At 66.5% G+C, this 115,343-nt stretch carries 97 protein-coding genes, 1 tRNA gene and 1 pseudogene (2 of these 99 only partly in view); 32 read left to right on the forward strand and 67 right to left on the reverse strand.

Annotated features, from left to right (window positions below; translation table 11 throughout):
* On the forward strand, positions 1-50 hold the final stretch of the coding sequence (locus tag H7H34_RS17815; protein WP_185925980.1) for a fumarylacetoacetate hydrolase family protein. It extends 799 nt beyond the left edge of the window; 50 of the gene's 849 nt are visible here — the last part of the coding sequence; the start codon falls outside the window, past its left edge; the stop codon is at positions 48-50.
* 49 nt (positions 51-99) lie between these two features.
* On the opposite strand, the gene H7H34_RS17820 is transcribed toward H7H34_RS17815, so the two are convergent.
* The 5 genes from H7H34_RS17820 to H7H34_RS17840 all read right to left on the reverse strand — a co-directional run bounded on the left by H7H34_RS17820 (position 100) and on the right by H7H34_RS17840 (position 4,404).
* Positions 100-1,404 carry a TRAP transporter large permease gene (locus H7H34_RS17820; protein ID WP_067219383.1) on the reverse strand — a complete coding sequence of 435 codons (1,305 nt, stop codon included), beginning with the start codon at positions 1,402-1,404 and terminating at the stop codon, positions 100-102.
* Positions 1,401-1,883, reverse strand: coding sequence for a TRAP transporter small permease (locus H7H34_RS17825; RefSeq protein WP_185925981.1), 483 nt, complete (start codon positions 1,881-1,883; stop codon positions 1,401-1,403). The genes H7H34_RS17820 and H7H34_RS17825 overlap by 4 nt, the downstream gene beginning before the upstream one ends.
* Positions 1,884-1,956: 73 nt before the next feature.
* Positions 1,957-3,033 carry a TRAP transporter substrate-binding protein DctP gene (gene dctP / locus H7H34_RS17830; protein ID WP_067336147.1) on the reverse strand — a complete coding sequence of 359 codons (1,077 nt, stop codon included), beginning with the start codon at positions 3,031-3,033 and terminating at the stop codon, positions 1,957-1,959.
* A gap of 25 nt (positions 3,034-3,058) precedes the next feature.
* Positions 3,059-3,853 (reverse strand): alpha/beta fold hydrolase, encoded by a 795-nt coding sequence (locus H7H34_RS17835; RefSeq protein WP_158592708.1) that lies wholly within the window; start codon positions 3,851-3,853, stop codon positions 3,059-3,061.
* Entirely contained in the window at positions 3,853-4,404 is a 552-nt protein-coding gene (locus tag H7H34_RS17840; RefSeq protein ID WP_067219373.1) for a cupin domain-containing protein, read from the reverse strand. The genes H7H34_RS17835 and H7H34_RS17840 overlap by 1 nt, the downstream gene beginning before the upstream one ends.
* Positions 4,405-4,569: 165 nt before the next feature.
* Here H7H34_RS17840 and H7H34_RS17845 point away from each other — a divergent pair, with 165 nt between their 5' ends.
* Entirely contained in the window at positions 4,570-5,502 is a 933-nt protein-coding gene (locus tag H7H34_RS17845) for a LysR family transcriptional regulator (RefSeq protein WP_185925982.1), read from the forward strand.
* Positions 5,503-5,509: 7 nt separating this feature from the next.
* Here H7H34_RS17845 and H7H34_RS17850 read toward each other — a convergent pair whose 3' ends face one another.
* The 16 genes from H7H34_RS17850 to H7H34_RS17925 form a co-directional block, all read right to left on the reverse strand.
* Positions 5,510-5,965, reverse strand: coding sequence for a YaiI/YqxD family protein (locus H7H34_RS17850; protein ID WP_185925983.1), 456 nt, complete (start codon positions 5,963-5,965; stop codon positions 5,510-5,512).
* A 130-nt stretch (positions 5,966-6,095) separates the two neighbouring features.
* Entirely contained in the window at positions 6,096-6,320 is a 225-nt protein-coding gene (locus tag H7H34_RS17855; protein ID WP_067219362.1) for a formate dehydrogenase subunit delta, read from the reverse strand.
* On the reverse strand, positions 6,310-7,125 hold the full coding sequence (gene fdhD, locus H7H34_RS17860) for a formate dehydrogenase accessory sulfurtransferase FdhD (RefSeq protein ID WP_185925984.1): 816 nt from the start codon (positions 7,123-7,125) through the stop codon (positions 6,310-6,312). The genes H7H34_RS17855 and fdhD overlap by 11 nt, the downstream gene beginning before the upstream one ends.
* Before the next feature lie 4 nt (positions 7,126-7,129).
* Positions 7,130-10,000: a formate dehydrogenase subunit alpha gene (gene fdhF / locus H7H34_RS17865; protein ID WP_185925985.1), complete on the reverse strand. Its 2,871-nt coding sequence runs from the start codon at positions 9,998-10,000 to the stop codon at positions 7,130-7,132.
* Between the two features lie 4 nt (positions 10,001-10,004).
* Entirely contained in the window at positions 10,005-11,561 is a 1,557-nt protein-coding gene (locus H7H34_RS17870; RefSeq protein WP_185925986.1) for a formate dehydrogenase beta subunit, read from the reverse strand.
* Positions 11,558-12,037: a formate dehydrogenase subunit gamma gene (locus H7H34_RS17875; protein ID WP_185925987.1), complete on the reverse strand. Its 480-nt coding sequence runs from the start codon at positions 12,035-12,037 to the stop codon at positions 11,558-11,560. The genes H7H34_RS17870 and H7H34_RS17875 overlap by 4 nt, the downstream gene beginning before the upstream one ends.
* Before the next feature lie 305 nt (positions 12,038-12,342).
* Positions 12,343-14,088, reverse strand: a complete 1,746-nt coding sequence (locus tag H7H34_RS23540) for an OFA family MFS transporter (protein WP_185925988.1) — start codon at positions 14,086-14,088, stop codon at positions 12,343-12,345.
* Positions 14,089-14,432: 344 nt separating this feature from the next.
* Positions 14,433-16,481 (reverse strand): cache domain-containing protein, encoded by a 2,049-nt coding sequence (locus H7H34_RS17885; protein ID WP_185925989.1) that lies wholly within the window; start codon positions 16,479-16,481, stop codon positions 14,433-14,435.
* Positions 16,474-17,877, reverse strand: a complete 1,404-nt coding sequence (locus tag H7H34_RS17890) for a sigma-54-dependent transcriptional regulator (protein ID WP_120269454.1) — start codon at positions 17,875-17,877, stop codon at positions 16,474-16,476. Before H7H34_RS17890 ends, H7H34_RS17885 begins: the two co-directional genes overlap by 8 nt.
* A 275-nt stretch (positions 17,878-18,152) precedes the next feature.
* Positions 18,153-19,850: a dihydroxyacetone kinase family protein gene (locus H7H34_RS17895; protein WP_185925990.1), complete on the reverse strand. Its 1,698-nt coding sequence runs from the start codon at positions 19,848-19,850 to the stop codon at positions 18,153-18,155.
* A 27-nt stretch (positions 19,851-19,877) separates the two neighbouring features.
* Positions 19,878-20,036 (reverse strand): hypothetical protein, encoded by a 159-nt coding sequence (locus tag H7H34_RS17900; RefSeq protein ID WP_185925991.1) that lies wholly within the window; start codon positions 20,034-20,036, stop codon positions 19,878-19,880.
* 311 nt (positions 20,037-20,347) lie between these two features.
* The gene (locus tag H7H34_RS17905) at positions 20,348-21,238 is read right to left on the reverse strand and encodes an NAD(P)-dependent oxidoreductase (RefSeq protein WP_120269464.1); all 891 of its coding nucleotides are present in this window, start codon (positions 21,236-21,238) and stop codon (positions 20,348-20,350) included.
* Positions 21,239-21,276: 38 nt separating this feature from the next.
* Positions 21,277-22,713 (reverse strand): aldehyde dehydrogenase, encoded by a 1,437-nt coding sequence (locus H7H34_RS17910; protein ID WP_185925992.1) that lies wholly within the window; start codon positions 22,711-22,713, stop codon positions 21,277-21,279.
* Between the two features lie 36 nt (positions 22,714-22,749).
* Entirely contained in the window at positions 22,750-24,228 is a 1,479-nt protein-coding gene (locus tag H7H34_RS17915; RefSeq protein WP_185925993.1) for a tripartite tricarboxylate transporter permease, read from the reverse strand.
* A gap of 1 nt (position 24,229) precedes the next feature.
* Positions 24,230-24,691: a tripartite tricarboxylate transporter TctB family protein gene (locus H7H34_RS17920; RefSeq protein ID WP_185925994.1), complete on the reverse strand. Its 462-nt coding sequence runs from the start codon at positions 24,689-24,691 to the stop codon at positions 24,230-24,232.
* A complete protein-coding gene (locus tag H7H34_RS17925) occupies positions 24,682-25,629 on the reverse strand; it encodes a tripartite tricarboxylate transporter substrate binding protein (RefSeq protein WP_371811424.1) in 948 nt (315 codons plus the stop codon). Before H7H34_RS17925 ends, H7H34_RS17920 begins: the two co-directional genes overlap by 10 nt.
* A 187-nt stretch (positions 25,630-25,816) precedes the next feature.
* On the opposite strand from H7H34_RS17925, the gene H7H34_RS17930 reads away from it, so the two are divergent.
* From H7H34_RS17930 to H7H34_RS17960, 7 genes are all read left to right on the forward strand, one after another.
* Positions 25,817-26,461, forward strand: coding sequence for a GntR family transcriptional regulator (locus H7H34_RS17930; protein WP_185925995.1), 645 nt, complete (start codon positions 25,817-25,819; stop codon positions 26,459-26,461).
* A 356-nt stretch (positions 26,462-26,817) separates the two neighbouring features.
* Positions 26,818-27,792: a Bug family tripartite tricarboxylate transporter substrate binding protein gene (locus tag H7H34_RS17935; protein ID WP_185925996.1), complete on the forward strand. Its 975-nt coding sequence runs from the start codon at positions 26,818-26,820 to the stop codon at positions 27,790-27,792.
* A 21-nt stretch (positions 27,793-27,813) separates the two neighbouring features.
* On the forward strand, positions 27,814-28,404 hold the full coding sequence (locus tag H7H34_RS17940; RefSeq protein ID WP_120269471.1) for an amino acid synthesis family protein: 591 nt from the start codon (positions 27,814-27,816) through the stop codon (positions 28,402-28,404).
* A 17-nt stretch (positions 28,405-28,421) separates the two neighbouring features.
* The gene (locus H7H34_RS17945; protein WP_185925997.1) at positions 28,422-29,291 is read left to right on the forward strand and encodes an alpha/beta fold hydrolase; all 870 of its coding nucleotides are present in this window, start codon (positions 28,422-28,424) and stop codon (positions 29,289-29,291) included.
* A gap of 1 nt (position 29,292) precedes the next feature.
* Positions 29,293-29,979 carry a GntR family transcriptional regulator gene (locus tag H7H34_RS17950; protein ID WP_185925998.1) on the forward strand — a complete coding sequence of 229 codons (687 nt, stop codon included), beginning with the start codon at positions 29,293-29,295 and terminating at the stop codon, positions 29,977-29,979.
* A 21-nt stretch (positions 29,980-30,000) separates the two neighbouring features.
* Complete coding sequence (locus H7H34_RS17955) at positions 30,001-30,441, forward strand: tripartite tricarboxylate transporter TctB family protein (protein ID WP_185925999.1); 441 nt, start codon at positions 30,001-30,003, stop codon at positions 30,439-30,441.
* A 4-nt stretch (positions 30,442-30,445) separates the two neighbouring features.
* Complete coding sequence (locus H7H34_RS17960) at positions 30,446-31,939, forward strand: tripartite tricarboxylate transporter permease (protein WP_185926000.1); 1,494 nt, start codon at positions 30,446-30,448, stop codon at positions 31,937-31,939.
* Positions 31,940-32,314: 375 nt separating this feature from the next.
* On the opposite strand, the gene H7H34_RS17965 is transcribed toward H7H34_RS17960, so the two are convergent.
* The gene (locus H7H34_RS17965; protein WP_185926001.1) at positions 32,315-32,752 is read right to left on the reverse strand and encodes a cupin domain-containing protein; all 438 of its coding nucleotides are present in this window, start codon (positions 32,750-32,752) and stop codon (positions 32,315-32,317) included.
* 35 nt (positions 32,753-32,787) lie between these two features.
* Entirely contained in the window at positions 32,788-34,020 is a 1,233-nt protein-coding gene (locus H7H34_RS17970) for an acyl-CoA dehydrogenase family protein (RefSeq protein WP_185926002.1), read from the reverse strand.
* A gap of 196 nt (positions 34,021-34,216) precedes the next feature.
* On the opposite strand from H7H34_RS17970, the gene H7H34_RS17975 reads away from it, so the two are divergent.
* The 3 genes from H7H34_RS17975 to H7H34_RS17985 all read left to right on the forward strand — a co-directional run bounded on the left by H7H34_RS17975 (position 34,217) and on the right by H7H34_RS17985 (position 36,496).
* Positions 34,217-34,972: a LuxR C-terminal-related transcriptional regulator gene (locus tag H7H34_RS17975; protein WP_185926003.1), complete on the forward strand. Its 756-nt coding sequence runs from the start codon at positions 34,217-34,219 to the stop codon at positions 34,970-34,972.
* A gap of 148 nt (positions 34,973-35,120) precedes the next feature.
* Entirely contained in the window at positions 35,121-35,909 is a 789-nt protein-coding gene (locus tag H7H34_RS17980; protein WP_185926004.1) for an alpha/beta fold hydrolase, read from the forward strand.
* The gene (locus tag H7H34_RS17985) at positions 35,906-36,496 is read left to right on the forward strand and encodes a flavin reductase family protein (protein ID WP_185926005.1); all 591 of its coding nucleotides are present in this window, start codon (positions 35,906-35,908) and stop codon (positions 36,494-36,496) included. The genes H7H34_RS17980 and H7H34_RS17985 overlap by 4 nt, the downstream gene beginning before the upstream one ends.
* Before the next feature lie 85 nt (positions 36,497-36,581).
* Here H7H34_RS17985 and H7H34_RS23775 read toward each other — a convergent pair.
* Positions 36,582-36,665, reverse strand: a pseudogene (locus H7H34_RS23775) (transposase); the annotation flags it as partial.
* A 61-nt stretch (positions 36,666-36,726) separates the two neighbouring features.
* Here H7H34_RS23775 and H7H34_RS17990 point away from each other — a divergent pair.
* Positions 36,727-36,999, forward strand: coding sequence for a transposase (locus H7H34_RS17990; protein WP_185926006.1), 273 nt, complete (start codon positions 36,727-36,729; stop codon positions 36,997-36,999).
* A 175-nt stretch (positions 37,000-37,174) separates the two neighbouring features.
* Here H7H34_RS17990 and H7H34_RS17995 read toward each other — a convergent pair whose 3' ends face one another.
* From H7H34_RS17995 to H7H34_RS18025, 7 genes are all read right to left on the reverse strand, one after another.
* A complete protein-coding gene (locus tag H7H34_RS17995) occupies positions 37,175-37,819 on the reverse strand; it encodes a response regulator (protein WP_185926007.1) in 645 nt (214 codons plus the stop codon).
* A 30-nt stretch (positions 37,820-37,849) separates the two neighbouring features.
* On the reverse strand, positions 37,850-39,220 hold the full coding sequence (locus H7H34_RS18000) for an L-serine ammonia-lyase (protein WP_185926008.1): 1,371 nt from the start codon (positions 39,218-39,220) through the stop codon (positions 37,850-37,852).
* Positions 39,220-40,842, reverse strand: coding sequence for a Na/Pi cotransporter family protein (locus H7H34_RS18005; RefSeq protein ID WP_185926009.1), 1,623 nt, complete (start codon positions 40,840-40,842; stop codon positions 39,220-39,222). Before H7H34_RS18005 ends, H7H34_RS18000 begins: the two co-directional genes overlap by 1 nt.
* 60 nt (positions 40,843-40,902) lie before the next feature.
* Positions 40,903-41,673, reverse strand: coding sequence for an amino acid ABC transporter ATP-binding protein (locus H7H34_RS18010; RefSeq protein WP_185926010.1), 771 nt, complete (start codon positions 41,671-41,673; stop codon positions 40,903-40,905).
* Between the two features lie 22 nt (positions 41,674-41,695).
* The gene (locus tag H7H34_RS18015; RefSeq protein WP_245165116.1) at positions 41,696-42,811 is read right to left on the reverse strand and encodes an amino acid ABC transporter permease; all 1,116 of its coding nucleotides are present in this window, start codon (positions 42,809-42,811) and stop codon (positions 41,696-41,698) included.
* Between the two features lie 3 nt (positions 42,812-42,814).
* Positions 42,815-43,987 (reverse strand): amino acid ABC transporter permease, encoded by a 1,173-nt coding sequence (locus H7H34_RS18020; RefSeq protein ID WP_209006247.1) that lies wholly within the window; start codon positions 43,985-43,987, stop codon positions 42,815-42,817.
* 80 nt (positions 43,988-44,067) lie between these two features.
* The gene (locus H7H34_RS18025) at positions 44,068-45,078 is read right to left on the reverse strand and encodes an amino acid ABC transporter substrate-binding protein (RefSeq protein ID WP_185926594.1); all 1,011 of its coding nucleotides are present in this window, start codon (positions 45,076-45,078) and stop codon (positions 44,068-44,070) included.
* A 436-nt stretch (positions 45,079-45,514) separates the two neighbouring features.
* On the opposite strand from H7H34_RS18025, the gene serB reads away from it, so the two are divergent.
* From serB to H7H34_RS18040, 3 genes are read left to right on the forward strand one after another with little or no spacing between them, the layout of a single operon-like run.
* Complete coding sequence (gene serB / locus H7H34_RS18030) at positions 45,515-46,387, forward strand: phosphoserine phosphatase SerB (protein WP_185926011.1); 873 nt, start codon at positions 45,515-45,517, stop codon at positions 46,385-46,387.
* A gap of 17 nt (positions 46,388-46,404) precedes the next feature.
* Positions 46,405-47,415, forward strand: a complete 1,011-nt coding sequence (locus H7H34_RS18035) for an amino acid ABC transporter substrate-binding protein (RefSeq protein WP_185926012.1) — start codon at positions 46,405-46,407, stop codon at positions 47,413-47,415.
* 9 nt (positions 47,416-47,424) lie between these two features.
* Entirely contained in the window at positions 47,425-49,590 is a 2,166-nt protein-coding gene (locus tag H7H34_RS18040; RefSeq protein ID WP_185926013.1) for a hybrid sensor histidine kinase/response regulator, read from the forward strand.
* Positions 49,591-49,737: 147 nt separating this feature from the next.
* Here H7H34_RS18040 and H7H34_RS18045 read toward each other — a convergent pair whose 3' ends face one another.
* The gene (locus tag H7H34_RS18045) at positions 49,738-49,920 is read right to left on the reverse strand and encodes a hypothetical protein (protein ID WP_185926014.1); all 183 of its coding nucleotides are present in this window, start codon (positions 49,918-49,920) and stop codon (positions 49,738-49,740) included.
* 166 nt (positions 49,921-50,086) lie between these two features.
* Between H7H34_RS18045 and H7H34_RS18050 the strand changes: the two genes are divergently transcribed.
* Both H7H34_RS18050 and H7H34_RS18055 read left to right on the forward strand, forming a co-directional pair.
* Positions 50,087-50,890 carry a helix-turn-helix transcriptional regulator gene (locus tag H7H34_RS18050; RefSeq protein WP_185926015.1) on the forward strand — a complete coding sequence of 268 codons (804 nt, stop codon included), beginning with the start codon at positions 50,087-50,089 and terminating at the stop codon, positions 50,888-50,890.
* A gap of 135 nt (positions 50,891-51,025) precedes the next feature.
* Complete coding sequence (locus H7H34_RS18055; protein WP_185926016.1) at positions 51,026-55,852, forward strand: autotransporter domain-containing protein; 4,827 nt, start codon at positions 51,026-51,028, stop codon at positions 55,850-55,852.
* A 350-nt stretch (positions 55,853-56,202) separates the two neighbouring features.
* Here the strand turns inward: H7H34_RS18055 and H7H34_RS18060 are convergent.
* Positions 56,203-56,279: transfer RNA gene (locus H7H34_RS18060), tRNA-Met, on the reverse strand.
* A 343-nt stretch (positions 56,280-56,622) separates the two neighbouring features.
* Here H7H34_RS18060 and H7H34_RS18065 point away from each other — a divergent pair.
* Positions 56,623-58,371, forward strand: a complete 1,749-nt coding sequence (locus tag H7H34_RS18065; RefSeq protein ID WP_185926017.1) for a cyclic peptide export ABC transporter — start codon at positions 56,623-56,625, stop codon at positions 58,369-58,371.
* A gap of 3 nt (positions 58,372-58,374) precedes the next feature.
* Here the strand turns inward: H7H34_RS18065 and H7H34_RS18070 are convergent, their stop codons facing one another.
* From H7H34_RS18070 to H7H34_RS18090, 5 genes are all read right to left on the reverse strand, one after another.
* The gene (locus H7H34_RS18070; protein ID WP_185926018.1) at positions 58,375-60,819 is read right to left on the reverse strand and encodes a GcvT family protein; all 2,445 of its coding nucleotides are present in this window, start codon (positions 60,817-60,819) and stop codon (positions 58,375-58,377) included.
* A gap of 4 nt (positions 60,820-60,823) precedes the next feature.
* A complete protein-coding gene (locus H7H34_RS18075; RefSeq protein WP_185926019.1) occupies positions 60,824-61,726 on the reverse strand; it encodes a choline kinase family protein in 903 nt (300 codons plus the stop codon).
* Complete coding sequence (locus H7H34_RS18080; protein ID WP_209006248.1) at positions 61,723-63,789, reverse strand: ABC transporter permease; 2,067 nt, start codon at positions 63,787-63,789, stop codon at positions 61,723-61,725. Before H7H34_RS18080 ends, H7H34_RS18075 begins: the two co-directional genes overlap by 4 nt.
* 2 nt (positions 63,790-63,791) lie before the next feature.
* A complete protein-coding gene (locus H7H34_RS18085; protein ID WP_185926596.1) occupies positions 63,792-64,835 on the reverse strand; it encodes a quaternary amine ABC transporter ATP-binding protein in 1,044 nt (347 codons plus the stop codon).
* 148 nt (positions 64,836-64,983) lie between these two features.
* Positions 64,984-65,901, reverse strand: coding sequence for an ABC transporter substrate-binding protein (locus H7H34_RS18090; RefSeq protein WP_120269745.1), 918 nt, complete (start codon positions 65,899-65,901; stop codon positions 64,984-64,986).
* Between the two features lie 260 nt (positions 65,902-66,161).
* Here H7H34_RS18090 and H7H34_RS18095 point away from each other — a divergent pair, with 260 nt between their 5' ends.
* The 3 genes from H7H34_RS18095 (at position 66,162) to H7H34_RS18105 (ending at position 69,663) form a co-directional block, all read left to right on the forward strand.
* Complete coding sequence (locus tag H7H34_RS18095; RefSeq protein WP_185926021.1) at positions 66,162-66,923, forward strand: DeoR/GlpR family DNA-binding transcription regulator; 762 nt, start codon at positions 66,162-66,164, stop codon at positions 66,921-66,923.
* A 114-nt stretch (positions 66,924-67,037) separates the two neighbouring features.
* On the forward strand, positions 67,038-68,324 hold the full coding sequence (locus H7H34_RS18100; RefSeq protein ID WP_120269501.1) for a UDP-N-acetylglucosamine 1-carboxyvinyltransferase: 1,287 nt from the start codon (positions 67,038-67,040) through the stop codon (positions 68,322-68,324).
* A 109-nt stretch (positions 68,325-68,433) separates the two neighbouring features.
* Positions 68,434-69,663: a mandelate racemase/muconate lactonizing enzyme family protein gene (locus tag H7H34_RS18105; protein ID WP_185926022.1), complete on the forward strand. Its 1,230-nt coding sequence runs from the start codon at positions 68,434-68,436 to the stop codon at positions 69,661-69,663.
* On the opposite strand, the gene H7H34_RS18110 is transcribed toward H7H34_RS18105, so the two are convergent.
* From H7H34_RS18110 to H7H34_RS18140, 7 genes are all read right to left on the reverse strand, one after another.
* Positions 69,664-70,950, reverse strand: a complete 1,287-nt coding sequence (locus tag H7H34_RS18110) for an amidase family protein (RefSeq protein WP_185926023.1) — start codon at positions 70,948-70,950, stop codon at positions 69,664-69,666.
* 64 nt (positions 70,951-71,014) lie between these two features.
* The gene (locus H7H34_RS18115; protein WP_120269504.1) at positions 71,015-71,692 is read right to left on the reverse strand and encodes a DUF2848 domain-containing protein; all 678 of its coding nucleotides are present in this window, start codon (positions 71,690-71,692) and stop codon (positions 71,015-71,017) included.
* Positions 71,693-71,737: 45 nt separating this feature from the next.
* Positions 71,738-73,018: a TRAP transporter large permease gene (locus H7H34_RS18120; protein WP_120269505.1), complete on the reverse strand. Its 1,281-nt coding sequence runs from the start codon at positions 73,016-73,018 to the stop codon at positions 71,738-71,740.
* Positions 73,015-73,563, reverse strand: a complete 549-nt coding sequence (locus H7H34_RS18125; protein WP_185926024.1) for a TRAP transporter small permease subunit — start codon at positions 73,561-73,563, stop codon at positions 73,015-73,017. Before H7H34_RS18125 ends, H7H34_RS18120 begins: the two co-directional genes overlap by 4 nt.
* Before the next feature lie 27 nt (positions 73,564-73,590).
* On the reverse strand, positions 73,591-74,634 hold the full coding sequence (locus H7H34_RS18130; protein ID WP_120269507.1) for a TRAP transporter substrate-binding protein: 1,044 nt from the start codon (positions 74,632-74,634) through the stop codon (positions 73,591-73,593).
* A 22-nt stretch (positions 74,635-74,656) separates the two neighbouring features.
* Complete coding sequence (locus H7H34_RS18135) at positions 74,657-75,460, reverse strand: putative hydro-lyase (protein WP_185926597.1); 804 nt, start codon at positions 75,458-75,460, stop codon at positions 74,657-74,659.
* Positions 75,461-75,592: 132 nt separating this feature from the next.
* Positions 75,593-76,513 (reverse strand): LysR family transcriptional regulator, encoded by a 921-nt coding sequence (locus tag H7H34_RS18140; protein WP_185926025.1) that lies wholly within the window; start codon positions 76,511-76,513, stop codon positions 75,593-75,595.
* A 187-nt stretch (positions 76,514-76,700) separates the two neighbouring features.
* Here H7H34_RS18140 and H7H34_RS18145 point away from each other — a divergent pair, with 187 nt between their 5' ends.
* Complete coding sequence (locus tag H7H34_RS18145; RefSeq protein WP_185926026.1) at positions 76,701-77,330, forward strand: LysE family translocator; 630 nt, start codon at positions 76,701-76,703, stop codon at positions 77,328-77,330.
* Between the two features lie 37 nt (positions 77,331-77,367).
* Here H7H34_RS18145 and htpG read toward each other — a convergent pair whose 3' ends face one another.
* From htpG to H7H34_RS18160, 3 genes are all read right to left on the reverse strand, one after another.
* The gene (gene htpG, locus H7H34_RS18150) at positions 77,368-79,302 is read right to left on the reverse strand and encodes a molecular chaperone HtpG (protein ID WP_185926027.1); all 1,935 of its coding nucleotides are present in this window, start codon (positions 79,300-79,302) and stop codon (positions 77,368-77,370) included.
* 112 nt (positions 79,303-79,414) lie between these two features.
* Entirely contained in the window at positions 79,415-80,242 is an 828-nt protein-coding gene (locus H7H34_RS18155; RefSeq protein WP_185926028.1) for a glycerophosphodiester phosphodiesterase family protein, read from the reverse strand.
* Positions 80,239-81,285: a Gfo/Idh/MocA family oxidoreductase gene (locus H7H34_RS18160; protein ID WP_185926029.1), complete on the reverse strand. Its 1,047-nt coding sequence runs from the start codon at positions 81,283-81,285 to the stop codon at positions 80,239-80,241. The genes H7H34_RS18155 and H7H34_RS18160 overlap by 4 nt, the downstream gene beginning before the upstream one ends.
* Before the next feature lie 206 nt (positions 81,286-81,491).
* Here H7H34_RS18160 and H7H34_RS18165 point away from each other — a divergent pair, with 206 nt between their 5' ends.
* Genes H7H34_RS18165 through H7H34_RS18175 form a run of 3 tightly spaced genes read left to right on the forward strand, consistent with a single transcriptional unit; the run spans position 81,492 to position 86,486 of the window.
* Positions 81,492-83,654, forward strand: a complete 2,163-nt coding sequence (locus H7H34_RS18165; RefSeq protein WP_185926030.1) for a caspase family protein — start codon at positions 81,492-81,494, stop codon at positions 83,652-83,654.
* A gap of 49 nt (positions 83,655-83,703) precedes the next feature.
* Complete coding sequence (locus H7H34_RS18170) at positions 83,704-85,668, forward strand: CHASE2 domain-containing protein (protein WP_185926031.1); 1,965 nt, start codon at positions 83,704-83,706, stop codon at positions 85,666-85,668.
* 53 nt (positions 85,669-85,721) lie between these two features.
* Positions 85,722-86,486 (forward strand): hypothetical protein, encoded by a 765-nt coding sequence (locus H7H34_RS18175; protein WP_185926032.1) that lies wholly within the window; start codon positions 85,722-85,724, stop codon positions 86,484-86,486.
* Positions 86,487-86,502: 16 nt separating this feature from the next.
* On the opposite strand, the gene H7H34_RS18180 is transcribed toward H7H34_RS18175, so the two are convergent.
* The 4 genes from H7H34_RS18180 to H7H34_RS18195 all read right to left on the reverse strand — a co-directional run bounded on the left by H7H34_RS18180 (position 86,503) and on the right by H7H34_RS18195 (position 92,201).
* A complete protein-coding gene (locus H7H34_RS18180; protein ID WP_120269517.1) occupies positions 86,503-87,741 on the reverse strand; it encodes an MFS transporter in 1,239 nt (412 codons plus the stop codon).
* Between the two features lie 129 nt (positions 87,742-87,870).
* On the reverse strand, positions 87,871-88,959 hold the full coding sequence (locus tag H7H34_RS18185; protein ID WP_185926033.1) for a metal-dependent hydrolase: 1,089 nt from the start codon (positions 88,957-88,959) through the stop codon (positions 87,871-87,873).
* A gap of 184 nt (positions 88,960-89,143) precedes the next feature.
* Complete coding sequence (locus H7H34_RS18190) at positions 89,144-91,261, reverse strand: 3-hydroxyacyl-CoA dehydrogenase NAD-binding domain-containing protein (protein ID WP_185926034.1); 2,118 nt, start codon at positions 91,259-91,261, stop codon at positions 89,144-89,146.
* Positions 91,262-91,373: 112 nt separating this feature from the next.
* On the reverse strand, positions 91,374-92,201 hold the full coding sequence (locus tag H7H34_RS18195; RefSeq protein ID WP_185926035.1) for a 2-keto-4-pentenoate hydratase: 828 nt from the start codon (positions 92,199-92,201) through the stop codon (positions 91,374-91,376).
* A 182-nt stretch (positions 92,202-92,383) separates the two neighbouring features.
* Between H7H34_RS18195 and H7H34_RS23665 the strand changes: the two genes are divergently transcribed.
* Positions 92,384-93,142 carry an FKBP-type peptidyl-prolyl cis-trans isomerase gene (locus tag H7H34_RS23665; RefSeq protein ID WP_185926036.1) on the forward strand — a complete coding sequence of 253 codons (759 nt, stop codon included), beginning with the start codon at positions 92,384-92,386 and terminating at the stop codon, positions 93,140-93,142.
* 43 nt (positions 93,143-93,185) lie between these two features.
* On the opposite strand, the gene H7H34_RS18205 is transcribed toward H7H34_RS23665, so the two are convergent.
* Together H7H34_RS18205 and H7H34_RS18210 are read right to left on the reverse strand one after the other, a co-directional pair.
* Positions 93,186-93,815 (reverse strand): CDP-alcohol phosphatidyltransferase family protein, encoded by a 630-nt coding sequence (locus tag H7H34_RS18205; RefSeq protein WP_185926037.1) that lies wholly within the window; start codon positions 93,813-93,815, stop codon positions 93,186-93,188.
* A gap of 29 nt (positions 93,816-93,844) precedes the next feature.
* Positions 93,845-95,440, reverse strand: coding sequence for a xylulokinase (locus tag H7H34_RS18210; protein ID WP_185926038.1), 1,596 nt, complete (start codon positions 95,438-95,440; stop codon positions 93,845-93,847).
* Positions 95,441-95,567: 127 nt separating this feature from the next.
* On the opposite strand from H7H34_RS18210, the gene H7H34_RS18215 reads away from it, so the two are divergent.
* Positions 95,568-96,557, forward strand: a complete 990-nt coding sequence (locus H7H34_RS18215) for a stealth conserved region 3 domain-containing protein (RefSeq protein WP_185926039.1) — start codon at positions 95,568-95,570, stop codon at positions 96,555-96,557.
* Positions 96,558-96,561: 4 nt separating this feature from the next.
* Here the strand turns inward: H7H34_RS18215 and H7H34_RS18220 are convergent, their stop codons facing one another.
* On the reverse strand, positions 96,562-97,680 hold the full coding sequence (locus H7H34_RS18220; RefSeq protein ID WP_185926040.1) for a glycosyltransferase family 4 protein: 1,119 nt from the start codon (positions 97,678-97,680) through the stop codon (positions 96,562-96,564).
* Positions 97,677-98,459 carry a CDP-alcohol phosphatidyltransferase family protein gene (locus H7H34_RS18225; protein ID WP_185926041.1) on the reverse strand — a complete coding sequence of 261 codons (783 nt, stop codon included), beginning with the start codon at positions 98,457-98,459 and terminating at the stop codon, positions 97,677-97,679. The genes H7H34_RS18220 and H7H34_RS18225 overlap by 4 nt, the downstream gene beginning before the upstream one ends.
* 81 nt (positions 98,460-98,540) lie before the next feature.
* On the opposite strand from H7H34_RS18225, the gene H7H34_RS18230 reads away from it, so the two are divergent.
* Complete coding sequence (locus tag H7H34_RS18230; RefSeq protein ID WP_185926042.1) at positions 98,541-99,296, forward strand: phosphocholine cytidylyltransferase family protein; 756 nt, start codon at positions 98,541-98,543, stop codon at positions 99,294-99,296.
* A gap of 81 nt (positions 99,297-99,377) precedes the next feature.
* Here H7H34_RS18230 and H7H34_RS18235 read toward each other — a convergent pair whose 3' ends face one another.
* Both H7H34_RS18235 and H7H34_RS18240 read right to left on the reverse strand, forming a co-directional pair.
* On the reverse strand, positions 99,378-100,601 hold the full coding sequence (locus tag H7H34_RS18235) for an LptF/LptG family permease (RefSeq protein ID WP_185926043.1): 1,224 nt from the start codon (positions 100,599-100,601) through the stop codon (positions 99,378-99,380).
* A 3-nt stretch (positions 100,602-100,604) separates the two neighbouring features.
* On the reverse strand, positions 100,605-101,828 hold the full coding sequence (locus H7H34_RS18240) for an LptF/LptG family permease (RefSeq protein ID WP_185926044.1): 1,224 nt from the start codon (positions 101,826-101,828) through the stop codon (positions 100,605-100,607).
* A 144-nt stretch (positions 101,829-101,972) separates the two neighbouring features.
* On the opposite strand from H7H34_RS18240, the gene H7H34_RS18245 reads away from it, so the two are divergent.
* Entirely contained in the window at positions 101,973-102,452 is a 480-nt protein-coding gene (locus H7H34_RS18245) for a phosphatidylglycerophosphatase A family protein (protein ID WP_120269530.1), read from the forward strand.
* 7 nt (positions 102,453-102,459) lie between these two features.
* Here H7H34_RS18245 and H7H34_RS18250 read toward each other — a convergent pair whose 3' ends face one another.
* The 9 genes from H7H34_RS18250 to H7H34_RS18290 all read right to left on the reverse strand — a co-directional run bounded on the left by H7H34_RS18250 (position 102,460) and on the right by H7H34_RS18290 (position 112,948).
* Positions 102,460-103,245 carry a phosphatidate cytidylyltransferase gene (locus H7H34_RS18250; RefSeq protein WP_185926045.1) on the reverse strand — a complete coding sequence of 262 codons (786 nt, stop codon included), beginning with the start codon at positions 103,243-103,245 and terminating at the stop codon, positions 102,460-102,462.
* A gap of 11 nt (positions 103,246-103,256) precedes the next feature.
* Positions 103,257-104,096, reverse strand: coding sequence for an SDR family oxidoreductase (locus H7H34_RS18255; protein WP_120269532.1), 840 nt, complete (start codon positions 104,094-104,096; stop codon positions 103,257-103,259).
* A gap of 2 nt (positions 104,097-104,098) precedes the next feature.
* Positions 104,099-105,211: an inositol-3-phosphate synthase gene (locus tag H7H34_RS18260; RefSeq protein WP_120269533.1), complete on the reverse strand. Its 1,113-nt coding sequence runs from the start codon at positions 105,209-105,211 to the stop codon at positions 104,099-104,101.
* Between the two features lie 121 nt (positions 105,212-105,332).
* Positions 105,333-106,010: a DUF4833 domain-containing protein gene (locus H7H34_RS18265; protein WP_185926046.1), complete on the reverse strand. Its 678-nt coding sequence runs from the start codon at positions 106,008-106,010 to the stop codon at positions 105,333-105,335.
* 60 nt (positions 106,011-106,070) lie between these two features.
* Positions 106,071-107,312 carry an aminotransferase class I/II-fold pyridoxal phosphate-dependent enzyme gene (locus H7H34_RS18270; protein WP_120269535.1) on the reverse strand — a complete coding sequence of 414 codons (1,242 nt, stop codon included), beginning with the start codon at positions 107,310-107,312 and terminating at the stop codon, positions 106,071-106,073.
* 606 nt (positions 107,313-107,918) lie between these two features.
* Positions 107,919-109,037, reverse strand: a complete 1,119-nt coding sequence (locus H7H34_RS18275; protein ID WP_185926047.1) for a 2-aminoethylphosphonate--pyruvate transaminase — start codon at positions 109,035-109,037, stop codon at positions 107,919-107,921.
* Positions 109,034-110,176 carry a phosphonopyruvate decarboxylase gene (gene aepY, locus H7H34_RS18280; protein ID WP_185926048.1) on the reverse strand — a complete coding sequence of 381 codons (1,143 nt, stop codon included), beginning with the start codon at positions 110,174-110,176 and terminating at the stop codon, positions 109,034-109,036. The genes H7H34_RS18275 and aepY overlap by 4 nt, the downstream gene beginning before the upstream one ends.
* Before the next feature lie 24 nt (positions 110,177-110,200).
* Positions 110,201-111,820 carry a phosphoenolpyruvate mutase gene (gene aepX / locus H7H34_RS18285; RefSeq protein ID WP_209006249.1) on the reverse strand — a complete coding sequence of 540 codons (1,620 nt, stop codon included), beginning with the start codon at positions 111,818-111,820 and terminating at the stop codon, positions 110,201-110,203.
* A gap of 135 nt (positions 111,821-111,955) precedes the next feature.
* Positions 111,956-112,948: an MDR family oxidoreductase gene (locus H7H34_RS18290; RefSeq protein WP_185926049.1), complete on the reverse strand. Its 993-nt coding sequence runs from the start codon at positions 112,946-112,948 to the stop codon at positions 111,956-111,958.
* A 246-nt stretch (positions 112,949-113,194) separates the two neighbouring features.
* On the opposite strand from H7H34_RS18290, the gene H7H34_RS18295 reads away from it, so the two are divergent.
* Together H7H34_RS18295 and H7H34_RS18300 are read left to right on the forward strand one after the other, a co-directional pair.
* Positions 113,195-114,037 (forward strand): hypothetical protein, encoded by an 843-nt coding sequence (locus tag H7H34_RS18295; RefSeq protein WP_185926050.1) that lies wholly within the window; start codon positions 113,195-113,197, stop codon positions 114,035-114,037.
* Positions 114,038-114,624: 587 nt separating this feature from the next.
* Positions 114,625-115,343, forward strand: partial view of a CaiB/BaiF CoA transferase family protein gene (locus H7H34_RS18300; RefSeq protein ID WP_185926051.1) — the 5' portion only. It continues 517 nt past the right edge of the window; 719 of the gene's 1,236 nt are visible here — the first part of the coding sequence; the start codon lies at positions 114,625-114,627; its stop codon lies beyond the right edge, outside the window.

Genomic DNA, 115,343 nt, shown 5'->3' on the forward strand with positions numbered 1-115,343 from the left:
TGGAAAAGCTCGGTGCCCAGCGCCAGACCGTCATCGCCAGCGGCAGCTGAGAAGCAAGGACAGGCGGCGCGGCGGTGCCAGAACCGCCGCGCCGCAACCTCAAAGCAGCGATGGCACCAGCGTCGCCAGCGGCGGGAACACATAGACCGCGACGGCAATGCCGAGGATCATGATCCAGTAGGGCGCAAGGCCGCGGAACACCTCGGACAGTCGCAGCTCCTTGTCCGGGATCGCCGCCAGCACCACGAAGGCGCCGATGCCGAAGGGCGGCGTCAGCACGCCGGCCTCGATCACCAGGATGCCGACGATGGCGAAGACCACCGCGTCGATGCCCATCGCCTGCGCGATCGGCCAGAACAGCGGCACGGTCAGCAGCATGATCGAGATGCTGTCGACGAAGCAGCCGAGCACCAGCCAGATCGCCGCCATCACCAGCACCGTGCCGGTCGGGCCGAGCTCCATCGTCTCGAACAGCATACCCACCACCTGCGGGATGCCGGCGAGCGCCAGCAGCTTGGAATACATCGCCGCGCCCAGCAAAAGCAGCATGATCGGCGTGACCACCATGCCCGCCTCGCGGGTCGCCTCGACGATGGCACTCCGGCTCATGCCCTTGGCGAGAGACAGCAAAAGCGCACCGGCAAGGCCGACGGCGCTTCCCTCCGTCGGGGTGAAGAAGCCGCCCCAGATGCCGCCGAGCGTGACGACGATGATTGCCAGGATGCCGAAGATTCCGACCGGATCGGGACGCGGTGCGCTTTCCGGCGCAACGGCGGTCTCGGCTTGCACGATCTGCGGATTGCGGATCGCCCGCACCACGCAATAGAGCGCGAAGAGCACGGCCAGCGCGATACCCGGCAGGACGCCGGCCGCGAACAGCCGGCCGATGGACTGCTCCGTCAGGATCGCCCAGACGATCATGAAGACCGACGGCGGGATCAGGAGGCCCAGCACCGACGACCCGGCGATGCAGCCGGCGGCGAAGCTGCGGCGATAGCCGGCTGCCTGCATCGAGGGATAGGCGATGTGGCTGAAGGTGGCGGCCGCCGCGACACCGACGCCGGTCACCGCCGCGAAGAAGGCGTTGCCCGCGACCGTTGCCACCGCAAGGCGCGCCGGCACGCGGGAGAAGGTGCGGTTGGCGGCGGAAAAGAGGTCTGTCGCAGCGCCCGAGCGGGCGATCAGCAGGCCCATCACCGCAAACAGCGGGATCACCATCAGATTGTAGTCGCGAATGCCGTCGAAGGCCGTCTGCTGCAACAGGCCCAGCGTCATCCACCAGTCCTGGAACAGCAGGTAGAGCCCGACGGTCGAGCCGATGAGGAAAGCCAGTGCGATATGCACGCCGGCCAGCGCCAGCACGAAGATGAGGCCAAGGGCGATGACCGCGGTCTGTTCGATCATCGCGCGGTCCTCCGCAGGACGGAGCGGGCCTTGCTCAGGAAGGCGACCGCCAGCATGCACCACAGCAGCGCGACCACAAGGCGCACCGGCCAGGCGGTGACGCGGAACGCATCGGTGCCGAAGAACTCGTGGGTCCGGTAGGCCTGCTCGATGGGTTCGACGGAGATCGCGGCAAGGCACAGGAACAGCGCCGCGCCGACCAGATTGGCCAGCGTCATGGCAAGCTTCAGCACCGCGCCTGGCAGCTTTTCCAAAAGCAGCGTCATCTGCAGCAGCCGATCCTGCAGCAGCGCCTTCATGGCCTGCAGGAAGGTGACGAGAACCAGGGCGATAGCAACGAGGTCGGCCGTGCCGGCGAAGGGGCGCCCGAAGGCAAGACGGGCGCACACGTCATAGACGATGAGCCCGGCACAGAGATAGACGACGAGGCTGCCGAGATCCGCCAGCAGGCTCGACGCCCGGTTGATGAAGCGTTCCATGTCTTTCCACCTGTTGGACGGACGGCACCGGACGGCAGCCGGCCGGACTGAAAGCCCGGCCGGTAACCGCCACTCAGAACTGGTAGTCCGTCGGGAAGGTGTAGCCTTCCTCGCCGAGGATCCGGATGTAGGTCCTCAGCACCTCCGCGGTGGGATAGCCGCGATCTTCCAGGCCGGCAATCGAGGTCACCGGAATGTCGGCCACCGCCCTCGCCCAGCGCGCGCGCTGCTCGTCGGAGAGATCGCGCACGGTGATGCCCTCGGCCGCGAGCTTCTCGGCGAGCTGGCGGTCGCGCTCGGCGCTCCGCTCGGCAACGATCACCGCCGCCTCGGCGGCCACCTCGTCGATGATCGCCACCACGTCCTCGGGCAACCGCTCGCGGGTGTCCTTGTTCATGAAGGAGACGAAGGTCGCCAGCGAGCCGAAGCCGGTCCGGGTGAAGGTCGAGGAGACTTCCTTCAGCTGGAAGGCCTCCATGCCGGAGATGAAGAACAGGCTGCCCTCGGCAAGGCCGGTCTGCATCGCCTGGTAGTGTTCGCCGATGCCGAGATTGACCGGGACGGCGCCGATGGGCACGAAGAGCGGCGCGTTGGTGCCGGCCATGGCGATGCGCCGGCCCTTGAGCTCGTCGATCGCCGTCCAGTCGAAGCTGGTGGCAAGGCCGTAGGCCTCGGTGACCATCATCGACAGGATATGGGCGTTGTAGGGCTCCATGCTCTCCTGCAGGCTCGGCACCTCGGCCAGCATGCGCGAGGCGACGCGCCCCTGCAGCACCGGGTCGGACGTGGTGAAAGGCACCATGGCGCTGTAGTTCAGCAGGGCAGCGCGCGACTGCTCGAAGCCGATGGGCGACAGGCCGATGTCGAGCGTGCCGCGCTGCACCGCCTCGACGGCGCCGTCGACCTTGGCGACGCTGCCGCCCCAGGCCTTGATGAAGCGGATGTCGTGACCCGTGCGCTCCTTGACCCGCTTCTGCACCTCCTCGGCGAAGAACGTGTCATAGGTGGCGATATAGGTCAGGCCGGTGGTGTGCCCGCCGCCCATGCGCAGCAGGAAGCTGTCCGCCTGCGCCCCGATGGTGCCGCAAAGCAGCAGGGCCGCCCCGCAGACGCTGCCGCTAAAACCCTTGATCCACGTGCCCAGTTTCATTTTTTCCCTCCCAGGTATTCCTGCCTCAGATGGCTGCAAGCACTGTGCGTGCAAACTCCTCCGGGGCGTTGACATAAGGATAGTGTCCACCGGAAATTTCCCGGTGGCCCGCCTCCGGCCAGCTGTCGCGGAACAGGGCCCTCGCCCGCTCGCCGACAATCGGATCGTCATGGCAGTCGACCACCGTCACCGGACCGGCGAAGCGCTCGCCCGGCGGTACCGGCAGCGACGAGGTCACTTCCAGCAGGCGGCCTTTCAGGTCTTCCGCCGCCAGCCATCCGCTCATGGCCTGCAGCAACAGCTCCGACAGCATCGCGGGCGGGGCCGAGGCCGCGCGCTCGCGCCATTCCTCGCGCAAGCTCGCCGTCGGCGTTGCCGCGATCGCGGCATGGTCGAACAGCGGATGCGGTTTGAGGTCCTCCGCCTCGACGAAGCCGTTGCACAGGATCAAGGCGCGGAACGGCCCGTCCGTGGCGGCGTGCTGCAGCCACCAGGCGCTGTAGGAGCAGCCAAGGGCAACAGGCGCCGCGAGCCCGAGCTCCAGTGCCAGGCGCTCGGTGCGCCGGGCAAGCTCGCTCGGGGCGAGCGTGCCAGGATAGTCGACCAGCACCGGATCCACGCCACCGGCCGCCAGCAGCGGCGCGGCAAGGCAGAAAAACTCCGAAGTGCCGCTCGCCCCCGGCAGCAGCAGCACGGGCCGCCCCGACGGGGAGGCGGACCGACGAAACGACAGGGCGCCGTCCGCGCCCTGCGTCTTGGGGAAAGCCGCATCCAGGGCGGCAAGCGGCTCTCCCGTCAGATGTGCGCCAGTGGCCGCCATCAGTTTTCCAGCAGGCCCCGCTCGCGCAGCTCGTCCATCGAGCCCGGCGAGAACTCGGCCTTCGGCTGGTTGCCGCCGATCACGAACATCAGCAGATGCTCCTTGTCCGGCTCGTCGAAGGTGATGTTCTCGAAGCGGCGCTGCACGCCCGGGGGGAACGAGATGACGTCGTGCGGGCCGAGCTCGAAGGCCTCGACCTGGCCGTCGACTTCCCACGAACAGCGCCAGCGGCCGGTCATCGGAATGAAGGTCTCGTTGGTGTCGTGGTTGTGCATCATCGGCCCCTTGCCGGGCTTGGCATGGCAATAGCCGAGATTGAAGCCCTCAGAGATCTTGATCGACGCGTTTTCCGCAGCCTGTGCGCCCACCGGCGAGGTGGTGGCGACATCCTCACCCTCCGGCGGCTGGAAGCCGACCACGTTGTACAGCGTGCGCTTGCACTCCGGATGATTGCTGTCCGGCAGTCCGCCGTCGAACCCCTTGAGTTCGGAGAAAAGGGCAACGCGCTTGCGCATCTCCTCACGGGTGACGCGGATCGTCTTCAAAGCCATTACGACCTCCCTGGCCTGGTTGCGTGATAACCGGCATTGCCGGTTTTGCCCTCCGTGCAACTACGGAGAACTATCACGATGGAGAATGGCGCGAGCAGATCGATTGCAGCAATCGGCTGACCTTGATATGCCTTATTCGATATCCGAATAGCTGAAGAGTAAGAGATGGCTGGCCCCGACTACAGCCTGAAGGACCTGCGGGCGCTGGACGCCCTGTTGCGCGACCGGCATGTCAGCCAGGCGGCGAACCGGCTCGGCATGAGCCAGCCGGCGATGAGCATGACGTTGAAGCGCCTGCGCACGGTTTTCGACGATCCGCTGCTGATCCGGCAGGGAAACAAGCACGTCCTGACCGACGTGGCGCGCGGCCTGCACGAACGGGTGCAGATCCTGATCCGCGAGATGGAAGGGCTGGTCGACGACAGCGGCGGCTTCGATCCGCTGCGCTCGCGCCGCACCTTCACGCTGATCCTGACCGACTATATCGACGCGATCCTGATCCCCTCGCTGCAGCAGCGGTTCAGGGACCTCGCACCGGAGGTGCGGCTGCGCATCGTCGGGCCGGACCCGTTCCGCCTCGCGCGTGTCTTCGGCGAGGGCAGCGTCGACCTGACGGTGTCTTATTTTCCCGATGCGCCGGGCGACCTGATCTCCCGCCGGATGTTTTCCGACAGGATGGTGTGCCTTGCCAGGCGCGGCAATCCGGCCCTGTCCGGCGACCTGACACTGGCCGGGTTCTGCAATCTCGATCATGTCGCCATCGAGCCGGCCGAGGCGACCATGTACCGCGCGGTGCTGGACGAATCGCTGGCCAAGCTGAACCTGGTGCGCCGGGTGGCCATCTCCAAGCCGGACTTCGTCGGCGTGCCGTTCCTGCTCGAGCGCTCGGATCTCGTGGCGACCATGCCCGAGCGCCTTGCCCGGCTGTTCACCGCGAAATTCGACCTCGTCACCTTCTCGCCGCCGATGGACCTGCCGCCGCTCGACATCCAGATGATGTGGCACAAGAGCACCCACCTGTCGCCGGCCCATGTCTGGCTGCGCGACCAGGTGATTCAGGTCTGCCGGCAGCAGTCCCCGGGAACCGAGGCGGACTGAGGCTCCTTCAAGCCCCCTTGAGCGCGCGCCGTGCCAGCCGGTCGAGAGACTGCAGGAAGCGGGACCGGTCGCCCTTGGAGAAGGAGCGCCCGCCGCCCTGGTGGAAGGGATCGGCGGCGCGGATGTCCTGCATCAGGTCGCGTGTCGCCAGCCGTCCGCCGATATTGGCGGCATCGAGAACCTGTCCGTCGTGCTGCACCACATGCGCCCCCGCCTTCACGCAGCGGTCAGCAAGCGGCAGGTCGGCGGTGACGACCACGTCGCCGGGACCGCAGTGCTCGGCGATCCACTTGTCGGCCTCGTCCGGACCTTCCGCGACGACCTTCAGGGAGATCAGGCGGTTGGAGGACGGGCGCAAACCGCCGTTGCATACGAGCACGACCGGCACATCGAGCCGGCTCGCGACGCGCTCCACCTCGTCCTTCACCGGACAGGCATCGGCATCGACATAGATCGTGGTCACGCCCCTACTCCCCTTGCCGCCAAAGCGTTGCGGACGCAGCGTGCCGCGCCGCCCCGGTGCCGGCCCTTATAGGGGGTCTTTCGAGAGAGCGAAATCCGGAGGGCGGAAATCGATGCGACCGGGGCGCCGCTCAGGCGGCCTGCTTCGGCTTGCGGATGGCAGGCGCGGCCTCGACCACCAGCGGATCGAAGCCGGACCCGTTCTCCGCCAGCATGGCGAAGAGCTGGTTGCGCATGCGCGGCTCCCAGAACTTGCTGATGTGATCGGCGATCCCGGCCACGGCCTCGTCATGCGGACGGGTCCGGAAAAAGCCGGCGATCTGGTTGGCCATGTAGGTCAGTTTGTCAGGCGACATCTTGCAGGCTTCCCCCGATGATCCTCTGCGGATGCGTGAAGAGTTCGAATTCGTCGCCGCGCGCGACGGCCGCGAGCGTGATGCCGGCGGCCTCGGCCTCGTCGACGGAAAGGGCGGTGGGCGCGGAGACCGCGACCAGCAGGCCGCAGCCGGCAACCGCCGTCTTCTGGACCAGCTCGATGGACAGCCGGCTGGTGAGAACGACGGCGCCCGTGGCCATGTCGATCCCGGCGCGCGCCGCCGCACCGATCAGCTTGTCGAGCGCGTTGTGCCGGCCGACATCCTCGCGCACCAGCACCAGCCCGCGCTCGCTCTGGTAAAAGCCGGCGGCGTGGACCGCACGCGTGCGCAGGTTCAGCGCCTGCATCTTGGCCATCGCGGCAACGGCCCGCGACACCTCGGCCGGCGCAAGACGCAAGTCGGCGGCGACGGGCGCGGTCTCGCGCATCGCCGCCTCCAGGCTCTCGATCCCGCACAGTCCGCAGCCGACCGGCCCGGCCATCGACCGGCGCCGCTCGGCAAGCCGCTGGCCCGCATCGCCGGCAAGGCTGACCTGCAGGTCGAGGCCGCGGCCGCAATCGACCGTGGCGACCTCCTCGATCTCCGCCACCGAGGCGACAAGCCCCTCGGTCAGCGAGAAGCCGTAGGCCAGATCCTCCAGATCGGCGGGCGTTGCCATCAGCACGGCATGGGACGTGCCGTTGTAGCTGATCGCAACCGCCGCCTCCTCCGCCAGTTCCCGGGTGGAAGCGGCGAAGCGACCATTGCGATAGGCGGTGCCGGAGGCAGGGCGATGCGTGACCATGCGGCTACTCGGCAGCCTCGATCCGCCGCGACAGGGCCGAGAACTCCTCGTATTTCTCCTGCCAGTCGGTCGGGCCGTTGGACGGCATCACCTGCACCGCCGTCACCTTGTATTCCGGGCAGTTGGTCGCCCAGTCGGAATAGTCGGTGGTGATGACGTTGGCCTGCGTCGTCGGGTGGTGGAAGGTGGTGTAGACCACCCCCGGCGACACACGGTCGGTGATCTGCGCCCGCAAGGCCGTCTCGCCGGAACGGCTGGCCAGCTTCACCCAGTCGCCGTCCTTGACGCCGCGCGTTTCCGCGTCGTGCGGATGGATCTCCAGCACGTCCTCCGCATGCCACACCACATTGGCGGTGCGCCGGGTCTGCGCGCCGACATTGTACTGCGACAGGATGCGGCCGGTGGTGAGGAGGAGCGGGAAGCGCGGCCCGGTCTTCTCGTCCGTCGCCACGTAGTCGGTGCGGATGAACCGTCCCCTGCCTCGCACGAAGCCGTCGACATGCATGATCGGCGAGCCGTTCGGCGTCTTGTCGTTGCACGGCCACTGCACCGAGCCCTTCTTCTCCAGCATCTCGTAGGAGACATTGGCGAAGCTCGGCGTCGTCGCGGCGATCTCGTCCATGATCTGCGAGGGGTGGGTGTAGGACCAGTTGGCGCCCATCGCATTGGCCAGCATCTGGGTCACCTCCCAGTCCGCATAGCCGTTGCGCGGTGCCATCACCTTGCGGACCCGGTTGATCCGGCGCTCGGCGTTGGTGAAGGTCCCGTCCTTCTCCAGGAAGGTCGAGCCCGGCAGGAAGACGTGGGCGTAGTTGGCGGTCTCGTTGAGGAACAGGTCGTGGACGATGACGCAGTCCATCGCCGCAAGGCCGGCCGAGACATGGCGCGTGTCGGGATCCGACTGCAGGATGTCCTCGCCCTGGCAGTAGAGCCCCTTGAAGGTGCCGTCGACCGCCGCATCCAGCATGTTGGGAATGCGCAGGCCCGGCTCGTCGGAGATCTCGACGCCCCAGAGCTTTTCGAAGATGTCGCGCACCTCCTGGCCGTTGACATGCCGGTAGCCGGGCAGCTCGTGCGGGAACGAGCCCATGTCGCAGGAACCCTGCACGTTGTTCTGGCCGCGCAGCGGATTCACGCCGACGCCCGGCCGGCCGATATTGCCGGTGAGCATGGCAAGGTTGGCGATGCCGATGACTGTGGTCGAGCCCTGGCTGTGCTCGGTGACGCCAAGACCATAATAGATCGCCCCATTACCGCCGCGGGCATAAAGCCGAGCCGCCTCGCGCAGCTCCTGCGCCGGGACGCCGGTCAGCGTCTCGACCGCTTCCGGGCTGTGCTTGGCATCGGACACGAACTCCACATAATCCTGGAACTCGTCCCAGTCGCAGCGCTCGCGGATGAAGGTCTCGTCGAACAGCCCTTCGGTGACGATGACATGGGCGATCGCCGTCACCACGGCGACATTGGTGCCCGGACGCAGCGCCAGGTGATGCGAGGCCTTCACATGCGGCGTCTTCACCAGGTCGATGCGGCGCGGATCGACGACGATGAGCTTCGCCCCCTGACGCAGACGCTTCTTCAGCCGCGAGGCGAAGACCGGGTGACCGTCGGTCGGATTGGCGCCGATCACCACGACCACGTCGGCATGCTGGACGCTGTCGAAGTCCTGGGTGCCGGCGGAGGTGCCGAAGGTCTGGCCGAGGCCGTAGCCGGTCGGCGAGTGGCAGACGCGGGCGCAGGTGTCGGTGTTGTTGTTGCCGAACACCGCGCGCGTCAGCTTCTGCACCAGATAGGTTTCCTCGTTGGTGCAGCGCGAGGACGTGATGACGCCGATGGCGTCCTTGCCGAGCTCGTACTGGATGGCGCGCAGCTTCGTCGCCGCGAAGGTCAGCGCCTCATCCCAGGACACTTCCCGCCAGGGGTCGGTGATCTTCTCGCGGATCATCGGGCTGAGGATGCGGTCCTTGTGCGCGGCATAGCCATAGGCGAAGCGGCCCTTGACGCAGCTGTGGCCGCGGTTCGCCTTGCCGTCCTTGTAGGGCACCATGCGCACCAGCTCGTCGCCGCGCATCTCCGCCTTGAACGAGCAGCCGACGCCGCAATAGGCGCAGGTCGTGACCACCGAATGCTCCGGCTGGCCGATCTCGATCACCGACTTTTCCTGCAAGGTCGCCGTCGGGCAGGCCTGGACGCAGGCGCCGCACGAAACGCATTCGGAGGACAGGAAGTCCTCGTGCATGCCCGGCGAGACGCGGCTGTCGAAGCCGCGCCCCTCGATGGTCAGCGCGAAGGTGCCCTGCACCTCCTCGCAGGCCCGGACGCAGCGCGAGCAGACGATGCACTTGGACGGGTCGTAGGTGAAATAGGGGTTGGTCTCGTCCTTCGGCATCCAGCGGGCGTTGACCTCGCCCAGCCCGTCGCGCGCCTTGACGTGGTTGTCGCCCTCATGGCCGTAGCGCACGTCGCGCAGGCCGACCACGCCGGCCATGTCCTGCAGCTCGCAGTCGCCATTGGCAGCACAAGTCAGGCAGTCGAGCGGATGGTCGGAGATGTAGAGCTCCATCACCCCGCGGCGCAGCTGCTTCAGCCGGCCGGTCTGGGTGTGCACCACCATGCCCGGCTCCACCGGCGTCGTGCAGGAGGCCGGCGTGCCGCGCCGCCCCTCGATCTCCACCAGGCAGAGCCGGCAGGAGCCGAAGGCATCGACCATGTCGGTGGCGCAGAGCTTGGGGATCTGGATGCCGGTCTCCATCGAGGCCCGCATCACGGAGGTGCCTTCCGGCACGGTGACCTCGAAGCCGTCGATGGTCAGCGTGACCGTCTTTTCCGACGTCGAGGCCGGTGTGCCGTAGTCGGTTTCCTTGATCAGGGTCATCGGTCTACTCCGCCGCTTCGGCCATCGGCCGGGGGGTGAAATCCTGAGGGAAATGGGTGAGCGCGCTGAGGACCGGATAGGGCGTGAAGCCACCGAGCGCGCAGAGCGAGCCGGCCTTCATCGTGTCGCAAAGGTCCTTCAGCAGGTCGACCTGCTCGCCGGAGCGCTCGCCACCAGCGATCTTGTCCAGCGTCTCGACGCCGCGCACGGCGCCAATCCGGCAGGGCGTGCACTTGCCGCAACTCTCGATCGCGCAGAACTCCATGGCGAAGCGCGCCTGCTTCAGCATGTCGACCGTGTCGTCGAAAACGACGACACCGGCATGGCCGATCAACCCGTCCTGTGCCGCGAAGGCCTCGTAGTCGAACGGCGTGTCGAACAGCGCGGGCGGGAAATAGGCCCCGAGCGGGCCGCCGACCTGCACCGCGCGCACCGGACGGCCGTTCGCCGTGCCGCCGCCGATCTCGTTAACCAGGGTGCCCAGCGTCACGCCGAAGGCGGTCTCGTAGAGCCCGCCATGGCGGATATTGCCGGCAAGCTGGATCGGCATTGTACCACGCGAGCGGCCGACGCCGAAATCGCGGTAGAAGGCAGCGCCCCGGTCCATAATCACCGGCACGGAGGCCAGAGACAGCACGTTGTTGACCACCGTCGGCCGGCCGAACAGGCCGCGCAAGGCCGGCAGCGGCGGCTTGGCCCGCACGACCCCGCGCTTGCCCTCCAGGCTGTTGAGCAGCGAGGTCTCCTCGCCGCAGACATAGGCGCCGGCGCCGACGCGCACCTCCATGTCGAAGGCGTGGCTCGAGCCCAGCACCGAGGCGCCGAGAATGCCCTCCCGGCGGGCGATCTCGATCGCCTCGCTCATGATGGCGATGGCATGCGGATATTCGGAGCGGGTGTAGATGTAGCCCTTGGTCGCTCCGGTCGCGATGCCAGCAATCGCCATGCCCTCGATGAGCACGAAGGGGTCGCCCTCCATGATCATCCGGTCGGCGAAGGTGCCGCTGTCGCCCTCGTCCGCGTTGCAGACGATATACTTGCGGTCGGCCTCAGCCTTCAGGACCGTGTTCCACTTGATGCCGGTAGGAAAGCCGGCGCCGCCGCGGCCGCGCAAACCGCTCTCGGTCACTTGCGCCACGATCTCCGCCGGCTCCATGGCAACCGCGTTCTGCAGCCCGCGCAGGCCCTTGTAGTGGCGATAGTCCTCAAGCGAGAGCGGGTCGGTGACGCCGACGCGGGCGAAGGTCAGCCGGGTCTGGCCCTTGAGAAAGGGAATCTCCTTCGTCTCGCCGTGGAACAGCGGATGCTCGCCGCCGTCCAGGAACCCGGCGTCGAACAGGCCGGGCACGTCCTTTGCCGTGATCGGGCCATAGGCGACGCGGCCATGGGCGGTGCGCACCTCGACGAGCGGCTCCAGCCAGTGCATGCCGCGCGAGCCGTTGCGGACGATCCTGGCCTCAAGGCCGCGGGCGGAGAGTTCGCGCGCGATCGCCTTCGCGACCCGGTCGGCACCGACGGCAAGCGCCGCGGAGTCCCTGGGAACGAAGATCACCGGGGTCATCGGCCTGTCTCCTTCACCAGCTCGCGTATCGCCGTCTCGTCCAGCCGTCCGTGCAGCTCGCCGTCGAGCATCGCCGCCGGGGCGCAGGAACACAGGCCGAGGCAGTAGACCGGCTCCAGCGTGACCCGCCCGTCCGGCGTGGTCTCGTGCCAGTCGATGCCGAGCGCGGAACGCACGCCGTCGGCAAGCGCGTCGCCGCCCATGGACTGGCAGGCCTCGGCCCGGCAGATCTTCAGCACATGGCGGCCCGCCGGCTCCTTGCGGAAGTCGTGATAGAAGCTCGCGACGCCGTGCACCTCGGCCCGGCTCAGATTGAGCGCCTCGGCGATGGTGCGCAGCGCCTCTTCCGGCACGCAGCCGAACTCCTTCTGCACCTCGTGCAGGATCGGCAGCAGCGGCCCCTCGAGCTGCGCAAGGTCCTCCACGACGGCCTGCGTCCGTTCCGCGACCTGTCGTGACGACAGTTGCAATGACATGCGTTTTCTCCCTCGCCTCGCCCGCTTTCCGGAAAGTCCGAAATGCACGGAGAAACATCAACATCACTGTTCCGTTGTGCGATTGCACATCCTTATAGATGAGCAATCGACTCCACTTTACGCCTTCTCCCCGGCCCGGCCTCGCGAGGACGCACGGCGCCGGCCGCGCCGGATGAGCGGCGCGCGGGGCAAAAACACGAAACAGCGGCAAGGAGGTCCGGGGCGCTCGCGCCCCGGACCCTGGGATCAGACCCTGGGGTCAGACCCTGGGATCGGGCCCTGGGATCGGGCCCTGGGGGATCGCCTCAGGCCTTGGCCGGCTGCGCGCCCTCGGGGCTTGCACCCTTCGCGCCTGCTCCCGCGGCACTCTCCATGTGATGCCTGGCATCGACCGGCCGCACCAGGGCATTGGCCACCAGCGCGATCACCAGCAGGGCCGCCATGGCATACATGGTGGTGTTGTAGAGGCTCGACGTCGGATCGACCGTGCCGGCTGGCGCGATCTCCATCAGCTGGGCCACCGTCACCGTCTTCGCCGCCACCAACTGGTCGAGCTGCTCGACGCCCGCGCCGAACTTCTGGACGAAGGCCTGCGGGTCCACCTTGAACGCAAGGTCCCGGATGGCGCTGTTGAGCGACATGTTGCGCAGCTCGGTGATGGCGAGCGGCCCCAGGACACCGGCGGTGCTCCAGGCGGTCAGCAGGCGTCCGTGGATGCCGCCGACATACTTGGTGCCGAAGATATCGGCGAGATACGCCGGGATCGTCGCGAAACCACCGCCATACATCGTGAAGATGATCATGGTGGCGCCGTAGAACATCACCAGCCAGGTCACCGCCGGATCGACGCTCACCTGTGCCGCCGCGAAGGGGATCGACAGGTACAGCAAGGTGCCGAGCACGAAGAAGCAGTGATAGGTGTTCTTGCGCCCGATATAGTCAGACGTGGAGGCCCAGAAGAACCGGCCGACCATGTTGAACACCGAGATCATGAACACGTAAGTCGCCGCGAAGGCGGAGTTCACGATCAACGGCAAGGTGGTGCCGAAGATCTCCGACATCATCGTCTTGGCGACGCCGATCACGCCGATGCCGGCGGTCACGTTGAAGCACAGCACGATCCACAACAGGTAGAACTGCGGCGTCTTCAGCGCCTGGTCGATATGGACGTTGTTCTGGGTGATCATCTTGCGCGAGGCCGCATCCGCCGTCGGCGGCGTCCAGCCGGCCGGGCGCCAGCCCTCGCGCGGCACGCGGTACGAGAAGGCCGCGATGATCATAACGACGAAATAGGCGATGCCCAATGTGAAGAAGGTGCCGGCAGCGCCCGTGTTGCCGGTGCCCACCACATAGATGCCTTCCTGCAGGGCGACGGGTGCGGCCGCCACCTGCTTGGCACCGGCGAGCACCACCTCGACCATCTGGCCGTTGACCTCGGCAAGCCGGCGACCGCCCTCGGTGACGAGATCGATGGAGCCGAGCGGACCGAGATAGTCCGGCGCCTTGTAGAACACGCCGAGCAGCCACTCCTTGATCGGCGTCGCGATCATCGCACCGCCGCCGAAACCCATGATCGCCATGCCCGTCGCCATGCCGCGGCGGTCCGGGAACCAGCGGATCAAGGTCGACACCGGCGAGACATAGCCAAGGCCCAGGCCGCAGCCGCCGAGCACGCCGTAGCCCAGATAGAGCAGCCACAGCTGGTGCGTCATGATGCCGAAGCCGCCGATCAGGAAGCCGCCGCCCCAACACAGCGCCGCCACCACGCCGACCATGCGCGGGCCGACCTCTTCCAGCCACTTGCCCGCAAAGGCCGCCGACAGGCCGAGAAAGACGATGGCGACGGAGAAGATCCACACGACCGACGACAGGCTCCAGTCGCCGGGCGCTGCGGCCACGACGCCGAACTGCTTGATCAGCGGCGGATTGAAGATGCTCCATGCATAGACGGAGCCGATGCACAGGTGGATGGCAATGGACGCCGGCGGAACCTTCCAGCGGTTGAAGCCGTCCTCTGCGACGATGTGTTCCTTTTTCAGCCAGTCAAACATGCACCTGTTCTCCTCCCGTGCACGGTTGTCGAGGCAGTTCCGGATCGCATGCCGCGCCGTTGACCGGATCGTCGGCAGCCCCCGGCCGGCCCCTGTCCGGGACCGGATGCCTGCTGCCTGCTCCCCCGCGCCCTGCAAGGCCTCCCGCCCTGCAGCCCCGCGGCAGACCGGCCCACACGGACGGCCTGCGTCGAGACAGCACACTCCCCCACGCAAGTTCGGCGCCAGTTTGAATGATCGAGATTTTGCAATGACTTGATAGAAAGAGCCGGCGCAGTGCGGACATTTTGTCCAGGTCCGCCCGCCTGTCCCGCCACCGGGGACTGGACATTTTGTCCGAAGCGTCAGGCGTCGCCGGCGCTCGGCTCCTCGGGCAGCCAGATGGTGAAGACGGTGCCCGCGCCCGGTGCGCTGCGCACCCGGATCTCGCCGCCCTGGCGGCTGACCAGCGTCTGGGTGATCGACAGGCCGAGGCCCGTCCCCTGCCGGCTCTTGGTCGTGTAGAACGGATCGAAGACGCGGGAGAGCACCTCCGCGCTCATGCCCACGCCCGTGTCGGCGACCTCGACCGTCACGCCCGGTACGTCGCCGCGCTGCGTGTCGGCGGTGGCCAGAGACAGCCGCCCGCCCTGCGGCATCGCATGGATGGCGTTGACGATCAGGTTGATCAGCACCTGCTGCAATTCGGTCCGGTTCATCAGGATGGCGCGGGAGGCCCGCATCTCGCGCACCACCTCGATCTCGGTTCGGCGCAGGAGATGGCGCACCAGCGGCAGGCAGTCGGAAATCACCTCGTCGGGCGCATGCCGGTCGGCATAGCCGGCATATTCGTCGGGCTTGGCGAACTGCAGCAGCTTCATGACGATCTGGTTGATCCGGTGGACCTGCTCGTCGATCAGCCGGATCTCGGTGCCGGCGACCTTCGCGTGCTCGCCGAGCAGCATGCGCAAGACCTCCAGGTTGCCCTGGATGACGGCGATGGGATTGTTGATCTCGTGCGCGACGCCGGCCGTGATCTCGCCGATGGCGGCGAGCTTTTCCGACATGATCAGCTGCTTCGTGGTCTCCTCCAGCTGCCGGTTGGCCAGCATCAGATCGCGCGTGCGCTCCTCGACCCGGGCATTCAACTCCTCGTTCCAGGACCGCAGCTGCCGGTCGCGCTCCTGCACCAGATCGAGCAGGTGATCGAGATGCTGCGCGACCCGGGCGATCTCGTCGTTGCCGCTGCCGGGCCGGGTACGCGCGCCGAGGTCGCCATGCTCCACCCGCGCGATCGTGTCCGTCATCCGCTCCAGCGGCTTGAACACGCCGCGCGCCCAGCGCAGGAACAGCGGCACGCTGACGGCCGTGACCAGAAGGAAGCCGATGAGAACGGCGGCAAGCGTCGCCACCTTCTCCTTCTGGAACGGCGCCTCCAGAAAGCCGACATAGAGCATGCCGACCCGCATTCCCCGGCTGTCGGTGATCGGCTCATAGGCGGAGATGTACCAGTCGTTCACGACGAAGGCGCTGTCGAGCCAGACCTGCCCCCGGCCCAGCACGCGCTCACGCACCGCCGCCGAGACCCGGGTGCCGAGCGCCCGGCGGTTCTCGAACAGGCGGACATTGGTGCTGATCCGCACGTCCTCCAGGAACAGCGTGGCGGTGCCCTGGCTCCCCTCCGGCAGGCTGGCCTCGCGGTAGACGAGGTCGTTGATCGTATCGATGAAGACGAGATTCTGGTTGAGCAGGATGCCGCCGACCAGCGCGGCCGGCACCGCGCCGGCAAGGCGCGCCGGGCTGGCCGAGTGCACGACCATGCCCCGCGTCTCGGTGGTCCGCTCCGTCGGCACCGCGTTGGGTGTCGGGATCAGCTCGAGGCTCGCACGCTCCGCAAGGTCGGGCGAGATGCCGGCGAGCTCATCGCCCTCGAAAATGTCGACGCTGCTGGCGGGGGCACCGGCCATCGCCCGGTCGACCACCGGCCAGTCCCGGCCCGTCGGCGGACGCGCCCCGGCCGGAGAGACCGCGCGGACGCTGCCGTCCTTGCCGACGAGGTAGAGGAAATCGAGGCCCATTTGCCCGCGGCTGCGCTCCAGCAGCGCTGCCAGAGCGGTGCCATCGCGTGCAGAGACGATGTCGCGGAACTCCGCCGACTTGCCGAGCGCATCGAGACGCTCGCCGGTATCCTCCAGGATTCGGGTGAAATACTGGTGCGCGACCGTGAGATCGGCATTCACCTTGGTCTTGAGCAGGGCGTCGAACTTGGAGTTCCAACGCACCATCGCCCAGCCGAGGAAGAGCGGCAGCACCACCAGCGTCGGCAACAAGGCGATGGCGAGCAGGCGGACGCGAACCGACAGGCGGCTTCCGTGCAGTCCCCTTCCCCGAGCCCGCGCCGAAGGTTCAGCCATTCCAGTCGGCAAGCTTGCGGTCGATGGTCTTGCGCGAGATGCCGAGCCGGCGCGCGGCCTCGGCCCGGTTGCCCTCGCTCTCGTCCAGAACCGCCAGGATGTGCCGGCGCTCGATATCCTCCAGAAGATCCGTCCGGCTCGGCGCCGGCGCAATCGGCTGAGTATCCGTCTTGCGGGTCAGCTCCGCCGGAAACCGGCCGAGGATCAGCGAGCGCTCGATCATGTTGCGCAGCTCGCGGACATTGCCCGGCCATTCGTAAGCCCGCAGGCCGGCGACCACATCCGGCCCGATGGGCACGGGCGGCATGCCGAGCTGCACGGCAAGCTTGCTCATGAACAGTTCGGCCAGTTCGAGAATGTCGTCCCCGCGCTCGCGCAGCGGCGGCATCTCGATCTGCAGCACGTTGATCCGGTAGAACAGGTCGGCGCGGAACCGCCCCGCCTCCACCTCGCGCTCCAGGTCCGCATTGGTCGCGAAAACGAACCGCAGGTCGACCGGCACCTCGCGTTCGGACCCGATGGGCCGCACCCGCCGGTCCTCGATGGCCCGCAACAGCTTGCTTTGCAGCGGCATCGGCAGCTCGCCGATCTCGTCGAGGAACAGCGTGCCGCCCTGCGCATGCATGAACAGGCCCTCGCGGTTGGACGCCGCCCCCGTGAACGCGCCTTTCAGATGGCCGAACAGCTCCGCCTCGATAACGTCGGCGGGAATGGCCGCGCAATTGACCGGCACGAAAGGCTTGGCCGCACGATCCGACAGCTCGTGGATGGAACGCGCGGCCACTTCCTTGCCGGTGCCGGATTCGCCCGTGATCAGGACCGAGGTCGGCAGCGGCGCGACCCGGGCGATGGTGTCGCGGATCTCGCCGATCTCTGCGGAATGGCCGATCAGCTTGTCGCGCAACAACAGATGGTCGGAGGTCGCGTGCAGCTGGTGACGCAGCAGCTGGTTCTCGCGCAGCAAGGTCACCCGGTCGAGGCAGCGCGCCACCGCGTTGAGCAGCTGGTTGGAGCGGAAGGGCTTGAGCACGAAGTCGACGGCGCCGGCCCGCAGCGCCTGGATCGCCGTCTCCAGATCCGCATAGGCGGTCATCAGGATCGCATGGGCGAAAAAGCCGATCTCCCGCTGCTCGGCGAGCCATTCGACGCCGGTCTTGCCCGGCATGATGTTGTCGAGGATCACCACATCGAAGTGATGCCGATCCAGCATCACGGATGCGGCCGCGGCATCCTCGGCTTCGGCGATGTGCTTGCAGTGCGGCGCCAGCGTCCGCACCAGGAAATTGCGCATGCCCGGCTCGTCGTCGACGATGAGGATCGCGGCCTGCGACAGCCATGGCCCGAACTCCGCATCAACGGACGCATCCGCTACACGCCTCAGCGATCCCGTGCACATGATCTGCCTCCCCCCGGAGTTTTCTGTTGTTCTGTGCCTATTTCTCCCAAGAGATAGCACAACCATAACAGGCAGCATAACGTCCTTGAGCGAAATGCGCGGAACTCAGGCCGGATCGCAAAGACCATCGCGGCCGCAGGCAAACGCACCCCTGCGGCAAGCCGGCGGAAAGCGGAGAGGAACAAAAACAGCCCGGCCGCATATCCGCGACCGGGCCTTGGGGAAGGAAGGACTGCAGGCTGAAAATCAATCCTCGTCGAGGGCGGTAAAGCGCCTCAGCCGCGCAGCGACCTCGCAAGCGCATCCATCCAGATAGCGACGGCCGTTGCGCCGGCATCGGGATGTCCGAGCACACGCTCGCCGAGATAGCTCGCCCGCCCGAGCTTCGGCGTCATCTCGGCGGTTTTCGCGGCGCCCTGCGCGGCGCCTGCAGCGGCGGCGTCGAATGCCTCAAGGCCACCACGTCCCTCGGCCCGCGCCGCGCGCCATGCCTCGATCGCACCGGAAAGCGCATCGAGCATCGTCCGGTCGCCGGGCTTTGCGCCGCCCGTCGCGGACACGGCCTCGCCGGCTTCCGCCAGAGCCTTGCCCCACAGATCGGCGGACGGCGACGCCTCGCCCTCCAGCAGCCTTGCGACCCGCATCAGGGCAATCGCGTAGAAGGGGCCGGAGCTGCCGGCGATCTCGCGGCGCAGCGCCAGCGCGAGTGCATCGAGAGCCTTCGACGGCGTCGAGAACCGCTGGGCTGCGACACCGCGAAGCGCCACGGCCCCGCGCACCATGCTGGCGCCGAGATCACCGTCGCCGGCAACGCTGTCGAGTTCCGTCAGCTTCTGCTCCGCCGCATCGAGCGCCTCGGCAATCGCCAGCATCGCCTTGCGTACCGCATCCGAAACGGGGCCGTCGGCTTCGCCGGCGAGAATGTCGTCGGTCGCCACAGGCGCCTTTACCGCAACCTTCTCCGCAAGCAGACCCGGCCCGGGCCAGGCCGGCGCCACGGTCGCCTCGTCGATCAGCGCGGAAAGTTCGGCGTCCAGCGGCATCAGCGACAGGGAGCAGCCCGGCATCTCCAGCGCTGTCATGAAGTTTCCGGCCCACACGCGTGCGACCTTCACGCCGCGACGGGAGAGATCGTCGAGCGCATTGCTCGCCACGATCATCAGTTCGAGCTGGGTGGTCGCACCGAGACCGTTGACGACGAGCGCCACCGGCTCGCGGGACCGCTCGCCCAGATCCTCGACGAGGCGGTCGAGCATATCGGAGACGATGCGGCTCGCCGGCAGCATGGCGGAGCGGCGCGCGCCCATCTCGCCGTGAATGCCGAGACCGAACTCGATCTCCTCGTCGCCGAGCGTGAAGCTCGGAGCCTTCGCCGAGGGCAGCGTGCAGGACCCAAGGGCGACACCCATGGAGCGGACTGCATCGGCCGCACGGCCAGCCAACTGGGCAACCACGGCAAGATCCTTGCCCTGCTCGGCCGCAGCGCCGGCGACCTTGTGGACGAGAATGGTGCCGGCGATGCCGCGCCGCCGCTCCTGCGCGACGATGCCCTCGAGCGCCGCATCGTCGCCCACGACGACGATCTCGACCGGAATGCCGCCGGCGCGGGCGATCTCGGCCGCCAGGCCGAAATTGAGCCGGTCGCCCGTGTAGTTCTTGACGATGAGAAGCGCTCCGGCCGGACCCGCCGTCGCCTGAATGGCTTCGAGCACCGCATCGACGCTCGGCGAGGTGAACACATCGCCCAGCACCGCCGCCGTCAGCATGCCGGCACCGACATAGCCGGCATGGGCGGGCTCATGGCCGCTGCCACCGCCGGAGATGATGGCGACCTTGCGGTGCTCCGGCGCCGGCAGATCGTCGCGCAAGACCACATTCCGGCCAGCGATCCTGGTCAGTCCGGGCTGCACGGCGACCAGGCCAGCAACCATTTCTGCAACGGCATTCGCGGGATCGTTGATCAGCTTCTTCATATCCATTCCCCAGATGTGGTCACACGCTCAAGCCGGTGCTTGCGCCAAAACGCCCTGCACGACAAGCTCGTGATAGGTGTCCTCGCTACGCTTGAGCAGGTCGACCACAATATTCCGGTTGTGTTCGCCCAAGCGCGGCGCGGTGTGCCGCACTTTCATCGCTTCGCCGTCGATCGTCCAGGGCAAGCCCTTGACCGGCTTGCCGAGCAGCGCCTCCCTGGAGGCCGCACCTATCGATGATGAGTCGTGCCGTTGCTGAGGAAGTGTGCGTCGCGCAGTCTGCCGCGAGCCGCTAGGTCTGACTGCTGGAAAATTTTCTGGAGCTGAAACTGTTCGAGCGCTGTTATCGCTCGTTGGCGCCGATGGCTGATGGAGGAAGCCCGTACCACCAGCCACTCGTTCGAGCCGTCGGGCAGTTTTCCCGCCTGACACTTTGCCGGCAAAATGACTGCCGGGGAAAGTCGAAACGACAGCCCCGGCAGTTCAGGCTTTTTCGCTTACTTCGGAACGGCCGGGACGTGCCAGTCGTCCCACAGCTTGGCGATTGCGGCGTAATCCTCGCGCGCGTAGCCGGCGCGGGACGCCATCTCGTAGACCGAATGCGCCGCCTGGATCGCGAAGAGCGGAACGCCCTCCGTCTGGGCAAGATCGAGGGCAAGGCGGGAATCCTTGCGTGCGGCGTCCAGCGGCATGCCGCCGGCATAGTCGCCTTCCACCACCCGTTTGGCGAAGCGGTAGGTCAGCGGCCGGTGCAGGCCCATCTGCGGATCCGACAGCAGGCCGATCAGCTTGTCGATGGACACGCCCGTCGCCGTCGCCATCGAGCCGGCCTCGGCAACCACGACCATGACGGCGTGGGCAACCGCGTTGTTGATCACCTTGGCCGCAGCGCCGGTACCCAGCGGGCCGAACACCGTCTGCTTGTCGGCAATCGCGTCGAGCACCGGCTGGCAGGCGGAGATGGCGTCGCTCTCGCCGCCGATCAGCAGCGAGGCGGTTCCCGCTTCCATCTGGCTCACGCCGGCCATCAGCGAGGCATCGATCACCCGCAGGCCGTGCGGCGCAAGCGCATCGCGGCAGGCGAAAATGTCTTCCGGGTTCACCGTCGAGGTCTCGACGACGACCGCGTCCTTGGGCAGATGCGGTGCGATCTGGCGCAGCACCGCGAGCGAGGCCTTGGGGCTCGGCAGGCACAGGACCACGATCCGCGTCTGCGACAGCGCCTCGGGGCTTGCGATGGTCTCGGCGCCGAGCTCGCTCTTGGCCCTGGCCAGCATCTCTTCGTTCAGGTCGAACACCTGCACCGGAAAGCGGGCGGCGATCCGCTTGGCGAGCGGAAAGCCCATATTGCCGAGACCGTAGATGGCAACCTTCGAAATATCGGTCATGGAGACTCCAGAAACTCTCAATTCGTTGTCGGGACGGATCACTTGGCGATGGGCAGCGGGTTTTCGTGCAGGCCGAAATACATGCTCTTCACCTGCGCATAGAGGCGCAGGCCGTCGATGCCCTTCTCCCGGCCGATGCCGCTGTCCTTGAACCCGCCGAACGGCGTGCTCGTCACGGACTGCTTGTAGGTGTTGATCCACACGGACCCGGCCTCGAGCGCGCGGCCCGTGCGCCAGGCCTTCTTGAAGTTCTCGGTCCAGATGCCGCAGGCCAGGCCGAAATCCGTGCCGTTGGCCTTGGCGACGAGGTCCGCCTCGTCCTTGAACGGCAGCACCACCAGGACCGGGCCGAAAGCCTCCTCCTGGCAGGACAGCGCGTCGTGCGGCAGCCCGTCGATCACGGTCGGCAGGTAATAGGCGCCCGCCTCGTACGCGGCGCCCTCGGGAGCCGACCCGCCGCACAGGACGCGTCCGCCTTCCGCACGGGCCCGCTCGACGAAGGCATGCACCCGGTCGCGATGATGGAAGGAGGCGAGCGGTCCCACCTCGACGCCCTTGGCGTCGGGCGCGGCCACCACGATCCGTTTGGCGCGCTCCACGAGCCGCGTCACGACCTCGTCGTAGACGCTCTCCTCGACCAGCAGCCGGGAGCCGGCAACGCAGGACTGGCCGGACGAGCCGAAGATGCCGGCCGCGACCGCCGCCACCGCATGCTCCAGGTTGGCATCGGCGAAGACCACGTGCGGAGACTTGCCGCCGAGTTCCAACGCCACCGGGACGATGCGCTCGCCGGCAACGCGGCCGATGGCCCGTCCAGTGGCGGTTCCTCCGGTGAAGGAGATCATGCCGACGCCCCGATGCGCCACGAGAGCCGCACCGATATCCGCGCCATATCCCTGCACCACCTGCAGCAGCCCGCCCGGCAGCCCCGCGGCCGCGGCAACGCGCTCCAGTTCCGGCGCGAGCAGCGGCGCGTCCTCGGACGGTTTCAGGATGACCGCGTTGCCGGCGGCAAGCGCCGGCGCGACCTTCGCCGCATCGTTCATGATCGGCGAGTTCCACGGCGTGATGGCAGCCACCACGCCATAGGGCTCGAGCACGGTGAAGGACACGTAGTCGCCGCGACGCGGGGTGACGTCCGTCTCCAGCGTCTCGCAGACGGAGGCGTAGTAGCGGAACGTGCCGACCGCATAGTCGACCATGCCGCGGCACTCCGCGATCGGCTTGCCGTTGTCGCGCATCTGCAGCGACGCAAGCGTCTCCTTCTCGGCCAGGAGGCCGTTGGCGATGGCGTGCAGAACCTCGGCCCGCTTGTGCGGCATCAGCTCTTTCCAGCCGGACTCCCGGTACGCTTTCTGCGCGCGCGCGACGACGGCGTCCAGCTCCTGCGGGGTGGTGACCGCAACGCGCGCGACCTCGGTGCCGTCGGCAGGATTGATGCTGACGAGTTCGCGGGCTTTCGTGCGAGTGTCCATGCCTGTTCTTGTCCTGTTGTATGGTCGGGTCTGCGCTCAGCCGGCAGGCGTCTGGGTCTTGCGGCGGCGCAGCAGCGGGAGTGCGAGGATCGCCAGGATCGCGACGACGAGCACGATCGAGATGGGCGAGGAGACGAAGGAGAGCGGATCTCCGCGCGAGATCAACAGCGCCTGGCGGAAGGAGGATTCCGCCATGGGGCCGAGGATCGCGCCCAGGACGATCGGGGCGATGGGGTAGCCCGAGCGCGACAGCACATAGCCGGTCACGCCGAAGCCGAGCATCAGCCAGACGTCGGCCATGGCGTTCGTCGAGGCGTAGGTGCCGAGCGAGCAGATGATCAGGATCATCGGCGCGAGCAGCGCGGCGGGAATGCGGAGCATGTTGACGAACAGCTTCGCGCCGACGAGACCGAGGCCAAGCATCATGAAGGCGGTGAGCAGCATCTGCCACATGAAGCCGTAGACGACGTCGGCATGCTGGCTGAACAGCGCCGGTCCCGGGTTCAGGCCCTGGATCAGCATTGCGCCCATCATCAGCGCGGCGACCGAGTTCCCCGGCACGCCAAGGGCGAGCGTGGGGATCAGCGACGAGGCGTTGTCGGCGTTGTTGGCGCATTCCGAGGCGGCGATGCCGCGCGGGTCGCCCTTGCCGAAGCGCGAGGAGTCCCGTGCCGCACGCTTCTCCTCGGCATAGCTGAGGATACCGGCGAGATTGCCGCCGGCGCCCGGCATGATGCCGATGATGACGCCGATGACGCCCGACCGGAGCCAGGTACGGGCGAAGGTGACCGTCTCGCGCAGCTTGAGACCGGCGCCGGTCAGGTCGGCACGGCTGCTTCCGCCCGAGGACGAGGCGAGCATGGCCAGCGCGGGAGGAATGGCGAAAAGACCCGTCAGCATCACCGCAAGGTCGACGCCGCCGGCGATGTGGCGCACGCCGAACACCAGCCGCTCCGCACCGGTCATCATGTCCATGCCGACGAGCCCGACCGCAACGCCGATCATCGCAGAGGCAAGACCCTTGGCCGGGGCGCCGGCAAGCAGCAGCGACACGCTGGTGAGGCCGAAGATCGCGACCCAGAAATACTCGGTCGGGCCGAACTTGAGAGCGAGCGTGACCAGCGGCGGTGCGATGACCATGAGCGCCAGCGCGCTGATGATCGAGCCTGCCGTGGAGGAGACCAGCGCAATATGCAGCGCATATTTGGCGCGGCCCGCCTGGGCCAGCGGGTAGCCGTCGAATGTGGTGGCAACGGCGGAAGGCGTGCCGGGGATCCGCATCAGGATCGCCGGAATGGCGCCGCCATACATGGAGCCGTTGTAGATGCCGGCCATCATGCCAAGCGCCACGAGCGGCGACATCGTGTAGGTGAACGGCAGCAGCAGGGCCATGGCGAGGGTCGCCGTGAGGCCGGGGATCGCGCCGACGAGAATGCCGGCGGCAGTGCCCACGATCATCGCCAGAATGCTGTCGACGAGCAGGGCGTGGGGAAGACCGGAGAGAACTTCGATCACGTCAGCCTCCCAGGATCAGTTCCGCCGGGAACGGCTGAGCGAAGGCCAGATGGAACACGACATAGGCCATGACGACAAAGACGACCGTTCCAACGACAACGCGCACGACATTGCGGTCTCCGCCGAGCACCGCCATCGCCGGGATGAATGCCAGGGAGGCCGTGAGAAAGCCGATCTGGCCGGCGAGCGCGATGAAGACTGCAAGCAGGGCAAGGCCGGCAAAGCCCCTGAACAGGGGAGCCTCGTCCGTGAGACGCGTGTCACGGCCGAGCCGAACGATGGACATCACCGACAGCACGATCATCGCGCTGCCGACCGCGATGGGGAAATAGGCGCTCGCCCCGGCCTGCCGGGTGCCGTCCCAGGTGACGACGGCTCCGACAATCGCAACGAGGAGAGCCACCGCCAGCCGCTCGAGCGGCCGGACGGTGTTTCCCTCTGCCTGATCAGGCGTTACTGCCACGGGGACTCGTCCCACATGGCCTGATAGTCGTCGCGCAGCTTCTGCACATGCTGCTGGAAATCAGCCGACGACTTGTAGGCCACCTCGGTGAAGAGCTCCTTGTTGCGCTCGATGAACGCCGGGTCGTTGGCCACGGCCGCAATGGCGGCGGCAAGCTTCTCGACGATGGCCGGGTCCGTGCCGGCCGGAACGCCGACGCCGCGCTCGGACAGCATCTCGACATCGACACCGAGCGACTTGGCGGTCGGAACGTCAGGCGCCAGCGCGGACGGCTCGGAGCCGAAATGGGCGAGGATCTTCACCTTGCCTTCCTGGGCGTTGGGCATGGCCTCGCCGAGGTTCAGGGCAGCCGCGGACACGTGACCGCCCATCAGGGCCGTACGGGCCGCACCGGCGGAGGCGAAGGGAACGTGGGTGAACTCCGCGCCGGTCGCCTTGGCGAGATAGCGCATGGCAAGGTGGTCGTCGGTGCCGACGCCGGTCGTGCCGATGGTCACCGCGCCCGGGTTCTCCTTGGCATAGGCGATCAGCTCGTCGAGCGTGTTGAACGGGCTGTTGCCGGGAACCGAGATCGCGGACGGGTCGCGCACCAGGCCCGCCACCGGGATGATCTGATCAGCCTTGAACGCCGCATCCTTGGTGATCGGGATGGTGAGCATCGGCGGCAGGTTCACGATGCCGATCGTGTAGCCGTCCGGCGTGGCGTTGGCGAGGGCCGCATGGCCCACTTCGCCGGCCGCACCCGGGCGGTTCACGATGACCACGGACTGGCCGAGTTCCTTTTCCAGCAGCGGCTGGAGCGTACGTGCGGTAACGTCGGTGCCGCCGCCTGCACCATAGGCGACGATGAGCTCGAGCGACTTCTCGGGCCATTCGGCGAGAGCCGGGCCGGTGAAGATGGCAATGGCCGCAGCGGCCGTCATGAGTTTCCTGAGCACGATAATCCTCCCGGATCGTTGCGGGCCGGTCTTGTGCGGTCCCGTTGAAAAGTGCCGGCAGACCATACGTCCGGGCGGACCGCCGGCAAGTGAATTAGGGGCGGCATTTGCGCCGCCGCGCCTGTCGATATAAACATCGACGAAATTATCAATAATCAGGCGCTGCATTATGGTCAGACACGGAACCATGACCGAGACGGCGGTTTCAGAGATCGTCTCGGTCCTGGAACAGGACATCATTTTCGGCAGGTTTCTGCCGAAACAACGGCTCTACGAGGACGAGTTCATCGTCCGCTTCTCCACCAAACGCCATATCGTGCGCGCCGCCCTGCACGAGCTGGAGAGAAAAGGCATCGTCGAGCGCCAGCCCAATCGCGGCGCGGCGGTGCGCTATTTCTCGCGCGCTGAGGTCGCGGCGCTCTACGAGCTGCGCGTCATCCTGCACGAGGCAGCGGCACGCCGGATCCAGCTGGCTGCCGACCCGGAGTGGTTTGCCCAGCTCGAGGCTGCGCGCGACGCCCATGCCGAGGCTGTCGCTTCACGCGATCTCGGGCTCGTGTTCCAGACCAACACGATCTTCCACCGCAAGCTCTTCGAGGGAACAGGCAATGCCTATCTCTCCGAAGCGATCGAGACCTCCAACGCCAAGACGCACGGGATCCGCTCCCACGGCCTCGGCATGCCGTCCCTGCTGGAGAAGGCCAGGGCGGAGCATTTCGCCATGGTCGACGCCGTCCGCAATGGCGATCTTGAGGAACTCGCGAGGCTGTGCATCAGCCACATGCAGCCCGCACGCGCCTTCTACGAGGAAAAATACTGCGGCGCCCTGTGACCGCAGGCTGACAAATCGGCCGACCTGTTGCGACACCTGCGAACCGGGCTGATCCAGCCCGGCGGACGGCCCGTGCCCCGGCTCCTGCAGCAGCGCGCCTCACCTCCCGGAAAATGGCAAGTATTTCAATCCTTTAACGCAAGCAAACTGGCGCCTCTGGCAACGCCTCATCCCCCTGAAACAACGTCCCAGCTTTCAGATCACCGGGAACGCAATGCGCACCCGCCTCCCGCACGCGTGCTCGTTTTCGATGCAGGCACCGCACGAAGAAGAGGCGGAGTGCCGTGCAAATCGGTCTTGAAATTCAAAACGTATGATGTGATTATCATACAATCTTGTATTAAGAGGAGGGGACCATGAACCGTCGACATTTCGTGCTGGCCGCAGGCTGCATCGCCGCAACCCTCGGACTGGCAACGCCGGTCCTGGCCGAGGGATATCCCGACCGCCCGGTCACGCTCGTCGTGCCTTTTTCTCCCGGTGGCGGAACGGACCTGCTGGCGCGGCTGGTCTCGAGCAAGCTGGAGACCGCGCTCGGCGCGCCGGTGGTTGTCGACAACCGCCCCGGCGCCAGTGGTGCCGTCGCCGGCGCCTACGTGAAGACGCAGCCGGCCGACGGCTACACGCTGCTGTTCGGAACATCCTCGACCAACGCGATCTCGCCGGTCCTGCACGAGGACAAGATGGGCGACATGCTGACCGGCCTCGATCCGGTGAGCCTCATCGCCAACAGTGCGCTCATTCTCGTGGTTCCCGCTTCCTCGCCGATCACGGATCTCAAGGGCTATGTGGAAGCCTCGAAAGAGCGCCCGCTCACCTATGGCACCTTCGGCGTCGGCTCCACGCCGCACCTTCTGGGAACGCTCTTCGCCTCCAAGGCCGGCGCTGACATGATCCACGTGCCCTACAAGGGGTCGGCCCCGGCCGTTGCCGACGTGACCGGTGGCCATACCGACAGCGCCTTCCTGACGGTGACCGCGCTCACTGCCTCGCTTCAGGACGAGGCGATGCGCGGCCTTGCGGTCGCCGCGGCCGGACGCCTGTCGCAGTTCCCCGACATCCCGACCTTCGCCGAAGAGGGGTATGACAGCCTCGACGACGCCGGCTGGTTCGGGATCTTCGCCCCGGCGGGAGTGCCGGCGGAGATCCGCGCCCAGGTGTCCAAGGCTGTCCGCTCGGTCCTCGACCAGCCGGAAGCGCAGGATGAATTCGCCAAGCTCGGCGTCACGGCGCAGGGCAGTTCTCCGGAAGAGCTGGAGAAGAAGCGCGACGCCTCCGTGGCGCTGGTGAAGCACATCCTCGCCACCACCAATATCGACATCTCCAAGTAAACCGAAAAGGTCACCGACACGATGCGTCGAGACAACATCGCCGACTACCGGATCCGCCGTTGGTACATCCAGGAACAGGAAGTTCTTGCCAACGAGACCTATCAGTCGGACGACGGCTCCCCCTTGCGCAAGATCCTGATCGCAGCCGCGATCAGGAACCCCTATGCGGGCCGGTTCAGCGAAGATCTGAGCGAGATCATCGATGGCAGCGACAAGCTGGGAGAGGAATTTGCCCGGCGCATCCTCGCCGCCCTCGGCGGCGCGCAGGCCGAAAGCTACGGCAAGGCCTGCGTCGTCGGCAGCGCGGGTGAATACGAGCACGGCAACGCGTTCATCACCGCCCGCTTCGCCACTCCGATCCGCCAGGTGCTTCCGGGTGCGAAGGAGTGGATCCCCTCCACCGGCAAGCGCAGCGGACCGGGCGCCCTGATCGATGTCCCGCTCGCCCACGCCGGCGAACTGTTTGCGCGCGCCTACTACGACACGGTGAGCGCCCATTTCGACGATGCGCCCAATGCCGACGAGGTGGTGGTGGTTTTCGCCGTTGCGACGCGCGGACGCATCCACGCCCGCCTCGGCGGACCCGAGGCCGCACCGCTCGCGGCCGAATAAGCTACGGAGCCGACAAGATGGACCGGGAGCACTCCAATTTCGTTCAGCTCAACGGGCTGCGATTTCACTATCTCACCTGGGGTGATCCCGGCCGTCCGATGCTGATCTGCCTGCACGGTTTGCGCAGCTACGGCCGAACCTTTGCCGGGCTCGCGGAAACCCTCGCGGATAGCTTCTACGTGGTGGCGCCCGACCAGCGCGGCCGGGGGGAAACGGACTGGGACCCGGCAAAAAACTACTTTGCCGATCAGTACGCAGCTGACCTTGGCGCCCTCATCGATCATCTGGGCGCCGAGACGGTTCATGTTCTCGGCCACTCGATGGGCGGTATCAACGCGCTGGCCTATGCACTCACCCATGCCGACCGGTTTGCATCGCTGATCCTTGAGGACAGCGGGCCGGAAGCCGATGGCAGCGCTGGCATCGAGCGGATCCTGAAGGAGCTGCAAACGACGCCGCTCTCCTTCACAAGCCTGGACGAGGCCCGCGCCTTCTGGCGGTCGATCCGGCCCAACGTGACCGAGGCGGCGATCGAATCGCGTGTGGCCAACTCGATGAAGACCGTAGGCGGCAAGATCGTCTGGCGCCACGACCAGCGCGGGATCGGGGAGTGCCGGATCAAGCAGGCGAGCGTCCGCCCGAACCCGAACCTCTGGCCTGCCCTGTCCAGCCTCGCCTGCCCCGTCCTGGTCCTGCGCGGCGCCAAGTCCGACTATCTCGATGCAGCACGCGTGCAGCGGATGTGCGAGACGAATCCGCGCGTGGCGGCCCAGGAGATTGAAGGTGCCGGCCACTACGTGCACGACGACAATCCGGTAAGCTTCAACGCCGTGGTCGGTGCGTTCCTCGACCGCGTCATCGGGGCGAGAGGAGCCGGACGGAGATAAGATGGATACCAAGGCCAGCAATCCCGCGCGCGTCCGCGGGGCCAGTGTGCGCGAGCGCGTCACCAATGCCCTTCGCGCCGACATCATCACGGGCGTGTTCGTTCCCGGCCAGCGCCTGTCAGAGGCCGAGCTGTGCTCCCATCTCGACGCCTCCCGTACGCCGGTTCGCGAAGCGCTTCGCCAGCTGGAGGCGGAGCGGCTCGTCGAGGTGCGCCCCAACCGGGGGCCGATCGTTGTGAAGCTCGGCCCAGAGGAGGCCGAGCGGATCTACGACGTGCGCGAGCTGATCGAACCGGAAGTCGTCCGCCTCTTCGCGCTTGCTGCAACCGGCGAGCAGCTGGAGCAGATGGACGAGGCACTCGTGGAATTCGAGCAAGCTTCATCCGAGGGACTCAATCCGGCTCAGCTGATCCTGGCCACCACCACCTTCTACGAGGTGATGTTCCAGGGCTGCACCAACGACATCCTCGCCGACATCCTGCGCGGCCTTCTTGCCCGGGTGAACCTGCTGCGCTCGCGCTCCATGTCCCGGCCCGGCCGACCGAAGGAAAGCCTGAAGGAGATGCGGGACATCCTGTCATGCATCCGCGCCAGGGACGTTCCCGGCGCCCAGCAGGCCGCAATCACGCACATTCGCAACGCCCGCGCCCAGGCAAGGGCTGCAATGCCGGCCCCTACCGCCCCCTAATCCCGCAAGGACACCGACGCCATGCAGCCGAAGCTCAATCGTGACGCCGTGAGCGGGTTCCTGCTCGCCTTGATCGGAGCCGCAGCCGCCTACCGCGCCCTCGACTACGGCATCGGCAGCGCGGCGCGCATGGGGTCCGGCTATTTTCCGTTGCTGATCGGCGGGGCATTGGTGTTGCTCGGCGCGGTGATCGGCATCGGCGGCCTGCGCGCATCGGCAACGCCTGTGCACATTCCCTGGCGCGAGTTGATTCTGATCGCGCTCAGCGTCGCGAGCTTTGCGCTGACCATCGGCCGCTTCGGCCTGTTTCCGGCCCTTGGCATCTCGGGCCTGCTCGCGTGCCTGGCCGACCGCGACGTCGGGTTGCGACGAACCATCGGCATCGTCCTCTTCTCCTGCGTTCTCGTCTGGCTCGTCTTCGTGATCGGGCTGAATTCCCCCGCAGCTTTGATCAAGGTGTGATCCGATGGAGTTGTTCACGCTCGGCTTCGCCTCGCTGACGCTGACCTCCGTGGTCTATTGCTTCGCGGGAGTTTTCCTTGGAACCCTGATCGGCGTGCTGCCCGGCGTCGGAGCGCTGTCGGCAATCTCGCTGCTGATGCCGGTCTCCTTCTATCTCGACCCGACGACGGCACTGGTCTTCCTGTCGGGGATCTATTACGGCGCCGAATATGGCGGCTCGACCGCCTCCATCATGCTCAACCTGCCGGGCACCTCGTCGAACGCCATCACCTGCCTCGATGGCTATCCGATGGCCCAGAACGGAAAGGCGGGCGTGGCGCTTACCGTCACCACCTATGTGTCCTTCTTCGGAGGAACCGTCGGTATCCTGCTGCTGACCTTCCTCTCGCCGATCATCAGCCGACTGGCCGTGGCCGTCGGCCCTTCAGAATATGCTGCGATCCTGCTGCTGAGCATCATCATGGCGGCGACGATCTCCGACGGTCCGCCAATGAAGGGCATCGCGATGGTGCTTCTCGGCGCGCTGCTCGGCACCGTCGGCATCGACGTGAACAGCGGCGACTATCGCTTCACCTTCGGCGTTCCGGAACTCTTCGACGGCGTCAGCCTGGTGGCACTGGCCCTCGGCACATTCGGCGTCGGCGAGGTCATCTTCGCGATCCGCGCCCAGAAGGCCCGCGGGCCGATGCCCAAGGTAACCTTCCGCTCGATGATCCCGAGCCGGCCGGAATTCCTGAAAACGCTGTTCCCGATGGTGCGCGGAACGGGTGTCGGCAGCGTGGTCGGCCCGCTGCCGGGCGCCGGACCGACGATCGCCTCGCTGATCGGCTATGCGATCGAGAAGCGCATAAGCCGGACGCCCCACCGGTTCGGCAAGGGCGCGATCGAAGGCATCTCCTCGCCCGAGGCCGCCAACAACGCGGCCGTGCAGACCGCCTTCATTCCGACCCTGTCGCTCGGCATTCCCGGCAGCCCCACCATGGCGATCATGCTTGGCGCGCTGATGATCCACGGCATTTCGCCCGGCCCCAAGTTCATCTTCGAACAGCCCGAAATGTTCTGGGGGCTGATCGCGAGCTTCTGGCTCGGCAACATCATCCTGCTGGGCCTGAACCTGCCGCTGGTCGGCATCTGGCTCTGGCTCCTGCGCATCCCCTATTCGATGATGTATCCGGTGATCGTGGCGCTCATCTGCGCCGGCGTCTACACGCTCACCAACAGCGCCTTCGCCGTGTGGCTGGTCCTAGGGTTCGGCTTCGTAGGCTTCCTGTTGCGGCTCTTCGACTATTCGCCGGCGCCCCTGCTCATCGGCTTTATTCTCGGCCCCATGCTGGAAGAGAACCTGCGCCGGGCGCTGCTGATCCATCGCGGCAGCTATATCGAGATGTTCTCGCGTCCCGCCACTGCCGTACTGATGCTGCTCACGCTGGCAATCCTGCTCTGGGCGCTGCTGAAGCGGAACGCGCCGGCCCAGGCGGGCGACGACCTGGGCAGCTGAGATGGCACGCCCAGCGACGCCGGCGCCAAGCCGCACCAAATGCCGCTGGCACCTACCCAGAAGACCCGGGGCTGCACACTGGAAGTCTGCCGGGAAAGCCGGTAGCGGCTGACCGCTACCGTCCCCCTCACCCACCGGATACACGCGACAGACCCCGGCTGTTCTCCCGGCTTCCGGCAGCGTAGGTGTGCTTGCTGCTTAAAGATTGAGATATAATCACATACCGGACGTGAGAGACCTCGAGGCGCATAGAGTAAAGACATCAGCCGGATGAGGTTAACTGGAAACCCTGATTGAAATGAAGACGGCGGCCACGCCGCGACCCTTGCGTAATGTGGCCGCCGTCCACGGTTTTCTTTTTTGACTGCACCAGCGCTACAGGGGGAGGAAATCCACGTCGAAGTCGGCGCAAATGCGCACCACGTCCGCCGGGTCGGGAACCCTATCGATGTTCCGGAAAAGCTGCTCGAGCTTGCTGGTCGGCGAGGCCCAGAACAGGCTCGTCGCGTCGGCGTCTGTCTTGTTGAAGATACCGTGCGGCATTCCCCGCGGCATGCGCACGAGGTCCCCCGGTTCGGCAATCTGCTCCTGGCCGTCCAGCAACAGGTTGTAACGTCCTGTCAGGACGTAAATGTATTCTTCTTGCGTGTGGTGCACGTGAGGAGGCACGAAGGTTCCTGCCGGAAACAAGGCATGCCAAGCGATCGAACTCTCGCTCACCTGCTTCAGTGTGTAGGTCTGGCCCAGTATGTGCCAGACGGTTTGTCCCCGCGCCTCGTCGGCGCGCGTGATACCGGCAATTTCATCGATCATTGGCTACTTTCCTTGAAAAGTGGGGAGTGCTCGCATCATACTTTTCCGCCGTCAGCGACGCCGAAGACAGTCCACTTGGCTTCAGGGTCCGTCGCGCCGAGGATCTGCCGGCCGCATTCCTCGATGATCTGATCGGCCATCAGGATGTGCTGGGTGCCGGAGTGGATGTCGCGGTAGCACCGTTGCATGACCGTGTTGTAGAGCGAGGCGCTGCGCGCGGAGCGATGGGCGAAGGTGGCAACGTCGGAAACCACGTCATGAACGTGACGCAACACGAGCTTGGCATCGGTCATCTGATCCTGGGTCACCGTTCCGCCCTGCTCCAGTCCGAGGCAGATCCCGCGCCAGGTCTCGTGTGCATAGGCGCGCGCAGCACGATAGCGTGCCTCGACCAGAGCCAGCTGATACTTGAAGCTCGCGCTGTCCACGGTCTTGCCGAACGCGTCGCGGCGGTTGCGCGCGACCTTTACGAGTTCGTCGAGCATGCGCCGTCCGACCCCCAGCGCCCAACTTGAATGAGCCCAAGCGCTATAACCTGCGAGGCCCAGCTGCCCCTGCGGCCCACCGCGCAAGGGAACTGCATTGTCGAAGTCGTAGACCAGTTCGTCCGGAACGAAGATCGTCTCACCCTCAGCCACCTCGTAGTCGTAGCTGCCTGTCGCCTTCAGACCCAAAACATCCCACTCGCCCTTAAGCCGGATCGTGCTGCGCGGATGATGTACGAGAACGACACGGGGGCTGCCGGTCGGACCGAAGATCATCTGCTTCTCGTCGTCGACAAGAAAGCCGCCGGTATGGATCCACTCCGCATGGCAGATACCGCTTCCAAAGGCCCAGTTGCCCCAGATCTCGTACCCCCCCGCCACTTTCCGGGCGAACCCGCGCGGCACCCCGTTTCCCGCGACCGTCACGTCCACGCCGTTCGCGAAAACGCGTTCGATGCCGCTGTCGGGAATGTAGAGGGCCATGGTCGCACCCTCCATGTTGTTCACATTGGCGCACCAGCCGGCGGAAGCATGGGCATGGGACAGCTTCTCGATCAGCGGCATTGCGTCGGCCAGGCTGACGTCTGAACCACCGACCTCCCGGGGAAACAGCATCGTGTAGATGCCGGACTTGCGTAGCGCCGCCACCACGTCATCGGTCAGGCTGCCCTGAGCTTCGGCCTCCGGCGCCCGCTCCTCCACCAGGGGCAGGATCTGTTCCAGATTGGCGGCAAGCGTCGCCAGATCGGGGCCCTCCGACAGGCCCGGTTTCACTGCACTCATGTTCCTCAAACTCCTCCACAGGCGTGATCATGCCGGGGTTCCGGCTGATCCTCCCTGTGAGGTTCGGCGGCCGAACGGATTTCCCGCAATCCCCCTAACCCGGGGGGTGTTGGCACGAACGTGTAGCGGCTAACCTTCGACTGGCGCCGGCGACAAGTCGCGCCGACGGCCGTCAGAACAAATGGGAGGGAGGCCCATGAGTTTTTCGGAGGATGCATCAGGCCCGAATCTGCGGTCGACCGCGGACCTTTTGATTTCCGTGGCCGAGGCAGCCACCCCCCAGAACCTCAGCGAAGCCTGTGGCGCGGCCCTGGCCCATATCACCGGATCCGGGGTAGTCGGGATTTATCTGGTGGTCGCCGGGCGTCCCCAACTTCTGGGCAGCACGAACGTGCCCATGGGTCTGTTGGGAGAGTATCGCAGCGGCCTTGGCGTTAGCGATCCCTACCTTGAGCGCCTTAGCGAAGCTCCCGATGTCCTCGACGGCCCCGGCTTCTACGGCACGCACGGCTGGCGCCGGAGCCGCTCCTATGAACTGCTAAGGGGGTGGGGCCTTTGTTCCAACATGTGTGGCCCGCTGTTGCATGAGGGGGAGGTCGCTGGCGTCCTCTACACCGCGACGGATCGTGACGACAGACCCTATACCGCACGCATGAAGCAGGACATGGCGCTTCTGTGCCGGGCCGCCTCCGTCGCCCTTCCACGGCTTCTCCCCACGGTCGGCCAGACGGAGCCCGACTTGCGATTACCGCAAAGGCAAGCCGAGGTAGCCATACTCGTCCGGCAGGGCTTATCCAACAAGGCCGTCGCGCGCGAACTGGGCCTCTCCGAGCACACTGTAAAGGAATATGTCGCGATCCTCTGCCGGCGTTTCAGTGTGCGCAACCGCACGCAGCTCGGGGCCCTGATCGCACAGGCAGGCAGTTTCGCACCGCGCCACCCCGATGCCTGACGCCAGACTTCGCGATGGATCCCGCGCTGGTTATCGCGCCTGAAATCCGAAGCGAGATCCATCCCTGCAGAATGGCTGTCACGCCCTGCTCCCCGCAGGGTGAACGGACAGCCTCGCCTTCCAAAACCGATAAAAAGGACACTTCCGCATGACTGTAAAATTCGAGGAACAGACGCTCCTGGTGGGCGGTGTACCAACCCATGTCCAACACGTCGGACAAGGGCACCCGGTGATCTTTCTGCACGGCGCCTCCACTCTCGAGGGCTTCGACTTCGTTGACGGGCTTGCCGACCGCTTCAAGGTCATTTGTCCGCATCATCCAGGCATGGGACGGTCCGGGTCGGCGGATCACGTTGCCGGCATGACCGACTTGGTGATCCATTACCTCGATCTGCTCGACACTCTCGATCTCGAGGTCCGGCCCCATCTTGTGGGCTTTTCCATGGGAGGCTGGCTTGCGGCGGAGCTCGCGGCCGTGGCGCGCGAGAAATTCGACCGCATCGTTCTGATAGCTCCAGCGGGATTGAACGACCCGGCGCATCCCATGACCCCGATCCCCACCATTCCGCCGGCAGAACTTCCCGCGTACCTCTCGCATGATCCGGCGGTCGCAGCGCGGTACTTCCCCGACGGATCCGACCCGGACGCAGCTTCCGCCTTCGCTGCGGAACGTGCCCGCGAGGGCGATCTCGTCGGCAGGGTCGCTGCGCCCCTGGGCTTCGGCCACCCCAACCTTCGCAGGATGCTTGCACGCATCACATGTCCCGCCCTTGTCGTCTGGGGTAGCAAAGACCGCCTTCTGCCCGCCTCCCAGTTGCCGCTCTGGTGCGATGCGCTTCCTCATGCGCAGTCCCTGCTCGTGGAGGATGCCGGCCACCTCGTCGCGCATGAAAAGGCGGAAACCATGCGCCGTATCGGAGATTTTCTCGCACCGTGACCCAGCCGTCCTTCTCCCTCACACACCCCGCCGAAAGCGGACCGGCTCTCCTTTCGGCGGCATTCCGCAATGCGTTCCGCGGACATCCTGCGGGTGTCGCCATCGTGACCGCCGATCCGGGTTCTGGCCCCGTTGCGCTGACCGTAAGTTCCCTGATCTCGGTCAACGCAGAGCCGCCGATCGTCGCCTTTTCGGTCTCGGGCCGGTCGGGCTCCGGCGCAGCGCTGCTGAGCGCGGATACGGTCGTGGTACACTTGTTACGGTTCTCCAACCTCGATCTGGTCAAGACGGTCGCCGCTCCGGGAGCGGACCGCTTCGGCCCGGAGATGGATTGGGAGCGGCTGGCCACCGGGGAGCCGCGCTACCGCGAGGTTCGAACCTGGTTCCGGGCACGTGTTCTGGGCCGGCTTACCCTGGACGGGGCGACCCTGCTGGCCGCCGAACTTCTGGAAAGCGCGCCCACGGAAGAAGGCCATGCCTCGACCCAGGACACCCTTGTCTACATGGACCGACGCTGGCATCGCTTGCAGACCGATCCTGTACGCCTTTCCACGGTCGCAGCAGGAGCCGAGGACGCCTGGTTCTGACCTCCAGGACGCGACGCAAGCCGATCGTCCGACCGTGCCGCTCGCGATTGCGGCAGGACACCTTCCGCGCCGGGGCTGCCACACTTGCCTTCCACTTGTAGAAGGTCGCACTGCTGATGCCGTGCTTGCGACACAGATCCGCCCTCTGTTGCTCCGCCCCCTGAAAAATGGGTCGTTCGAAACTGGAGTTTTCCGCAGTAACATCCTTTGGCTGGTGAGAGTGGAAAACGATGAAAGCATCAAAGTTGCCTGACGCGCAGAAGAGGTCCGTTTCCCAGCGGGGAGACGACGGGATTTCTGTCGCGAAGATCTGCCGCTTTACGGGGGAAATCCAGGATAACTACTTCAAACGGAAGAAGAAATACTACGTCCTTCTGCCGACAGAGATGAAGCGCCTGAAGCATCTGGAGGACGAGAACGGCAACCTGCGGAAGCTGGTCGCCGACCTGTCCCTCGACAAAGAGATGCTGCAGGACGTGATCTGCCGAAAACTGTGGGCCTGATCGCAAACGCGAGCTGGTGGCGCAGACAATGAGGTGGGTGGAACGCGTCGGTCCGGCGGGCCTGCCGGGTTCTGGAGTTCGACACGTCGAGCTATCACTGCAAGCCCCGTCGGCGCGTGAAGGCGAAGCTGCGGGACGATCGGCCACAAGGTGCCAACTGCCAAGCCCGGCCGCTTCACTGCTTCACCGTCATGTCCCTCGCATGGGCGATAAGCTTTCCGCGGGAGTTGGCGCCTGCTTTTTGCAGAATGGCGGCAACATGCGTTTTGACAGTGCTTTCGGTCAGATCGAGATCCCGGGCAATCTCTTTGTTCGAAAGTCCGGCGACGATGAGCCTGTAAACGTCGGCCTGACGCTTCGTGAGGTCGAGCCGTTCCGGACGCGTCACCATCCTCGGACTGCATTCGGACGACGCGGCCTCACCATCGAACAGGACACGCGGGAAAAAGACCTCACCGGTCAGCAGCAACTCGACCACGTTAACGATCACCCGGGGATCGGCGGTCTTAGGAATGAACCCGTCGACCCCTTCGGCGCGCGCGCGGTTGACGGTCTCACGGTCCTCCTCGCCCGAAATCAGCGCAATCGACATCGCCGGATCCGCCTGCTTTAGGCGGGTGAACCCTTGAAAACCGTTCGAATCCGGCAGCTTGAGATCGAGTAGCACAAGGTCGAAGGGCCTGGAAACCTCCAGTTCATGCAATGCCTCCGCAACGGACGCTGCTGCGACGACCGAAGCGCCGTCGATTTCGAGTTCCAGCAAGGCCTTCATGCCCGAGCGAATAACCGAGTGATCGTCGACGATGAGTATCTTGACCATAGCATCCAATCCGCCCGGCCAAGGGCGCTGTCAACATCCCGTGACGAAGAGGGCCAATCCGCCCTGCGAGGTCTCCTTATAGCGCTCATGCATATCGTTACCAATGTTCCGCATCGCCTCGATGCAGGCGTCCAGCGGCACGATATGGTCGCCGTCTCCCTTCAGTGCGAGGCGCGCTGCGGCAACCGCCTTGATCGCGCCGAGACCGTTGCGCTCGATGCAGGGAACCTGAACGAGCCCCATCACCGGATCGCAGGCGAGCCCCAGATGATGCTCAAGCGCGATCTCGGCGGCATTCTCGACCTGCCTCGGAGTTCCACCGCAAACGGCAGCGTAGCCGGCAGCAGCCATGGCCGCCGCGCTCCCAACCTCGGCCTGGCATCCAAGGTCAGCGCCGCTCACCGACGCGTTCCGCTTGATGATCGCTCCGATCGCGGCCGCCGTGAGCAGATAGTCGCGCCCGAGGGAATGGCGCTCCGAAGGCGTCTCGTCCAGCCAGAAGCGCAGCACGGCAGGCACGATCCCGGCTGCACCGTTGGTCGGTGCGGTCACCACCCGGCCCCCCCTGGCATTCTCTTCGTTGACCGCCAGTGCGTAGGCGAGCAAGCGGTCCTGTGCCCGGAAGGGCGCGGCCTCGTCGTCTTCCAGAGCCTTGAAGAGCGCCTGTGCGCGGCTACGGACCTGCAACCCTCCAGGCAGAATGCCCGCGCCGGCGGCACCGCGCGAAATGCAGGCCATCATCTCGTCGCGGATGCGATCCAGGCCACCCGGGATATCCCGGTCGCGATGCAGGGCCCGTTCGTTCCTGTACATCACGTCCGAAATCCCAACGCCCAGCTCCGAACAGATGTTCAGCAATTGGGCACTGTTCCCGAACGGTAGTGGAACGTCGCATCGCGCATCCGTCACCGAACCGCCCCGCAAGTCCGGTCCGTCTTCCTCGGCAACGATGCTTCCTCCACCGATCGAGACATAGGAGCGGGAAAGAACCGCGGCGCCGTCCTGTGTCACTGCCTCGAATGTCAGCGTGTTGGGATGCCAGCGCGGCCTTGTAACGGTGTCGAACACGACCCCGGCCCCGGGATCGATGTCGAAAACTCCCACCTGGGGATGAGCGCCGCGCCCACCGGCCGATATGTCGCGCCAGATTCCTTCCGCGATCGAATGATCGAAATCTTCCGGCGTCAGGCCGCAAAGCCCCCAAACGGCCGCCTTGTCGGACGCGTGTCCGCGCCCGGTGAAGGCGAGCGAACCGAGAAGGGTGACCCGGATGATAGGGGCGTGGACATCCCGCTCCGCAAGTTCGGCGGCAAAACGGTTGGCCGCGATCATGGGGCCCATTGTGTGAGACGACGAGGGTCCGATCCCGATCTTGAAGATGTCGAAAACCGAGATGTACATCACAGGCTCACTTTCGATGCCGCATGAATGTGATAGAAAATCCGTGTAAAATCCCGAAGAAGATCGCCGTGCAGTGCTGACGTCGTGACAGAGGACGGGTTCTTGTTGCTGAGGCGGCGAAAGTGCTCCTGCCAGCTCGCCTCGACCAGCCGGTCAAGCTCTTTCCTCTGCCGGTTTATGTTCTTCTTGATCTGCGTATCCCCCTGCAGGGCCGCGACCAGCGTCAGCCGGAGACCTTGCTGGATGATGTCGAGCAACGACAGGAGCTCTCTCTTTCCCTCTTCGGAAAAGCGGGCCTGGTCCCGGATGCGTGCCTCGCACAGGACCATCGCATTCAAGACGAGCTCGGAGACGTGCCTCATGTTCGCCGACAAGAGCATGATGTTCATCGCGCGATTGCTGTCGTCTTCCGAGATCTCACCACGCGTGACTTCGCTCAGATAGAATTTGAGAGAGTCCAGCGTCGAGGAAATCTTCGCGTGGTTCTGCTTCGCCACGGCAACGCCGGCAAGATCGTCGGTCCTGATCGCCGCCGTCAGCGCCAACAGCGAGTCGTCGATCTGGTCGGGAATCCGGTTCAGTTCGCGCGATGCACTGGCGAGAGCCAGGGACGGGGAATCGAGCAAGCCTCGGTCGAGATAGCGCGTGGCCGGTCCGTCTTCCGGTTGAACGGTGTCCGGGATCAGTCTCTCGAACAGCCGCGCAAAGACGCCGACCCAGGGAAGGAACAAGAGGGCGACGACGACGTTGAGGCCGGTGTGGAAATTCACCAGCGCGCCCGCCGTGTCCATGTAGTGCGCGAAAGCGTCCTTCAGGACATCCAGGAACGGAACCGCCAGCAGGCAAACGCTCAGCTTGAACGCGGCGTTACCGATGGCGACGCGCCGTCCCGCGACGCTTGCGTTCAACGTCGCGATGATCGGGGGAACCGTCCCGCCGATATTGGCGCCAAGCACCATCAGCATTCCCATTTCGACGGGGACGACATCGGCGACAAACAGCGATGTCGTCAGCAGGACTACAGCCAGGCTCGAATGCACGAGCCAGGTCAACACGGCGACAATGAACAGGGTCAACAGCGGCTCGTTCCCGAGCGTCGTCAGCATCTGGACCAGCAGGGCGGAGTCACGCAAGGGTGCGGACGAGACCCGGACCAGCGACAGCGCCAGCAGCACCAGCCCCAGTCCTAGCAGGCAGCGGCCGATCTGGCGCCTGACATGATCGGTGCATTGGGAATGCGCGAAGAAGCCGACGAAAACCAGGACATAGGACGCAACCGACAGGTCGAAGGACAGGATCTGTGCAGCGATCGACGTCCCGACATCCGCGCCGAGCATGACCGCCAGGGCGGCGGGGGCCGCGATCATCCCCTTTGCCGCAAGCGATGCGATGATCATCGCGGTGGCGGTGCTGCTCTGGACCAGAACGGTTATGAGCGCACCGACACCGAAGGACATGAACCGGTTGCCGGTGACCTCCGCCAGGGCATGACGAAGCGATGCGCCGAAAGCCCGCAGGATGCCGGTTCGGATCAGGCGAATGCCCCAAAGCATGAGGGCCACCGAACCGACGATCTGAACGAGAATTGCAGTGCTGGAAATCGAAGTGCCCTCCAGTGACATCCGGACCGCCCACGACAGTGCCCCCGCCTGAGCGGTGCGCCGTTCGGACCGGTCGGGCGATTAGTGGGACAGGATCTGGCTCAGGAACTTTCGGGTTCTGTCGATCTTCGGATCGTCGAAGAAGAGATCGGGCGTGTTTTCCTCGACGATCTCGCCGCCATCCATGAAAATGACGCGATCCGCCACCGAGCGGGCGAAGGACATCTCGTGGGTGACGCAGATCATCGTCATCCCGGTCTCCGCCAGCTCGATCATCACGTCCAGAACCTCCTTGATCATCTCGGGATCAAGCGCCGAGGTCGGCTCGTCGAACAGCATCACGGACGGGCTCATGCACAACGACCGGGCAATCGCGACACGCTGCTGCTGGCCACCGGAGAGTTGCCCCGGATACTTGTCCCTCTGCTCCGAAATCCCCACCCGCTCGAGATACATGCAGGCGGTTGCCTCCGCCTCCTTGCGGGGCATGTTGCGAGCCCAGACAGGCGCAAAACAGAGATTGTCCAGGATCGTCATGTGCGGAAACAGGTTGAACTGCTGGAACACCATCCCGACTTCGCGGCGAATGCTCGTGATGTTCTTCAGCTTGTCGTCCAGCACCGTCCCGTTGACGGTGATCGTTCCTTCCTGATGTTCTTCCAAATGGTTGATGCAACGGATCAGCGTGGACTTGCCCGATCCGGACGGTCCGCAGATCACGATCCGCTCGCCCTTCTTCACCGAGAGCGACACGTCCTTGAGAACGTGAAAACTGCCGTACCACTTGTTCACCCGCTGCATTTCGATGACGGGCGCATCTTCGGTGATCTGGCTGTCGATCCTGATGGTCATGGATACCTCCTGGGAATGCTGCTCAGCGACGGGCGCCGCCGGCCCCGCGGGTTTCGAGCGCGCGGCCATACAAGCTTAGGTTGTAGCAAATCAGCCAGTACACAAAGGCTGCGAAGACATAGGCTTCCGTCTGGAAACCGAGCCATTCGGGATCGAAAGCCGCGTTCTTGATCATGCCGAGGAAGTCGAGCAGCCCGACGATGATCACAAGCGACGTGTCCTTGAACAGGGCGATGCAACGCCCGATCAAAGGAGGAAGGACATGTCGCAGGGCCTGCGGCACGACGACGAACGCGACGGTGCGGGCCGGCGAAACGCCAAGAGCCAGGGACGCCTCGGTCTGCCCTTTCGGAATGGCCTGCAGTCCGCCCCGGACCACCTCGGCCATATAGGCTGCCGAGAAGAGGATCATGCCGATCTGGATACGCATCAGGTTGTTGATGACCATTTCCGGCGGCATGAACATCGGCAACATCACCGAGGCCATGAAGAGGATCGTGATCAGAGGAACGCCGCGGACAAGCTCGATGAAACCAACGCACAGCGCCTTGATCAGCGGAGAGCCGTAGTAACGCCCGAGCGCCAGAAGAACGCCGAGCGGAATGGAGACGATCACGCCCACGAGCGCCAGCAGGATGCTCAGCATCAGCCCGCCCCAGAGCGACTGCTCCACTTCCACCATACCGAATGCGCCGCCGATCATGACCAGGGCGAAAAGCGGCAGCACCAGCCAGGAAAGGATCAGCATGGGGCCGTTCAGGCGGTTCGTGTAGGTCAACCACGCCAGAACCACGAGCGCCAGGCCGGCCAGACCGGGCCGCCAGATCAACTCCTGCGGATAGACACCGACCATCAGCACGGGAAGCTTGTCGACGATGAACGGCCAGCAGGCTCCCGCGCTCTGCCGGCACGTTTCCGCGTCTCCGGCGAAGGTCGCGTCAAGCAGCAGCCAACCGGAAACGGCCGGCAGCAACCAAAGCACCAACCCGATCAGGACAAGCGAGATAGTGCTGTTGAACCATCCCCCGAACAGATTTGCCTGCAGCCACCTGATGGCACCCGTGTTGTTTCCGGGCGCGGGCCGCGCGGCGAGCGGCCGAAAGGTTTCAGCGGATGTCGAATGCATTGCATAGGCCATACTTCACCTTTCGACGATCTGGACGCGGGAGTTCAAAAAGTTCATTGCAACCGAGATCAGAAGGTTGATCGTCAGGTAGACTGCCATCCACATCGCGATGATCTCGATGGCCTGTCCGTTCTGGCCGATGATCGTTCCGCCGATCGACACCATGTCGGGAAAGCCGATGGCCACTGCGAGCGAGCTGTTCTTGACGAGGCTCGCATAGTCGTTGGTGGTTGCTGGAATGGTCACCCTGAGGGCCTGGGGCAGCATGATCAGGCGCGTCACGATCCCGCTCGAAACGCCCAAGGCATTGGCTGCTTCGATCTGGCCCGGATGCACGGAGGCGATGCCGCTGCGCACGTTCTCGCCGATATAGGCGGCGGTGTAGAGGACCAGGCCGGTCACGAGCGACACGAACTCGGGCTTGAGCGTCAGTCCTCCGGCGAAGTTGAGCCCGCGATAGGCGGGTACCTCGACCCCCACAGGGGAGCCGCTTGCAAAGAAGGCCAGGGTCGTGATCGCTGTGAAAAGGGCCAGACCGCCGAGAAAGCCGGGGACGGACCTTCCGGTCGTTCTCTTGTGGTTGCGGGCCCAGATCCAGAAACTTGCGGCCATCGCTGCGGCAATCACCGTTGCGAGCAGGAAGATCTGAAAGCCGTCCTCGACGACAGGACGCGGAACGAAAACGCCGCGCTTGGTCAGATATACCCCGTCCATCGGCGAAATCGGGTCTCGGGGATGCGGCAAGGATCCGATGACCACCGTGTAGACGAATATCAAGGTCAGCAACAAAGGAATGTTTCGTAGCGCCTCGACATAGATCGCCGCCATTTTCGCCAGCAGCCAGTTCGACGAGACGCGCGCAACGCCGATCAGTATTCCAAGTATCGTACTCAGAATGATCGCAATGGCGGAAACGAGCAGCGTATTGAGAATGCCAACCAGAAACGCGTAACCGTAGCTCCGTGTCGGATCGTACTCGATCAGGCTGTCGCCGATCGGCAGGCCGGCCTCATGACCGAGGAAAGCAAATCCGCTCTCGATACCGCGGTCCTGCAGGTTTGCCTGGGTGTTCTGGAAAAGAACATATACGCCGCTTAGGACAAGTCCGAGCACGGCAGCCTGAACCAGGACGGCTCCCATGCTCTGCCCGCCCCACGCGGTCGATCTGGTCTTGGATTTGAAGGACATCACAACTTCCATCGGAGTGGGCCAGGCTGGACAAAGCACGTCCAAGGACATGCTTTGTCCGTGATCACGTCCTGCTGCGCCTAGCGGATCGGCATGGCGTACATCAGCCCGCCATCCTTCCATTGGGCGTTCAGGCCGCGCTCGAGGCCGAGCGGCCTGGTCAGGTTGCGATCAAAGATTTCGCCGTAGTTGCCGACCGCCGCGATCGCGTCCTTCATCCATGTGGCGCCAAGACCGACGAAGTTGCCGGAGTCGACCGAACTGCCGAGCAGGCGCTGGACGTCTGGATTCGCGGAATTCGCCGCCATGTCATCGACGTTGGCGGAGGTGATCCCGAGCTCTTCCGCCGCAATCAGGCCGTAGATCGTCCAGGACACGATGTCCTTCCAGTTGTTGTCGCCATGGGCGACGAGCGGGGCCAGCGGCTCCTTGGAGATCAGGTTCGGCAGGATGGTGTGGGCACTCGGATTGGAAAAGCTAATGCGGAACGAGGCCAGTTGGCTTGCATCGGTGGTGAGGGCGTCGCACCGGTCGGTCATATAGGCCTCGACCGCTTCCCGCTTGCCGTCGAACACGACCGCCTCGACCTGAATATTCTGGGCGCGCGCGAAGTCGGCCAGATTCAGCTCGGTCGTCGTCCCCGTCGTCACGCAGACCGTTCCGCCATCCAGCTCCTTCGCCGAGGTGATGCCCGACTCGGCGCGAACCATGAAACCCTGGCCGTCGAAGAAGATGACCTGGGTGAAGTCGACCCCCTCGGCACCGTCGCGCTTCATCGTCCACGTGGTGGTACGGGAGGTCATCTCAACCTGCCCGCTCGAAACCGCGAGGACCTTCTGCTTGGAGGACAACGGAACGAAACGGACCGCGCCGGCATCGCCGAGAACGGCGGCGGCAACGGCACGGCAGATGTCGGCGTCGAGACCTTCCCACCTGCCCTCGGAGTTCGGGTTCGAGAAGCCCGGAACACCCTCGCTGACACCGCATGCCAGCACGCCGGCGCTGCGCACCTTCTCAAGTGTACCGGCCTGAGCCATGCCGGCAGACGCAGCAACGGCAAGCGCCGCCAAAGTCGTAATCCTGATTTTCATTTCTTTCTCCTCCACTTGACTTCCATTCAAAAAGAAAAAATCGGCAACCTTCCCGTATAGACAGTCAGACTTCGCGATTTTTCTCTCGCCTTGATTGAAAACCTTAGTGATGGCGACGCCGTTCGGGATATCCGCCGTCAGACCGAGCCTCGGCAGATACCGGCCCGGACCCGGCGCCGGGCTCGGCCCACGGGACTAGTCCTTTCGAGGGATGGGAGATTTTCTGGTTTTGAAATCAATGAGCTGACAGGGGGTTGGCGAACACCTGCCGCCTCCGCCCCTCGGCCGTCATGCCGAATGGAACACGGTGCGACATTGATACAAGCTGCCGGTGAGGCAGCGCATTCCACCGACACGGCCCGCATTGAACCACGCGACTTGCCACACGAGGCCGTCCGGCGCGAACTCGCAACCGCCCAGAACCGAGGGATCAACTGTGTCGATAAATCTGGTTGCTGTCGGAAACCCGGCAGGGGGTGTATCAGCGTTCGAAGGCATCGGAGCCATCACTGGAACGCATCAGTTCGAATGGCTTTCGGCCGGGCGTGCCGCCCTGTACCGGACCGGGAGACCGCTGGACGCGACCTGCATCGAGAAGGCCAGGAACCTTGCCTTGTCCGCGGAAATCGATCTCTTCGTCACACGCAAGCCGATCGAGAAGAAGGCGGTGCTCGTCGCCGACATGGAGGCGACGATCATCCTGGATGAAATGCTGGACCTGTTGGCCGAGGAACTGGACCTTGGCGACGCGGTCGCCAACATCACCAGCCTGGCCATGAACGGCAAGATCGACTTCGGCCGATCGCTTGCGGCCAGAACGGCACTGTTCGCCGGAACGCCCGAAAGCCTGCTGGAGAGGCTTTGCGAGCGGATGCGTTTCACCCCGGGCGCGCAACGTCTGGTCACAAGCATGAAGAACGCGGGAGCACGGACCGTTCTCGTCACCGGAGGCTATGACATGTTTGCCGAGAAGGTCAGGGATGCCTGTGGCTTCGACGAGGTCGTCGCCAACAGGCCGGAGGTCCGGGACGGCATGCTGACCGGCCAGCTTCTCCCACCGATCTGCACAGCCGCCACCAAGCGCGAGGTTCTGGAAAGGACCTGCAGCGCTCTCGGCCTCCCGGCCGAGAGCGCCTGTGCCGTCGGCGATGGCGCCAATGACATGGAAATGCTGAAAATCGCCGGCCTCCCGGCGAGCTACCGTGGTAAACCGGTGCTGCGCGACCTGGCGGACTTCAACATCGTCCATGGCGACCTGACCGCACTGCTCTTCGCGCAAGGTTATCGCGAAAGCGAAATCTCCAACTAGGCGTGAGAACCGGGATCATGGCCTTTTCTCTTCGACACAGTCTCGGAGCCGCATTGGTTCTTCTCGCGCTGGCGCCGCAATGCCTGTCGGCACAACCGGGCGAGACCCTTAGGCAAGTGAGGGATCGCGGCTACCTAATCTGCGGCGTTGGCGTCGGCGACATCGGCTTTGCAACACAGCAGACCGACGGAAGCTGGGCGGGATTCGATGTCGACTTCTGCCGGGCGGTCGCGACGGCGACGCTTGCGGATGCAAACGCCGTCGAGTTCGTTCCGCTGGACAGCCTGAACCGGCTCAGCGCGCTGCAGAACGGCGATATCGATGTCCTGTTCCGCACAACGACCTTCAATATGGAGCGCGACGTCTCCCTCGGGTTCGAGTTCCCGGCAATCACCTATTTCGATGAACAGCGTGTTCTCGCCCATGCGAGCACCAGGGCGAGGACACTGGACGATCTCGCCGGGCGCGTCATTTGCGCGAATGCGGGCACGACGAGCATCCGCAACATCAGGGAGGCGCTCGCTTCGCGGCAGATCGAGGCCGAAATACTGGAAATCTCGTCCCAGGCCGGGCGTTGGCGCGCCTTTTTCGGGCAGGAATGCGCCGCCGTGACGGGCGACGGCAGCGACCTCAACATCATGCGCGCCATGCACGGCCTGGATGAAAGCGCCCTGGTCGTGCTGGAGGACATCCTCGCGAACGAACCCTTGAGCGCGGTCGTGCGGGAAGGCGACCAGCAATGGGAACAGGTCATTCGCTGGGTCGTCAATCTCCTCATCCTGGCGGAAGCCGAGGGCATCGGCAGGGCAAACGCCCTCGACGCGGGGTCCGACCTGAAGGTTCCGGCCTACCCTCGCCTCGGCCTGACCGAAGGCTGGGCCCACAGGACGATCTCTGCTGTCGGGAACTATGGGGAGATTTTCGAACGCAACCTGGGCTCGGGCAGCGACTTCGGACTGGAGCGCGGGCTGAACAGGCTCTGGCGCGAGGGCGGACTGATGTACGCCCTCCCGATGAAAAACCGGTAGGCCGCCCATATGCGGCAGTCGCAGATCGGCATCGGCAAGATTGTCTTTCTGTCCTTGCTGTTCATGTCTCTGGGGACGTTGGCGATCGGCTTCATCGCCGTTTTTGGCATTCGCTCCTACAGCCACGAGTTCGATCGGCTCGTCGCGATCGACCTGCCGCGCGCCGATGTCTCGATCAAGATGAATGGCGCCATCTCCGGGTTGAGCAGCCAGGCCGTCGAACTGGCGCTGGCAGATTCGGAAAGCGCTTTCGGCACGGTTCGCATCCAGATCGACGACCAGATCCAGGCAATCGACCGCCTGAGACAGCAGGTCCGCAACCTCGGCCTGATGGAAACGGACTTTTCGAGGATCGACGACTGGCTCACAGACCTTACGGACAATCTCGTCGTCCTGACCGGCCTGATCGCCCAGCGCATCGATGTGGAGAGGGCGCGTGCCGACCTGGCGAGCCGAGCGAGCCGGTCCAGCGTCCCTTCCGGCCTGCAAAAGAAATACCTTCTGTTCCTCCGGGATTTGAAAGAAGCAAGCCTGCCTGTCGACTTCGCGCGGCTTGACGCCGCGTTCGACCGGATGGCTCGTGCGGGACTTCCGCGAGGGCCCCGGTCGCTGGTCGCCCGCCTCATTGTCACGGGCCGCGAGAAAACACGTGTCGAGAAATCGATCCAGGGCCGGCTGAGCCGTCATGCGCAACTGTCTTCGCTCCTCACCGATGCGACCCGGCTGAGTTCCGCAACACTCAACGAAAGCGCGAACGCACGCAGCGCCCTTATTCGGGAAAAGATGCGCGTCAGCGCCTACCTGATCCTTGTCGGCTTCCTGGTCTTCGCATCCATCGCAATCTCGATCTTCTTCTATCTCGACCGCAACGTAGTCGCCCGCATCCAGCGCCTGACGCGCCAGGTGGACAAGTATGTCGGGGAAGGCAGCAAGGCCGGTCCGAAAGAGCGGCTCAACGAAATCTCCATGATCGAGACGTCATTCGAGACGCTGCGCAACACGATAGACGAGCGCGAGGCCCGGCTTGTCGCTCTGAACGTCGCAGCGACGGAGGCGCGCGCGGAGGCCGAGGAGGCCAACCGCTCGAAGTCTGAGCTTCTGGCGGCGGCAAGCCACGACCTGCGCCAGCCGATCCATGCGATGGGCCTGCTGCTTGGTGGCATCGACCGCGACCGGATCGACGGCACCGACCGCGACACCATCGATCGGCTCGCGTCCCTGACGCGGGAAACGAGCCAGATGTTCAACTCGATCCTCGACTTGTCCAAGCTGGAGGTCGGCACCTTCGCGGCGACCAGTGCTCCTGTCGATGTCGACGACCTGTTCCGGCGAATGGAGTTGGAGTTCGCGCCCCGCGCCGCTTCGGCCAGGACCCGGGTGCATATCCGCCGGCCGCCGCCCGACACGTTCGTGCTCGGAGATGCCGAGGCGATCTACCGCATTCTGAGCAACTTGCTGGTCAACGCACTCGACTACGGGCGCGAGGGCACGATTTCGGTCGGTTGCGGCCGGGCGGAAGACGGCGCATTCACCTTTTTCGTCGCAGACCAAGGCCCGGGACTGTCCGTTGCTCCTTCGCCAGACGCAGCCCCCTCGACAGATCAGTCGGTGCGGCACTACGGGCTGGGGCTGTCAATCTGTTTCGCCCTGACGAAAGCCATGAAGACGGAACTGCTGCATAGCCAACTTGAACAGGGGGGCACCGAGTTCCGCTTCCGGCTGCCTGCGGCAGAGATGCCGGCCCGCATGTGCGCCTCACTCGCCGCCATGCCGAACAACGAACTGAAAAGGCGAAACCTGATCCTGCTTGAGGACGATGCAGACGTTCATTCCGCAACCAGGGACCTGCTCGGGCGCCTGGGTAGCACCGTGACGGCCTGCCGTTCCGTCCGCGAGGCCCGGCAGGCAGTGGCACGCCAGGACGCGCCCTTCCTGCTCGTGACGGATTTCGACCTCGGCCGGGGCAACACCACCGAGGAACTCGTCAAGAACACCCTGGAGAGAGCGGAGCACCTCCAGGGCATCATCGTGACCACGGCGGATCCGGGCCGCCTCCCGGCGACTTGGCACGACGAACCTGCCATTCACATGCTGGAAAAGCCTTTCACGATCAATCGGCTGGCAAGCCTCATACGCTTTGTCACACGCCAGGCGGACCGGAAGTCGCCGACGTAGCGTCTCGAAACGCAGGCGGACGGAAGTCGGTAGCGGGCGCCCCGATTGCGATCCCATACGCGCCGTACACAGACCACTCGCGCCAGACGAGAGCTCAAGACCGACGACGACCGCTACTGTCACCTGTTGACGGCAACCGACCAGGCTTCACGCATGATCCTGGCCTGCAAAGCCCTTGAATCGATGAACGAGTAGCCGGTCATCGAAACCTTCCTGCACCTGTTCAGGGCGCACTCGTCCCTGGGAAACCAGACGCCGCTCGAAACGAGCCGGATGCTTGAACAATTTGAGCGCTCCGCGCCCGGCACGCTTGCCCAGAACGACCGGCAAGAATACCGATCTCCAACCCACAGACTCTCGTTATCAATGAGGGACGATCGGGGGGCGGGCACATACTGACGTGCTCCCCGGACTTTGGATCGCCCCGAACCGGAACTTCCGGGCGGGCCTTCGTTGTAGTGTCCACGCCGACCCTTCAGCTTTTCGCGGACTTTTCATGCAACTCGATTTTCTGCACCTCGACACGATCTACAAGCTCTGGGACGACCTTGCCGCCTTCGACGCCGTGGATATCCACGCGTCTCGCAGGTTCCTGCTGCAGGAGATCTGTACCCTGGTGGATGCGCAGAACGCGGACTGGATCGGCTGCGTACGTCTGAACTGGAGCCAGAGCGGCGATCCGATGAAAGGGTGGAGGCCGCGCACCCTCTTCACACTGCACCCTTGCAAGGTCAGCAGCGAGGCAATCGACCAGGCCTTTGCGGAGATGGAGAACGGCGAGCCGGACATCACCACGACGCGCAATGTGGAACTGGCCGGCACTTTCAGGGTCCTGCTGCTGAGCGAGCTGGCCACGCCGGACTGGTTCGAGGGGCCGTCCTATCGGCGCTACTACAAAGCACTGGACCGACGCGATTCCATCTGGGCCGGGATTCCCGTCAGCGCCGATGCGGAACTGCAGATCGGATTCCATCGCAGCTTCGAAAAGGAGCCGTTCTCCCTGGAAGATCAAGCCACGATCTTCCATGCGCTGCGCGGGATTAGCTGGTTCTACAAGCACCAGATGCTGGGCGAAGGAGCTGGCGTCGCCTCGACCCCGCTCACCCCCACGGAACAGCTCGTCCTGCAGGGCCTGTTGCTCGGCCGCACGGAAAAACAGATCGCCGAGCAAAACAACCAGAGCCCGCATACCACGCACGACCACGTGAAGCGGATCTTCCGCAAGTACGGGGTCTCCAGCCGCTCCAGCCTGATGGCCCTGTGGCTGGGCAAGGGTCTGAAAACGAACAAGAACCCCTAAACAGGGGATTCACCCCATCGCCTCTCCCGCGCAAAAAGACGGTTGCTGACACAACCTGCGCTGCGGGAGAGCTGCGCCGGCTGCCGAAATGCGGCGGCGGTGCCCGGTCGCCTGACGGTGCGCCGAGGGGGATCCATGGACACACTGAAAACAACGGCCCGCGGGTCTTGCGATACGGCAGGTCTGGCGCCGGACCGTTCGGGCAAGCCGGCCTCCCGAGAAGATCATCTCCGCCAACCGGCGGGACGCGCGCGCGCCGCGCGGAGGCGCACGCTGTGGCTTCTCGCGTCGACCGCCCTCTGTGCCGCAGCGATCCTGCCTCTGTACGACCGGCCCGCTCACGCCGCGACCTTTACGGTCACGGAAGCAACCGACGACGGCAGCGGCACTGTCACCGGTTCGCTGAGCTGGGCCATTGCCAGCGCAGGCGCCAGCGGGGATGTGATTGAGATCGATCCAACGATTGCGACCATCGCCGTGTCGGGCGGATTGCCGGCCTTTGCGGCAGACGTCACGGTTCAGGCAAGCGCTCCGGTCGAGATCACCGGCTCTCCCTTCGCCGCATCTGGCACATCGCTGGTGCTGTCGGGCGTATCCTCCACCAATGCACTCACCGCCGCCCTGTCGGGCACTGCGGCCGGCGGGAACGGGGCCAACGGTGGCAACGCAACCGAAGCCGCCGCCAGCACTGCGGGCGACGCGGGAACGACAGCCGTTTCGGGGAGCGGATTTTCGCTGCGGATGACCGGGTCCGCAACCGGCGGCAACGGCGGTGTGGGCGGCAACGGCGCTTATGAATCCGTCAATGCGAACGCCAGCGGCGGTGGAGCCGGCGCAGCCACCGTCTCCGGCAGCAACGGCAACATCGAGAACCGCGGCACAATCACGGGTGGACGCGGTGGCAACGGAGGCAATGGCGGCGTCCGTCACTCCAGCACTGGCGGCAGGGGCGGCAACGGCGGTGCAGGCGGTGCCGGCATTGCGGGCAGCAACCTCACCATCGACAACTCCGGGACGATCACCGGTGGCGCGGGCGGTCAAGGGGGCGCGGGAGGTGGTTCCATAATGGCCAGCACGGGGCCTGCCGGAAGCGCAGGCGTCGGCGGGACCGGTATCACCGGCTCAGACCTGACGATCGTCAACAGCGGCACGATTTCCGGCGGTCTCTCCGGCGGCAATCGCGCCAATGCCATCGAATTCACCGGCGGTACCAACAGTTTGGAGTTGCGAGCCGGGTCAACGATCATCGGCAATGTCGTTGCGGGCGGCGGAAACGACACGCTTGTTCTGGGGGGAGACACCAGCCCGGTTCCGAGCTTCGATCTCGGTGAAATCGGCACCAAATACACCGGCTTCGAAACCGTATCGAAGACAGGGGCCTCCACCTGGACCATGACCGGCACGGCCGGCGCCCCACTCGGCCACCTGGCGGTTTTCGACGGCTTGCTCAAGCTAGACGGGGCAACGGCGAGCGTAAGCAATTTTCACGTTGCGGATGGCGCTGCGACAGTCTCGAATGGATCCGTAATCGACAGCTACCGCATTTACCTGGGCGGCCAGGCGGGAAAGACCGGCACATTGACTGTTTCGGGAAGCGGAACGTCGATGAACAGCACCAACAGTGTCTATCTTGGTTATGCGGGCGGTGACGCCGGCAACCTGACCGTTTCCAATGGCGCCAGCTTGACCACGGGTTACAACGCCTTTCTGGGCAACGTCGCCAACAGCACAGGCACCGTCAATGTAACCGGCGCGAATTCCTCCTGGAGCGTTGCGGACGACCTTCGGGTTGGGTATCGGGGCACCGGTTTCCTCTCCATCGCCGACGGTGGGTCAGTGTCGAGCGGGAAACAAACCGTCGTCGGCAACCTGAGCGGCGCGACGGGAACGCTCGACATATCCGGATCCGGGTCGTCCTTCACCTCGAACGCCAATATGGTCGTCGGTTCCAGTGGCAACGGCACGGTGGCGATCAGCAATGGCGGCGCGCTCAATACGTCGAAGTTGCTGATTCTGGGATCCGGGAGCAGCTCGAACGCCACGGTCACTGTGTCGGGCACAGGGTCGTCGATCAATGCCGCCAACGTCGTGACCATCGGCCAGAGCGGGCAGAGCGCGACCTTGACCCTGACCGACGGCGGGGCATTGAATGCAGTATCAACCGTCTATGTGGCACGCTTCAGCGGCTCAGGCGCCCTGAACATCGGCGCAGGCGCAGGTCAAACCGCATCGGGCGCCGGCACCATGACCGCGAGTTCTCTCACATTCGGAGATGGCGACGGGTCTTTGGTCTTCAACCACACCGACGGTGGCTACGCCTTCGCCAGTGATATAGTCGGCAATGGGACGATCGCGGCCCTCGCCGGCACCACGACCCTGACCGGCAACAACGCCGCATTCACCGGCAAGACGGTGGTGAACGGCGGCACGCTGCGCGCCGGCGGCGCAAACGCATTCGCCGACAACACCCGCTACGAGATCAACGGCGGGACCCTCGACCTCGGCGGCCATGACCTGACGATATCGCAGCTGTGGGGAACCGGAGGGACGCTGACCAGCATCGGCTCGCAAGCGGATCTGATCCTCGATCAGGACGACGTCACCGGGTTTTCCGGTGAAATCTCCGGCCTGGGCAAACTCACGAAAACGGGTTTCGGAACCGTGTTCCTGCGCGGCAACACGACCGTCTCCGGCGCAATCGGCGTCGATGAGGGCATTGTCAACTTCGGCGGCGGCAAGACCATGACGAGCGGGCGCGGAGCGATCACCGCGGCAGGCAGCCGGGATGCCGACTTCGAAATCTCGGGGGCGGGCACGCTCTGGACCATCGGCTCGGATCTCAAGCTGGGCGAAACCGGCGGGAGCGGAAGCGCCAACCTGTGGATCTGGGACAAGGCCTTGGTCCGCGCCGACACTCTCGACGTCGGCAGCGCCTCCCGCGCCAGGGTCAGTGTCTTCGGAGCCGACAGCCGCCTGTCGATCGCAAACGGTGCCACGATCGGTAGCGGTTCCGGCGGAGAGGGCATGCTTGTGTTGTCGGACGACGGCGTCGCCGAGATCGGCGGCGGGACCGGCACGCTCGAACTCGGCAAACTGGCCGGGTCGAGCGGAACCCTTGTCTTCGGCGCAGAAGAAGGAGCGACGCCTGTCGGCGCGGGGACGCTTCTGGCCGGCACGGTCGCGTTTGGTGCGGGCGAAGGCAGCATCGTCTTCAATCACACGGATGCAGCTTATGACTTCGCAGCCGATGTGACCGGCGACGGCACGCTCGCCTTCCTGAACGGCGAAACGCTGCTCACCGGCGACTATACCGGCTTCACCGGCTCGGCCGAGATCTACCGCACCGGTGCGGCACGGCTTCAGTCGAATTTCACCGGCGATGTCGGCCTGCACTCGGGTGTTGTCTACACGCTCGACACCGCGCTTTCCGGCAGCTTCATCGTACATAACAGCGCTCTGCTCCAGGGCACCGGCACGATCGGCGGCCTTTCGCTTGCCTCGGGCGGCACACTTGCACCCGGCAACTCGATCGGGACGATCAATGTTGCCGGCGACGTCTCCTTCGGCCCGGGAAGCATCTACGCCGTGGAGGTGGACGAAACCGGCGGAAGCGATCTGACGGCGGCGACCGGACGGATCGACCTGTCAGGCGGGACAGTCAACGTTTCGCTGCTGAGCGGGGCCACCCCTCCCCTTGCCCCGTCGACCAGCTACACGATCCTCACTGGCGCGGGCGGGGTCTTCGGAACTTTCGACAGTGTCACGGAGAGCTTCGCCTTCCTGGATGCCACGCTTGTCTACCAACCGGACGCGGTGGTGCTGGAACTGATCCGCAACAGTGCGAACTTCGCCTCGCAGGCACGGACCGCCAACCAGCGGGCCGTCGCCACGAGCCTGGACGGTCCGACGACCTCCGCCACCCTCTATGGCACGCTGATCGGCCTGGACGCCCCCTCGGCCCGGGCCGCCTATGACAGTCTGTCCGGCGAAATCCATGCCTCCCTGCCGGCCTTGTTCGTGAGCGAAAGTGCCCGTCTGCGCGATGCGGTGACCAGCCGCATCGCCAGTGGCTTCGCCGGCCTCGCACACACGGGCGCCGCCAGGGCTCCCTCGACCACACAAGGGCCTCTCACGAACCTACAGATATGGAGCCAGGTCCAGGGCGCCTACGCGATGTTCAAGGGCGATGGCAATGCCGCCCGGCTTTCGGGGACCACCGGCGGCGGTCTCTTCGGTCTGGAATCCAGCCCGACGCAGGATATCAGGCTCGGCCTTCTGGCCGGCTTCGGCCGGACGAGCGCAAGCGTCGACAAACGTGGATCAAGCGCAACGGCGGACAGCTTCACGCTTGGCGCCTATGGCGCGGTTCGCTCCGGCGCGTTCCGGGTCGAGGCGGGCGCCTCGCACAGCTGGCATCAGGTGTCGACCCGTCGCCACGTGGCCTTCGGCGGCATCGATGAGACCGTCGAGGCCGACTACGGATCGCGTACCGCGCAGGCCTTCGCAGACCTCTCCTATCGGTTCGAGACGCCTTGGCTGGAGCTCGAGCCCTATGCCGGCCTTGCGGTGGTTCACCACCATGCCGGGGCCGTGAAGGAGACCGGATCCGCCGATGTGACGCTTTCCGGCAAGGCCTCGGCGCAGTTCTTCGGATCGACCAACCTCGGCATGCGCCTGTCAAAGACCTTGTCGATGCGCGACGGCATGACCACCGAGCTCACCGGACGTCTCGGCTGGCAGCATGCCATCGGCAACACCACGGCCCACCGGCGCCTCGCCATTGCGGGCCTGGATGGTTTCTCCATCCACGGAGCTCCCCTCGATCGCGACAGCGCGCTGCTGCAGGCCGGCGTTCGCTTCAACTTCAGCGACCGCGCAAAAGTCGGCCTCAGCTATCAGGGTCGATTCGGGCGCAATGCCGTTGAGCAAGGCGCCAACGCGAGGCTTGAGGTTCGCTTCTAGCGAACCGGCCGCCATGGATGCCGGGGCCGGCTGAAGGCAGCGGATATGGGCCGGCGCGGTGCGTCCCTGAGCGGTGACGAACCGCCAGGGCTCGCGTCCGCACGCCAGGCAGCCGCGGCCGCATGGATAAGGTGCGGGTCAAGTTCGGTGGCGCACGAAGTATCTTCCTGAAAGAAGCATTGCGTCACCCGCTCCTGCCGGAGAATGTCCACCACATTCAAGGAGGCGGGCGAAAAGGCCACCGGAGCAGAGCCCGTCTCGGGCCGTGTGCAAATGGTAACGCTTCAGCCCCACACGTGAGCATGCCCACCGCCCAAGCTGTCTAATCATCTGAATTGATTTGGGAAATTTGGTAGCGGAGGAGGGACTCGAACCCCCGACACGCGGATTATGATTCCGCTGCTCTAACCAACTGAGCTACTCCGCCAGACCGGCAGCGGGCAGCTGAGGCCCGCGCGAGTGAGCCCGCATATAGTCGGCGCCGCGGCCGCCTGTCAAGAGAGGAGCGGCAGGTTAGACAAGCTTCTCCCCACTCGCAGTTTCACGCAGCACCAAAGGGCCGTGGCGCAGGCTGCCAGGGGCTTCTTTCCGCAAGCGGATCGCCGCCTGTCACAGGCGGTTGCCGCGAGGAGCCTGCCCGGCGCAACTGCGTTTCCCTCTTCTCCGAATTGCGTTAGAGCAGGGTGCGCGACCACAGCCGGACGGCGCACGGTGCGGGCCTTGCAGCCGGCAGGACCCCAAACCGGCAACGAGCAGGCAAGACGGACGAGATGGCGGGGCAGAACGAAAGCGCGGCGGGCAGCAGCGACCAGGGCAACAGCGGGCTCGGTTCCCTCTTCGCGTTTTTGATCCGCGATGGCAACCTGATGCGCTCGCCCGTGCTGGCCTATGCCGTGCTGGCCAGCGTCACCCGCTCCGGCATGATCTACGCCATCAACACGCTGGCGGGCGCTGCGGCCATCGCCACCGGCGACGTGCTTCTGCTGCTGGCCGCCATCGCTTCGACGCTGACCTTCTCGCATCTGGCGCGCGTCGCCAGCTTTCGCCTCGTCGAGACTACAAAACGGCGGCTGCGCACCGAGTTGAGCCGGCGGCTGCTGGATGCGCGTGCCGACTTTCTCTCCCGCCGCGACCACGGCAAGGTCTATTCCATCGTCACCCATGAGGTGAACCAGATCTCCTATGCGTCGGTGAACTTCATCCAGTCGCTGGAAGCCGCGCTGGTGATCGCCTTCTGCATTCCCTACATCTTCTATCTGTCATGGCCGAGCGGCGTCGCGACGCTGGGCGCCGTCGTGATCGGCGCCATCGGCTACCTGCTGGCGCAAACGCCGGCGCAGGCGAGCGCGGAGCGCGCCTCGCGGACGGAATGGACCTTCTTCGACCGGGTCAACGACGTGCTGCGCGGCTACAAGGAGCTGCGGCTACGGCGCGCGCGGCGCGACGGACTGCAGGCCGACATCGTCGACGCGGCGAGCCGCGAACGCGAGCTGAAGGTCACGGCAGAGCGCTTCTTCAGTCTCGGCCAGACGGTCGCCCAAGGCGCCATGATGGGCCTCCTGTGCCTGATCGTCGTCGGCCTGCCGCTGTTCGCCGGCACACCGACGGAAACGGTGCTGCAGGTGCTGACCGTCGTCCTTCTGACCTACGGGCCCGTGGAAACGGTGATGGGCAATCTCGCCTCCTTCTCGCGCGCTGCCGTCGCCCGCAGGCTGATCGCCGGGCTGGAAAAGGACCTGATCGCGGAGGCCGAGACCGACGCCCCGACGACAGAACCTGCCGCTCCCCCTGCCCGCTTCTCACGGATCGAGCTGCGCGGCGTGACGGCAACCCTGTCTGAGGCACCGCCCGAAGGAGTGAACGCGGCCGCACCGGCCGACGACGAACGCTTTACCGTCGGGCCGCTCGACCTTGTGCTGGAACCGGGCGAAGTGGTGTTCATCAGCGGCGGCAACGGCGCTGGAAAGTCGACGTTGATCTCGCTGCTGACCGGCCTGCGCCGACCCGAGGGCGGCGAAATCCTGCTCGACGGGAAGCTGGTGACCCCGGCGAACCTTCAGGACTATCGCGACCTGTTCAGCGCGGTCTTCAGCGAGTTCCACCTCTTCTCGCGGCTCTACGGGCTGGACGAGGCCGAACAGGCAAAGGTTCCCCCGCATCTCGCAGAGCTCGACCTTGCCCACCGCGTCCGCATCGAGAATGGCGCCTTTTCGACCCTGGCGCTGTCGACAGGCCAGAAGCGGCGGCTTGCCCTCTCCGTGGCCCTCGCCGAGGCACGGCCGATCATCGTGCTGGACGAATTCGCCGCCGACCAGGACCCGGTCCGCCGCAAGCTCTTCTACGACGTGCTGGTGCCGCAGATGGCGAGGGACGGCCATCTGGTCATCGCGGTGACCCATGACGAGCACTGTTTCGACAAGTGCGACCGGCTGATCCGCATGGAAGCCGGCCGGATCCTTGCCGACACCCGCCAACCGGGGGCGGCACACGCGATGGCGGATGCCGCGTCCGGCGCCTGATCCTCAGGCCTTCACGCGGGCATTCTGCGGATCGTAGAGAGACCCGAGTTCAATCCGAGCCGGAACCCGCTCATTGGCGACGACGAGCTCGTAATTGCCGGCGCGCAGGTAAGCTTCGTTCACACCACCCGCACGGCGCACATAGCCGTAGCCGATCGGCCGGTCCACCGTGTAGCCGTAGCCGCCGCTGGACAGGTAGCCGGCAAACTCGCCATCGCGCAGGACCGTCTCGCGGCCGAGCAGCACCACGCTCTGGTCCTCCACCGTGAAGCAGGCGAGCTGCTTGCGCAGCGGCGCCGCCGCGATCCGCTCCGAAGCCTCCCGACCGAGGAACGGCAGGCCGGAGCGCAGCTTCACCGCCCAGCCGAGACCGGCCTCGAACGGGCTGTCGTTCGGCGTGATGTCGGCACCCCAGGCGCGATAGCCCTTTTCCAGGCGCAGGGATTCGATGGCGCGGTAGCCGGCCGGACGGATGCCGTGCGGGGCACCCGCCTCCATCAGGGCATCGAACACCGCGCCGGTGGCCGCGATGGGCACGTGCAGCTCCCAGCCGAGTTCTCCGACATAGGTGACGCGCAAGGCCCGCACCGGATGCCCGGCGATCTCGATCACGCGCACATGGCCGAAGGGGAACGCCTCGCCAGAAACGTCCGCGCCCGGCGCAACCGCGGCAAGCACGTCGCGCGCCTTCGGCCCCATCAGCGACAGCGTGCCGAACTCCTCGGTCACATCGACGAGGGTCGCGTTGGAGCCCGCACGCAGGTGCTCGGCGATCCAGCTTCCGTCATGAGTGCGGAAGCCGGTGCCGGTGACGATATAGAACAGATCGTCGGCAAGGCGCGCGACGGTCAGGTCGCACTCGATGCCGCCGCGGCTGTTGAGCAGCTGGGTATAGGTCAACCGGCCGGCCGGCTTGCCGACCTTGTTGGCGCAGATGAACTCCAGCTGCTCCGCCGCATCCGGCCCACGCAGCTCGAACTTGGCGAAGGACGACTGATCGAACAGGCCGACTGCCTCGCGCACGGCCCGGTGCTCCTCGCCGACCGCCTCGAACCAGTTCTGCCGGCCCATGGAATAGACGTCGCGCGGCTCGTCCTGGGCACGCGCGAACCAGTTCGGCCGCTCCCAGCCGAGCTTGGAGCCGAACACCGCCCCGCGCCCCTTGAGCCGCTCATAGAGCGGCGAGACGATGCGCGGCCGGCCGCTCGCATATTCCTCATGCGGGAAGACGATGGTGTAGTGCTTGCCATAGGCCTCCAGCGTGCGCTCGCAGACCCAGTCACGGTCGCTGTGCAGGCCGGAGAAGCGGCGGATATCGACGCTCCAAAGGTCCAGCGGCGCCTCGCCCTTCATCACCCATTCGGCCAGAACCCAGCCGGCGCCGCCGCCCGAGGCGATGCCGAAGGCATTGAAGCCCGCGCCGACATACATGTTCGCGCATTCGGGAGCCGCGCCGAGGATGAAATTGCCGTCCGGCGTGAAGCTCTCCGGCCCGTTGATCATCTGCTTGACGCCGGTCTGCTCCAGCGCGGGAACGCGATGGATCGAGTTGACCAGATGCTGCTCGAAATGGTCCCAGTCGTCCTCGAACAGCTGGAACTGGAAATCGTCCGGCACATCGCCCGTGGTCCAGGCGATCGGGTCGGGCTCGTAGCCGCCAAGGGCCAGACCGCCGACCTCCTCCTTGAAATAGGTGCGCCGGTCCGGGTCGCGCACCGTCGGGGTGTTGGAGGTGATGCCCTTGATCGGCTCGGTGATGATGTACTGGTGCTTGACCGGCTGCAGCGGCACGTTGACCCCCGCCATGGCGCCGACCTGCCGCGCCCACTGGCCGGCGCAGTTGACCACCGTGTCGCAGGCGACGCGTCCCTGCGTGGTCTCCACATGGGTGATGCGCGCCCCGTCCATGACGAAGCCGGTGACCCGGATGCCCTCGACGATCCGCACCCCGTGCATGCGCGCGCCCTTGGCCAGCGACTGGGTGATGTCGGACGGGCTGGCCTGCCCGTCGGTCGGCAGGAAGGTCGCCCCCACCAGATCGTCGACGCGCATCAATGGCCACATCGCCTTCACCTCGTCGGGCGAGAGCAGATGCATCTCCATGCCGAAGCTGCGCGCGGTGGTGGCAAGGCGGCGATACTCGGTCCACCGGTCCTCGTTGCAGGCGAGCCGCAGGCAGCCGGTCATCCGCCAGCCGGTCTCCAGACCCGTCTCGGCATCGAGCCGCTTGTAGAGGTCGACGGAGTATTTCAGCACCTGGGTGATCGAGGCGGAGGAGCGCAGCTGGCCGACCAGCCCGGCCGCGTGCCAGGTCGAGCCGCTGGTGAGCTTGCCCTGTTCAAGCAGCAGCACATCGGCCTTGTGGTCGCGCGCCAGGTGATAGGCGGTCGAACAGCCGATGATGCCGCCGCCGATGACGACGATCTGGGCCTGCTGTGGAAGCGACATGGAACTAACCCTTTCCGAAACGGAGGCGGTAGCTGGCAAGCGCCGCCTCATAGGCGGCGAGCGTTTCTGCGGTGTAGGCGACGTAGTCGACGCCCGGCGCGTCGAGATGCAGTTCGGAGACGAGGCTCCAGAGGGTCTCGCGCAACAGCGAGGCGACCTGCATCGCTACATGGGCATGCAGGAAGGCCTCATCCGCCGGCGCGTCGAGATAGGCCGCCAGCAGGTCTTCGGTCTCCAGCTGCGAGAAGCCCGCGTTGGAGGCGATGCCGGCAAGGTCGAACATCGCCGTGCCGAAGCCGGCATATTCGAAGTCGATCAGCCACAGACGATTGCCGTCGTCGATGAAGTTCGCGGGCAGCAGGTCGTGATGACCGAAGACGATGGGCAGCGCCACCTGCGCCTCCTCCATCTCCTGCGCTACAGTGAGGAATTCCAGCAAGCGGCCCGCCATGCGCGAGTTGCCGGCAACCAGTGTGCGGGCATAGTCGCGGATGACGTGGAAGACCCAGAAGATGAAGCCGGGCCCGCTGACCCGTGCGCCCATGCCTGTGTGGAAGCGCCGGATGAGCGCCGCGACATCGGCCCGCCGGGCACGGACGTCTTCAGGCCCGAAGGTGTGCCCGTCGATGAAGCGGGAGACCATGATGCCGGGCTCGACATGCACCAGCTCCGGCGCAAGGCCGAGATCGACAGCCGCCCGGGTCACCATCGCCTCGCGGGCCCGCTCCACGTGATGGAACGGGAAGTCCTGGCCAAGGCGCACCACGAAGGCCCCTTCGCGATCGCGAACGCGAAAGCTGGCATTGGACAGCCCGCCGTGCAGCGGCTCGATCTCGATGGGGCCGGACCAGACCGGCAGGGTGGCGATCCTGTCGCGCGTCGGGGCGGTGCCGGGCGCATCGCTCATGAGCGTCCTCCTGCGGTGTCGTCGAGACCGAGGCGCTGCCGGCTGCGCTCTGCGGCAGCGGCGATCAGCCGGTCGGCGATGATGGCGATGAAGGCGACGGCAAGACCGGCGACGAGACCGCGTCCGGTATCGGCCTTGGTGAGCGCGATATAGACCTCCTGACCAAGGTCCCGCGTGCCGACCAGGGCGGTGATCACCAGCATCGACAGCGCCAGCATGATGGTCTGGTTGATGCCGAGCAGGATCTCCGGCAGGGCGAGCCGCAGGCGGATCTTGGTCATCAGCTGCCACGGCGTCGCCCCGGCGACGAGCCCCGCCTCGACCAGCTGCGGGTTCACCTGGCGCAGCCCGTGCGCGGTGTAGCGGATGGCCGGCGCCACCGCATAGGCAACGACCGCGATCATGGCGGTGAAGTCGCCAACGCGGAACAGCATCACCGCCGGCATCAGGTAGACGAAGGAGGGCAGCGTCTGCAGCGTGTCGATGACCAGTTCCACGCCCTTCCACACCCGCTCGCGCGTGGAAGCGAGAATGCCGACGGGAATGCCGATCATGCAGGCGATGACGACGGAGATGCCGCACAGATAAACGGTCACCATCGCCTTTTCCCACTGGCCGGTGAAGGCAATCAGCGAGGCGAGCACACAGACCAGAAGCGCCAGCCGCCAGCCGCCGAGCCGCCAGCCGAGCAGGCCAAGCAGCCCGGTGACGCCAAGCCACGGCAGGCCGGCGAGGAACCGCTTAACCGGAACCAGGATGTTGAGCAGCAGCGCGTTCTTCACCGCCTCGATCTGGTCGAAGAAGTTGACGTTGATCCAGCCGACGATGTCGCTGCCGACCGAGCCGGTGGAGAGCTGCAGGGCCTTGGGATAGGCCTGGATAGGCGCCGCGACGAGGCCGGCAAGGGCCGTGATCAGCACCAGCAGACAACCGGCAACCGTATAGGGGTGGCGCGCAAGCAGCCCCTTTCGCTGCGCGCCTTCCGCCTCGTGCTCGGGACGGCGGCCGGCAAAGGCCTGGCTCAGCCTGTCGAGGGCGATGGCGAGTGCGACGATGGCAAGGCCCGCCTCGATGCCGGCACCGATGTCGAGCCGCCTCAGGGCCGCCAGCACGTCGAAGCCGAGCCCGCCCGCGCCGATCATCGAGGCGATGATGACCATGTTGAGCGACAGCATGATCACCTGGTTGACGCCGACCATCAGCCCAGGCCGCGCACTCGGCACCAGAATGCGCCAGGTCATCTGCCGCCGCGAGCAGCCGGTCATCCGCCCGAGTTCATGCGCCTCTTCCGGCACGGCGCGCAGGGCCAGCAGGCTGATGCGGGTCATCGGCGGCAGGGCATAGATGATCGTCGCGACGATGGCCGCCGTCGGGCCGAAGCCGAACAGAAACAGGATCGGCACCAGATAGGCGAAGACCGGCACGGTCTGCATCAGGTCGAGCACCGGCCGCAAGGCCTTGTCGAACACCCGCCAGCGGAAGGCGGCAAGCCCCAGCAGCAGCCCGCCGACGACCCCGACCGGCACGGCGATCAGGATGGAGGCGAGCGTCACCATCGCGCTGGTCCACTGGCCGAATATCGCCAGGAAGGCGAAACAGCCGCCAACCAGGAGAGCGAGCCGGCGCCCGCCGGCATAGTGGCCCATCAGCATCGCGATGCCGGTGACCGCGATCCAGGACAGCGGCGGCAGAAGCTGCACGGCGGCGCTGCCTCGCCCATCGAGAATGCCGGTTGACAGCAGACCGAGGACAAAACGGTAAGGCGCCTCGACCATTGCGGCGAGGAAGCGGGTAAAATCGGTGAAGGTGAAGAGGCCGAAGCTCGCATCCTCGACCAGCCAGCGCATCGCCGCGCCGATCCAGCGCTGCAGCGGAATGCGCCAGCCGCGCGGTATGTCGAAGGCCCAGCCGGCATAGGGCTCGCCGAACTGCCAGAGCAGGACGAAGGCGACCAGGCCGATGCCCCAGACCATCTGCCAGCGGCGGCGGCTCTCCCGGCTGCCGGAACCGGCGGGGGCGACAGGCGCGGCTGGCGAGCGCGCGATGCTGGCGGCCTCGCTCATGCTCAACCCTGCATCATCACGGTGACGACCGCATCGCGGGTCAGGCGCCCGAGCACCCGTCCGTCCCGCGCACGCACGCCTATTTCCTGCAAACCGCCGGCAAAGAGCGAGGCGGTATCGGCAATGGGCGCGCCCTCTTCGACCGTCGGCGCATCTGTCGGGGCAGCGCCTACCTCCATCAGGCTGCCGACGCGGACGACCTTCGCCCGCGCCACCCCACGGGTGAACTCGGCGACATAATCGTCCGCCGGCCGCAGCACCAGATCCTCCGGTGTGCCGACCTGCACCACGGCGCCGTCCTTCATGATGGCGATGCGGTCGGCCAGGCGGATCGCCTCGTCGAAATCGTGGGTAATGAAGACGATGGTCTTGCGCAGCACCGACTGCAGGCGGATGAACTCGTCCTGCATCTCGCGCCGGATCAGCGGATCGAGCGCGGAGAACGGCTCGTCGAGGAACCACAGTTCCGGCTCCACCGCGAGCGAACGGGCAATGCCCACCCGCTGCTGCTGGCCGCCGGACAGCTCGCGCGGGAAGAAGCCCTCGCGCCCCTCGAGACCGACCAGCGAAATCATCTGCCGGGCCCGCGCCTCGCGCTCCGCACGCCCCACGCCCTGCACCTCTAGCGGGAAGGCGACATTGCCCAGCACGGACAGATGCGGCAGCAGCGCGAAGTGCTGGAACACCATGCCCATGTGGTGGCGGCGGATCTCGATCATCCGCTTCGGACTGGCGGCGAGCAGGTTCTCGCCGTTGAACAGGATCTCGCCATGGGTCGGCTCGACCAGCCGCGACAGGCAGCGCACCAGCGTCGACTTGCCGGAGCCGGACAGCCCCATGATCACGAAGATCTCGCCCTCACGGACGCCGAGATTGACGTTGCGCACCGCACCGACCAGTCCGGCCTGTGCCAACCGGCCGCTGTCCGCGGCCTCAGGGCGGTCGATCGGGTAGCCTTCGGCACTAGCGCCGAACAGCTTCCAGACCGCGCGGCATTCGAGCTTTGTCACGGATGGCGCGGCTGCGGGCGCTGCGCCCTGCTGCATTGAAGTGGTCACGGGTGGAAAGCCTCGGCTTGCGTGTCCCGCCCTCGACGGCCCGCCGCAGAAAGCTCTGGCGGAACCGCGGCAGGGCGAAAAGAGGCTGCCGCCGCCCCGGGGACGGAAGACGGCGACAGCCAGTCGGGCAAGGGTGTTACTTGATCCACTCCGACCAGCGGCCGGTATTGGCTTCCATCCAGGCGGCAACCACGTCCTCGACGCTCTGTCCGTCAAGGTCGACCTTGGTGATCATCCCGCCCATCTCGTCATTGTCGACGGAGAAGGCCGAGATCGCCTTGTGTGCGCCGGGCCACTTCTCCTTCACGCCCGACCAGGCGACCTTCCAGATCGGCCCGCGCGGCTTGCCGCAATCATAGGCCATATCCGGATTGGAGCCCCAGGCGGGGTCCTCGTAGCAAGCCTTCTCGTAGGTCGGGAACTCGATCCACTCGCCCTCGTATTTCTGCGGCGCCCAGTGCGGGGCATAGACCCACAGGATGATCGGCGCCTTGCGCTGATAGGCCGATTCCAGCTCGGCGAAGAGCGCTGCATCCGTCCCTGCGTGAACCACCTCGAACGGCAGATCGAGCGCCTCGACGCGCTCGTCGTCATAGCCGCCCCAGGTCACTGGAGCTCCCAGATACCGGCCCTTCGGTGCAGTCTCCGCAGTGGAGAAGGCCTCGGCGCAGGCATCGCTTTTCAGCGCTTCCCAGTTGGGCAGGCCCGGGCAGAGCTCCTTCATGTAGCTGGGATACCACCACTCCTCGATGGCCAGCATGCCGCTGTCGCCGAGATTCTCGACCTGCCCGGTGGCGGTCGCCTCGTCCAGCGCATCGCGTCCAGTGGTCTCCCAGATCTCCATCGCCACATGCAGATCGCCGGTCTTGAGGCCAGCGAACTGGGCAATGTAGTCGGCCTGGACGTACTCGACGTTGTAGCCGGCCTTCTTCAGCACCTCGCCCATGATCTGCGTGGTGATGAGCTGGCCGGTCCAGTCGTGCAACGTCAGGCGGATGGGGTCTGTGCTTTCCGCGGCTCGCACGGGCGTCCCTGCAAGGACGGTTGCGGCCATCAGGGCGGACAGGATGGCTGCCGCCGGGCGGACATGTGTCATGGCTGGTTCCCTCTGTATGCGCTCTGGAGGCAGCGCCCGCCCTTGTCGGATCTCTTCGGCGCCGTCACAGGATCGTCACCTCGACTGCCAAACCTGTCAATGGATTTGAGGGATAAAATTGGCAAATACGTCAATTGGTGTGGCTTTTTGATATTTAATGACCGATATTGCCACAAAAGCCACACACTCAGCCAAATCAATCCACTGCGACCGGTGCCATGACCTTCAGCAAGCGTCAGACCCTGATACTGGAAAGCGCCCGCCGCTCGGGCAGCGCCCGCATCGCCGACCTGGCGGCCGAGTTGGACGTCTCGCTGGAGACGATCCGCCGCGACATCCGCTCGCTGGTGGAGACCGGTGAGATCGTCAAGTCGCACGGGCTGGTCAGCCTGGCGCGGCAGGACATGGAGGCCCCGTTCGAGCGTCGCATGCGGGAGAACCTCGACGCCAAGATCCGCATCGCCCGCCATGTCGCGGCAGGCATCGCCGACGGCGACAGCGTCATGATGGACACTGGCACCACGACGAGCGTGCTGGCGCGCGAACTGCGCGGCAAGACCGGTCTGACCATCGTCACCAATTCGTCGGACGTCGCCAGGACCCTGGCGACCGTGAACGGCAACAAGGTCTACATGGCCGGCGGCGAGCTGCATGGCGACAACGGCGCCGCCTTCGGCCGCTCGGCCATCGACTTCGTTTCCGCCTTCCGCGTCCGCCATGTGGTGATCTCCATCGCCGCCATCGATCCGGTGGGCGGGCTGATGGACTACCACCTTGCCGAGGCGGATTTCGCCCGCACCGTGCTCGGCTGCGGCGAGACGCGCACGGTCATCACCGACCACAGCAAGTTCAACCGCCGCGCGCTGGTGCGGGTCGCGGGCTTCCTCGACGTCGACCGGATCGTCACCGACATGGCTCCGCCGCCGGAGATCACCGAGCGACTTCTGGCCGCCGGCACCGCCCTTGAGATCGCTGCGTAAGACGGCATCCCGGCACGGCCACGCGATTGCCATGGAACTGCCGTTTGCCGTTGACCGGATTCTCCATTAGGAAACGGGCAACATCCTGCCCCTTCCATCCGGAGGCACTTTTTCATGGCCGACCTCATCGTCGACGGCGGACACCCGATCTCGGGGACCGTCAGTCCGTCGGGCAACAAGAACGCCGTTTTGCCGATGCTCTGCGCCACCCTGCTCACCGACGAGCCGGTGACGCTGGAGAACGTCCCAGAGATCAGCGACGTCGCCAAGATCCTCGCCTATTTCGAGAGCATGGGCTCGACCGTCGCTCGTGCCGACGACGGCGCGACCCTGACAATCCGTCACGACTTCGAAGCCTTCCGCGACCGCGATGCAGACCTGCCGCTCGGCATCCGCTCCGCCGTGCTGTTGCTCGCCCCCGTCATGGTGCGCACCGGCACCCTCACCTTCGACACGGACGCCAAGGGCTGCGCCCTCGGCCTGCGCGAGATCGATCCGCATCTGGAGATCCTGGAGCAGTTCGGCGCCCGCATCGTCGCGACGCACCCTTACGACATCCGCCGCGAGGACCGGCTCAAGGGCCAGGCGATCTGGGCCGACTACGCGTCGGTGACCGCGACCGAGACCTTCGCGATGATCGCCGCCACGGCGGAGGGCTCCTCCGTGCTGATGAACGCGGCCTCCGAGCCGCACGTCCAGGCGCTGTGCGAGATGCTGCGTTCCATGGGCGCGAAGATCGACGGGCTCGGCACCTCGCGCCTCAGCGTGACCGGCGTCGAGCGCCTGTCGGGCACCCGCGTGCGCGTGCCGGACGACCACCACGAGGTTGCGACGTTCCTCGCCATCGGCGGGGTCACCGGCGGCCGCCTGACCGTCAAGACCGACATCACCCCGCATATGACGCTGATCCTGCGCCAGTTCGAAAAGCTCGGCCTGCAATTCGAGACCACGGACGACTCGATCACCGTCACCGGCTGGACCCGCGAGATTTCGCGCCCCTATACCCGCGAGATGCTGCCGAAGATCGAGGCGGCTCCCTGGCCGTATTTCCCGGCCGACCTGCTGCCGCAGGCTATCGGCGTCGCCGTCGGCTGCCACAGCGAGATCATGTTCTGGAACAAGATCTACGAGGGCGCGCTGGCCTGGAGCTCGGAATTGGCGAAGTTCGGCGCCAGGGTGCACCTGTCCGATCCGCATCGCCTGATCGTCTTCGGCGGCAACAACCTGCGGCCGGCGGAAGTCGAGGCGCCCTACATCATCCGCGTGGTGCTCGGCCTGTTCCTTGCCGCGATCCAGGTCGAAGGACAGTCGACCATCCGCAAGGCCGACCCGATCCGCCGCGCCCACCCGCGCTTCGTCGAGAAGCTGACTGAGCTGGGCGCGCAGGTCCGCTGGGCCTGATATCCCTTGCGCGAAAGCGACCGCCCGTGTCGCTTTCGCGCGTCTGGACATCCTCCCCGTCGCCGTTAGCCTGAAAGGGCCGACCAACGCGCGATCAGGAGGAAACGCGATGAAGCTTGCCGGACTCGAGACATTCGTGGTCGGCAATCCGCCGCCCGGCTTCGGCGGCCGCTATTTCGTCTTCGTCAAGCTCACCACGGCCTGTGGTATTGTCGGCTACGGTGAGATCTATGCGGCGAGCTTCGGTCCCGACGCGATGACGCGTCTTACCGAGGATGTCTTCGCCCGCTATCTGGACGGGGCTGATCCCTTCGCCATCGAGGTCTTCTTCCGCAGGGCCTACGGCTCCGGCTTCACCCAGCGCCCGGACCCGACCATGTGCGGGGTGGTCAGCGGCCTCGAAATGGCGATGTGGGACATCATCGGCAAGGCACTCGGCAAGCCGGTTCATGCCCTGCTCGGCGGGCGCGTGCACGAACGGCTGCGCTCCTACACCTATCTCTACCCGAAGGGCGACGAGGACCACGCGGCCTTCTACGGCGATCCGGACCTGTCGGCCCAGCGCGCAGCCGAATATGTCGATGAGGGCTTCACGGCGGTGAAGTTCGATCCTGCCGGCCCCTACTCCGTGCATGGTGGGCGCCAGCCGGATCTGGAGGATCTCGAGCGCAGCGAACTCTTCTGCCGCCGCCTCCGCGAAGCGGTCGGCGACCGGGCGGATCTCCTGTTCGGGACCCATGGCCAGTTCACCGCATCGGGCGCGCTCCGCCTTGCCCGCCGGATCGAGCCCTACGATCCGCTCTGGTTCGAGGAGCCGGTGCCGCCCGACATGCCGGAGGAAATGGCGAAGGTGGCGCGCGGAACCGCGATCCCGGTTGCGACCGGCGAGCGGCTTTGTACCAAATGGGAGTTCGCCCGTCTGCTGTCGACGGGCGCCGCCTCGATCCTGCAGATGAATCTCGGCCGCGTCGGCGGCTTGCTGGAGGCCAAGAAGATCGCCGGAATGGCGGAGGCCTGGCACGCCCAGATCGCGCCTCACCTTTATTGCGGGCCCATTGCCGCGGCCGCGAACATCCAGCTTGCCGCCTGCTCGCCGAACTTCCTGATCCTGGAATCGATCCGCCGGTTCGACGGCTTCCACGCCGACATTCTGAAGACGCCGCTGCGCTGGGAGAACGGCTATGTCACCGTGCCCGATGCGCCGGGCCTCGGCGTCGAGCTCGACGAGGACGTTGCCCGCGCGCATCCCTACACGGGGCGCGCGCTGCATCTGGACATGACCCAGCATCCGGTCGATCCCATCCGGGATCGCCGGTTTCCAAGGGATGGCGAAGCGTGATCAGTCGCCGCCGTTGAGGTCCCGGTCGAGCCTTGCACCGACGGACAACACGCGCTCGTCGTGCCCCTTGATCCCACCGATCATCAGCGCGCCGGGACGACCGGCACCGGTGGTGTGCGTCGGCATAGACATCGCGCAAGCATCGGCAAGATTGAGCAAGGAGGTGTTGCGCAACATCGCCGCGTTGATGCGGTCGAAATCCGCCAGCGTGTCCGAAATGCTCGGCGGAAAGATCTGCAGCGTCGGAGCGATCAGCGCGTCAAAGCCCGACAGCGCCTCCGCCGTACGCGCGATGACCTCGATGCGGGCCGCCCGCGCCTCGGCCAGCTCGTCGTCGCTCAGCGTCTCGCGGAAGCGGATACGGGTCAGCACCCGCGGATCGCCGACGCTGACGAGCGTGTCGAGATGATCCCCGTAGAGCTCATGGGCCTCGGCGGAGACGAGGATCTTGTTGAGCAGCAGCGCTTCGTGCAGGAACCCCAGATCGAGCGGCACGAGCTCGTGGCCGGCCTCGACAAGGCGCGCCTTGGCCGCCTCGAAGTGGCTGCGCGACCACTCGTCCAGATCGTTGGTGAAGGCGTTCTCCGGCACCGCCAGACGCAGGCTGCCGGCCGGTGCCTCGACACCGGGCGCATCACCGCCGCTCATCACCTGATAGGCCGCCAGCATTGTGGCGAAATCGGTGGCCAGCGGGCCGCAGGTATCGAAGGAAACCGCCAACGGATGCACCCCGTCGAGCGGCACCTTGTCCTGGCTCGGCTTGTAGCCGTAGAGGCCGTTGATGGCAGAGGGAATGCGGATCGAGCCGCCGGTGTCGGTACCGAGCGCGATCTCGCACAGGCGAAGGCCCACCGTCACGCCGCCGCCCGAGGTCGAGCCGCCGGGAATGCCGCCCTCCTCGAAGACGTTCGAAGGCGTACCGTAATGCGGGTTGATGCCGACGCCCGAATAGGCGAACTCGCTCATCGTGGTCCGGCCGAACGGCACGCCGCCGGCCGCCTTGATCCGTGCGACGACCGGGCAGTCCTCGGTTGCCGGCTCCCGGTCCTTCAGCAGCAGCGAGGCCGCCGTAGTGCGTTGGCCCGCCTCGTCGTAGAGGTCCTTGACGGAGACCAGCATCCCGGCGAGCGGCAGCGGCCTGTCGGCGGACGCGACAAGGGCCTCCGCCTCGGCCGCCGCCTGCAGGATGCGGGTGGGAGAGAACTCGGTGAAGAGCGCCGATGCCGCGTCTCCCAGAGCCTCGACGCGTCCGATCGCAGCCCTGGCCTTCTCGACAATCTCACCCATTCACCTGTCTCCTCCTGTGCCGCGCGGACCGTCCGCCGGCGGCAGCTGTCCTGCGACCGTTGCCTCAGGCGACGATCGGCAGAACCGTGATCTCGTAGCTGTGACCGATGCTGCGGCCGAGCACCGGATCGCGAAGCTCCATCCTGAACGCCGCCGCCGGGCGCACGCCGCCGATGGCGCCGAGCGTTCCGCACAGCATGGCGACGCAGTCACCGCGCTCGCGGGCGGCATCCATTCCCGACCCCTCGATCAGATCGGCGAGCGGGCGGATCGAGCCGACCTTGCCGTCCTGATAGGGGATCCAGTCACCGGCCGCATCCTCCTTGATCCACGAGCGCAGTTCAAGCGCATCGAGATGCCCGGCAACCTCGTCGAACAGCCAGAGTTCGCCGGCCACGGGCTTCGCGCAAGCCTGCTTGGACAGCGCCACGGAATGAGCTTCCAGGTCGCGGTCCGTATGGTCGGAGGCAAGACCGATATGAAGCACGCCGTCCTTCGCCAGCAGGAAGGGCTCGACCTCGCCGGAGGTGCCGCCGCCGACGACTTGGATGCGGCTTTCGCGCGTCAGGAGATCTGCGGCGGTACGATAGTAGAGCGGCACGGTGGACGGCGGCGCCACGCCGATTTCCGCCAGCTCGTCGATGTGATGACGGATCGCCTCCGGATCCCGGCCGGTCCAGCCGGCAACGGTCAGGTCAGCAACGTGGGCGACAAGCGGCGCGCCGTTCAGGGTGAACTCCATGGGAAGCTCCTTGAAAAAGGGAAAAGGGCCTGCGCCTGCGCCGGATCAGAGCGATCCGGGCAGGAACAGGGCGATTTGCGGGAAGACGATGAGGGCGGCGACCATGGCGAGCATCACCAGGACGTAGGGGATGCAGCCGAGCATCACCTCGCTCAGCGAGCCGGACTTGCGCGCGCCCTGCACCACGTAGAGGTTGAGCCCGACGGGCGGCGTGATCAGCGCCATTTCCACCAGCACGATCATCATCACCCCGAACCAGACCTTGTCGTAGCCGAGCCCGACCATGATCGGCACGACGATGGGAATGGTCGCGACCATCAGCGACAGCGTCTCGATGAAGAAGCCGAGAACGATGTAGAGGACGATGACCACCAGCAGCGTGCCGAAGGGTGACAGGTTCAGGCTGTCGAACAGGTCCTGAAGCTCGCGGCCGAGCCCGGCCGAGGCCAGCGTGAAGTTGAGGAAATAGGCGCCGGTAATGATCAGCATGATCATCGCGGTGATGCGCACGGTGCCGAGCAGGCTCTCGCGCAGCATCGCCGAGGAGACGCCGCCGTTGAACAGCGCGATCAGCAGCGCCATGGCAACGCCCACAGCCGCCGACTCGGTCGGCGTGGCCCAGCCCGCATAGATCGATCCGATCACCACCGTGAACAGGATGAAGATCGGTACCAGTTGGACGAGGGCCGCGAAACGCTCGCCCCAGGTGAAGCTGCGGCTCGGACCGCCGAGCGAGGGGCGGATCTTGCACAGCACCGCCGTCACGATCATGAAGGCGACCGCCATCAGCAGCCCCGGCAGGAGACCGGCCAGGAACAGGCGTGGGATCGAGGTCTCGGTCAGGAAGCCGTAGACGATCAGGTTGATCGACGGCGGGATCAGGATACCGAGCGTGCCGCCGGCGGCAATCGCTCCGGAAAACAGCTTGGGATCGTAGCCCAGCCGCTCGGCCTGGGGCATGGCCACGGTGGCGACCGTCGCGGCGGTTGCGACGGAGGAGCCGGAGGTGGCGGAGAACATCGTCGCCGTGCCGATATTGGCATGGACCAGCCCGCCCGGCAGCCAGGACACCCACTTGTCGAGCGAGCCGTAGGTCTTCTCGGCAATGCCGCCGCGCACAAGGATCTCGCCGAGCAGCACGAAGAAGGGAATCGCGATCAGCGTGGCGGAATCGGACGCCGACCAGACCACCTGCCCGAGGCCACGGATCAACGGAAAGACCGAGAAGAACTCGGAAATGCCGAAGCCGAGCAGGAACAGGACGATGCCGACGGGAATGGACAGCGAAAGGAGCCCGAGCAGGGCGATGGCGACGCTTCCGATCATTTGCCGTCCTCCGCTTCGCCGCGTGCGCCGATCATCGCGTCGGCGTTCTGGAAGTCGCCGCGCAGCACGGTGGCCAGCGCCAGCAGGACCAGAAGGCAGGAGGAAATTGCAAACCACACCCAGCCGGAGAACCAGACGGCCTGCGGGATCCACAGGGGTGTCTCCAGGGCCGTATTGGCCCGCGAACCCCGAACCAGCGTCTTTTCCAGAACCGGCCAGGCCTGATAGGCGATGATGCAGACCGTGCCGGCGGCAATGCTCATCGCGAAGATGTCGAGCATGGCCCGCCCGCGCGTCTGCAGCTTCTGGCGCACCAGATCGATGCGCACATGGGCAAGCTCGGTCAGCGCATAGGACAGGCCCCAGCTTGCGACCGCGGCCATCACATATCCGGAGATTTCGTCCGAACCGCCGAACGAATGGCCGAACTGTCTTAGCGTGATGTCGACGATCACGAAGCCTGCGGTCACCAGCACGACGATGCCGACCAGCAGGGCAAGTCCGGAATTTATGCGGCGGAGGGCCGCGGCAAGATTGTCCGTCATGTCGCGGCCCCCTCTTGGATCAGGCCGTCACTTGACGGTGACGCCGGTGGTCTGGCCGACGCTGTCGTTCCAGCGCTTCACCCAGTCCGCACCGGCCCGCTCGGCCCACTCCGGCAGAACGGTCTCGGTCAGGATCTTGCGCGCGGTGGCGACATCCGCCTCGCTCGCCTCGACCAGCTTCATGGACGCCGGCTTGCCGGCCGGGCACTCGCCATTACCGGTCAGGCAGGCGGTGTCGGTGGCGACGGAGGCCGCAACGGAATCCCAGGCCGGGGTCTCGAACTTCTCCTTGATCTGGGTCTCGATCAGGGTGCGGGTCTCTTCCGGCAGGGCGTTCCAGCGGTCGAGGTTGACGGCGGTGACGACCGAGTCCCAGCCGCCGAGCGGCAGGTTCATCAAGGTGTCGGTGACTTCCCACCAGCCGGCGCTGTAGCCCGAACCCGAACCGGTGACGGCGCAGTCGATGACGCTGCGCTCGAGCGCGCCCGGCACTTCCGAGAAGGCCACATTGACGCCCTCGGCGCCCAGCGCCTCGAGGAACTTCGTGGTCATGCGACCCGAGCCTCGGATCTTCTTGCCCTTCAGGTCTTCAAGCGAGGAAACGTCGCCCTTGCAGAAAACGACCTGCGGGGGATACGGCGCGATCGCCAGGACCTTGGCATTGAAGCGCTGCTGGTAGATGTCCTCGACCATCGGACGGGCGGCCGCGACCATGGCGCGAGCCTCGTCGGCGGTGGTGGCGATCAGCGGTACATCGAGGCCTTCGAGCTCGGGGGCATCACCCACCGCATAGTCGGCGACCGTCATGCCGACGTCGAACACGCCGTCACCCAGCATGCGGAACACGTCGCCGCCCTGGATGCCCATCTGGTTGTGGGTGGTCATCTGCACCTCGATGCCGCCGTTCGATGCGGCCGGCAGGGTCTCGGTCCAGAACGGAGCCTCGAACTTCTGGTGCAGGGGAAGATTGGACCAGCTGCCGACGACCGACAGGGTTTCGGCGGAAGCCGGGGCGAATGCGGCAAACGACAGGGCCGTGGCCGCGAGCAGGCTGGAGGCAATGCGCTTCATGTGGGACTCCTCTGGTTTTCGTTCACTTCGAAGCGGGCCAGACGCCGCCGAGCGTGAATTCGGCAGCATCGGCAGAGAGATCGGTCACCAACATGTGGCCGGGCTCATGGGTGATGGCGATCTCCGGACGGGCCTGGCGGATCGCCATCTGCGGGGTCACGCCGCAAGCCCAGAACACGGGGATTGCTCCGGGAGCAAGCTCCGGGACTTCGCCGAAATCGGGTTTCATCAGGTCGGCAATGCCGATGCCGGCCGGATCGCCGATATGCACCGGCGCACCATGCGCCAGCCGATAGCGATCGGACAGCAGCACCGCCTGGATCGCGTCGGAAGGATGGAAGGAGCGCATCGACACCACAAGCGGTCCGCCGAACGGGCCGCTCGGTGCCGTCTGCAGGTTGGTGATGTACATCGGCACGTTCTTGCCGCCCTCGAAATGCGGCAGGGGAATGCCGGCCCGTACGATGGCCGCCTCGAAGGAGAACGAGCAGCCGAGCACGAAGGAAACGAGGTCGTCGCGCCACACGTCCGAAAGGTCCGGCACCGAGGTGTATCCCTCCTCGCCTGCGCGAAACACGCGATAGCCGGACACGTCGGTGCGGATATCGAGATCCGCACCCAGCGAAGGAATGGCCGGATTGCCGGGCTCGGACATGCCGATCAGCGGACAGGGCTTGGGATTGAGCGTGCAGAAGCGCAGGAAGTCGCCGGCGAGTGCAGCCGGAAGGATCGCCAGGTTCCCCTGGAGGCAGCCCTGGCCGTAGCCGGCGGTCGGACCGCGAAACCGGCCCGTCCTGATGCTGACGCGAAGATCGGCGGGAGACAGACCACGGAAGGCATCCTGTTCGGATGCGGTGCGGTCAAGGGCGACAGATGCAGGCACGCTGGCAACCTCCTCACGTTACCTTGTGAGGATTGCCAGTCGTTATGATCTTGTCAAGTTATCGATATAAGATTTTTATGATCTTCTTTCAAGATCATTTTGATCACATGCGCGCGCGACGGCCGCAACCTCTTCTCCCACCTCCCGATTCCGGTCCGGCATGTAGGCGACGACGAACCGCAGTGCGCTGAGGCGGGCGCCCTCCACGACCTTCAACGGCCGGATTCGCGAGCGGAAAAGATCGGCCTCTGCAATGCGCACCGGAAGCACGCCGATGCCGAACCCGTCGGCAACCAGGTGCAGGACCGTCGACAGGCTGGCCGATCCGTGCAGGTCCGGCGGCGGCAGGTCGGGGGCCGCCAGCAGCCCCTCAAGCTCGCGGAACGGTGGCGTGCCCTTGGGAAAGGAAACGATGGTCTGCCGGGCCAGGTCGGTCAGCGTCAGCGGCTCGCCCGCCTCCGCATCCTCGCCTTCCTTGTCGGAGGCAGCCCCGTACCAGCCGAGCGGCTGGCGCTGCAACGGCACCACGGCCGCGCCGCTCGGCACGCTCTCGCGCAGCATGATGGCAACGTCCAGCCCGTCGTCGGCCAGCGCCAGGCCCAGCTCGCGCGAAGTATCGACCGACAGTTCGAAGCGCACACGCTGGTGCGCACATTTCAATTGGTTCAGCAACTCGCTTAGGATCGTGTGGACGATGGTCTCGGCAACGCCGATGCGGATGGTGCCGCTCAGCCCGCCGGGCCGCGTGATCTCCTGGATCAATCGATCCCGCGCCGCGCTCAGCCGCTGCGCCTCCTCCAGGAAGCGACGCCCGACCGGCGTCAGCCGGACCTGGCGGCGACCACGGTCGAACAGCTGGATGCCAAGCCGCTTTTCCAGGGCCAGAACCCGGTTCGAGATCGCCGACTGCGAGAGCCCGTATTTCGCGGCGGCAGCGCGAAACCCGCCTGCCCGGACGATATCCTGGAGGATCTCCACGTCCTTCAGCTCGAACACGTCAGTTCCTCCCTCGCCGCGCCCGATGCGCGGACGCCGCATCCTCGTGGAACGAAGGAGCGGATTCAAGCGCTCCGCGCAAGCACTGCAAACCCGCCTCTGGCAATGCCGTCATGAACTGCATATCGTGCCGCGATCTTCCCTGCCGCACCCGGTCGCCGGGCGCTCCACTGCGAGATCGGCACTCATGACACCCGACCAGCTCGTCGCCTTCGCCACCTTTGCCTTCGTCGCCTCGGTGACGCCCGGTCCCAACAACGTGCTCCTGACAGCCATTGGCGGATCCGCCGGCTTTCGCAAGGGCATGCCGACCCTGTGGGGCATCGTCTTCGGCTTTGCGGCGATGATCTTCTCGCTCGCCGTCGGCCTCGGCGGCACGGTCTTCACCCTGCCCCATGTGATGGACGCGATCCGCATCGTCGGCCTCGTCGTGCTCCTGTGGCTCGCCTGGAAGATCGGCTCGGCGCCGGTCGGCAGGACGGACGAGACAGCACCTACAAAGGACAAGCCGGTAGAACGGCGTGGCAGCTTCGTCGGCGCCGCTCTGTTCCAATGGGTCAACCCCAAGGCCTGGCTGATCGCCGCTGGCGCCATCGGCACCTACATGCATCCCGGCAGCGGCGGCGTGCTGCAGCAGGCCGGCATTCTCGCCGGCGTCTTCATCGTTGCCGCGGCCCTCGGCTGCCTGCCCTGGCTCGCCTTCGGCGCGGCCCTCGGCGAACTTCTGAAGCAGCCCAGAGCAGCACGGCTCTTCAATGTCACGATGGCAGTTCTGCTCGTCGCCTCGATGATCCCGGTCATTCTCAACGCCGGGTGATGCGGGAAGGCAAGAGCGCCTCCCCGCATCGATCAGATCAAAGGCCGCGGCCCATCACCGTGGACAGCCGGCGCGCGAAGGCGACCGGATCCGCCGGTACCTCGCCGTCGAGGATCAGCGCCTGATCGAGCAGCAGCCAGGCGGTATCTGCAAGCTTGCCCTTGTCGCCGCTGCCGGCCAGCGCCGAGGAAAGACGCGACAGCAACTCGTGCGAGGGGTTGAACTCCAGGACCGGCGCAAGCCGCGCCCGTCCGTCTCCCTGTCGCGACATCAGCTTCTCGAACTGCCGGTCCGGTCCATGCTCGGGGGCGACGAGGCAGACCGGGCTTTCAGCGAGCCGCGACGAGCTGCGCACATCCGACACCCGCTCGCCGAGCGTCTCCTTCAGGAACGCCGTGACCAGACCGATATCGGTATCCCCGGCCTCGGCCTTCTTGTCCGCATCACCCTCCGTCTCGCTGACCGGGATGGCGTCCAGCTCGGCGGACCCTTGCGTGATCGAGCGGAACGGCTTGCCCTCGAAGCCCTCCACCATCTGCACCCAGAACGCATCGACCGGATCGGAGAGGTACAGCACCTCGACGCCGCGGGCACGGAAGCCCTCCAGATGCGGGCTGGCGGCAATCGCCTCCTGGCTCGCGCCGGTCGCGTAGTAGATCTGGGTCTGGTTCTCCTTCATGTCCGCCACATAGTCATGGAGCGAACGCCAGCTCTGCCCCTTGTCGGAGCTGCTGCGGAACCGGGCGAGCGCGAGCAGCTTGTCCTTGCGCTCGAAGTCCTCGTAGATGCCTTCCTTCAGCACCGGGCCGAAGGTTTCCCAGACCTTCTCGTAGGCCGCTGCATCGCTTTCCGACAGCTTCTGTAGGTCCCCGAGCAGCCGGTTGGTCACGCCCTTGCGGATCGCGTCCAGCACCGGATTGTGCTGCAGCATCTCGCGCGACAGGTTGAGCGGCAGGTCCGAGGAATCGATGACGCCGCGCACGAAGCGCAGCCATGCCGGCAGCAGGTCCACATCATCGGCGATGAACACCCGGCGCACATAGAGCTTCACCCGGCCCTTGCGGTCGGGGTCGAACAGGTCGAACGGCTTCATCGACGGCACGAACAGCAGCACGGAATATTCGTGCCGCCCTTCCGCCCGGTAGTGGACTGTCATCGCCGGCTCGTCGAACTGGCCGGACACGTGGCCGTAGAACTCGCGATACTCCTCCTCGCCGATCTCGGACTTCGAGCGCGTCCACAGCGCCGTGCCGTCGGCAAGGCGGCGCGGCTCGCTCTCCTCGCCGTCCTCCGCTGGCGGCACGGCCAGCGTGATCGGCACCGGCACATGCGCGGAGTAGGCGCGCACGATCCGCTCGATGGTGGCAGGCCGCGCATAGGAGGCGGCATCGTCCTTGAGATGCAGGATCACGCGGGTTCCGCGCGCGGGCACATCCGCATCGTCCCCGGCCGGCTCCACCGTGAAGGCGCCGAGCCCGTCGGAGCTCCACTGCCAGGCTTCGCTGCTGCCCGCGGCCCGGCTGATCACGTCCACCTTCTCCGCCACCATGAAGGCGGAATAGAAGCCGACGCCGAACTGGCCGATCAGCGCCGTCCCGTCCTTGCCCTCGCCCAGCCGGTCCATGAAGGCCTTGGTACCGGAGCGGGCAATGGTGCCCAGATTGTCGATCAGCTCCTGCCGGCTCATGCCCGAGCCGTTGTCGGACACCACCAGCCTGCGGCCGGCCTCGTCCGCCTCCAGGCGAATGCCGAACTCGGTATCTTCGCCCAGCAGCGAAGGATCGGTGAGGGCTGCGTGCCGCAAACGCTCGCAGGCATCGGCCGCGTTGGAGATCAGCTCGCGGAGGAAGATGTCCTTGTTGGAGTAGACCGAGTGCACCATGAGATGGAGCAACCGCGCAACCTCCGCCTGGAAGGCGTGACTCTGCGGCGCCTTGGTGCCTGCCCCTGTCGTGTTCGGCTCGGTACTCATTGGTTCTGACTGCCCCGTACGCTCGTAAATGTCTGACGGTGAAACGCCCGCGCGCCGGATCGGCCCGGCGGATGCGAAGGCGGCTGAGATATCGGCTTGCGATGCGGCGAAATCAAGCACCCGGGCCGCTGGAGGGACCGGCCGGGGGACCAAGAGGCGACGATCCGGGCCACACGCCCTCTTCCTGCGCCACCCGTCTCAGCAGCGACGGCCGGTCGGTGACGATGCCGTTGACGCCCATCCGGATCAGCCGGCGCATCTCCGCTTCCTCGTCGATGGTCCACACATGCACGGCAATGCCCTTGGCGTTGCAATGGCGCACGAAACCGGGCGTTGCGAGCGGAACGCCATACTGCGCCAGCGGAATCTGCGCACAGGCGACATCGGGCGCGGCCACCGGCATGCCCCAGGCGCCGAAGCGCAGGGCGGTCACCGCGCGCGGCCCGCTGCTGAGGCAAACCCTGTCGCCGAAGCGGGCGCGGGCCGCCCGCAGCCGCGCGTCGGAAAACGAGGCGATGCAGACCCGCTCCAGGCACTGCATGCGCTCCAGCAGGTCGAGCGTCGGCAACAGGGCCTGGTCGGTCTTGATGTCGATGTTGAAGCGCAGCTCCGGAAAGCTCTCCAGCGCCTCGGCAAGGGTCAGAAGCGGCTCGCCGCCCTGGATGCGCACCCCGGCAAGATCCGACATGACGAGCGAGGAGACCACGCCCTGCCCATCCGTCGTCCGTTCCAGCGTATCGTCGTGGAAGACCACCACCCGCTCGTCGCGAGAGGCCTGCACGTCGATCTCGATATAACGGTAGCCGAGGCCGGCTGCAGCGGAAAATGCCTGCCGGCTGTTTTCCGGGTTCTCCAGCCCGCCGCCGCGATGGGCGAGCGCGTGGAATCCCGGCTCCGCGAGATAGGGATGCACGAACCCTGTCGGCCGCGCGGCGCTCATGCCCAGCGCCCGTCCGGGTCGAGCGCGATCCTGCGCCCCAGCCGGGCGGAGGCATGCGCCGCCTCGATAAGGCCGATCACCTTCGCCGCCGAGGCCATGGTCACCGGTACCTCGCCTCCGGTCTCGATGGCCTGCCGCATGCGCTCGTAGAAGGTCAGCCAGCGCCCGCGCTCGCACGGAACAGCGCGGCGGCTTCCATCCGGGGCGACGATCTCGCCCTGTTGCGCCTCCGGCTCGCGGCCGAACTGCGGATCGAGCGGTGCCATCCCGGCCTTCAACTGGTCCTCCTGCACGTCGAGCCCCTGCTTGCGGAACAGGCCGGCGGTTCCCTCGATACGGAACCGGTCGCGCGGCGCGGCAGAGATCAGCGAGACGCCGAGCGACAGCCGCATGCGGCCCAGTCCCATCAGAAGCTCGAACCCGTCATCCGTCGCCCCGTCCTGGCGCTGGGTGAAGACATCCGCCTGGAGCCAGTCGGGCATGCCGACGAGCTGCAGCGCCTGGTCGATGAGGTGGGAGCCGAGATCGTAGAGATTGCCGGAGGCGGGCGCCGGCCGGTCGCGCCAGCGGTCGGCGACCTGCGGCCGGAACCTGTCCCATACCAGGCGCAACGCGGCGATCTCGCCCAGTTCGCCGCTTTCCAGCAGACGCCGTGCGGTCAGGAAATCGCTGTCCCAGCGGCGGTTGTGATAGACGGCGAGCTTGAGGCCCTTCTCGCTCGCGAGCGCCGCCAGCTGCTCCGCCTCGGCGCGGGTCGGCGTTGCCGGCTTGTCGACGACCACATGGCGGCCGGCCGTCAGCGCGGCCCGCACTTGCGGCACATGCAGCACGTTCGGCGTCACGATCACGACGAGATCGATGTCGGGCCGCGCCAGCAGGGCCTCGAAGTCGGAAACGACGGCCGCCTGCGGAAAATCAGCGGCAACCTCCGCGCCCCGCGAGGTCGCCACCGCAGCCACTTCCATCCCCGCGGCCGCCACGAGCGGTGCATGGAGGTAGCGCCCGGCCGCGCCGTACCCTGAAAACCCGACCCGCAGCGCCATGTCGTTCCGCTCCCCTCTCGTCTTGGGCGGGATCTTGGGAAAAAGCGGAGCGCAGGGCAACCCGTCGGCCGGCTTTTGCCGTGCCGATTGACCTCAATGTCTGTTTGAGCTGCAATCATGGGACCGTGAACGATGGGTGCGACCAGCTGGACTGGCAGCGCGCCTGCGGGTACTTCACTCCGTCAGACCGCAGAAGGAACCTGTTCATGCGCCTGCTGCATGGGATCGCCCTCATCGCATGTCTCGGCATCGCGCAAGTGCTCGGCGCTGCGCCCGGCCTTGCCGCGGAACGGCTGGCGCTGGTTATCGGCAATTCCGACTATTCGGGCAATGCCATGACGCCGCTGAAGAACCCGGTCAACGACGCCGCACTCATCGCCGACACGCTGCGCCAGGCCGGCTTTGCCGTCGAAACCGTGCTCGACGCGGATCTGCGGACCATGAAAGGGGCGGTCCGAGACTTCACGAAGCGCCTCGGGGAGGCCGGCGAGGGATCCGTCGCGGCCGTCTACTATTCCGGGCACGGCTTCCAGGCGGGAGGGCGCAACTATCTCGCACCCATCGGGGCCGACCTGCGGGACGAGGTGGATGCGGAGTTCGAGGCCCTTGCCGTGGACTGGGTTCTGTCCGCCGTGGAAGACGCACACAAGGGCGCCAACATCGTCATTCTCGACGCATGCCGGAACACCGCGCTCAGCCGGTCCGTCGGCGCCGGCGGCCTCGCCCTGCTGAACAGCACGCCGCGCGGCAGTTTCATTTCCTTCGCCACCGCTCCCGGCAGTACCGCCGCCGACGGCACCGGCCTCAACAGCCCCTACACCTCGGCAATCGCCGCGGAACTGCTGGTGCCCGGCCGCAGTATCGAGGCCGTCTTCAAGGCGGTGCGCCTGCGGGTGGTGGAAGCGACCGGCGGCGACCAGGTGCCCTGGGATCACTCCTCGCTGACCTCGGAAATCGTCTTCGTGCCCGACGCCTCCGCCGACGGATCGGCGGCGGTCGCGCGCGCTGCGCCCGGCTCCGACGTCCAACTCGAGCTGCAGTTGTGGAACGACGTGAAGGACAGCGGCTCGGCCGACCAGATCCGCAGCTATCTCGACCGCTTCCCGGACGGGGCCTTCGCCGCGCTGGCAAAAACGCGTCTCGACGAGGTCGAATCCGGCAGCGGAGACGACAGGATCGGACAGCTGTTCGCCCAGCTCGCCAGCCGCTCGCTGATCGTCGACAGCCCGACCCAGCCGCACGAGTTCTACTCCAACGCCCGTCTCAAGGAGATCCGCGGCGACTATCCCGGCGCCCGGCAGGATTATCTCAAATACTTCGCCTTCGGCATGCCGCAGGTCGATCCGCACCTGCGCTTCCAGTCGGTGCTGAGGGTGCAGGAAGGACGGGCCGGCGCATTGGAAATCTACCGGTCCCTGTCGCAGGGGCGGAACGATCCAACGACCCTGTTCGCCGAGATCCTGCTGGAGGAGCGCGAAGAGCGCGTTCGCCGCCTCAGTACGTTCCTGGATGCCTATCCCGACTTCTCGCCGGCGCTCTACGCCCTGTCACAGGACTACAGCCAGACGCGGCTCGGCCAGCAATCGGCCTCCGACAAGACGCGTGAGCGCGATCTGCTCGACCGCTTCATGGCCGCCGTCGAGGATGGCCGCTTCCTTGGCTACTATCTCGACCAGCAGATGGCCGCCGAGCAGGTCGAGGACGCCAGGACCCGCCTTGCCGCCCTGTCCTTCATCAACCCGGCCGCGCTTGCCAACCCGGTCCGCCTCAACGCCATGCGCTCGAACCAGGGATGGATGCTGACCCTCGCCATCGCCGACCGGACGCGCGAGATCTTCGTGAAACTGCCGGGCGGCGAAGCCCGGTCCACCGGCTTCGTCAACGGCGCGGTCGACCCATCGACCGGCGCACCCATCCCCTATCCGGCCTTCGAGCTTCCCGGCAATGCCGGCGACACGGCCATCGAGGTGAGCTATCTCAACATCCACGGCGAGATGCAGGGCCCCTTCTCCGTCAGCTTCACGCCGGGCGATGCGCTCGTCTCGGGCCAGAAGGACATCCTCGAGCGGCTGAGCACCGGATGGCTTGCCTTCCGCGACTGGGACGGCCGCAAGCTGCTCTATTTCACCCACCTGATCAGCTATCGCTGCGCGATCCAGGAAGTCCGCTACGCCCTCGACAGCGAAACGCCGGACCGCACCTTCGACACCGGTCCCTGCGATCCGGACAACCCGCATGCCGTTCCGTCTTCGGGGCCCGGCTCCACGGTCCATGTCGACATTCCCGCCGCCACCTCCTTCGTCTCGGTGGAGCTGTTCTATCGCGACGGCACCCGCTCCGGCGTGAAGCGCTTCGACGTCGGGCCATGAGCCGCGCGGCAACCCTCAGGCCCTGCGGCCCCGGCCGGGGGAGAGGCTGGTGACGACGCGGCCGACACGTCGTAGCGGATGGCAGCTGGAGATCGCGGCCGTTCTGCTTGCCTCTTTGGTCGCGCTTGTGGCCGCCTCCCGGCTCGACCCGCTTGCGGGCGACATCGCGGTTTCCTTCGCGCCCTCGCCGCCGCCCGAGACCCTGTCCGAAATCGTGGTCGCCGTCGTGACCGAGGACACGCTTGCCACCTTCCCCTACCGCTCCCCCATCGACCGCGAGTTCCTGGCCAATCTGGTGAAACGTCTGGACAAGGCCGGGGCCGCCGCCGTCGGCATCGACGTCCTGCTCGATCAGCCGAGCCTTCCGCACAAGGACAAGGCCCTGTTCTCCGCTATCGACGAGGCCTCGCTGCCGGTCGTGCTCGCCTATGCCACCTCCGCTGACGGGCTGACCGACCGGCAGGCCGCTTTTGCTGCAAAGAACGTCGCCAGCCGCGGGCACGGGCTGATCGCCCTGCCGCGCGACGAGATCGACGGCGTGGTTCGCCACCTGCCGCTGGCACGGGTCGAGGACGGCAAGACGACACGCACCTTCACGCAGGCCCTGATCGAGGCAGCCGGCGCAACGGCTGATGAGAGCACGGGAGACACGCGGTCCCGCATCCTTTACGGCAATGGCGCGCAGACACTGCAGAACGGTGCGCCCGGCCCGTTCCCGCTCTACCCTGCCCACCTCATACCGTTGCTCCCCGACGCGTGGTTCGCCGGCAAGATCGTCCTCATCGGCACGGACCTGCCGACCATCGACCGGCATCCGACACCGATGGTCGCCGGCCAGGGCAGCGCCGCCGGCACCATTCCCGGCGTGCTGATCCATGCGCACATCCTTGCCCAGCGTCTTGCCGGGCTCTCGCTCCCCGCCTCGCCGCCCTGGCTGCGGATCGCGGCGACGCTGGCGCTTGCCGGCCTTGCCGCCCTGGCGCTGTCTCTGCCCTTCCCCCCGCGCCGGCTGGTCTTGCTGCTGGCCCTCGGCCTTGTCGCCTATTTCGCCCTTGCCGCCTGGCTGGTCGCCAGCGGCACCTGGCTGCCGCCGCTCGTCGCCCCTCCCCTTGCGGCCCTTGCGACCGCCGGCGTGCTCTCCTGGCGACGATGGCAGACGGAGCGCTCGGAGCGGGCGTTCCTGCGCCTTGCCTTCTCGCGCTATGTCAGTCCCCCGGTGGTGGAGCGCATCGCCAGCGGGCGGCTGGCGCTGGAACTCGGCGGCGAGAAGCGGAAGGTCACCTATCTCTTCACCGATCTGGAGGGCTTCACCAGCCTGTCGGAGCACCTTGAGCCCTCCGCCCTGACCGACATCCTCAACCCGTATCTCGACGAGATGTGCCGGCTGATGACCGAACACGGGGCAACGATCGACAAGATCATCGGCGATGCCGTCGTCGGCTTTTTCGGCGCGCCCGACGAAGATCCGGAGCAGGAAGCCCATGCCGTCGCCCTTGCCCTTGCTCTCGACGATTTCGCGCAAGGCTACCGGATGAAGGTTGCCGGACGCGGCATCCATCTCGGCGCGACCCGCATCGGCCTGCATGCAGGCGAAGCCGTCATCGGCAATTTCGGCGGTAGCCGCTTCTTCGACTACACGGGCATCGGCGACACGGTGAACACGGCGGCGCGGCTGGAGGGGGCCAACCGGTTTCTCGGCACCCGCATCCTGATGAGCGAGACGGTTGCCGCCCACTGCCCACCGAGCCAATGCAGACCGGCGGCCGATCTCGTCCTCAAGGGCCGCACCACTCCCCTGCCCTGTTTCGAGCCTCTTGCAGCCCGCCAACGGGACCCGGCCTGGCAATCCGCCTATCGCTCGGCCTTTGCCGCGATGCGCGCGGGCAATGCCGACGCAGCGAGCCTTTTCGAGGCCTCGTTGCGGCTGCGACCCGACGATCCCTTGGCGCTTCTGCACCTTCGCCGCTTGCAGGCCGGCGAAACCGGGACCACATTGGTTCTCGAGGGTAAATGAGGCAGACGAGAAGATCCGCGCGCCACCGCAAAGGTTGCCGGCGCGAGGACTGGATGGACACGAGACCCGGGACTGCCATGCGCCAGACCGCTCTTTGCCTCGGCTTCGGCCTGCTCGCCGGCCTCAGCCCGGCCGCAGCACAGGCCGACTATGTCGTCATCGCCGCCAGCGGCGCGCCCGGCAACTATGCCGCCGGGACAGAGATCGCCGACGACCAGCAGATCGATCTTCCCGAAGGCGCCAAGCTGACTCTCATTGAGCGCAGCGGCCGCATGGTCGCGCTGGAAGGCCTGTATTCCGGCACCGTACCGCCGCCAGGCGGGACGGGCGGCGGCGATGCCCCCTCCACCGGCTGGAACGCGCTGAAGCGGCTCGTCGGCTCTGCCGAAGCCAGCTCCACCGTGCTTGGCGCCGCACGCGCCGGCGCCGGCGACATCCCCCCACCTCCCGGCGTTTGGGACCTCAGCACCGACAGTTCCGGCCCCAGATGCATACGCACGGGCGAATTGACGCTCTGGCGCAAGCAGGCGGACGAGACCCAGACCGTCTCGGCCAGAAGCGCTGCCGGCCGACACGACGGCATCACCTGGAAGGAAGGCGAGAACCGGCTTGCCCTTCCCGAGGGGATGGCGATGGAAGACGGCCGCATGGTCGTCTCCGTTGGCGGAGAGCTGAGGGATTTCGAGCTTTCGGTGATGCCGCAGGCGCTTGACGGGGCTCCCGCAGGACAGTTGCTCGCCTGGCTGGCGGAGCGGGACTGCCGCCGGCAGGCGCTCGCCCTGATCGCGCGCCTGCATGCCGGCGAGACCGTAGACTGAACCGACGAGCGCCGGTTCAGGCCGCCGCGGTCAACCGGCGCGGCCGTCCGCTCTTCACCAGGATCAGCACGATCACCGCGATGTTGACCATGTTCCAGCCGATGCCGTTCAGGAACGCCGCCTGGTAGGATGCCGTAAGGTCATAGATCCAGCCCGACATCCAGCCGCCCAGCGCCATGCCGACGATGGTTGCGGTGATCACCGCACCGACGCGGCGTCCGGCCTCGCGGGCCGGCAGGTATTCGCGCACCACGATGGCATAGCTGGACACGATGCCGCCCTGCGACAGGCCGAAGATCAGCGACACCATGTAGAGCGAGGCAAGCCCGTCATAGGGGATGTAGAGGAACAGCGCGAGGCACTGCAGCACCGCCCCGATCAGCAGCGTCGGCAGCCCGCCGATCTTGTCGGCCAGCACGCCGGAAATCAGCCGGCTGGCGATGCCTCCGGCCAGCATCAGGGAAAGCATCTCCGCCCCGCGCGCCACCCCGTAGCCGAGATCGACGCAATAGGCGACGATATGCACCTGCGGCATCGACATGGCGACACAGCAGCCGAGCCCGGCAAGGATCAGCAGGAACTGCAGGGCGCCGGGCGACAGCGGTGTCGTGCGCACCGGCGGCGGCGGCTCCACGTGCCTCGCCCCGGCCGCCATGTGCGGCGCCGGCCGGCGCAGCAGGAAGGCCATCGGCACCAGCACGGCAAGACAGACGCAGCCTGCCAGAATATAGGCCCCACGCCAGCCGTATTCGGACATCGCCGCCTGCAGCACCAGCGGCCAGATCGCCCCGGCGAAATAGTTGCCCGACGCGGTTGCGGAGACGGCGAGGCCGCGCCGTTTGGCGAACCAGTGCGAGACGTCGGCGAGCAGCGGACCGAAGGTCGCCGCCGAACCGAAGCCGATCATCGCCCCCTGCAGAACGGTGAAAATCCAGATCGAACTGGCCTGCGAGGCCAGCAGGAAGCCTGAGCCGAGCAGCACGGAGGCCAGCGCCAGCGGCACCATGACGCCGAGGCGATCGACGAAACGGCCGATGAACAGATTGCCGAGCGCGAAGCCGATCATTGTCGCCGTGTAGGGCAGCGAGGCATCCGCCCGGTCGACGCCAAACTCGCGCTCCACCGCCGGCAACACCACCACCACGGACCACATGCCCGCCCCGCCGATGGTGGCGAGGAACATGGAAAGCCCCAGCCGTGCCCAGGCATAGCCGCTGTCGACACCGCCCGTGTCGTGTGTCCCGCTTCCCTGCATGGCGTGAGCGTCCTCCCGGTTGCCCGCATGTCTCCCGCATGCAGGCTTTTTCAACCGGTTACTACCCTCCGCGGGGTCTTTCAATGTCAATCGGCGGCACCGCCAGAGTGACGTAGCGGCGCGAAGTCGTTAGCAGGCGCGGGCCTGGCGAGGTTCGGCAGCCTCGTTCTCCGCGAGCGCCGTTTCGGCGGCCTGCGCCTCGGCCGGGCGCAGGAACGGCCGGCCCCAAAGCCGCGCCAGCAGCCAATCGCCATCGCCCTCGCTGGAGCGCCGGTGGGACATGTCCCGCTCGGGCACGATGGGTGCGTATCGGCCCTCGTCCCGCTCGGCGATCGCGAAACGGAACACGTAGGCCGGCGTAAGCCCCATCCGCAGATCCGAGACGACGAGGCGGTTCCCCAGTTCCTCGATCCGCAGATAGCCACGGCTGAACCAGTCGAGCTTGGCATAGGCGGGATTGGCCGCAAGGCACTCGGCGAACCTGCCGCCCCGGTCGTGGGTGTAGATCGTCGGAGGGCTGTCGGCGTCGAGCAGCGACAGGTAGAGATTGTGATAGCGCTCATCCTCCATGCCGATCACCTTCCACACCACCGTGTTGAAGGGAGCAGCGATCGCGAAGACCCGCTGCGGCGCGATCCCGGCTTCCGCGAAGATGCGGCTGGCGCGGGCTTCCATATGCGCCTGCAGTCCGACCGTCAGCGCCATATAGGCCGTGCTGAGCACCAATGCGGCGGCGTTCGCCCGTGAAAAGCGCGGCGACCATTCGCCCCGGGCCAGCGCCCAGACCGCGACCGCGAGCAGCGGCAGGGTATAGAGCGGATCGATGATGAAGACGGAGCCGACGCCTACCGGATCCGGAAAGATCGGCCAGAACAGCCGCGTCCCGTAGACCGTCATCGCGTCGATCAGCGCGTGGGTGGCGAAGCAGAGATAGACCGTCAGCCAGACGAGCAGGCGTCGCTCGCGCAGCGAACGGAACAGCCTGACCAGAACCTCGCCGAAGACCGGCGCCGCCAACGCCTGGATGAACAGCGAATGCGTCGCCCCGCGATGCAGGACGAAACTGTCGACCGGATCGGCGAAGGGCAGCAGGACATCGAGATCCGGCAACGTGCCGAGCACGCCGCCGACCAGCGCCGCCCGGCGCGGGCCGAGGGTCTTGCCGAGGAAGGCGGTCGAGACGGCGGCACCGAGCACGAACTGGGTCAGGGAATCCATCGGCGGGTCTTGTCCAGGGCAGGTACGAAAGCGGCGCGGCGGAGCTTATCTCCGCCGCGCCCGCCTCGTGACATTCGGGCGTAATCGCGTTGCGCCCTCACATAGGGTCCGAGGACATCTGCCGCCAGTGCGAACGCCTTTCAAAGACCGCACGCAAGCACCGACGAGGGCCGTACGGTGTCGTTCAATCGCGCTCGTTCAGCGAGGCAAAGGTCTTTCCCTCTTCCGCAAGGCGGACCAGCAGCGGCGCCGGTTCCCAGAAGAACGCGTCTTCCGCCCCGAGGCGGCGCAGTTCGGCGAGCACCGTGTCGAGACCGAGCCTGTCGGCATATTGCATCGGCCCGCCGCGCCAGCGCGGGAAGCCGTAGCCGGCCAGCATCGTCACATCGACATCGAGCGGGCGCAGCGCAATGCCTTCCTCGACGATCTTCGCCGCCTCGTTGATCATCGCCGCCATGTAGCGCGAGACGATCTCCTCGTCGGTAAAGCTGCGCGGCACGATGCCCTTGGCCTCGCGCTCGGCCGCGATGATCGCCTCGACCTCCGGATCCGGGCTGCCGCGCCGGGCGCCGGGCTCGTAGAGATAGTATCCCCGGCCGGTCTTCTGGCCGAACCAGCCGCGCTCGCAGATGCGGTCGGCGATCCCCACCGTGCGCTCGCGCGGATCGCGCGTCGCCGCCCGCCGCTTGCGCCCGGCCCAGGCGATGTCGAGGCCGGCAAGATCGCTGACGGCGAAGGGGCCCATCGGGAAGCCGAAAGCGACCAGCGCCGCGTCGATCTGGTAGGGGCTCGCCCCGTCCTCGACCATGTAGTCGGCGGCCTTGCGATAGGTGTTTAGCAGCCGGTTGCCGATGAAGCCGTCGCACACGCCGGCGCGCACAGCCACCTTGCGCAGCTTCTTGGCCAGCGCAAAGCCGGTGGCGACCACATCCGCCGCGGTCTTGTCCGCGACCACCACTTCGAGCAGGCGCATGACATGGGCGGGCGAGAAGAAGTGGAAGCCGATCACGTCCTGCGGCCGCGAGGTCGCCGCTGCGATCTCGTTGACGTCGAGATAGGACGTGTTGGTGGCAAGGATCGCCCCTGCCTTGGCGATCCCGTCGAGCCGCCTGAACACGTCCTTCTTGACGTCCATGTCCTCGAACACCGCCTCGATCACGAGATCGGTCTCGGCGAGCGCCGAGTAGTCCGTCGCGGTGGAAAAGTCGCGCGACAGGATCTGGTCCCGCCGTGCCTCGCTCAGCTTGCCGCGCCGCACGCCGTCGTCGAGCAGCTTGGAAACGATGCCGCGGGCGCGCTCCGCGCTCGCCTCGTCGCGCTCCACCAGCGTCACGGGCAGGCCGGCATTCAGCGCAGCAACCGCAATGCCGGACCCCATCGTGCCGCCGCCGATCACACCGATCGAAGCGACCTCGCGCGGGCTCGCCGCCTCCGCTTCCGGGATCTTGGCAACCGCCCGCTCGGCGAAGAAGGCATGGATCAGGCCGGCCCGCTGGTCGGAGGCCATCAGCTCCTTGAAGAGCTCCCGCTCGCGCGCCATTCCCTCATTGAACGGCAGGTCGTAGGCCGCCTCGATGGCATCGATGGCCACCAGCGGCGAGATCTGCCCGCGCGCCGACTTTTTCGTCTTAGCCCGCCAATCCGCGAACAGCGCCTCGTCCTTGGCTCCCGGATCGATCTCGCCCGAGCGCCGGCCGGTCGCCTCGCCATCGGCAAGACGACGAGCATGGGCAAGGCCGGCGGCCAGCGGGTCGTCCCCGTCGACGACCGCATCGACGATGCCGAGCTTCAGGGCCTCCACCGCGGCCACATGGCGCCCGCTGGTGATCAGGTCGAGTGCGGCGGCCGCGCCCGCAATTCGCGGCAGGCGCTGCGTCCCGCCCGCGCCGGGCAGAATGCCGAGCGTGACTTCCGGCAGGCCGACCTTGGCCGAGGCCAGCGCCACGCGGGCGTGGCAGCCGAGCGCCACCTCGAGCCCGCCTCCGAGCGCTGTGCCGTGCAATGCGGCCACCACCGGCTTCTCGCACGCCTCGATGGCCGCGATCACGTCCGGCAGGAAGGGCTCGGCCATCGGCTTGCCGAACTCGCGGATGTCCGCGCCGGCGATGAAGGTGCGGCCAGTGCCGTAGATCACGCCGGCGCGCGCCTGATCGTCTCCGGCGAGCCGGGCGATGGCCTTTGCAAGGCCCGCGCGCACCGCCTGCGACAGGGCATTGACCGGCGGATTGTCGACCGCGATCACGGCAATGCCGTCCTGAACGGAATAGCGTACGGGATCGGTCACAGGGCAACTCCTTGGCATGTGGCGAGGGTCCGGCGTCCCTTTTCAGCCGGCGCATTTGGGCCGCAGTTTAGGGAGCGGCCCAACTGTTTCAATCCTAAAATATCTCCGCGCGAACGGCTCCGCCCGCGCCCTAACGGGTGAACGAGATCGCCATGTCGGCAAGCGACAGCCCGGCAACGCGCGTCTCCCAGGTCTCGCCGGGCGCCACCGGAAAGGCCCGCGTCAGCGTCCCCGTCGTCACGACTTCCCCAGTGGAGACCGTGCTCGCCAGCGCGGTAGCAGGCAGCCCGTCGACCATAGCCTTGAGCGCGCTCAGCGGCCCGCCGAGCACGTTCTCCGCGCGGCCGCTGTCGATGAGCTCACCGTTGCGATGAAGATCCAGCGTGAAGGAGGAGAGCCGTTCCAACCACTCGGCCCGGTTCACTGCTGTGACGGGCGCAAAGGGGCGGTGCCGCAGCAGGCCGTGCAGGGCGAAGGCGGCGACCGTATCGGCCGCCTGGAACCGCCAGTCCGGATAGATCGACTGGACGATCTCGAAGCCGAGCGCCACCCCGTCGATCCGCTCCAGCAACTGCGCCTCCGAAAGGCCCGCCTGCAGCGGCGAGGCGATCCGGAAGACGATTTCCGGCTCGATTCTCGGCTCGACCAGATGGCCGATGGATGTTTCGGCCGCCCCTTGCGCCGGCACCGCGGCCAGCGTCGTGTCGTAGACCGGCCCCCAGATCGGCGCGTGCACGTCGTACTCGTCCCAGATGGTCCGGTTGGTGAAGCCGATCTTCCAGCCGCGCGGGGTTTCGCCGCGGGCGATGCGGGCCGCGCGGATCTCCGCCGAGACCCGATAGGCGCGCGCTAAGCCGAAGGCGTTATCCCCGTCGGTGATCGGTGCGCAGGAGCCTGCCTCGCCGGCGATCTTCAAGAGCGCTGCCGCGTGGTGCCTGTCGCCATCCGAAATCTGCAAGGCCGTTCCTCCCGGTTATCCTCGTTGGTCGCGCGACACGATGGCCGCGCTCCGCCCCTGTGGCAAGTGGCCTCGTCGGCTCGCGAACCGCTCGCCTTTCCGCATGGCTGTCCCCGCGCTATCTTCGCGGCGGCGAAACCAGCTTTCGCCAGACCCCGGAACCGCCAGCGAAAGGCCCCCTCATGCTGCGACTTCTCCAGGCATTCATCCTGCTGCTGCCGCTGACCCTTGCAGCGCATGCGGAAGAACTCCAGATCCGCGATCTCGTTACCGGCACCGGCGAGGAAGCCGTGCCCGGCGCCACCGTGACCGTGCACTACACCGGCTGGCTGATGGACGGCACCAAGTTCGATTCGAGCCTCGACCGCGGCGAACCCTTCTCCTTTCCGCTCGGCGCAAGCCGCGTCATCCGCGGCTGGGACCAGGGCGTCGAAGGCATGCGCGTCGGCGGCAAGCGCGAACTGATCATTCCGCCGGAGCTCGGCTATGGCGCGCGCGGTGCCGGCGGCGTCATTCCGCCCAACTCGACCCTGCGCTTCGAGGTGGAGCTGCTGCGCGTTTCCAAGGCCAATTTCGGCACGCTCGACAACTCGCAGCTGAAGGAGCGGCTGGCATCCGGTGCGGTGCTGGTCGACATCCGCCGACCCGACGAATGGAAGGAGACGGGCGTCATCGACGGCGCCCGCCTCATCACCTTCTTCGACCGCGAAGGCAAGGTGAACCCCGGCTTCATGGACGAGCTGGCAGCTGTCGCCGGAAAGGAGGACCGGATCGTCTTCGTCTGCCGGAGCGGCAACCGCTCGGAGGTTCTGGCGCGGTTCCTCAGCGAGCGGGCCGGCTATACCGCCATCGACAGCGTCGGCCAGGGCATGGTCGGCTGGATCACCGCGGGCAATCCGGTCACCGACGCGAAAATGCCCGAAATCTGCTGGCTCTGCTGAGCTCCGCCGGAGCCGCCCCGAATTTCCGGATTATCGTTTTAATTCAGTCTTTTCCCGCACCATCCGCCGCCCGCAACAGGGCGACAGCCCGACGCATTCGCTGCACCGACGTCAGATGCGCCAGCAGCGCATAGATGCCGAGCCCGACGGCAATCGTCGAAGCCGGCGCGATCCCGGCAAGCGACAGCCCCCCGGCAACCAGCAGCATAGCGCTCAGGAAGATGATCCGCTCCAGCCGTTCGAAGAAGTCCGGCCACGCCTCGTTGCGGATCGGGATCTCGATGGCCGTGCGCGCCTTGGCGTAGCTGGTCAGCACACCGCCGGAAAAGGCCAGCAGCGCCAAGGCCCAAAGGTCGTTGACCGCCGCAAGGGCGGCCAGCACCGCCAGCTCCTGGTAGCGGTCCACCATCGCATCGAAATAGCCGCCGGACTTGGTGCACATCGACCGGCGCCGCGCCACCGCCCCGTCCAGCGCATCGAACGCGAAGGCAAAGGCCAGCGTCAGTCCGAAGATCGCCGGATTGCCGTGCCACAGGTAGAGCGCGGAGGTCAGGCAGATCAGGACGAGCCCCGTCGCCGTGACCTGGTTCGGCGTCATCCCCATGCGCACCAGCGGGGTCGCCATGCTCTCCCAGAGCGGGTCGATATGGCGCTTGAACAAGCCGTCGATCATTGGCGCGGTTCCATTTTTTCCAAGAAAAATCAGCGATAAAGCGAGATCAGCTTCGGCCGGTGCCGGTCGAGCAGCGCCGCCCGCCGGTCGGCCCGCGCCATGCCTTCGCCCTGCGGGTCGTAAGTCAGCGCCTCGCCCTGGGTGAGGGTCGCGGCGGCCGCCTCGACGCTCGGATACCAGCCGAGACCGGCCGCGGCGATGGCGCCCGCCCCGCGCACGCCGGCAAGGCGCGGCTGGCGCACCACGACCTGCAGCTTCAAGGCATCGGCCAGCATCTGCGCGAAATGCGGGTTGACCGCGCCGCCGCCGACCAAAGGCAGCGGCAGGCCGGCCTTCAGCCCCTTCTGCCGCGTCACCTTGCTGAGCGCCCAGCGCATGTTCAGCGCAACGCCCTCCAGCACCGAGCGCAGCAGCGCATTGCGGTCGTGGCTGACGGAAAGCCCCGTAAAAACACCGCGTAAGCGGTCGTCATCGACCGGCACGCGCTCGCCGGCAAGCCAGGGCACGAAGAGCGGATCGCTGTCGCGCAAGGGGCCGATGCCGGCATAGAGCGCCTCGAGCGAGGCATCGTCGTCGCGCGCCGCGCCGCTCTCCCCGCCGCCGAACAGCCGGGCGGCCCAGGCGAAGGCGGACCCCGCGCTCTCCTGCGTCGCGATCAACAGCGGCCGATAGTTCACGCTGGAGGATATCGTGGCATAAGAGTGGAAAATATCGATCCTTCTGGAGGGGAAAAAGCCGCTGAGCCAGGCGCTGGTGCCGGCATAGGCGTGCAGTTCCCCGTCTCCGGTCGCGCCCGAGCCGATGGCGGTTGCCACCACGTCGCCCGCCCCGGCGATCACCGGCAGGCCGGCGGCAAGGCCGAGCTCTGTCCCCGCCTGCGGCAACAGGCCGCCGACGGTATAAGTCCCGTCGACGATCTCCGGCAGCCGGTCGAGAGGAATGCCGAGCCGGCCGGCGAGATAGGGCGACCACCCTTCCCGGCCGGGCCGCGTATCCATCATCCAGGTCAGATTGGCGCTGTCCGCCGTGGTGACGAAACGCCCCGTCGCCCGGTGCAAAAGCCAGTCCTTGACGTCGAGCAGCCGGGCGGCCGCATCCCACACCTCCGGCTCGTGCTGTTTCAGCCAGAGCATCTTGGCCGGAGGGTCCATGCCGTTGTGCGAGGGAGCGCCGTTGGCGATGCGCGTCCATGTGTACAACTTGTCGAGCCGGTAGCCGGCGAGCGAGGGAAATCCCCCGTTCATGGCGCGCGACAGAGAGCCTGCCCGCTTGTCCAGCCAGACGATGGCCGGGCGCAAGGGACGCCCCGATTGCTCGACCGGAATGACGCCGCACATCTGGGCGCAGAAGACGAGGGCCGAGGCGCGCGCGGATAGATCGGGGATCTGCGCGGCAAGATCGGCGATCCCCTCGCGCAGCGCCGACCACCAATCCTCGGGCTGCTGCTCGGCGCGGTCAGGCCCGGGAAGGCTCAAGGGGTAGCGACGCGTTGCCGTCGCAATGGCGGAAAGGCTGCGGTCCAGCGCCGCGATCTTGACGCCCGAGGTGCCGAAATCGGCGGAAATGATCAGGCCGCGCTCATTGGAGCCCGAACCTTTTCCCCCTGCTGCGTTGTCGCCGATCACCTGTCTGCCCCAAGCCTCATGCGGGGAATTGCCCCTTCGCCGGCATCGGGTTTATAGAGTTCGCGACCAAATGAGAACCGGGAAACGCGCGCAGTGCGCTCCCGCAACCGCGTGCCTCGAGGGCCGGATGATCGCAGCAACGGGGCGGGGACAGGCCGAGGACAAGGGCGAGACGGTCGACATCGTCTACACCTGGGTGGACGACAGTTTCCCCGGCTATCGCGAGCTGCTGGCCACTCATGCGGGCACCGCGCATGACAGCAATCCCAACCGCACCCGCGACAATCTCGAGCTTTTGCGCTACTCGCTGCGCTCGCTCGACGCACATGTCCCCTTCGCTCGCAAGATCTACCTGCTGAGCTGCCGGCCGCAGATCCCCGCCTGGCTGGACACGGATCACCCCGACCTCGTGGTGGTACATCACGATGACATCATGGCGCCGGAGATCCTGCCGACCTTCAACTCCTTCGCCATCGTCAGCCATCTGGCGAAGCTGCCGGGCCTGTCGAGGACTTTCCTCTACTTCGAAGACGATATGCTCGCCTTTTCCCCGCTGAAGCTGGCCGATTTCCGCGGACCGGACGGGCGGGCGAAAGCGTTCCTGACAGGGAAGGCCTCTCCGGTGCTGGCAGGCCTCGACCCGGAGCGCGCAAGCCCCTGGAACCTGGCCATGGCCAATGCCAACCGCTTGCTGGAACGCCGTTTCGGCCCCGGACGGCGGCGCTATCTCGCCCACGGACCGCAGCTGATCGACGCCGCGCTTTTCGAGGAAATGTGCGAGGAATTTGGCGAGGTGATCGAGGCGACGCGGGCAAGCCGCTTCCGCGCCGGCCATAACGTCCCGCCGGAATACCTCTACCCGCACTTCGCCGCGGAAAGCGGCCGCGCGGTCGCGCTCTCCCCGGCCGAGACCCGGCGCGTGATGGGCTATGCCTCGCTGGAAAACTTCCTGCCCTGGACCTTCGCGCAGCTTCGCTATCTGGAATGGGCAAAACCGCTGGCGGTGACGCTGAACGACAGCTTCGGCACAGAGCCGAACCCGCGCGTCGTCGCCCATATGCGCCGCACGTTGGAGCGCTGGTTCCCCGTCCCCTCCCGCTTCGAGAAGCGGGGATAGGGGCTCACGAGAGTCCCAGCGCCTCGCGGTAAAGCCTTGCAAAGACGGGACCCGTGCCGCGAATGTCGGCGTCTTGCGCGCGGGCATCGGCAAAGGCGGTTAGGCGATCGCGGGCAGGCCTGTCCCCGGCAAGGGAGACGATGCGCTGCGCCAGCGCGCCGGCATCGCCCGGTGGCACCAGGAGCTCCGCGCCCTCCCCGTTCATGACGCTGGCATAGCCGTCATTCGCCGCCGCGACCGGCAGGGCGCCCGCCGCCATCGCCTCGACCAGCACAAGGCCGAAGCTCTCGCCGTAAGGGGCAGGCGCGGCAAAGATATCCGCCCCCCCGACCAGGGTGCGGGCGGTGATGTCGTCCGGCCGGTCGACAAGACGGATACGCTCACCGTGAGGGAGGACAAGCGCCTGCTCGACGAGCGGCCGCAACTCCCCGCCACCGGCAATGGTGAGACGGGCCTCCGGCAGTGCCGAGGCGATCTGCGGCCACGCGGCCAGCAGCACATCGAGACCCTTGCGCGCCTCGAACCGGCCCAGAAAGACGATTTCAAAGCATTGATTTTGCTTTATCTTTCGTGCCTGACGCCAGGGTGCAAGGTCGACCGAGGGCGGCACAACCTCCACCCGCGCATCGCGTGCGGCCGCGCCCAGATGCGGCAGCGGTGTCGGCGAGGGAACGACGACGATCCGCGAGTGCGAGAGGAAGTGGCGGGCGGTGAGACGCAGCACCCGCGCGGCGAGGCCGGAGGCATCCGCCGCCGGAAGCGTTGCATGGAAGGTCGTCACCGTCGGCAGGCCCAGCTCCCGCCAGACCTGCCAGGCGACGAAAGGCGTCCAGGGCGTGTGCAGATGGACGAGATCGGCGCCCCACTCGCGCAGGTCGGCGATGAGCCGGCGCCGCTCGGCCCGCAAGGCATAGCTCACCTCGAAGCGGGTGCCGAACATCGACACCATCCGCGACTTTCCGCAACACTCTGTTCCGACTGCGCAAATTCCGTCCGACGTCGGCGGCGCGACGATGCGCACCTCGTGCCCCTCGCCCCGCAGCCACTGCGAAAGGTCGCGCACATGCGACTGGACGCCGCCGGGCCGGGCCATCGCGTAAGGGAGGATCTGGACGATCCTCATGCAGCTTCGCCCGGCCAGTTGCGGAAACTTGTCCACACCGCATCTCCGACATCGAGCAGGGCATAGAGCAGAACGAAGATCACCATCGCCGGCACGGCGCCTGCGAGAGCCGCGATTCCAAAAAAGATCGGCAGGGCACCGCTCATCCCCGCTACTGCGCGCTCGGCAAGGACGACCAATCCCCCTTGGCCCGCCGGCTCGACAGGAGCTGTCGCAGCTGGCGTATCCGGGGCGGCAGAGGCAGGACGCGCGTCCCGCACCACCCTTGCATAGAGGCGCAGCCATGCCGCCGCGACCGCCACGACGGTCCAGAACAGGCCCGTGCCCTCGCCTGTCCCGGCCATCCGGTCGGCGACGATGCCGATGCTGGTGTAGAAGAGGCCCCACTGCGCCATGTCGATGACGAAATCGAGCGCCGCGCCCTTCGAGGAGCTGCGGCCCGTGGCCCGTGCCAGCCCGCCGTCGACGCAATCGAGGATCTGGAAGGCGACCGCAAGTAGCACGGTGGCGAGGGCGGCAAACCCGAGCGGCAGCAGCAAGGCCGCGAGCGGCATCGCCAGCGCCAGCGGAAAGGCGGCGAGCGTCACCGCCGTCGGCGAAATCCCCGTCGGCGCCAGACGCGCGACCAGCCACAGGCTGGGCAGGCGGTACAGCACCGCCACCGCCCAGTCGCTGACGAGCTCGCTGCGGAACCTCTCGCGCCGATAGCTGCGCCAGAGGGTACGAAACGTCAGATCCGGCTGCATGATGTCCAGATAGTCCCTGCCTGCCTGCGCCATCGGCCCTCCCCCAGCCGGCTATTGCCCGCGGCCCGGCGCTCCCCTATTAGTGGATCGCCTTTATCACATTCCGGTTGATCCATGCCCACTATCAAAGCTGTTTTCCTGGCTGCCGGACGCGGCGTGCGAATGGGCGAGCGCGGCCGCATGACCCCCAAGGGCCTGATCTCGCTTGGGCCCCAGAGTTTCCTGGAAGATGCGATCGACACGCTGGCGATGCACGGCATCACGGATATCCGCGTCGTCACGGGCCATCTTGCCGAGCATTACCGCGAGCTGGCGGCAGGTCGCCGGCCCTCGCTCGACCTGCGGCACAACGACAACTTCACCACCAAGGGCTCGCTGCAGAGCCTGATGGTGGGGCTGGACGGGCTGGACGGCCCGTGCCTTGTCCTTGAGTCCGATCTGGTGTTCGAACCGCGCGCGGTTGCAGCCGCCATCGCCGAGCCGCAGACGCCGGCGCTGCTCACCTCCGGCAAGACCGGGGCGGGCGACGAGGTGCATGTGTGGATCGACGACCGGGAGGGACGGCCCTGCCTGCGCGACATGTCCAAGCTGGTCGACCGCTGGCATGACGCACCCTATGGCGAACTGGTCGGCCTGACCTACCTGACGGGCGAGGCGGTGGCGCGGATGCAGGAAATCGGGCCGCAGATGATCGCGCTCGACCCGATGGCCGACTACGAGAGCGGCGTCGTCGAACTGGCGCAGAGCCAGCCGGTCATCGTGCCGCGGATCGACGATCTCGCCTGGGCCGAGGTCGACAACGAGGCGATGCTCGCCCGGGCCGCCGAACAGGTCTATCCCCGCATCGAGGCGGCGCGCCGGAAGGGCTGATCCCCGCCCGAAATTTTGAGACGGATTTTGCAAAATTCCGTCTCGAAATCGCGAAATTTCGAGACGGCCTGCGCAAACCGCTCAATGCGGCCGCGACAGCATCCGCTGCGCCACGAGCACCCCGACGAGCGCCAGGACAATCGACAGCCAGCTGCTGGTGAAGCCGGACAGGACGCCGATCTCGCCCATCGCCCAGGAGACCTTGGTCGCGACCAGGGCGAGATATCCCGCAAGCGCCAGAACGAGGATACGCAGCGGTGCGACGACGCGCCCTGCCCCCGCCACCGGAGCAAGGCTCGCGCCGAGCAGCGCGTAGGCGCCGGGAAGGAAGAACGCCGCCCAGCGCCGCCACAGCGCCGCGTCGACATCCGGCCCCTTCAGCGGGTTGCTGTCGCGGGCCAGCACCTCGAGCGGGGCCTGCGGCAGGTAGAAGGCGGCGATGTCGTAATAGGAGAGCGCCTCGGGCACGATATCGAGCTGCAGCTCCAGGCTCGGATACTGGCTGATGAGATAGAGCGAGGTCTGGGCGTAGGCGGGCGGCGCGCCGTCGCTGCGCGACTGGTCCTCGCCGGGCAGCCGCGCCCACAGGTCGACATCGGTGAAGCGCCAGAAGCCGGGCCGGTCGGCCGGCACGCCGTGGCGCGCGACGATCACGTCGCGAAGGTCGCCGGCGACCACCCCGCGATAGAGCTCGACATCGGCGAGCTCCGGCGCGGCGCTGCGGATCACCCGCGCCTTCAGCACCGCGCCGTTGACGACGAACCAGCTCGGCTCGCCGAGATCGCCGTCGGCGAAGCGCCGGCCGTAGCCGCCGAGCTGCAGCTCGGCCTGGGCAAAGACCGCCGCCGGCCGCCACCAGCGCTCCAGCGAAAACTGCAGCGCGCCGGTGACCGCTGCGAAGAGACAGACCACCAAGAGCGTCTGGCGCGGCGACCAGCCGGCCGCGGCGATCACCGTCGTCTCCCGGTTGAACAGCCGCATCAGCTCGGCCGCGAAGACGCCGATGAAGCAGGCGACCGGAAACAGCCGCGTGGCGATGTCGACGGCGCGGTAGCCGAGATAGGTCGCGACCAGAAGGGCGCGGGAGCGCCCCAGCTCGTCGGCCCGCGCCAGCACCCCGTCGAGCGTCTGCGCCAGGTCGATGGCGAAGGCGACGATCAGGAACATGGTCATGACCAGCGCCGCCGCCTTGAGGTGCGTCGCCAGGATCCGCCGGCCGATCAGCCCGAAGACGGGCGTGCGCCGCCGGGCAAGCGGCAGACCGCCGGCAGCGAAAAGCGAAAGGGTGGAGCCCGGCGCGCGCATCGATCAGGCCCGCGAACTGACGGGACGCAGCAGCACGGCGGCGCGGGCGCGAATGCCGGCGAGTGCGACCAGCAGCACCAGCAGGGCAGCGGCAAGGCCGACCATCGCCAGCGCCTGCGGCTGGTCCGCCGCCAGCCGGCCGAGAGCACCGCGCAAGACGATGTCGAAGGCGAGCAACGCGCCGCAGGCAACGGGCAGCGACAGGAAGCCGAAGACGCCGCGCCCGGCGAAGACGCAGGCGAGCAGCGCCAGCAGCGGCGCGACGAAGACGGCAATCGCCCGCGACAGGCGCTCGCCGGCGATCTTCAGCGCCTCGCGGCCGGTCTCGCCGGCGGCCTGGCCCTCGCTCAACGCCTCGAACACGGTCCATTCTTCGGCGACATCGCTGCGCAGGGCATGATTGAGGATGTTGTCGAGGCTGACCGGCAGCGACACGTTCTCGACCTTGACCTGGGGGAGCGCGGGAATGTTGGCGACGTCCGGCCGGCCGACGGCAAAGAGGTTCGGCCCGCGCCCCTGGCGCAGCATGCCGGCGCCCTCGCGCGTCTCCACCCGGACGAAATCGTAGGCGATCACCCGGCCGAGCCCGAGGCTGTAATTGCCCTCCTCGTCCGGCCCGGCCAGCTTCCAGTCGGCGGCCTGGGTGACGCGCCAGCGGCCCGCCTCGCCGGGCTGATGCACGAAGAGGCTTTCGTGCGGCGGGGCGACGGAGGTGTCGGACAGGGCCGCGAAGGTCCGCCCGCGAATGGTCTCGACCAGGGTGCCCTCGCTCGGCCCGGTGATGCGGGAAAACAGCAGCTCGCTCTTCAGCTGGAAGATCACGGTGCGGGTGGCGTTGCGCGCCAGCGGGTCGATGACGCCGGAAACCGCGAGGCTGGCGAGAAAGGCGAGCGCGCCGAGGGACAGCGCGACGCGCACCGGCAGGCCCCAGGAGACGCCGGCCGCCGACAGGGCGACGAGTTCGCGCTCCTCGCGCGCGGCGACGAAGGCGAAATAGCCGCCGATGACGCAGGCCAGCGCCAGCGCGAAGTCGAAGATCTCCGGCGAGGTGAGGCCGAGAACCGCGAGCGCGTAGAGCAGGTTGCCGCCGTTGCCCAGAACCTCCTCCAGGATGCCGGTCAGCTTCTCGGCGAGGAACACGACCTCGATGATGGCGACGACGAGCACCACCCGGCCGAGCACGCGCGCGAACAGGGACCGCGCGGCGAGAGAGGCAAGCGGTCTCACCTTACCCCGCACTCCGTCCGGCAGATCGCCCCGTTCCGCATGTCGCCCTGCATCGCTCCTCGTCGCAATTCATGCTATGGCCCGGCGACCGTGGCCGCTTGGCCCGGCGGTTCCGATTCCGATCCTCATCATAGGCCGGCCGCAATGTCCCGTCTTGTCCATAAGCCGAGCCAGCGGCTCGGCCATGTGCTTGCCCTGTCCTTCGGCGCCGGCCTGTCGCCGGTCTGGCCGGGAACGGTGGGCGCGGCTGTTGGCCTCGTCATGGCGGCGGGCCTTGCCCCCTTCTCCGCCGCGATCCAGCTTGCCGGCCTTGCCCTGCTTCTGCTCGTCGGCATCTGGGCCTCCGGGGTCGTTGCCGACGCAACCGGAACCGACGATCCGCAGATCGTGGTGATCGACGAAAGCTTCGGCGCCGCCGCCGTGGTGCTGGCGCTGCCGGCCGAGCCGCTGTGGTGGATCGCCGGCTTCGTCGCCTTTCGCGCCTTCGACATCCTCAAGCCGTTCCCGGTCAACTGGGTCCAGGACCACGTGAAGGGAGGCGCCGGCATCATGCTGGACGACGCAGCCGCCGCGCTCTACGCGATCCTGGTCCTGTGCCCGCTCGCCTGGCTTCTCGCCGGCTGACAGGGCGTTACGGCGCAAGGCGTAGCAGGGCGACCAGCGCGGGACCCGCGATCAGCCAGGCATCGACGATATCGAGCAGCCCGCCCTGGCGCGGCAGCACCTGCGGGTAATCCTTGACGCCGGACGCCCGCTTCAGCCGCGAGCCGGCGAGATCCCCGACCACGGCCGCAACCGCAATGACCGCCGCCGCCGCCAGCGACAGGCCGAGCGACCAGCCGAGCAGCAGGGGGCCGGCGATCGCTGCCGTCAGCGCCAGCATCGCCGCGCCGATGGCAAGGCCCTCGACGGTCTTGCGCGGGCTGAGACGGGGGAAGGCCGGATGCCGGCCGAACAGCTTGCCGCCGAACAGGGCGTAGCTGTCGTAGGTCTCGACCAGCAGGAAGGCGAGCACCAGCACACCGGCATTGGCCGGATCGACCCCGGCGGCAACGAACAGGGCGAGCGGCAGGCCGGGAAAGAGCAGCACCTCGCCGGCAAGGCGCAGTGTTCCGTGCGGGCCTCCAGCGTCTGCATGCCGCCGCCAGGCAACGCTGACCGCCTCGTAGGCAACGCGCGTCGCCAGTGCGGCGAGCGCCAGCGAGAGCACGATCCCGCCGGCAACGAAGGGCCCGAGCCCGCCGCCGACGATCACCAGCTCCGTGCCGAAGACGGGCCAGAGCGGGCGGGCCTGCGGCGCCGTTGCCGGCACGAGGCTGCCGAGCGCCAGCAGCACGCCGCCGATGGCAAGGCAGACAAGAACGGCAAGCGCCGCGATGTCGAGGGGAACGAGGGCCGGCATGGACGAGACCATCATGAGAGCTGCGCTCAGTCCCGGTGCGAGCGGGCAACGCGCGCCTGCCACAGGCGCAGGGCGGGCGACAGCAGGCTGTGGCCGCGGGCGAGCAGCTGCATCTGCAGGCCGGGCGCCACGGTGAAGCGGCCCTTCTCGGTGGCGAGAATGATCTTTTCCGCCACCCGCTCGGCTTGCCAGAGGCCGCCGCCGGCGGTGATCGCCTTGGTGGCCGCCGGCTTGGTCTCGTTCTCGGCGACGAGCTGCGGGGTGTCGGTGTCCGGCGGGTAGGCGAGCGTCACCGAGATGTTGCGGTCGGCAAGCTCCACCCGCAGGACCTCGGCAAGGCCGCGCATGGCGAATTTCGAGGGCGCATAGGCGCCGTAGCCGTAGATGCCGAAAAAGGCTGCGCCCGAGGAGACGAAGACCATCCGCCCGCCGCCCGCATCGGCCATTGCCGGAGCGAGCGCATGGGCGACATGCAGCGCGCCGAGATAATTGGTGCGCATCTGCATGAGGTGATCGTCGAGCGGCTGTTCGAGAAAGCGGCCCGGACGGGCAACGCCGGCATTCATCACCGCCCAGCGCGGCACGCCGAGCTCGGCGGTGATGCCGGCGATGGCCTCGCTTGCCTGGTCGGCATCGCCGACATCCGCAGTGCGCACCGCGATGCGCGCCTGCGGAACAGTGGCGGCGATTTCGGTGCGGGCGGCTTCGAGCCGCTCGGCCCCGCGCGAGACGAGGGCAAGGTCGAAGCCCTTGCGCGCCAGCGACAGGGCCATGGCCCGGCCGATGCCGCTGCTGCCGCCGGTGATCAGGGCGACGGGACGCCCGGCGGCGCCGAGCAGTCCTGCCCCCGTCGCGGCGGCCGCCATGGTCAGGCCGCCTCGCCGTTGGCGAAGGCGAGCAGACGGTCGTAGCCCTCGGCATCCTCGATCTGCAGCGGCGGATGCTTGAACAGGAACGCGCTCGCATCCTCGACCGGGCCGGCAAGGCCGCGGTCGGCGGCGATCTTGGCGCAGCGGATGGCGATCAGCGCCATGGCCGCGGCGTTGGGGGAATCCTCGACTTCCAGCCGCATCTCGACATGGGTGCGCACGCCGCCGAACAGCCGACCCTCGAGACGGACATAGGCGACCTTGCGGTCGTTGAGCCACGGCACGTAGTCCGACGGGCCGATGCGGATCTCGCTGTCGGAGAGCCGCGCGTTCATCGCGGTCTGCACGGCCTCGGTCTTGGACTCCCGCTTCATCGCGAGGCGGTCCATGTCCATCATGTTGAGGAAGTCGGTGTTGCCGCCGACATTGAGCTGATAGGTGCGGTCGACCTTGACGCCGCGCATGTCGGCCAGCCGGGCGAGCGCGCGGTGAGTGATCGTCGCGCCGAACTGCGCCTTGAAGTCGTCGCCGACGATCGGCACGCCGGCGTCGCGGAAGCGGGCGGCCCAGACCGGATCGGAGGCGATGAAGACCGGAATGCCGTTGACGAAGGCGCAGCCGGCTTCCAGCGCGCATTCGGCGTAGAACTGCGTCGCCTCGACAGAGCCCACGGGCAGGAAATTGATCATCACGTCGGCCTTCGCCTCGCGCAGGGCCGCGACGATGCCGGCCTTGTCGAGCGCCGGCGCGCTGGAGACGACGAAGCTGCGGTCGGGCGCCTGGTTGCGCATGAAGGCGGAGACGCCGTCGAGATCGGGGCCGCGCAGCACCGGAGCGGTCATGCCGCCCAGGTCCTTGTGGAAAATCTCGGTGCAGTTGGGCAGGGCAACGGCCGCCTCGCCGACGGTGCGTCCGACCTTGCGCGCATCGACCTCGAAGGCAAGCACGATGTCGACGTCTTCCGGCCGGTAGCCGCCAAGCACCGGGAACGGCACGCCCACCGCCTCCTCGCCCAGCGCCCGGCAATAGGCCACGCCCTGGACCAGCGAGCTTGCGCAATTGCCGGCACCGACAATCGCGGTGCGGATCGTTTTCGCGGAAGAAGCGCTCATACTGTCTGGTTACCCCCGAACCCTGCCCGGACGGTACCGACCGTCCGCTCGTCTGGATGCTGTCGCGCGCGGAAGTCCGCGCGCCTGATGCCTGCCGCCGGCAAGGCCGGCGCGGCAAGCGTTACTCGATCTCGATGCGTTCGACCAGCGGCTTGCCGGTGTCCGCGTCGTGCCCCATCACCAGCACCTCGCGCACGCTCGGCATCAGCCCGCTCTCGTCGACATCGGCATAGGCATAGGCCATGCGCATGGTGCGCCCGCCGACGGGAAGCAGAAGCTCGGCCCGGCCGGGCTCGACCAGCCGCAAGGTCGCCGGCCGCTCGGAATAGGACACGATATGGATGCGGAAGACGTCCGGATCGCTGGTGGCACGCGAGCGCACGCCGAAGGCGAAACTGTCCTCGATCATCTTCAGCGGCAGCTGCTCGCCGGTCGTGTTGAACCGGCGCCAATAGGCGACGAGCGGCTCGCGCGGGTCGAGCTTGCCGTCCTGCGTGAAGCGGGCGGCGTAGACCACCGTGTTGGAGTTGCTGGAGCGCTGAAGATAAAAGACCTGGCCCGGGTCGCTGGGCACCGGAAACTCCGGCCGCACCACCGGCAGGCTGGCGACCTCCGTGACGACGGAGCCGAGCGCCTTCTGCGCGTTGCCCGGTGTGATGCGGGTCCCCTCGATGGCCTGAGCCGCCGGCGACAGGGCGACAAGCGCGGCAAGAATGAGACCCGGGAGGCGAAGCGAACGCCCGGCAAGGGTCGTCCGCGGTTGATCCGGCTGGATGCCGGCCCGTTCGTCAGCTGTCATGGCGATGCCAACTCCGCTCGGTGCGCGCCCCGTGCCCCGATTGTTCCGGCCGGGCCGGCGTCAGGCGCCGGCGACGGCCTGTTGCAGCAGCTCCGCCTGCGCCGAGCCCTCGCCATGCGCCACCGCGGCGGCAATGGCGATGGCCTTGTCCATCTGCTCGTGCGTATGGGCGGCCGACAGGAAGAAGCGGATGCGCGGCTGGTCCTTCGGCACGCCGATCTGGACGATCGGCGGGGCGTAGACGCCCTGCTCCAGCAGCGCCTGCGAGGCGATCATCGTCTGCATCGGGCTGGAGAACAGGATCGGCACCACGCCGCAGCCGATGGCCGGGCCGGTGTTCAGCCCCATCGAACGGGCGCGATCGCGGAAGTAGAGCGAGTTCTCGTGCAGCCGGGTAACGCGCTGCGGTTCGGCCTTCAGCTGCGTCAGCGCGCCATGGGCGCTGCCGAGCGTCGCCGGCGACAGGCCGACGCTGTAGACGAAGCCCGGCAGGGTGAAGCGCAGCCAGTCGATGACCCCCTGCTCGGCGCAGATGAACCCGCCGGAGGAGACGAAGGACTTGGACAGGGTGCCGACCGTCAGCTCGATGCGCCGCGGGTCGATGTCGAAATGCTCGCACAGGCCGCGACCGGTAGCGCCGAGCACGCCGTAGGAATGCGCCTCGTCGACGAGGAGCCAGGCGTCATGGGCTTCCTTCATCTCGACCAGCCGCGGCAGGTCGGGAATGTCGCCGTCCATGGAGTAGAGGCCTTCGACGACGATGAGCACGTTGCGATACTGGCCGCGCACTTCTTCGAGCTGGCGCTCCAGATCGTCGAGATCATTGTGGTTGAAGACCCGATGGTCGTAGCGGCCGTTCTTGGCGCCGACGAAGATCGAGTTGTGGGCCAGCTCGTCGATCAGAACGAGATCGCGCGGACCCATCAGGAAGTTGATCAAGGAGACGTTGACCAGATAACCGCTGACCAGCGACATCACGTCGCCGACCCCGAGGAAATCCGCCAGCTCGCGCTCGAAGGCGCGGTGGCCGGCCCGCTCGCCGCCGACAAGGCGCGAGGCGCCGACGCCGGTGCCGAGCCGGTGCAGCTCGGTGCTCGCCGCCTCGATCACGTCCGGATGATTGCTCAGCCCGAGATAGTCGTAATGAGCGAAACTGACGAAGGGAATGCCGTTGCGCTCGCAGAGCTCGCGCTGCTGGTCGACGGGAAGAAAATACGGATTGTGCTGCTCGATGATCGCCTTGCCGGCCAGACGAAAGCGGCGCTCAGCGACAACGGAAAAGCTCGGCCGATCAGGCTTCATTCTTGCTTACCCCCAAACCCGAACCAGGATCGAAGACCGTTCGAGCTGTCTCAATTTACTAGGAGCCGACACCTGCAGCACAGTCGGCGCGCCCGGGAAGGCGACCTGCAGGACATGGCAGCCCGGCTCCCAAAACCATCCGGGCAATCGTCGAGGTCATCGGCATTCCGGCACGGGTGGTACAAAGGCGGCAACTGCCTGTTTGCCCTGCAAGCCCCCTTGCAAGGAGCAGTCTGCCGCCAAGCCCCCACTCAGACGGAAATCGCTAAATAGCCGAAAGGTGGGAAACTGTCGAGTAAGCCGACGAAGGGAGAGGGGTGATACGGACGCAGCGCCCGTGCTCCGCGCCCCGCGCCCCTGTCGAAGGGGGCCTGAGGGCTTGCCTCGGCGCGCCTTCGCCGGCAGCGGCATCACCTTACGGAATATCGGCGGGCCGGATCGGCCCCGAACGAGCAGCGGACCTTGCGTCCCCACCGGTTTCCGTAGCAAATGTGCGGACGGTGCCCGGCGGGACGGTCCGGCACCGGGGTCCCGGCCGCCGCCGGGCGAGCGCTGCCGGAGGTCGATAACGCACGGCAGCGCAACCGGTTCACTCCGCCCGACCGATCAGCGGATCAATTTCTGTTTCAGGTCTGTCACAACTGCTTCCGCCGCCGCGAGGAAGCGCTCGATCACGAGAGAATCGATGGCCCCGATCGTGCCGACGCGGAAGGTTCCGAGCGCCTTCATCTTGCCCGCGTAGATGGCAAAGCCGCGCGATTCCAACGCATCGTAGAAGGCGGAAAAGTCGTACCAATCCTCCTGCGGCTCCAGGAAGGAGACGATCACCGGCGCCTGCAGCGCAGGGTCGAGCGCCGGGACGAAGCCGAGGCGGGCCATGCCTGCGATCAGCGTGTCGCGGTTCGCCGTGTAGCGGGCGAGCCGGGCGGCCGGACCGCCCTCCTCGGCAAGCTCCTGCAAGGCCTCGTGAAGGGCCGCGACCACATGGGTAGGCGGCGTGAAGCGCCACTGCCCGTCGCCGGCAAGCGCCCGCGCCTGATCCTCCAGATCGAGCGCCAGCGAGACCGAGACACCGCGGCGGGCGGCGAGCTCGTCCGACCGGCAGACCACGAAGGCAAGGCCGGGAACGCCCTGCAGGCACTTGTTGGAGCTGGCCGCGAGCGCCGAGATGCCCCAGCCGCTGATGTCGACGGCAATCGCGCCGAAGCTGCTCATGGCGTCGACCAGCAGCCGCCGGCCGGCGGCCCGGACCACGGCGGCGATCTCCTCAAGCGGATTGAGCAGGCCCGAGGTCGTCTCGCAATGGACGATGGCCACAGCCGCAATGCCGGGATCGGCGGCAAGCCTTTCGGCAAGCGCCGCAGGGTCATGCGCCTCAGTCTCCGCGACCTCGACCACGTCGAACGGGCGACCGAGGCGGCGGCAGATCTCCGCCATGCGGCGGCCATAGGCGCCGTTGACCAGGAGCAGCAGCCGCTCGTCGGGACGCAGCATGCTGCCGAGCATCGCCTCGACCGCGAAAGTCCCGCTGCCCTGCACGGGCACGCAGACATGCTCTTCGGCCGTGCCGCCGGCCAGATCGCGGACGCGCGTCAAGACCTCGCCGGCAAGTCGGGTGAAGGCGGGATCGCGCGAGCCCCAATCGCGCAGCATCGCCGCCTTGACCCGGCCGCTGGTGGTCAGCGGGCCGGGCGTCAGCAGGACGGGACCTTTGGATGCGCTCATGCGGCACCGGTGAGATGGGCGCGGAAGCGCCGGGCGACCTCGCGCGGGGCCACGGTCGGACGGCCGAGACCGGCGACCTCCTCGGCGGCGACCTTCACATGCACGAAGCGTGGTCCCGGCACGGCGAGCGCCGCATCGAGCGCCGCTCCCGCCTCGGCAAGGCCGCTGGCGCGGGCGGCGAAGCGGTAGCCGCAAGCGGCGGCGACCGAAGCAAAGTCCACATGCGCGGAGACGGTCGCCTGGCCGCCGGTCGACAGGTGCCGGCCGTTGTCGAGCAGCACATGGGTGTAGCGGGCCGGCGCCTCGGCGCCGATGGTCGCCATGTTGCCGAGCTTCATCAATGCCGCGCCGTCGCCGTCCAGCACGGCGATCTCGCGCTCGCAGTTGAGCGCGGCGCCAAGGCCGATGGCACTGGCCCCGCCCATGGAGCCGACGCAGTAAAGATGACCGGCATGGTCCTGAAGGGTGAAGAGCTCGCGCCCGGTATGGCCGGTGGTGGCGACAAGGCCGGCGCTCTCGGGCAGCTTCTCCCGCAACAGCGCCAGCACGTCCATGCGGCGCGGCAGGCTCGCCCCGCCGCCGAAGTCGACCGGCGCAACGCGCGGTGCCGGCTCGGCCCGCGCCTCATCCAGCGGGCGCGGCGCGATCGCGCCCTTGGGCTGCACCAAGCCGACCGGCTGGCCGGTCGACCGCATATGGGCAACGGCCCGCGCCAGCACCGGCTCGATGTCGGCGACTGCAAGCGGGAACGGCTCGCCGTGTACGCCGGCGAGCGCCAGCAGCTGCGGAGTGATCTGGCCCATCAGCTCGTGCTGCGGCTCGTCCTTCACCCCCGGCTCGCCGCGCCAGGTGGCGATCACCAGCGTCGGAATGGCGAAGGGATGGTTGAGCGAGGTCAGCGGATTGACCGCGTTGCCGAGCCCGGAGTTCTGGAACATCACCGCGGTCTCGCGGCCCGCGCACCAGGCGCCGGCGGCAATCGCCACCGCCTCGCCCTCGCTGGTCGCCCCGACATAGCGGGCCGTCCGGTCGGAGATCACCGCGTTCATCAGCGGCGTCAGGAAGCTGCAGGGCACGCCGGTGAAGAAGTCGATGCCCTGGCGCTTGGCCGCGGAGAGAAAGTCGCCCGCCTCGATCATCGCCCGTGCCTCCAGGCTCTCCGGTCAGACCGCATCGCGCGCCTGCGCCAGGTCCATAAGGTCGTTCACGTTGCGCCAGAAGCCGGTGACATAGACGACGCCGATGCGCTCGCCGGCCGCCGCCATGCGGGTCAGCACCGCGCCGAGATCGGCGCTGGCAAGGCTGCCCTCGGCCGCCATCTCGTCCAGCATGCGGCGCAGGCGGGCAGCACCCGCAGCGCTCGCACGCATCAGGCCGACCCATTCGCCGTCGCCGCCCTCGCCAACGAAGCCCTTGAGCAGCGGCGTTTCGGCCTCCGGGTCGAGATCGTCGGAGAAGGGAAGCGTGCAGGCGACGGCGTCGCGGCCCGCACGGCCCGAAAGGCGCGGGTCGACCGCAAGCACGATGTCCTCCTCCCGGTCCTCCAGCATCGCCAGGAAGAACGGGCGGTAGAGAATGTCGCCATAGGAGACGATGGTATCGCCCTCGCCCAGCGCCAGCGACAGGGACTGCGCCTCGCCGCTGGTCTGGTACTCCGTGTTCTCGACCAGCGAGATGCCCGGCGCCTCGACCGCATCGGCCTTGTAGCCGACGACGACGCGGATATCGGCGACGCCGTGGCGCGAAAGCGCCTCGACCTGGCGGCCGAGCAGCGAGGTGCCGCGCACGGGCAGCATGCATTTCGGCCGGTCCAGCGTCAGGTCGCCGAGCTCCTCGCCGCGGGTTGCGGCCAGAACGATGGCGCGGCGCGGCGCGGTGGCGGCAAGATAGCGCTTCTCCGCCTCTTCAAGCTCCTGCGAACCGGCGAGCGAGAACACGTCGCCGAGCGGTGCCACGTCGCTTTCGACCTCCAGCAGGGTCTGGTGCTCTTGCAGGACCGCGCAGGTGTCGCGCATGGCGCGGATCGAGGCGCGCAGGTTGTGGTTGGCCCAGATGATCATCGAGGCGCCGGCCTCGCGCAGCTTCTCGGTCGGCGTGCGGTAATACTTGGTCGGGATCAGGATCACCGGCGCCCGGTCGCCGAACTCGCGGCAGAACTCGATGATCTCGTCGGCGGTGCTCTTCTTGGAGTGGATGACGATGGCATCCGCCCCCGCATCCGCATAGGCATGGGCGCGCTTGAGCGCTTCCTCGAGGCCCCGGCCGGCGATCAGCGCCTCGACCCGGGCGACGATCTGGAAGTCCGGATGGCTCTGGGTGTCCTTGCCGGCCTTGATCTTGCCGCAGAACTCGTCGATGTCGGCGAGCGGCTGGTTCTCGCCCAGGAACGAGTTGGTCTTGGGGAAGATCTTGTCCTCGATGCACACGCCGGCGATGCCGCGATCGCACAGCTTGGCAACGAAGCGGCGGAAATTGTTGAAATTGCCGTAGCCGGTGTCGCCGTCGACGAGGATCGGCAGGCTGGAGGCGTCCGACATGTATTCCAGCATGTCGAGCACCTGGGTCCAGGACAGCTCGTTGTTGTCGCGCACGCCGAGCGCCGCCGACATGGACAGGCCCGAGGCCCAGATGCCCTCGAAGCCGGCTTCCTCGACGATCTTGGCGGACAGGCCGCTATGCGCCTCCATCAGGAAGGCGAGATCCGGACGCTGCAACAGCTCGCGCAACCGGGTGAACCTGGAGACCGGCGCCGATGCGCGGTCGAGTGCGACGTGCTTTTGCAAAACAACTCCTTTCGGCCGGCCTGCCGGCGCCCGTTCGTAAGGCGGCTCATTGGTAGCGAAGCGCCCGCCAAAAGAAAAGACGGGGCGAGAGGCCCCGTCCGTTTCTGCACCGGACCGTCTGTCGGGAAAGACGCCTCAGGCGTTGACGTCGACGACGACGCGCCCGCGCACCTCGCCGGCAAGGATCGCCTTGCCGAGCTCCGGCAGGTCGGCAAGGCGCGCCGGCACCACCATCCCGGTGAGCTTGTCCATCGGCAGGTCCGCCGCGATCCGCGACCAGGCCCGCACCCGGTCGTCATAGGGGCGCATGACGGAATCGATGCCGAGCAGGTTGACCGCCCGCAGCAGGAAGGGAACGACGGTTGCAGGCAAGGCAGCCCCGCCCGCCAGCCCGACGGCCGCGACCGAGGCACCGTATTTCATCTGCCCCAGAACGCGCGCCAGCATCGCCCCGCCGACCGCATCGACGCAGCCCGCCCACGTCTCGCTCTCCAGCGGCCGCTTGACCGTTTCCGCGATGTCCTCGCGCGCGACGATGCGCGAGGCGCCCAGCCCCTTGAGATAGGCTTCCGTCTCCGGCCGGCCGGTCACCGCCGCGACCTCGTGGCCGAGTTTCGCAAGGATCGCGGTCGCGACCGAACCGACGCCGCCGGCGGCGCCCGTGACCAGCACCGGGCCATTGCCGACCTTAAGCCCGTGATCCTCCAGCGCCATCACGGCGAGCATGGCGGTGAAGCCGGCGGTACCGACCGCCATGGCATCGCGGGTGGTGAGGCCCTGCGGCAAGGGCACCAGCCAGTCGGCCATTACCCGCGCCTTCTGCGCATAGCCGCCCCAGCGCACCTCGCCGACGCGCCAGCCGGTCAGCACCACCTTGTCGCCGGGCGCATAGCGCGGATCGGAGGAGGTCTCGACCGTACCGGCAAAATCGATCCCCGGCACATGCGGCCAGGCGCGCACCAGCCCGCCGCCGGAGCCGAGGCACAGCCCGTCCTTGTAATTCAGCGTCGAATACTCGACCGCCACGGTGACGTCGCCCTCCGGCAGACGGTCTTCCGTGATCGCCTGGACCCTGGCCGATACGGCCCCCGCCTCGTCCTTGTCGACGACCAGCGCGTTGAAGCTCATGGCTTTCCTCCCCTTGAACCTGTCTTTCATCTCTCCGCCCATTGGTACCGGCCCACAGCAAGGATGAAAAGCGGCGCGGCGACGCGGGCAAGCCTCTACCTGCCGGCTTGCGCGACGGGGCGGGCCGGGTAAATATTCATCTAGACAAATCAATGGAAAAACTTCGGATTCAACCGTGACCACGGGCACACCAGAAGAGCTAATATAACAAATTAGGAAGCCAATTATAATCAGGACGATAATATTATGTGGTGGCTAAAAACAAATATTGAAAGAATATCCAAATTGAGAGCGGAAGGCTCTAAGGAAAGTCTCACCTACGCCGCATTGGAGTGCCGGTTAGCGATTGAGCGCGTCTGTTATGAACGCCTCAGCCTCGCGCACGACTATATATCCCACGACGATATACGGAGGTGGCAGCCGAAAGACATTGTAAACATACTGATACAAGAAGTGGATAGCACAATCGCCAGTTCCTATACGTTCTCAATTGGTAAGGAGCCAATCAGCAAGGAGGGTGATCGTACGCAAGAAGAGTGCGAAGCGATTGAGTATGTGCAAGTCGGATCTCAAGTCGGCTTCGACCCCAAGAAAATGGGCGAGCTCTGGCATGCCGTTTCCTCTTTTCTGCACGTGAAAGTCCCCAAGAAAAAAGACGATTCAGTTACCGAGTACGGCAACCCGGACGCGCTGGTGAAGAAGATTGACGAAGTTCTAGTCGAGCTAGAGCGCCTTTCTGAAGGCACGCTAATTGCGAGTGGGCTAGGTGAAACAGTGAGCTTCACATGCTGGTGCGGCACTACGAATGTCCGGCGCGCATCATTATTAAAAGACAACCAGACAATAAACTGCGTCAATCAGAATTGTTATGAGCGTTGGAAGGTTGAGATCAACGGCAGCGAAATCGGTTTTGTCCGGAAGGAAATCAACATCGCCTGTCGTTCCTGCTCAGTGAAAAACCCGCTTCCAGAAAAGCCCCTCTCAGAGCTCAAGAGGGGCCAAGCGGGCGAGTTCATCTGTTCAGAATGCGGAAAAACTAATTTTTTCATGTGGCGGCTGTACTCCGCAGTCAAAGACGACGCACAATGACAGCACCTTAATGCTTTTGCCGCATCGAAAGCCGATAATATTCCTGCATCATCTTGTTCACCTCCGCGGCTGTCGCCCCCTTGATTTCAAGGTGTTTCGTTTTGAATGAAGCTGTGGGCGTCAACCGGCAAGCTGCGAGGAATGCCCTGCCCTGCTCTACAATCGATGCCCACATCGCCTTGCCTCCAAACTTCCGCGTCAAGAGAATCGATAGCAGATGGTGATTCCTCAAATCATCCGCGCAGCTACGCGGATGAAATTACCCCCATCTGAAAGGCATTAAGTGCGAAAGGCAGAAAATTGGCCGAGATTGGCGGATTCCTGCCACCTTTAAAAAGTCCTTAAGGAGATCCAGCGCGGGATTTCCTTCGTTTTTTCATCATGTTCGGGAAAAATGCGGCAGCAGCAGCACTTGATAAACGGCGCGCCATTTCTCCGCCTGACCGGTCCTGCCGCCCCGGAATGATGTTCTCACGCCAAGTCATTGGACGCATGGCGATGCCGGGGCTATGACCGGGGGAAGCTTGCTGCTCTTCGTGATGAAGGGAGGCAGGACAGACGTTCAGGAAAGAAGGCGTTTCCCGATCATGACCGCCCCGCTGTCGCATCTGCGCGTGCTCGATCTCTCCCGCGTCCTGGCCGGCCCCTGGTCGACGCAGGCGCTGGCCGACATGGGCGCCGACGTCATCAAGATCGAGCGGCCCGGCAGCGGCGACGACACCCGCGGCTGGGGCCCGCCTTTCGTCGCGGACGGGCCGGCGGCCGGCGAGAGCGCCTATTTCATGGCCGCCAACCGGGGCAAGAAGTCCGTCGCCGTCGACATCGCCAGCGAGAGGGGCCGCGCGCTCATCATCGAGCTAGCGAAGAAGTCCGACATTCTGGTGGAGAACTACAAGGTCGGCGGGCTGAAGAAATACGGCCTCGACTACGAGAGCCTGTCTCAGATCAATCCCGGCCTGATCTACTGTTCGATCACCGGCTTCGGCCAGACCGGGCCTTACGCCCAGCGCGCCGGCTACGACTTCATGATCCAGGGCATGGGCGGGCTGATGTCGGTGACCGGCGAGCGCGACGCGCTGCCGGGCGGCGGACCGCAAAAGGCGGGCGTCGCGCTCGCCGACATCCTGACCGGGCTGAACGCCACCATCGCCATTCTCGGTGCCCTCGCCCACCGCGAGCGCACCGGCGAAGGCCAGCATCTCGACATCGCCCTGTTCGACGTGCAGGTCGCCTCGCTCGCCAACCAGGCGCTGAGCTATCTCGTTTCCGGCACCTCGCCCGTGCGCATGGGCAACGCCCACACCGC

The organism is Stappia sp. 28M-7 (genome assembly GCF_014252955.1).
GTDB lineage: Bacteria > Pseudomonadota > Alphaproteobacteria > Rhizobiales > Stappiaceae > Stappia.

Excerpts from the sequence above, each read along its gene's own strand:
- H7H34_RS17820 (WP_067219383.1), bottom strand. The coding sequence starts at position 1,404 with ATGATCGAACAGACCGCGGTCATCGCCCTTGGCCTCATCTTCGTGCTG.
- H7H34_RS17825 (WP_185925981.1), bottom strand. The coding sequence starts at position 1,883 with ATGGAACGCTTCATCAACCGGGCGTCGAGCCTGCTGGCGGATCTCGGC.
- dctP (WP_067336147.1), bottom strand. The coding sequence starts at position 3,033 with ATGAAACTGGGCACGTGGATCAAGGGTTTTAGCGGCAGCGTCTGCGGG.
- H7H34_RS17835 (WP_158592708.1), bottom strand. The coding sequence starts at position 3,853 with ATGGCGGCCACTGGCGCACATCTGACGGGAGAGCCGCTTGCCGCCCTG.
- H7H34_RS17840 (WP_067219373.1), bottom strand. The coding sequence starts at position 4,404 with ATGGCTTTGAAGACGATCCGCGTCACCCGTGAGGAGATGCGCAAGCGC.
- H7H34_RS17845 (WP_185925982.1), top strand. The coding sequence starts at position 4,570 with ATGGCTGGCCCCGACTACAGCCTGAAGGACCTGCGGGCGCTGGACGCC.
- H7H34_RS17855 (WP_067219362.1), bottom strand. The coding sequence starts at position 6,320 with ATGTCGCCTGACAAACTGACCTACATGGCCAACCAGATCGCCGGCTTT.
- fdhD (WP_185925984.1), bottom strand. The coding sequence starts at position 7,125 with ATGGTCACGCATCGCCCTGCCTCCGGCACCGCCTATCGCAATGGTCGC.
- fdhF (WP_185925985.1), bottom strand. The coding sequence starts at position 10,000 with ATGACCCTGATCAAGGAAACCGACTACGGCACACCGGCCTCGACGTCG.
- H7H34_RS17870 (WP_185925986.1), bottom strand. The coding sequence starts at position 11,561 with ATGACCCCGGTGATCTTCGTTCCCAGGGACTCCGCGGCGCTTGCCGTC.
- H7H34_RS17875 (WP_185925987.1), bottom strand. The coding sequence starts at position 12,037 with ATGTCATTGCAACTGTCGTCACGACAGGTCGCGGAACGGACGCAGGCC.
- H7H34_RS23540 (WP_185925988.1), bottom strand. The coding sequence starts at position 14,088 with ATGTTTGACTGGCTGAAAAAGGAACACATCGTCGCAGAGGACGGCTTC.
- H7H34_RS17885 (WP_185925989.1), bottom strand. The coding sequence starts at position 16,481 with ATGGCTGAACCTTCGGCGCGGGCTCGGGGAAGGGGACTGCACGGAAGC.
- H7H34_RS17890 (WP_120269454.1), bottom strand. The coding sequence starts at position 17,877 with ATGTGCACGGGATCGCTGAGGCGTGTAGCGGATGCGTCCGTTGATGCG.
- H7H34_RS17895 (WP_185925990.1), bottom strand. The coding sequence starts at position 19,850 with ATGAAGAAGCTGATCAACGATCCCGCGAATGCCGTTGCAGAAATGGTT.
- H7H34_RS17905 (WP_120269464.1), bottom strand. The coding sequence starts at position 21,238 with ATGACCGATATTTCGAAGGTTGCCATCTACGGTCTCGGCAATATGGGC.
- H7H34_RS17910 (WP_185925992.1), bottom strand. The coding sequence starts at position 22,713 with ATGGACACTCGCACGAAAGCCCGCGAACTCGTCAGCATCAATCCTGCC.
- H7H34_RS17930 (WP_185925995.1), top strand. The coding sequence starts at position 25,817 with ATGACCGAGACGGCGGTTTCAGAGATCGTCTCGGTCCTGGAACAGGAC.
- H7H34_RS17935 (WP_185925996.1), top strand. The coding sequence starts at position 26,818 with ATGAACCGTCGACATTTCGTGCTGGCCGCAGGCTGCATCGCCGCAACC.
- H7H34_RS17940 (WP_120269471.1), top strand. The coding sequence starts at position 27,814 with ATGCGTCGAGACAACATCGCCGACTACCGGATCCGCCGTTGGTACATC.
- H7H34_RS17945 (WP_185925997.1), top strand. The coding sequence starts at position 28,422 with ATGGACCGGGAGCACTCCAATTTCGTTCAGCTCAACGGGCTGCGATTT.
- H7H34_RS17950 (WP_185925998.1), top strand. The coding sequence starts at position 29,293 with ATGGATACCAAGGCCAGCAATCCCGCGCGCGTCCGCGGGGCCAGTGTG.
- H7H34_RS17955 (WP_185925999.1), top strand. The coding sequence starts at position 30,001 with ATGCAGCCGAAGCTCAATCGTGACGCCGTGAGCGGGTTCCTGCTCGCC.
- H7H34_RS17960 (WP_185926000.1), top strand. The coding sequence starts at position 30,446 with ATGGAGTTGTTCACGCTCGGCTTCGCCTCGCTGACGCTGACCTCCGTG.
- H7H34_RS17965 (WP_185926001.1), bottom strand. The coding sequence starts at position 32,752 with ATGATCGATGAAATTGCCGGTATCACGCGCGCCGACGAGGCGCGGGGA.
- H7H34_RS17970 (WP_185926002.1), bottom strand. The coding sequence starts at position 34,020 with ATGAGTGCAGTGAAACCGGGCCTGTCGGAGGGCCCCGATCTGGCGACG.
- H7H34_RS17975 (WP_185926003.1), top strand. The coding sequence starts at position 34,217 with ATGAGTTTTTCGGAGGATGCATCAGGCCCGAATCTGCGGTCGACCGCG.
- H7H34_RS17980 (WP_185926004.1), top strand. The coding sequence starts at position 35,121 with ATGACTGTAAAATTCGAGGAACAGACGCTCCTGGTGGGCGGTGTACCA.
- H7H34_RS17990 (WP_185926006.1), top strand. The coding sequence starts at position 36,727 with ATGAAAGCATCAAAGTTGCCTGACGCGCAGAAGAGGTCCGTTTCCCAG.
- H7H34_RS17995 (WP_185926007.1), bottom strand. The coding sequence starts at position 37,819 with ATGGTCAAGATACTCATCGTCGACGATCACTCGGTTATTCGCTCGGGC.
- H7H34_RS18000 (WP_185926008.1), bottom strand. The coding sequence starts at position 39,220 with ATGTACATCTCGGTTTTCGACATCTTCAAGATCGGGATCGGACCCTCG.
- H7H34_RS18005 (WP_185926009.1), bottom strand. The coding sequence starts at position 40,842 with ATGTCACTGGAGGGCACTTCGATTTCCAGCACTGCAATTCTCGTTCAG.
- H7H34_RS18010 (WP_185926010.1), bottom strand. The coding sequence starts at position 41,673 with ATGACCATCAGGATCGACAGCCAGATCACCGAAGATGCGCCCGTCATC.
- H7H34_RS18015 (WP_245165116.1), bottom strand. The coding sequence starts at position 42,811 with ATGGCCTATGCAATGCATTCGACATCCGCTGAAACCTTTCGGCCGCTC.
- H7H34_RS18020 (WP_209006247.1), bottom strand. The coding sequence starts at position 43,987 with ATGTCCTTCAAATCCAAGACCAGATCGACCGCGTGGGGCGGGCAGAGC.
- H7H34_RS18025 (WP_185926594.1), bottom strand. The coding sequence starts at position 45,078 with ATGAAAATCAGGATTACGACTTTGGCGGCGCTTGCCGTTGCTGCGTCT.
- H7H34_RS18035 (WP_185926012.1), top strand. The coding sequence starts at position 46,405 with ATGGCCTTTTCTCTTCGACACAGTCTCGGAGCCGCATTGGTTCTTCTC.
- H7H34_RS18040 (WP_185926013.1), top strand. The coding sequence starts at position 47,425 with ATGCGGCAGTCGCAGATCGGCATCGGCAAGATTGTCTTTCTGTCCTTG.
- H7H34_RS18050 (WP_185926015.1), top strand. The coding sequence starts at position 50,087 with ATGCAACTCGATTTTCTGCACCTCGACACGATCTACAAGCTCTGGGAC.
- H7H34_RS18055 (WP_185926016.1), top strand. The coding sequence starts at position 51,026 with ATGGACACACTGAAAACAACGGCCCGCGGGTCTTGCGATACGGCAGGT.
- H7H34_RS18065 (WP_185926017.1), top strand. The coding sequence starts at position 56,623 with ATGGCGGGGCAGAACGAAAGCGCGGCGGGCAGCAGCGACCAGGGCAAC.
- H7H34_RS18070 (WP_185926018.1), bottom strand. The coding sequence starts at position 60,819 with ATGTCGCTTCCACAGCAGGCCCAGATCGTCGTCATCGGCGGCGGCATC.
- H7H34_RS18075 (WP_185926019.1), bottom strand. The coding sequence starts at position 61,726 with ATGAGCGATGCGCCCGGCACCGCCCCGACGCGCGACAGGATCGCCACC.
- H7H34_RS18080 (WP_209006248.1), bottom strand. The coding sequence starts at position 63,789 with ATGAGCGAGGCCGCCAGCATCGCGCGCTCGCCAGCCGCGCCTGTCGCC.
- H7H34_RS18085 (WP_185926596.1), bottom strand. The coding sequence starts at position 64,835 with ATGCAGCAGGGCGCAGCGCCCGCAGCCGCGCCATCCGTGACAAAGCTC.
- H7H34_RS18090 (WP_120269745.1), bottom strand. The coding sequence starts at position 65,901 with ATGGCCGCAACCGTCCTTGCAGGGACGCCCGTGCGAGCCGCGGAAAGC.
- H7H34_RS18095 (WP_185926021.1), top strand. The coding sequence starts at position 66,162 with ATGACCTTCAGCAAGCGTCAGACCCTGATACTGGAAAGCGCCCGCCGC.
- H7H34_RS18100 (WP_120269501.1), top strand. The coding sequence starts at position 67,038 with ATGGCCGACCTCATCGTCGACGGCGGACACCCGATCTCGGGGACCGTC.
- H7H34_RS18105 (WP_185926022.1), top strand. The coding sequence starts at position 68,434 with ATGAAGCTTGCCGGACTCGAGACATTCGTGGTCGGCAATCCGCCGCCC.
- H7H34_RS18110 (WP_185926023.1), bottom strand. The coding sequence starts at position 70,950 with ATGGGTGAGATTGTCGAGAAGGCCAGGGCTGCGATCGGACGCGTCGAG.
- H7H34_RS18115 (WP_120269504.1), bottom strand. The coding sequence starts at position 71,692 with ATGGAGTTCACCCTGAACGGCGCGCCGCTTGTCGCCCACGTTGCTGAC.
- H7H34_RS18120 (WP_120269505.1), bottom strand. The coding sequence starts at position 73,018 with ATGATCGGAAGCGTCGCCATCGCCCTGCTCGGGCTCCTTTCGCTGTCC.
- H7H34_RS18125 (WP_185926024.1), bottom strand. The coding sequence starts at position 73,563 with ATGACGGACAATCTTGCCGCGGCCCTCCGCCGCATAAATTCCGGACTT.
- H7H34_RS18130 (WP_120269507.1), bottom strand. The coding sequence starts at position 74,634 with ATGAAGCGCATTGCCTCCAGCCTGCTCGCGGCCACGGCCCTGTCGTTT.
- H7H34_RS18145 (WP_185926026.1), top strand. The coding sequence starts at position 76,701 with ATGACACCCGACCAGCTCGTCGCCTTCGCCACCTTTGCCTTCGTCGCC.
- htpG (WP_185926027.1), bottom strand. The coding sequence starts at position 79,302 with ATGAGTACCGAGCCGAACACGACAGGGGCAGGCACCAAGGCGCCGCAG.
- H7H34_RS18155 (WP_185926028.1), bottom strand. The coding sequence starts at position 80,242 with ATGAGCGCCGCGCGGCCGACAGGGTTCGTGCATCCCTATCTCGCGGAG.
- H7H34_RS18160 (WP_185926029.1), bottom strand. The coding sequence starts at position 81,285 with ATGGCGCTGCGGGTCGGGTTTTCAGGGTACGGCGCGGCCGGGCGCTAC.
- H7H34_RS18165 (WP_185926030.1), top strand. The coding sequence starts at position 81,492 with ATGCGCCTGCTGCATGGGATCGCCCTCATCGCATGTCTCGGCATCGCG.
- H7H34_RS18175 (WP_185926032.1), top strand. The coding sequence starts at position 85,722 with ATGGACACGAGACCCGGGACTGCCATGCGCCAGACCGCTCTTTGCCTC.
- H7H34_RS18180 (WP_120269517.1), bottom strand. The coding sequence starts at position 87,741 with ATGCAGGGAAGCGGGACACACGACACGGGCGGTGTCGACAGCGGCTAT.
- H7H34_RS18185 (WP_185926033.1), bottom strand. The coding sequence starts at position 88,959 with ATGGATTCCCTGACCCAGTTCGTGCTCGGTGCCGCCGTCTCGACCGCC.
- H7H34_RS18190 (WP_185926034.1), bottom strand. The coding sequence starts at position 91,261 with ATGCCAAGGAGTTGCCCTGTGACCGATCCCGTACGCTATTCCGTTCAG.
- H7H34_RS23665 (WP_185926036.1), top strand. The coding sequence starts at position 92,384 with ATGCTGCGACTTCTCCAGGCATTCATCCTGCTGCTGCCGCTGACCCTT.
- H7H34_RS18205 (WP_185926037.1), bottom strand. The coding sequence starts at position 93,815 with ATGATCGACGGCTTGTTCAAGCGCCATATCGACCCGCTCTGGGAGAGC.
- H7H34_RS18215 (WP_185926039.1), top strand. The coding sequence starts at position 95,568 with ATGATCGCAGCAACGGGGCGGGGACAGGCCGAGGACAAGGGCGAGACG.
- H7H34_RS18220 (WP_185926040.1), bottom strand. The coding sequence starts at position 97,680 with ATGAGGATCGTCCAGATCCTCCCTTACGCGATGGCCCGGCCCGGCGGC.
- H7H34_RS18225 (WP_185926041.1), bottom strand. The coding sequence starts at position 98,459 with ATGGCGCAGGCAGGCAGGGACTATCTGGACATCATGCAGCCGGATCTG.
- H7H34_RS18230 (WP_185926042.1), top strand. The coding sequence starts at position 98,541 with ATGCCCACTATCAAAGCTGTTTTCCTGGCTGCCGGACGCGGCGTGCGA.
- H7H34_RS18235 (WP_185926043.1), bottom strand. The coding sequence starts at position 100,601 with ATGCGCGCGCCGGGCTCCACCCTTTCGCTTTTCGCTGCCGGCGGTCTG.
- H7H34_RS18245 (WP_120269530.1), top strand. The coding sequence starts at position 101,973 with ATGTCCCGTCTTGTCCATAAGCCGAGCCAGCGGCTCGGCCATGTGCTT.
- H7H34_RS18250 (WP_185926045.1), bottom strand. The coding sequence starts at position 103,245 with ATGATGGTCTCGTCCATGCCGGCCCTCGTTCCCCTCGACATCGCGGCG.
- H7H34_RS18255 (WP_120269532.1), bottom strand. The coding sequence starts at position 104,096 with ATGGCGGCCGCCGCGACGGGGGCAGGACTGCTCGGCGCCGCCGGGCGT.
- H7H34_RS18260 (WP_120269533.1), bottom strand. The coding sequence starts at position 105,211 with ATGAGCGCTTCTTCCGCGAAAACGATCCGCACCGCGATTGTCGGTGCC.
- H7H34_RS18265 (WP_185926046.1), bottom strand. The coding sequence starts at position 106,010 with ATGACAGCTGACGAACGGGCCGGCATCCAGCCGGATCAACCGCGGACG.
- H7H34_RS18270 (WP_120269535.1), bottom strand. The coding sequence starts at position 107,312 with ATGAAGCCTGATCGGCCGAGCTTTTCCGTTGTCGCTGAGCGCCGCTTT.
- H7H34_RS18275 (WP_185926047.1), bottom strand. The coding sequence starts at position 109,037 with ATGAGCGCATCCAAAGGTCCCGTCCTGCTGACGCCCGGCCCGCTGACC.
- aepY (WP_185926048.1), bottom strand. The coding sequence starts at position 110,176 with ATGATCGAGGCGGGCGACTTTCTCTCCGCGGCCAAGCGCCAGGGCATC.
- H7H34_RS18290 (WP_185926049.1), bottom strand. The coding sequence starts at position 112,948 with ATGAGCTTCAACGCGCTGGTCGTCGACAAGGACGAGGCGGGGGCCGTA.
- H7H34_RS18295 (WP_185926050.1), top strand. The coding sequence starts at position 113,195 with ATGTGGTGGCTAAAAACAAATATTGAAAGAATATCCAAATTGAGAGCG.